Genomic DNA, 115,343 nt, shown 5'->3' on the forward strand with positions numbered 1-115,343 from the left:
TGCCTAAAAAACTTGTTTCTTCTGTAGTTGAAAATTTAACTTTATGTGTTGTACCTGATACCATATTGTTTTTAATCCGTCTTAGAAATGCTTGTCCCATTCTATCATTAGCTGGAATAGATGTTAAATCTAATATATCTGGAGTTGCATTAACTAAGTTGACATCTACTAAAGCGGGACCAAGTACTGCATTAAAATAAGTATTTAATAATGCATTGTTAACTTTTTGCACTATAACTCTTTCGTCAATTCTTCTGATACCATCTTTAGCCTCTACAATCACTGTTCTAACATCTATAGTTTTAGGTACTGGATGCCATACATCAATTGCACCAGAAACCACACCATCTGCTAAAATTTCTATGACAGTAGGGGAATTAAGGGATGCCGATCCATGCGTACTACAAGTGATCTCTACTTTACGTGCATCTACAACATCAACAGTATTACCTCTCCTGTCAATTGGGTTAATAGTAAATCCGGGAGGAGCATTAAATGCAATAGTACCATATTCATCCTCTCTATTTAGATCTTTATCTAGTTTAAGCGTTATAGTACGATTAATCCTCAAACTCATCTTTGGCACTCGATAATCTTGACCTTCTACTGTTATACTTCTATACGAGTCCTTATAGGTAACTGTTCTTCCTGCAACTAAATCAGATTCACAATCTTGTTCTAGGGAGCTTTTGAATTTATCAAAACCAAAAAGTCCATTTTTTAGGTCGTTACTATCTGCTTTAAATTCTATCCTACATTTCTTTGGTCGTTCTTCCTCCTCCGCTTCAGATTCAGGATTAATAAAACTGGGTGTGGGTTCATTGCTATTTGTCGTTTGACTATTATTTTGAAATACATCATTTTCAAAAACCACAAATTCAAAATCTTCTAACTGTGTTTCAATAGGAGGAGCGGGTTCTGGAGTTCCAAAAAAGACTCCTTCTTTTCCTGTTTCATTAACATTGATCGCTGCATAGGTATTTATGTTTCTACCAAAGTAATTGATATCGCCTTCTGCAATATCAGTCATCGTGCCTTTGGCTATTTTTATGATCTGTCCTTTTTTACCCATATCTTAAAAAACATTACCCTGTTCACCACTATTGTTATTTACTTTTTGATCGGCTTGTTTATTTACATTGCCTCCTGTACTAGAAACGTTCATATCTGCTACAGATTGTCGGGTGATCTTTTCTCCTTGGCTCTTCATGTCTTTGGATGCTGCTTCATAAATATTTGAAGCCGTTAACTTATAATCCCCTGTAATCTGTTCTACTTTATTTTTGCCTGTGGCTATTTTTAGATTTTCTGTAGCACGAATCTCCATATTTTTGGATTGTAAAATCAGGTTTTCAGGCGCAGAAATCATAATAGAACTGGTAACAGTATCAAATTGAATCAGATTACTGTTCTTATCACTGATCACAATCATTTCTCCTCCTTGAGTGTCATTAAGAGTTACCGTATGTCCTGATCTTGAGCGTATTGCTTTGATATCATTGCTATTACTTTGCCATTGGCTTGCCTGTGCAGCACCATGGTATAGTGTACCTGCTACAAAAGGTCGTTCTGCATTGCCACCTTCAAAATTTACAACGACTTCCTCCCCAAGCTCAGGGATAAAATGAAATCCCTTGTCTGCTCCTGCATGCGGGGTCATCATACGTAACCAAGGGGTCGTTTGACCGCTCATTCTCTGCCAAGGGAACTGTACTTTAATTCTACTTAACCCATCAGGATCATTATTCTCTACTACCGTAGCAATTTGTATCTCACTCTTTGGAAATTTATTGATATCCATGTTTGGATATACCGTAAAGTCTGCTGCTACAGCTTCAAAGGTGTTTTTATAAATTCCTCCTTCTGTATTGGTATGACTAACTTTGGTTACTCGATATCTACCATACCCTTGTATAGTAATTACTTCACCAAGATTCACTCCTGGATTGTCGCTCTCTCCTTTAGCAACGACCTGTTTTAAGGCTTTGGCTTTGGTATACGCTTCTGCTTGTTGATCTAATCTAGCTTGTACATTTTCATCAGTATACAGATTATGATATACTTGTGTTTGTTTGGTAAATACCTCTTGAGATTTTTGATTGGTAAATCCATGATACCCTTCAGATGGAATGGTGACTTCATTACTACTTTTTTGATGTAGCTCATCAGTAAGGTAATCGTTGGTAAAATATTTGAACGTATTAGGCACAGAACTAAGCTCTACAGAAAAGTTTTGTAAATCAGTTCCATAACTCAATTCAGTTTCCTCTTCACTAGGTGCTCCAAAAACTAGTTTGCTCCCATCATAGTAAAACCATTGGTTATAATACGCTGCTAATCGACTGGCAAAATCAAAAGCACTTTGGTTATGCTGTACTGCATAATGTATGGTATCTGAGGATGTGGGTGAGAATCGAGTTTCCAGCTTTCCTCTATCATACTCACTAAAGGTATCTTCTAAGATCTCTGCAAGTCCAACATCAGTAAATGAAGCATAGTGTGCCCCATCATCAGCAAGGATAGAAGTACTTTTAGCATGAAAAATAACCATATCGCTTTTGCCATACTCTGATCCTTTTGCTCCTTCAACTTTAATGATAATACCTTTAAACTCCAATTCTCGATAACTTCCTACCTCTAGTGTCGGGGCAATACGAATAGTAATGGTTTCTCCTAAGTGGTCTTTGCTGTCTCCAATCAATTGATCAGATAGCCCTTCAACAACATCTGCACGACAGACCAATGTAAGGTCATGGTGCGAAGAAATTTCCTGATTCAGCTTGATACTCTTATAAGAACTAATGGGTGTACCTGAGATAAATATTTGTGTAGTAGTTTCTAATGCCATAGAGAGCGGGTTTTTGAGGTTACTTTTTTGTTTTCTAACATGTTATGCTAAAAGGGTTTCAAATGTACTATTATATATTGATACATAAAATGGGTACTAGGGGGGTAAAATCCCCTGTAAAACGTTAAATATAAGTTAACGCTTTTAAATATAACGATTAATTCATGGTGTCCAGATGTTGACCGGATCAAACTGTTCTAAATATTCCAATAGCAACAGCCTCTTTGTATTAGTGTTTCTTCTTGTCACTTTGTTACCCTGAATAAAGGAATTTATTTCTTTTTCAAGGGTAGTAGCTGTAAAAGCTTTAATGATATTGTCATTGGTTAGCTCGTAAGCCTCTATATCATTTGCCATTGTAAAACATAAGGTTTCAAAGTTTACAATAGGGGTAAAAGTGACCAATCTGTATATGCTTATAAAGTGGCAATGATCTTCTAGTTGGTAATATCCTTTATTAGAGATAGGAAAAACGCTTCGTTTGATTGTATCAGCGGTTAAGCGTTTTTTAAAATTTGCTGCCTGAAATGGAGAGTTTCCACCTACCAAAAGTGTCTCTATCTTTTGTAGTATGTCAAGGATTTCGATATTGTGCAAGCCTTCAAAGTGTTTGACGACTTTTTGTATGATTTTATCTTGATAGGTTAGCATATTATTTTGTACTTTTATTATGATTATTAGTTTGGAAGACCACCAGATACTTTCTAAAGGTTGGGGATTATATCTTGAAACAACAGGAAAAATGCAACTCTATTAGAGGACAGTTTGGCGAGCCGAAATAGAGAGTTCAAGAGTACAATGCTTTAGTATAAGTACCTGGTATCTTCACAGGGGGTCAACCCTTCAATTAACCACACAAACTCAAAACCTAAACAATGTGGTTGTTCAACAGATAGGTATTAGGGGTAATTAGGTTATGCAATACCATATTGTTATTTGTATTCTTTTTTCTTTCATATTTAGGTTTTAAATTCTTTGTAATGGTTGGTTTCTGATCATTTCCAAGTTTTCTACAGATCTTAAAAATGATTTTGATAACATCACTGCAAGAATGAAGATTAGGTTTGATTAAACTTTCAATTCTCGAATGTATGTATTCTTTATTTCTATGATTTAGGTTATTATACAAAGAAGTCTTCTGTAATCGATCAAAAATTCTTTTACGAATCTTTGAAATTTCTGCTTCAGGAGTTTTCACTTCTGCATTATGAAATAACACTTGTAATCGTTTTTGATGCACAATAGTAACAGCTTCTTCTACGTTGACTTTTTCTTCATAGAGATTAGTGATCCATTGATAAATCATAAGTTCGTAAGATTCTCCTTTATTCAGATTATCCTGGAAATCTAAGATGTTCATTTGTATTGAATCAATTATCAATTCAAGGTACTTGCTTTCTTCTTTGTTGTCAATATTTCTTTTCATCGTTTTTATTTTGGGGTTACGAATGTTATTTACAATTAGTCGATTTCGTATGAATCAATAAGTTTTTTAATCCATTTATCCAATAATTCTACTTCTTCCTTTTTCAATATTCTTTTATTTTCTTCTTTATAGAACTTTGCTAAAATACCTCTTGAAAACCCTAGCTGTCTCTCAATTGAAGCTATTCGAAGGCTGTCTTTATGTAAAATCAGCCATCTCTCTACTCTTTCTCTCTTAACTTTTGACATAAGTTAGAATCGTATATTAAATGTCTCTGAATATGATATTCAGTGTTAATGAAAAGGAAAATTGAGGTAGTTTTTCCTTTAACAAAATCTGTTATATATTGACGATTGTTAAGTTTTATATATGTAGTTCTAATATGTTAATGTCAACTAATAGTTTACATTTAGTTCTATTTTATTTTTGAAATAACAATTTATATTCAAAAAAAAGTTAATGTCTACCTTATGTTTACTATTTTAACATCTCGTATCATATTAATTACGTATTTTTGTAAATAATTTGTTGCTAAATTAGCAATTAATAGTTTACAAAGCAAATTATAGTTTACATAATTTAATAAATTAACATTTAGAATGTTCAAACAAATTGGGGAGAATATCAAAATCCTTAGAGGTAAGAGAAATATATCTCAAACTGACCTTGGGGAAAAGTTAAATGTAAGCAGACAACAAGTTGCAAACTATGAAAAAGGAGATACTACAATTCCATTAAATAGTGTAATGCAAATTGCCGATATTTTTGGTCTGTCTATTGATACCTTAGTTAAGTCTAGGTTAGCTGAACTTAGCGATTCCAAACTAACCGATTTATTAAATAATAATCTTGAACACCAAAATCACTTAGGGCATTTAGGTATAAATAAAGAAAATTCATCAATTGGGAAGCTACATGATTATCTAGATAGTATCGTAAAAGAAAAACTAGAACCGGTTGAAGATTTACTTCGTAAAGTTTTATTGAAAATAGAACTAACAGATCTCAAATATGATTTGAGTGAAGAGATCAAAAAAGCAAATACATTTATTGAGGAAAAACAAAGAGATAGTTAATTAGGTTAGTCTTTTATGGTTTTGTCTCTTTCTGTTCTATCTATAAAAGAGTTTAACATTTCCCTTATGTCTTCATTATTGTATTTTGTATCCATCATTTTTACTTCATTTAATAAATCATTACAAAGAGTTCGGTATTGAAACATATCTATCTTTCCACTTTCAAGTAAAACCTTAGCTTCATCAAACGCTGCTCTTATTGCTCTATGCTCATTATTAAAATTATAGTTGCCAGACACGTTTATTTTCTATTTTTCTTCTTCTTTTTCCTTATTGTTATCTTCTCTATCACTAAAAATGTGATTATCAGCTTTTATGATTTCTTCCATCAACTCAATCTCAAGCTTTTTCATTTTTCCAACCCTTGCTAAACTCCATCGAACAACAGAAAAGACAATCATTATACCTAAAGAAGTACCGGTGACATATAACCAAGTACTCCCTTTATCAACAGTTTTAGAAGAATCAATTACGAAAAAAAATTGAAGTACATAACAAAATAAAGGAACTATCAGAGCAAAAGAATAAGCGCGAAGATACATCCCATACATAATTAATATTGGAGAAATAGTTTGACATAAATGCCAAACATAGTTTTCGGTATCTTTCCAGCCATGAGTATTTTCTAACGTAATATCAAATAACAAAAAAATCTTATCTAAATACAAAATGCATCCAGATAAGATAATCATTATAGTTCCAGTAATCCTTGTTATTCCATTAGTTTCCTCCTTGGTTTCCTGGTCTATCAGAAGTTTCTTTATCGATAAGATAGGTTTTAAGATCATTGGTATTTTCCAATTGTTCATTATCAATTTTTTCCATGGAAATTTCTTCGTCTATTTCAGTTGAAGAACAACTCCATAAAATTAAAGTGACTAAAAATAAATAAAGTAAGTTCAAAATTGAAAAATTGGCTTTCATAAGTAGAAAATTTTAGTTTTTAAAAAAATTAAAAAAGTACTCACACACGTCTGTAAGTCTTTGATTTACAAATCAAAACTATGTATTTCTTTTAGAAAAATTAATAGGAAAAATCTTGTTTTTTCGGAGTAAATTTGCACTCCAAAAAACGAAAAATAAGGCGTTTTCAGAGGTCTATGAGAGAAGTTTAGCACCAAAATTAGATCAAAAACGTTAGCTAACGATAATCATGAAGAAAAAAAGCAAAGCAAATCATTTAAACAACTCTAAATCAAATACTTATTAACCGTAATCAAATTACGTATAAACCATATTTTAATTAATTTTTCAAGAATATCATATGGTTCAAAATTTAGTAGGTCTTCTGATTTTTGGCAAAATCTTAATGACTTAAATATATGTGTGTTTTTATGAATCAATAATATTTCTCAAGTTCAAAATATTCATTTTCATAAGATTTTTTGTTCGAAAGATTTTTGTTATTCAATTCACAAATATTCTTCTTTTTATGTTGCAAACAACCAAGGTTTGCTTTACCAGTAAAAAGCAAACAGTTTGAAAACTATAGCGTTATCAATATTAGTACTTTATGTGGGTATTTTGTTTTAGAATTTGTTTAAATGTATTAGTTGAATTGTTTTTTAGTAAGGTATCCAAGGATAAGATTAAGTATAGATTTTAGAGAATATATTTAATCTATGTTTAACCTTAAAAATTTGTAATATTTTTAAGTATTTAATAATCAGTTTATTATGATTAAAAATAAATGATTTGGATTAGCCTGTCGAAGACTTTTTTTATACAAAACCTATAAACAACGGATAATACAGGCCATCACCCTGAACTTGATTCAGGGTCTCAAATTGGTAAGGGAGTCACTTGTGAGATGCTGAGTCAAGCTCAGCATGACGAAGCACACTCACATACTCAACACTCAAAGCGAAGTGCACTCACAAACTCACAAACTACGACTGATCTAGATTTTTAACAAAATACGAAGGATAGATGCCTGTTCGTTTATAGAACTTTTTGGCAAACGCCTCCGGAGTATTAAACCCTATTTCTTTAGCAATGGCCTTGATCGTGTATTTTCTAAAGGTAGCATCGGTTTGTAGGGTTGTGATTGCATAATCGATCCGCAAATCATTGATATATTGACTCATACTCTTTTGCTTGTAGGTATTGACCACTTTGGACAAATAACTACTATTTGACCCAAAACTTTTGGCTAGGTCTTTTACATTGATATTGGGTTGTAAATAGAGGTGTTGCTCCTCAAATTGCTGTAGCTGTACCAGTAATTGCTGCAACGTCTCGGGATTGATCCCGCTTATCCCGACTTGATGTGTTTTGGTTGTTTTTTGTGTAGTTGTTGTGCTGTCACGAGTGCTGACCAATTGTAGAAATCGTCTTTTGTATACACGCTGGGTATAGTAATAATACCCAATGCCCAGGTTTGGGTTTTCGCTTTGGCAGTTTGCAATACCGTATTTTGTTGGATAAGCTTGTCATTTTCATACTGGGTTACGGCATAAATCTCCCGATTGCTATGGTTGATCTCTTGTAGCTCTAGATATATTCGATGAAACACTTGTGCTTCTTGTTGTACATCTTTTTTTAACTGAAATACAAAGCCTAGTGCCTCTAATATAGCTTTTTGACTGTTCCTTTTTTTGGCATTATGATATGCCGCTTCTGCATGCTGTAAGGCTTTGGTTGTATCCTTATCCAAATAATATTTGGTTAAATAGATATTATTGGCAATTAGACCACGAAAATCTTCTATACCTTGTCTTATCTTTAAGGCTTTAAAAAGTGATTTTTCAGCATCCATATTATTTTTATTTTGTAACCATTGCGCATAGCCTAAGTTTCCTAACACTCGAGCATATTCCATCTCATTCTGCAGTAATGTAGGGTTAGCCAATAAACTTTTAAATAATAAAATAGACTGATCATAATACCCATGACCTGCTAAAATAAGTCCTCTCGTATTTTTAAAAATCAAAATATTTATTGCTTCTATTTGCTGTATCGACACGCTATCTGTTCCTAAGTTTATAGCTTTTTCATTATACGTAAGGGCTTCTTTATATTTTTTTTGTTCAAGATTTGAAACAGATATGATATAAACCGGCAATACATCTTAGATCAGAAGTTTTTTCCACAAACTGTAACCCTTCTGTTGCCGTTACTTTGCACCCAGAATAATCCCCTAGTGAATTTTGAATATTTGCCATATAGAGTAAGTTATTACCAGCCCATATACTATCATTGTTCAGTCTAGCAATTTTAAAACTTTCATTATAATATTGAAATGCTTCTTTTAATTGATTCTTTCTTTTATAATAAAGACCTAATTTTTTTAATGCTTTTTTAAGGTATAGCGTATCTCGATTTGCTTTAGCAAGATCATATAGCTGTTGGGTATACGCAATCGCACTATCGTATTGTTTTTGTTTCCCAAATAAAAATGTTTTTTGCATTAAACTATTGTACCATATAGAATCGTGCTTCCACTTTTTGGCTAATGCTAGTGATTGTGTTACATAAGACAATCTTTTAGGCAAGGTAAGGGAATCTGCTTTACTAAGATCATAATAATGATATAGACTATCAAGTTGTTCTGGTGTAGGTGATGTCGTCTTTTGGCTATATAGTGTTGTAAAAGGGTTGAGCAGTACCATCCCTAAAAAAAGCCAGATCCGTATGTATGTACCCCCGCTATTCATGCCCTCTAAAGTACTAAAATAAACGAGATCTGTGTTGCTTGTACTGGTATCCTTTTGGTATATGTAGAATCTATCGCTATGGGCGATAGCACTGGGCGTTGACTAAAATATTATGGGAAACCATAAATATATAAAAGCTTCTTATTATATTGTACCCTTGGAATATGATACTATCTTGTCTATGTATATATAATTACTTTCATCTTTATTAGAAGTAAAGCGTTCTGGTTGTGTTTGTTTACCGTATCCCTTACTTCGTACAATACCATGGTTATAATGGTTGATTTAATAGTAGATCAATCGTTATTCAGACCCTGCTTTTGTTGGCTCGCCAAAGTTTTGCAATTGCAGGGTTGTTTGTATAGCGATCTCACTATATGTACTGATCCGATCGACCTACTATTTTTCTAATACCCCAAAGATATTGGTTATCGGCATTGCTTTTTTATGGGTTTCCGTAAGGGTGGGATTTTTTAACCCTCCGGCTTTGCTTTTGCAAAGCCACCTCCCTTTGTATAAGGGAGGAGCTCTTTATAGATATATTTCTTATATGTTGTATGTAGCAGTGTTATTATACACCTGTTTTAAAATGATCTTGTATCGTGGCGAGAACTAACGGGAGTTGATCAAAAACCATTTTATTTTCAAAACGGATTACGGTAAAACCTAATACTTGTAACCTTTCGGTTCTAATGGCATCTTTTTTCATCCCCTGTGGAGTATAGTGTCCCTGACCATCCAATTCTATAATCAACTTTTCTGAAGCACAGTAAAAGTCGACTATATAGCGTTCGATACTGTGTTGTCTTTGAAAACGCCTTCCTTGTAATTGTTTAGATTTAAGATGTTTCCACAAAGTTGCTTCTGCAGGTGTCAATCGGTTACGTAGTTCCTTGCGTAGTGCTTGAAGTTCTTTTCTAGAGTGGATTTTTCTTTTTTTCATTAGGACCTGAGCCTATATTATGTTTTTCTTCTGTGTTTTCTAGGGATTTAACCCTCAGTCTTTACAAATGTAAAGCCACCTCACTTTCTATAAGGGAGGAATCTCTTGTATGTAGTTCTTATATTTTGTATGTACTGCTTGTATCTTCTTCTCAAGAAGCTCTCCCTTTTAGTAAAAAGGGGAGAATGAATTACAGATTGCGATAAGCAACCTGTAAGAAAGAGGGGTTTATTAACCCAATACTACAACAACCCCAAATCTTTGGTCATGGCGACAAGGTGAATCGCATTTTTGGCTTTAAAATTATATTTTAACTTATTCAGGCGTTTTTCTATGGAGCTAATGCTACAGGGCGAAATTTGATGTTGCTTAAAATAATCTCGGATTTGTTCTTGTGTAAGCCCTTTGGATAGATGTGTCAACAGCATGATATCATAATCCTTGAGCTCAAATACATTATTTTTATCCATAGCATCCTGCATGCGTGGCGATACGTAGGTAAAGTCGTTATAAACCTCTGTGATCGATTGCATCAATTCGCTAAGCCCATATCTCCCTTTGCACACATAACCACTCACCCCATATTCTTCTAACAAGGTTTTGACTTTGCCGGGGCGGTCCTCCATCGAATATACGATGACTTTGATATCGGGTTGTATCTCTTGTATGGCTTTTATTAACTCCATGCCCGAGGTGAGTTTACGCTCCCTATGGCTCTCTTTGAACGAAAGATCGGTGATCAACAGATCAAAAGGTTCATGATCCTTAATCGCACGTCTAAATCTTAAAAACGCTTCGTCACAATAGTGCGCCTGCTGTATCTCGTCTATCCCTGTTCTCTCATATAGCATCTGTGCAATGCCATGGCTTATGCTACCCAGGTCTTCTGTAACTAAAACTTTTTTGAACATAGAGGTTGTCTTTTATTAATTTGGAAACTGTATTTTGGCTTTAAAGCCTTTGTCTTTGTCAGAGTCAAAGATAAATGTTCCTTTAATAGATTTTATACGGTTTTCCGCATTCCTAAGTCCGCTGTTGTGTATTTTCCTGTTTTTTGCGATGCCCACGCCGTTATCGGCATAGGTAATTTTTATATTTTTTTTGTTTTTGGCAAAGGTAATCACCACAATATTGGCATGGCTGTGTTTTTTCATATTGATCATAAGCTCTTGCAAAATACGATGTACCACCACCTTTTTTTCGGGGGCTATCGCTGCCCAATTGACCTGATCTATATCTTTGCTCATGATACGGGTCTGGGCAGAGCCATAGCTGTTCAACATATTTTCCAGCTCTTGCTGATAGGCATTCCCAGTAGTAAAACCACTATTTTCTCTAGAGATATCACGGGTTCTGCTATAGATGTCCTCTAGTTTGTCTAGCACATCTTCGTCTACATCCTGTACGTCGTGCTGAATCCGGGTCATCACGTGATACACATCGTTTGCTAGTTCATCGTGTATTTTCTTTGAAATCCGGGTCTCGGCATTATAGACCTCTCGTATTTTTTCGCGTTTGTATTGTTGTCGAAAACGATAGATCACAAATCCCCCTGCGATAAACAACAGTACTGCCCCAAAAATATACAACACCTGTTGGCGCTCTTTGCGTGCGGTTTCGGCTTTTAGGATCAGGTTCTCGTTGGTGAGTTTATCATTTTCGTAGCGGGTTACCGCATAAATCTCTCGGTTGCTTTGGTTAAGCTCTTGTAATTCTTGATGTACTTGGTTAAATACTTTTGCTTCGGCATTAGTATTTTCTTTTACCTCAAAAATAAAACCTAGTGCTTCTAATATAGACGTTAGACTCTTGATTTTTTGTGCATTTTGATAGGCAGCTTCGGCATAGGTTAGAGCTTTTTCTTTATCGATATCCAAATAATATTTGGTAAGATAGATATTACTGGCGATTAAACCTTCAACATCTTTAATTTTCTTTCGAACTCGTAATGCTTTTAAAAGTAATGCTTCTGTGTTTTGATTGTCTTCATTTGCTAACCATTCTACATATCCAAGATTCCCTATAATTCTGGCATACTCTCTTTGATCTTGCTGTACAATAGAATCAGAAGAAAGTTTTCTCAAAATAGACACAGCTTCTTTATAGTTCTGTTGCTTCGCTAAAATTATAGCTTTGGTATTTTTAAAAATTAAAATATTCTTTACTCCTATAGTATTGATTGCGGTACTGTCTTTTCCTAAGGCTATCGCTAGGGTATTATATTTAAGTGCTTCCTTATAATTTTTTTGCTCACGATTAGCAACAGAAATAATATGATAGAGCCCGGATAGGCAACGTAAATCTAAAGTATTGGTCATATATTTGACGCCATCTATAGCCGTTGTTTTACTTCCTGAATAATCTCCCAAAGCTGTTTGAATATTAGCCATATATAAAAGATTTTTCCCTGCCTCCACACTATCTTTATGAAGCCTTGCCATTTTAAATACTTTGTTATAATATGAGAAAGCTGTAGCAAGTTGATCATTTCTACTATTGTAAAATGCCAGTTTTTTAATAGCCTTTATCATAAACAAAGTATCACCATTCCTTTTAGCAAAATCATACAATTGATTACTATAGAATATTGCACTGTCATATTCCTGTATTTTCCCGAACAGCCAGGTTTTATTCATTAACCCTTTATAGATCAAAGAATCTTGTTGCAATATTTCTGCTTTGTTTATTGAGATAGAAACATATTGTAACCGTTTAGGAATCGATAACGAATCCTCTCTACTTAACTGATAATGATACAAAACACTATCTAATTGTTGTTGATAAGATATTTCCTGTGCTTTTCCTTGAGGAAAAGCCATGAGTAGAGACCATAAAAATGAGACCCTCAATAGATCAAAAAAAGAGGGATTGCCACGCCAAAGTTTCATCCCTCTAAAATACTAATTTATATTTGGTGTCTATAAAACTACTTATATTATTGTATTCAATTACTATTAACAATAACTATCCATTCGAATCTTCATCACTTACACTTCCATCCATTCCTGTTGTAGCCACTTCTTCAATCGAGATGTCTTCTTCATCAGTAATGCTATCTGTGGTACATGCGGTAAGTGATAAGGTTATAATGATTACGGGTAGTATTAGCTTTTGGATTTTCATAATTTTTTGCTGTTTTAAGATTATACATTAGGGGATTGCCACCCGAATCTGCATACGGGTATTTTTTTTGGCCATTGGCAATCCCAAATACTAGTGGGAGTACTCCACATTTTTTTTTGGAAAGTGAAAATCTGTAACCGCAGGCGCCACTACTTTCCGCTTGGTTTTGCCTACCGGTTTACGGATTTCCGTAAAAACTGGGTGTATACATTTACTATGTTAGCAATGTGTAACCGGAACTAATTGTTAATGTGAATTTATAAAGAGTCTAGACCTTTATAAGTAAGGGAGTCTAAGGATTCCAGAAATTCCTGAAAAGTCCTGAAGATTCCTGAAAAATCTGAGAAAACTATGAGCAGAAAAACAAGTATGACGTACAAGAATGAAATTCTTGAACAGTATCAAAGGGAAAGAGGTGGAGAGATGAGTAACTATCTTTTTGAACCTACTCGTAGACAAATTAAAGAGGCTTGCCTCTGGCTGTTGCCACGAAGAAAAGAAAAGTATGACGAGGGTATTTTGAATCGATTCTTTAAATTTAAAGAGGGCGAAAACAAATCGTATGCTATCGAACGTATGAAAGGGGACAAATTTAAACCTATCATTAATTTCCTAAAAGGGGAAACCAAATCTACAACCCCTGCTAATCTAGAGCTGATCAGCTGGCTTATCGATTTTAAACCCAGGCCGCTATCTGTGTACCTAAACACAGAAAAATATACCAAAACAGAAACCACACGTCAAAAATCCATGCCCATGAAACAAACATACCAGATCCCAACAGAAACCGAGATGGTAGAGATTCCTGATACCAAAGTGATCCAAAAAGATGATCGGAGCATTACGATTATATCACAGATCAATCCTTCGCTTAAGATTACAACGATTGTGTCATTGTAGATTTTAGGGCGCTGCGCTTTGAGTTTTTGAGTGAATGAGTAGGTGAGTTGTGAGTGTGGAGTATTGAGTAAGAAGTACGAAGTCTAAGTGCTGCTAATTCGTCTCCCTGAACTCGATTCAGGGTCTCATTTGATTCTATCGCTACCCGTGAGATGCTGAATCAAGTTCAACACGACGTATCGATAAACGTGCTGTCAGTCTGAGCTTGTCGAAGACTTTATGAGTATGTGAGTTTTTGAGTAGATGAGTATTGAGTATTGAGTATTGAGTAAAAAGTACGAAGTTTGGGGTAAAACCGCTACGTCACCCTGAACTCGATTCAGGGTCTTATTTGATTCTATCGTTACCAGTGAGATGCTGAATCAAGTCCAACACGACGTATCGATAAACGTGTTGTCAGTCTGAGCTTGTCGAAGACTTTATGAGTATGTGAGTTTTTGAGTAGATGAGTACTGAGTATGGAGTAAAAAGTACGAAAGTAGAAGTACGAAGTATGGAGCAGGAATTTAAGTATAAAACGCAATGTCAGTCAGAGCCTGTCGAAGACGTATTGGTAAACGTGCTGTCAGTCTGAGCTTGTCGAAGACGTTTTGAATAGAGTGGAACTAAAAACTTCGACAAGCTCAGTTTGACAAAAAATAGTTACTTTGTTTAATATGTCGTGTGTTGTCTTTTTATGTTGAAGTTTCAACTTCAAACTCCGTACACTATACATCATGCTGAATCAAGTTCAGCATGATGTTACTTGGGTCGTCTGTTTTTTAGTAGTATCTTTATTTGATGTTTTAAAAACTACCTATTGGCATATCTGTCGGTAGAAAATTATAACACCATACTACTTAAATACGCTAAAAAAATGATCCATGTAGAAAAGGCTTTACAGCTTGTTGACAATCATCTTACCAAAACTGAAACCTATACTACCATTCCGCTCGCGCAAGCATTGGGCTGTGCACTGGCAGAGGATGTAATATCACCTATACATATGCCACCCTTTAGGCAATCGGCTATGGATGGGTACGCACTGGGGTCTGTTGCAGAAACAAATTTTACGCTCATTGGCGAGGTAAAAGCGGGTGATAATGCCAATCCCGAACTACATGCCGGTGAGGCGATACGTATTTTTACCGGTGCTCCCGTGCCTACAGGTGCCAAAGCAGTAATGATGCAAGAAAAAACCGAAAAAAAGGAGAACATGCTGCTTTTGCATGAGCAAGCAAAACCAGATGCCAATATACGCCCCATGGGGGAGCAGATCAAAAAAGGTGAGGTCGCTCTGCCAAAAGGTACTGTGATCACTGCCGCCGCAGTGGGATATCTTGCTACCCTGGGAGTTATAGAGGTAACCGTGTATCAGAAACCTTCTATCGCTATTATCGCAACCGGTAATGAGCTGATTGCTCCCGGACAGCCCTTGCAACACGGGCAAATCTACGAGAGCAATTCTATTATGCTTTCTACAGCACTTGCCAAGACAGGGTTTACGCATGTTGATTTTTTTAAAATCGAAGATGAATATGAGACTACCCTCTCCGTTCTGGATCAAGCCATTACTCATTATGATGTGGTAGTCATCTCTGGTGGAATATCAGTAGGGGATTATGATTTTGTAGGCAAGGCCTTGCGAAATCTAGAGGTGGAAGAGGTTTTTTATAAAGTAAAACAAAAACCCGGCAAACCTTTGTATTTTGCTAAAAAACAAAACACGACCATATTTGCATTACCGGGTAATCCTGCGTCTTCTTTAAGTTGTTTTTATGTATATGTATTACCTGCTTTACATAAAATCTCTGGATATAGTCAACCTCAACTACAAAGAAGTACGGTTGCTACCAATAGCGCTTATACCAAAAAAGGAGAACGGGCTGAGTTTTTAAAAGCATTGGTCACAGGGGATACGGTTACCTTATTAGATGGGCAGGCTTCTTCTATGCTTAGTTCTTTTGCATTGGCAAATGCATTGATATATCTACCAAATGATGTAAAAGAGATACATATTGGCGATCCCGTACAGGTTATCTATTTACCGTAAGTGTGAGTATTAAGTACAAAGTACGAAGTAGGAAGTAAGAAGTAAGAAGTGTAAAGTAAAACCACCTCGTCTCCCTGAACTTGATTCAGGGTCTCACAAGTGAAGCTTTCAATGTTATGAACTTCAATGTAACATTTCTAACTCACTACTCACGACTATCTAACCAAACCCATATAAATGCCAATCTGGTGAGGTGCTGAGTCAAGCTCAGCATGACGTATCTGTAAACGCAATGTCAGTCTGAGCCTGTCGAAGACCTTTTAAGCATGTGAGAATGTTAGTATGGAAATTAAGTACGAATTTCTATGTAAAACCATTTCGTCACCCTGAACTTGATTCAGGGTCTTAAATTTTTAGTATTAGTATTAACAATGAGATGCTAAATCAAATTTAGCATGATGCCTAGTATGAATACGCTTTACCTATTTTATAAAAATGATATATCCAGCGCAAAACACTGGATACATCATTTTGTAAAGATGAAAAATAAAGGGTGATTTTATTTTCTAAACAGGGTAAAGTGACCTGTAAACTCTCTTTGATCCCTATCATTTAACACAATCATATACCAATAGTCTCCGGAGGGTAGGCTTCTCCCCTGATGGAACCCTTTCCAGCCATTATTACGCTGATCTCCTTTGTAATTTGCTAATAGTCTACCGTAACGATCGAAGATTTGTACTTCAATTTTTTCTAGTAAGGATGGTGTGCCCTCATTATAACCTGTTTGATCAGGATACCAACCTCTTCCGCCATTAGAGTCTAATGTAAAATAGTTTGGAATGATCAAATTAATATATGAGAGTCTATGTGTCTTCTCTACACTACATCCCGTAGCATCTACTACCCGTATGCTGTACTCGCCACTATTACGGATAAAGAAAATATTTGATTCTAGCTCCTGTTCTACTCCATCACCACTAATAAAGGTTACAAAATAGGTATATTCTCCTGTACCGCCTTCTGTTAAAATCTCATACTCATTTACGTCACTTGTATTATTAGTTGTTTGTACCGCAGGTTTTGATAATGGGATGTATTCTTCAACAGTAATTGTATCTACAGCTCTCTCGCAACCACTGGCATTCATCATATATCCTTGATACTCTCCGTGAGTAACGGTAAAAATGCCATTCATATTCTGATTATTGGCCGGATCCGGAGTACCATTAATTCCCTTTAATGTATAGATAATTTCTTCTCTGCTTGTTTCTTCACTTACTTCAAAACGCACTGTATAGGTTGCCGGTGCTATAACGTCTCCCGTTTCTTGATCTCTTTCAGGACATTCTACACTAGAGGTTAACTCTCCTTCTAGCGCTATTCCCGGTTGGATATTGATCACAAAACGTTTTGGACAGTTATCAGTGTTAGTGGCATCTTTGATCAATAACTCTGTCTCACCGCCCGGCAAATCAGAAATCACAAGGTTAGTAGGATCTGCAACAGGAATAAATGTAGAACCTTCTCCATTAATACTCCACAAATAAGAAGTTGCAACACTACCTGATGGGTTCCTACTTGTAATAGATACGGTAGCCGATCCATTGCTATCACCAGCACAAAATTCTGGTTTGGTAGAAATCAACTGTACATCTATAATTGCAGGATCTTCTATTTTGATATCATTAAAGAATATAGAACATCCTTTGGCATCTGTAACTTCTATTCTATAGGTATCCGAAGCAAGATTCTTGAACTCATGTTGACCTACAACTCCGTCTATATTGTCATTGATAAAAGTGAATAAGGCTTCGTCTGCACTATTAACTAATGAGTAAATATACCCTCCTGCTGTACCTCCTGATACATTTACAGTAATACTACCATCTTCTTCGAAGAAACAAGTAGGATTCTTGGGAGTAACATTTCCTTTGAACTCTGTGGGTTGCTTGATGTCAAATACGATATCTTTTGCCGTACAATCTTTGCTCGTTACTTTGTATGTATATGTACCTGCTGCCAGGTTACCAAAGAAACTTCTATTCTGTGGTCCTCTAGAAATATTGTTTCCTAGATAGTCTGTTCCTTGTAACATATACATATAATCTCCTAACCCACCTGTTACTGTAGCATTAATAGAACCTTCTGTATCAGCAAAACAAAGTAGTTCTGTATTACCATAATCCGGTGTTACCACAAGATCTGCTACACGACGAACCGGTACTGTATTAGATACTTTTGACACACAACCATTATCATCTCTAACATAAAATGCATAATCGCCTTCTGTTAAACCAGTAAATGTATAAGGATTTGATCCGGTTACATAAGTAATACCATCTGTACTAAATTGATATGGTGGTGTACCACCTGCTCCGGTTACTTGTATCTTTGCTGTAGGGTTTGTACAAGAAGGTGTTGCTATTGTTCTTACTGTATTGGTTACCTCTGGTAATGTTGTTATCGTTACCGTTTTTGAGTCTTCGCAATTAAGGTTATCAAATACGGTTACAATATATTCTCCTTTAGGTAGCCCTGTAAAAGAATAGCTATCGGTTGCACTGGTTACATCAGTACTTTTTGATCCATCAGGATAAGTAAGGGTAAAAGAATAGTTCCCGGCTCCCTGACCACCAGAAGCTCTTACTGTAATCACACCATCGGTACTATCTACGCAAGATAAAGTACTATCGGGAGCAGACAGAATCGTAATCTCTGTGGGAGGTACTATCGTAATTTGCTCTGTAGCTTCACAACCGTTTTTGTCTTTAACACGTACTTGATAAGTTGTTCCTGCGGTTGCCGGATTAAGGCTCTCAAAAAGTGGATCGTCTGTATATGTCGCATATGGTGCTATTGGCGTACCTGAACTATCTTCTAATCGATATTCAAAATCTCCTGCTCCACCAGTTACTACTGTTTCTATAATAGCGTCGTTGTCTGAGCTACAATACCCGGCAGTAATTAATTTGATCGACACATCCATAGCGGCAGGTGCGCTTATCGTATAGATATTGGTATCATCATCGCAACCTGTCGTTGGATCCTCTACGGTAACCTGAAGATTACCGGCTTCTAGTCCTGTTATCAATAGCGGATTATTAACTGTAGTATCGCCTGTACCGTTTGTCATAGTACCTGTTGTAAGGTTTCTTACTTTATAATTATAATTACCTGTATGCCCACTTACCATAAGCGCTATAGAACCATCCGGTGGTAAAACATTAGCACAACTAACATTGTTTCCGTTTACAATAACACCTTCGATTGTATCATAAGCTACTACTGCATATGTATCTGTAATTATCGAACATCCTGTACCCTGATCGTATATCTCAAACACGTAGTTCCCTACTTTTGGTAAAGAGAATGGACCGCTTGTCGTCATTGTACCGCCTGATGCAATATTATTTTGCGCTGTTACAGCGCTACTCATTTCTACAAAATTAAAAGGTCCTTTCCCTCCTGTTACTGATACAGTTACGGTTTCTGTATTGGTATTGCAATTTGCAGGGGTAACCGTAGTTACATTAGTTGCTGTCATATCAGGGTGATCTGGTATTATGATCACAGCATGCGTGAATGTACAGTTGTTTTTATCTTTTACAGTTATTGTATAATTACCTGGTGTACTTGCATCTATGGTATACTGGCTTCCTGTTACTCCAAGACCTGTACCCGATGCAGCTCCTGTATACGATAATTGATATGGTGCTGTTCCTCCTGTGATGTCTACCACAATATCAGGTAAAACTTCGGCATTACTCGCATTACAGTTATAATCTGTTGGGGTTGCTACTGCGTTAAGAATTGCAGGTGCTTTAATTTCTATAGGCCCCAGAGTATTTTTACATCCAAAAACAGAAGTTACTGTTACATTATACTCTCCTGCTGCAATATTCTTAAATAACGGATTATCTGTTTGATCGCTACCCACCTGAGTACTCGTAATGGCATCAAAAAGCTGATATGTAAATGGATGGTCTGTATCGGTCCCACTTTGCAACGCTACCAAGATAGAACCATCGTTTGCAGCAGCACAAGATATATCTTCTGTATCTGATAGTACAAGTACAGGGTTTGTATAGACTCTTGTTGTTTTTGTTTTAGCTGAACAGCCTGAAGCGTTAACTCCTGTATCGGTTACCTCTAACTCGTAATCTCCTGCGAGAACTCCTGTAAAAATATGATTTCCTGTTTGAGTACGATTAACGGTGCTTCCACTAATATCTGTACCAGATAATGTAAATGTAAAGTTAGTAGGGTTGGTTGTATAATCCGATCCTCCGGCTACAGTTGCTACAATATCATCACCTGTAGTACATGTAGGTTCGTTATCAAAATCTGCATTTACAATGAGGTCTTCATAAATCACCATGGTTTCTGTAGTGATACAACCATTAACATCTCTCACAGATATTGTATAATTACCTGGTGCATTCACTGTAAAATCATGACTTGCACCATCATCTACAAAGCTAACTCCATCTATACTATATGCCAATTGACCCGCTCCTGTTGCATGTGCCGTAAAAGTATAACTACTACCAAAAATACATTGATCATACGAAGCAATTGGGTTTATCACCGGATCTGCAATAGTATTTAATGTTACAGAAACTGTACTCGTTGTACACATTTTTTGATCTTCTACTCTAATTGTATATGTGCCTTGTGGTAATGTATTGAAGATGCCATTGGTATTAGAAGCTATATCCATAAGACCATCGTTTGCAGTATAAGTAAAGTTGCCGTTACCTCCTGTAGCAATTACAATAACTTCTGGGTTTTTGGTACAGAAACCATCTTTCTGACTTACTTTTTGAAGTTTTACTGGTTCTGGCTCTGTGATTGTAAATTGCATAGCGGTATTACAAGGTGCTGCCAGGCCTGCATCGGTTTCAAATACTCTTAATTGATATGTCCCCGGAGCAAAACTGGTAATCTCTCCGGTAGCAGCAGCTCCTGTTGGTCCGGATTGTATTGTTCCATTAGAAAAAGTATATCCCGAGGTGATTTCTGTATTCAAATCTACAATACTGTATAGTCTATAGGTAAGCTCGTTACCACTATACCCGGTAATTTCATAAGAAACCTTACCATTATCTGCAGCATTACAACTAGATGCTGTCTCTATAATCGCGATACTGATCGAAGATGGGCTTGGTTGTGGTTTTATAGTTCTGATATCTGTACAATTTGTAGTCGTATCCAAAATCTCATAGGTAAACGGAGTATTAAAATCTAAACCACTAATCTGATGAGTTCTAATATTCGTATCTCCAGATGAGGGGAGTGTGGTTCCATTTAAGTTTCCAAAAGTTCCGCTAGGGTATTCTCTGATTTGAAAAGGTCCTGTACCATCTGTTACTGTAATATCTATAGTTACTCCTCCGACACAAGAAATTGTAGGGGCAGATTCTGTAACCGTAAATATTGCTTTGGTAGCGATATTGAAGTTTGCTTCAGTTTTACATCCATTACTATCTACAATTCTTAAGATATAATCTCCAAAAGCAAGGTTATCAAAAGTTATTGTACTTGCTGTAGTTGCCAAAGTAGGGTTACCTGCTACTGGCACAACCTTGTCGTCTAGCGTAACTAGCGTATAATCATAAGTTCCTGTACCACCAGAAACTCCTGTGAGAGTAACCTCTCCTTCTTTGGTTACCCCTGTTACTTCATTACAGCTAATATCTTTCTTATCTAATTTTCCTATAGTGATAGGTGCAGGATCCGGAACTGTTACAGAAAGCACAGTCGTTTTACATTCTTTTGCATCTTGAATAACATAAGTGTATGGTCCGGCAGCTAGCCCTGCATATGAAGTCTGATTACTAAAACCTGCTCCATTAAAATTAATCTTATAAGGAGGCGTTCCCAGTGATGGGTCTATCGTGAATTCTATGCTTCCATCTGCATTGCCTACACATGTAGGAGTATTGATCTTGGTTGCAGATAATGCAGGTATTTCTGTCGGTTCGACTACTACTCTGTTGGTTATCGCTTCGCAATCATTGTTGTCTTTAACTTTAAAAATATACGTTCCCGCGGTATTTGTTGAAAAAGGTGATCCTCCTGAAACCGAAGTATATGTTGCTCCATTATCAGTACTTACTTCTATCATAAAAGGACCTGTACCGCCTGTATTTGTAATATCTATAGTTGCGTTAGGGGTGCCTGTACAATCTAAATTTTTTGTCAACTTTGCATTGGCTAAAAGTGTGTTTGCTATTGTTTTATTGAGCGTAACATCACATCCATTAGCATCTGTAATGACGATAGCATAGGTGTCTGGCAAGAGATTAGCAATACTAAATGTAGTTCCTGCTATCAATTGTTGAGCGCCCTTATTTACCGAATAATGAAAAGGTGCTTTTCCTCCTGAAACACTAATATCCAATCGTGATTGATCTGTAGTATCATAACATAAGTCTGATGTATTTTCTATGGTTGCCGATAGTACCGGAGGGGTAGTAATAATAACAGTATCATCAATACTACAGCTCTGATTGTCTTTGGCGATAATGGTATATGTATCTGCTTTATCAATAGTAAATTTGTTACTTTTTTGTGGTCCGGCAACAGTAGTATTACTACCATCCTTAAGCTCGAATTCTATACCGCCATTACCTCCCGATGCTGTAACTGTTACTATCGCATCATTGATACATGTAAGAGGTTTAACATCTATCTTATCTATAGCAATAGCGCCTGGCTCTGTAATTGTAATATTGCCTGTTGCAGTGCATTTTGTTGTAGTATCGGTTACCGTAATTGTATACATCCCGGCTCCTAGCCCATTCACAGGAGTTGTTCTGGCTGTAACTGCGTTACCTGTTATTGTTCCTGAAATTGTACCTCCGGAAACCTCATAATCATAGGATGTTGTAGCAAAATCAATATCTGTTACTGTAAAAGATATTATTCCATCTGTATCTGTATTACAGGTTGGTCGCTTAGTAACGGTAGGTTTTACAGCAATAATGTCTATATTTTGTAAGGCAACATTTTCTGTATAGATACATCCATCTGTTGTTGTTCTTGCTTCAAAAGTATAAGTGGTTCCTGCCGGTAGGTTCTTGAACATATTGGATGTTTGCCATGGCTTTACTTGTAACGCCGGTGCTGTGATCCTATACTCAAAAGCTGTAGCTGCATTGGTAGCCGTAGGTGTAATCGTAACATCAGAGGTCAATGCAGGACATTCTACCTGAGAAAAGTTGAAATCCAGATCAATCACTTGCTGTAAAGGATTCACCGTTAAAGAACCAAGATTTACCGGACAAATATGAGTATCTGTATCTCTTATATATACGGCATATACGCCATCCTTAAGCCCTGTGAAAACTCCACTTGTATTAGAGAAATCCACCCCATCAATACTATACTCATAAGAGCCATTACCATTTTTGGGGTTTGTAACACTAATCGTTGCAGTTTGCTCAGGTTTACCGGTCGCATCACAACGGTATTCTTGTGTAATCGCTATATCTGCTTCAATGGCTTTGGGAGCTTCAAGAGTAGTACTGGCTGCATTTGATTGACATCCAAAACGATCAATCACCAAAACATTGTGGCTTCCTGGTTTTACATTATTAAAGGTATGTGTTGTTTCATTTAATGCTGCTGTAAATGTAGAACTATCCAGAATATAGATAAATGGCCCCTTACCAGAAGTTACGTTTACTACAAGTGATCCATCATTGCCCGGGCATTTGGCTGTAACTGGTGTCATGCTTACGCTTACGGGATCATAAGTACTTACGGTTACTGATCCTGCCGGAATAATACATTTTGTTGTAAGGTCTTCTACAAAAATGGTATATACTCCTGCACTAGTAAAGCGAAACTCATCTGTTGTTGAAACCTCCGGAGACAGTACTGGTGTCATCGTATTACTTGTACTGAAACGATAAGAACCGCTTCCTCCTGTTATGTTTACTTTTACTAAGGCTGTAAATTGATCTGGATCAAAAGCCGGAGAAGTCACAAGAGGGTCCGGCTGATAATTTACATTACAGCTTAAATCTTTTTTCAGACTTGCAACTGCAGAAAAAGCAGGTGACTCTTTTACTATTACATTTTGAGTATCTACACAACTTCCATCATAAGATAATACCTCTACAGTATAAGTATCAGGATTTAATCCTGTAAACGTATGGTTGGTTTCTGTTGTTGGCCCTTCGGTTGCTGTAAAGGTATTGGTTGTACTACTAACCGTGTAAGTATAATTAAGCACACCATTTTCTACGTTGATTAGTACCTCTCCCGTATCACTTGGACATTCTGGAGCTGTTGCTGTAATGACAGCAGTTGGATCCGGAGTGTTTACCAAACGGGTTGCAGTAAATACACAAGCCGTTGGTAATCCATTCTTTTGCCTAACATTTACTTTATAATTCCCTTTTTCTGTTAACCCGGAAAACTCTGACAAGTCTTGATATCCATTACTATCGGGATCATTTACATCTCCTGTAACAGGAAGTATTTTTCCTGAAGGAGTTTCTAACTGATATTCGTATTGATTTGATGAATTTTGAACACTAAGGATCCCTTTTTCTGTACAGACTACATCCTGAATAAGAACAAGATTAGGTTCAAAGCTATTTTTATATACATTAAAATAAAATGGAATCGTACATCCCCCATCAAAAGAGGCATTTATTCTATATTCTCCTGATTCTTTTATGGTAAAATCAGATCCATTTGCTACTTGTACCCATTCAGAATCACATGCAGAAGCAACTGTAGGACAATCTTCATCTCTTGGTACAGATGGACATGCTGTTGCATCCAAACGCTCCCATGTTATACTATTTGCTCCTACAAACGGGGGGTTAAGATAGATCTCATCATCTTTACCACACAAAAATAATTCTGGAAATTTTTCTGCAGTAACCGGACAAGTTCTTACATTGCCATTTACTCCCGCCGACTCTGCGATAGCAATCACCGGGTTTTGTATTGTATTAAATGCTTTTACCGTCCAGATTTCTGATAAATTAGTACATCCTGTTGTGCTAACTTTATCTACTTTATATCGACCTCCATTGCTAATCGTAATATTTTGTCTACGTCCAATTACGGCTCCGGTATCAAGATTCGTCCAAGTATAAGAATTAAAGCCTGATCCAGCGGCAATATCTACAGGTCCAGTACAAATAAATGCTTCGTAATTATTGTCACAACGAGACACATCTATTGTAAATACAGAGGCTCCTTCTACATCAAAAAGACATGCATCCTGACTTAAAATACTTTCTTGATCTCGTATTATAGTCATAGAATCTTTCCCTGTATAGGTAACAAAAGCAGTATTTTTGATTTCATTAGAGCACGCATCTCTAAGATCAATACAACTAGAAGGGATATCTATTTTGAAACGTACTTGTATAGGACTGTCATCTTTTTCTATAACAGTATTATCGATTATAATTTCAACTTCTCTCTTGGTAGCATTGTATGACGGGGTAATCCCACTATCGGCCTCAAAGCTTCCTGATCTAAACGATACATTGTCTGGGATCTCATCCTTTATCACTGCATCTATGATATCTTCTCCTCCTTGATTTTCTATTGTAAGTTCATAATAAACCTGTTCTCCCAAATCAACAACCCCTCCTGTAATATCATTTCCACTACTATTCAGGATTCTCTTTTTTACTTTTAGTACCGGATAATCTATAACTACGGGATCTGTGTAAGGAGCTGTAGTTACTAATCCATCAGAAGAAACTGTAGCAGGATCAACTCCATAAACTCCGGTATCATTACCATCGGCATCGGGATCATTATAAGCTTCGTCTGCGTCGCTACACCCATCTGAATCGCTATCCAGATTAAGAAAATCCGGAGTGCCATCATTGCCTATATCTATAGGTGTAATCCCATCTCTTGCAGAGCTAGGTATACCATAAGTCGTGCTATTATCGGTATTATTGTCGGTATCATCTGCTTTACCATCATCATTATCATCTCTACCTCCTGCTTCTACCACGTCATATACCCCATCATTATCACTATCAAGATCTTTATCATTTGGAATCCCATCTGAATCAAAATCAGGGCATTTTTTTACTAAAAATACCTGAACATTGTCGACAAGGTTACCAATACTTCTATGGTTTCTGTCTGTAGATACCGATTCTAGTATAAAAAGCGTATTGGTTTGACCTGCAGGAACTGTATATGAACCTACATAATGTTTCCAGTTACTTCTTCCTGTAGTCATGATCTGTTGTACAGGAGCTGTTGCAAGACTGGTTCCTATTCGTACAGAAGCTTTGTCAACACCTCGTCTACCTTTGTGATAGACCGACCAGATAATACGATCTCCAGGCTGGATATTTAATCTTTGATAAACTGCTGATGGGTTGGTTGAATTTAATTCTATTATAATATCTTGATCAGGAGCAACAATTCTTTGAAAATCTTTTCCCCAAAATTCGATTAACCTACTAGATAGAGAACTTTGCCATCCTACTACTTTAGAATCCCTGACAAGACCCCAACGTCTGGGAGCAACTAATTTATCTACCTCAAAACTTCCGTTTAATATTGTTTTCTCAAACCCACATTCTACATCATCAAGAATACCATCATTATCATCATCCAGATCATACAGGTCACAGATCATGTCATTATCATGATCTCCTTTTCCTATATTATCAACAGTAAGGCAATCTTGTGCATATAAATTAAATGAGGTGATCAGTAATATTAATATTACTGTCCCTAGAGACGGTTTTTTACAATGTGTTACTTTCATTTGTCAGTTAGTGTTTACTTGGGGTCAGAAAAGATGAATATTAGTCATATCGATCTCTCTGGATGATCTATAATCACTGGATCTACAGCAATTATAATTTTTGAACTATACAGCACTACTGCAGAATATTACTTTGATAACAATAGTATTCTACTAGGGGAAATAGATCGCCGATAGTCATTAATCTGATTAGTTTTTGTACACTTTATATAGACATTTACGCTTTTACAAAACAGATGTAAACAATGCTTTTAGCTTTTAAAAAAGCATCTCAAAAGTGTTAAAGGGCTAAATAGATAAATTGGATATCTACATTTTGACGTATTCTAACTAGTAATTAGCTATAAGTCTCTTTGATAGAGAGATAACTTAATTTGAGTAGTATTTTGTGGGGTAAAGTAGTTTTTCTTCATATGCTTTATTTTGGGGCTTTTAAACATTTAAATTTCGGTAAATTTACAAAAAAAAATGAATTTTTTGATTTTTTAACTCTTTATAATTGCTTTTTATCGTTATAAAATAAATAATTTTATATTTTTTGTAGTATAAAACTTACTTTAAAATTTTACATTTTAACCATAACATAAAGCCTTCAAATCCTTAAATCCTCTCTACATCTATACAAGATTGGTTTTTTGATACACATTGGTCTTTTTAATGATGATTCTAATCTTGAAAAAAACAGTGATTTTGTTTTGGATGTATTAAAGTTCTGATAAAGAAAAACATTATTACAATAATCGTTGTATCTTTAAATGCTAAACGGTTATTAATTTAGATATCGATGAATTACGCTATTAAAAGTAGAATTTGGATAGAATCAGAACAGGGCATGTTTTTAGGAGAAGGAAGAGTAAAGCTACTCAAAGCTATTGCTCAGACCGGTTCTTTACGTAAGGCTGCCAGCGCCTTACAAATGTCTTATAAAAAAGCATGGAATCTCCTAGATAGTATGAATAAAACCACCAAAGAACCACTTGTTATCACAACGACAGGAGGAAAAGGTGGTGGTGGAGCTCATCTTACTCCATATGGAGAAAAAGTCATCATATCATTTGATCGTATTAATCAAAAATGTTGGGAGTTTCTCGACAAAGAACTACAAAATCTTTCGCTATAATAGATTTGCCGCGATATTATGAATGATAAAAAGAACATAACCGGTATTATTCTAGCAGGAGGTAAAAGCTCACGAATGGGTACAGACAAAGGTTTGGTTCTATTTAATAAAAAGCCTTTTGTACATCATATAATCAAAGCCATGACCCCTTTGGTAGATTCAATACTTATTGTGAGCAATAATATGGCTTATGACACTTTTGGACATACGCGAATAGAAGATCTGGTCAAAAACTCCGGTCCTGTAGCAGGTTTGTATACCGGCCTTTCATATTCTAAAACAAGTGATAATCTGGTATTAAGTTGTGATGTCCCTTTTATTACAACACATCTTCTAAGACAACTACTATCGCACAAAGAAGAAGGATACGACATCATTCAATTTAGCGCAAGCAGAAAAACCATTCCCCTTGTTGCTATATATCAAAAACATTGTGCTACGATGTGCGAAAAACTATTACAGCAAAGAGAACTACGTTTACGTAAACTTGTTTCCTCTGTAAAAACAAAAACTATTGCTTTACAAGAAGAAGAGTACAATATAGTTGCCAATATAAATACTATGAAAGATTTTAAAACTATTATTTATGCAACACACGATTAAATACTTTGGAATGCTAGTAGAAGCGACTAGTAAAAATGAGGAGCAGTTACAAACTGAAATTTGTTCTGTTGCGCAATTAATACAACAACTTGAACATCGCTATCCAAAGCTCAACGAGAAAAATTTTAAAGTTGCTATTGACCAACAATTAGTAGATAACGATTTTATAATAAAAGATAGAGCAGAAATCGCACTGCTCCCTCCTTTTGCAGGAGGATAAACCAAATTTGTATCATATGAACACTTTTAATTCTAGATACCATAGACAGATCATCCTTGAAGAAATAGGAATTACCGGTCAAAATAAAATTAATAATGCAAAAGTACTTGTCATAGGTGCAGGAGGACTAGGCTGTCCGATATTACAATATCTTACTGCAGCAGGTGTAGGCACTTTGGGAATTATAGATTTTGATACTGTAGATATTTCGAATTTACATAGACAAATCTTATATGGTACCAGTACTTTGGGGAAAAATAAAGCAGTAGCAGCCAAAGAACGACTAGAAGATCTCAATCCTGATATTACGATTATTGCATACCCCGAACAACTTACGACCAAAAATGCAATTTCAATCTTTGAAAATTACGATATTATTGTTGATGGAAGTGATAATTTCTCTACAAGATATCTAGTTAATGATGCAAGCATTATTACAGGTAAACCTCTGGTATATGGGGCAATTTTTAAATTTGAAGGACAAGTCTCTGTATTCAATTATCAAAACGGTCCATCGTACAGATGTCTTTTCCCCGAACCCCCAAAAGCAGGCAGCGTACCAAACTGTTCAGAAATTGGTGTACTTGGTGTTTTACCCGGTATTATCGGAAGCATGCAGGCAAACGAAACACTAAAAATTATTCTAGGTTTAGGTAATGTACTTAGCAACCAATTATTTATGTATGATTGCTTAGCAGGTACTTCTTCATCATTCACCACAACTCGAGTAGAGAAAGAAATTGAAAACGTAAAAGCCTCTGCTGCATATTTTGAAACTATAGATTATGACTTCTTCTGTGGGGTTTCTCATGTATCAGAAATTACTGCAGAAATGGCTTTTCAAAAAGAAAATGTTCAATTTATCGATGTCCGCGAAGCTCATGAGCAACCTAAAATTGATATTTTGAACCCTATATATATTCCATTAGGTACATTACAGGAACAACTTACATCTATTGAGACTAACAGCGCAATAATTGTCTTTTGCCAATCGGGCATCAGGAGCAAAAAGGCAGTAGAAATTTTACAATCAAACGGATTTAAAAATGTATCTCATGTAATAGGAGGGGCTAATGCTTTGGCAATAAGCATGACAAACCTTAAGACCAATGAGATATAACATAATATTTATGGAAACAAAAAAACCAAAAAATGTTTTTAAACAAGGTGCAATTACATCAGAATTTATTGGTAATTCTATAGCAAAGCACCAAAGCAAAACCAATATTGGGGCGCATAATATATTCCTCGGGCAAGTACGAGCAGATAATATCGATGATAAAATAGTGACCGCTATAGAGTATACTGCTTATGAAGAAATGGCAAATCAAAAATTTCATGAAATACGAGAAGCTACTTTTTCTAAATTTGACCTAACATGCATGCATATATATCATAGTCTGGGAAAAGTAAATGCCGGAGAAATATGTCTATTCGTTTTTGTCTCTTCTCCTAGAAGAAAAGTAGTTTTTGAAGCGCTGGAATATGTTGTTGAGGCTATAAAAGCTGATGTTCCTGTATTTGGAAAAGAGATTTTTGAAGATCAAACACATCAATGGAAACAAAACACATAGTCCCAAAATTGACAATATGGTAGACATAACACACAAAACCAACACATTAAGAACAGCTACAGCGCAGGCAATTGTAAGAGTAAGTTCGCAGAAAACCATAGAAGCAATACAAAAAGGTACAGTACCCAAAGGAGATGTGTTTGCCATGAGTAAAGCTGCCGGATTACTAGGCGTAAAAAAAACTGCTGACCTTTTACCGGATTGCCATCCATTGCCCATAGAATATACCGGTATTGATTATGACATTAATGATTTGGAAATTAAAATTACTATTACGGTAAAAACGATTTACAAAACCGGTGTTGAGGTAGAAGCTATGCATGGAGCCAGTATCGTAGCACTCAATATGTATGATATGCTAAAACCTATTGATAAAGGTATAGAAATTCATCAAATCAAGTTATTGCATAAAAAGGGAGGAAAATCTGATTATAGAGATAAATTTAGGGATGATCTTAAAGCTGCTGTGATCGTATGTTCCGATACCATATCTGCAGGTCAAAAAGAAGATAAAGCCGGTAAAGCTATTATAGAAAAGCTTGAAACATGTTCTGTAGAGGTATTAGATTACATCATTATACCGGACGAAGCAGAAATCATACAAAACAAAGCAAAACATTATCAGGAACAAGGTGCTGATCTTATTATTTATACTGGAGGCACAGGCTTATCTAAACGAGATGTTACCCCAGAAGCACTGCGACCAATCATAGATAGGTCTATCCCCGGTATAGAAGAAGCAATACGTAAATATGGACAAGATAGAATGCCCTACGCCATGCTATCCAGAAGTATCGCAGGAACATTGAAAAATACCTTGGTATTAGCATTACCAGGATCTACCAATGGAGCAAAAGAATCTATGGATGCCATCTTTCCTGAAGTATTACATGTTTTTAGAATTCTAAAAGGAGCAAGACATGACTAAAAAAAGTACAAACACAGATGAAACAAAGCAAACGCATATCGATGGTAATCAAAATGTTATTACAGATACCTTTGGAAGAAAACATAATTACCTCAGAATCTCGTTGACCGAAAGGTGTAATCTAAGGTGTACCTATTGCATGCCAGAAGATGGTGTACAATTATCGCCAAAGTCTCATATCATGACCTATGAAGAAATCTATACGATTGCTAAAGCTTTTGTTGAGCTAGGTGTTGACAAAATACGATTGACAGGAGGAGAACCCTTAGTACGTAAAGATGTAGGCCTGATTATGGAAAAATTAGCCTCTCTACCCATAACATTAACAATGACTACAAATGGTGTAATCGTAGACAGGTTTATCGATCAATTCAAAAAATGCGGTATTACAAGCCTCAATGTAAGTCTTGACTCTTTGGATGCTACAAAAAACAAAGGTATAACCCGAAGATCTTATTTTGAAAAAGTATATCAAAACATTCTTTTATTAGTAAAAGAAGGCTTTCATGTAAAAGTAAACTGCGTTTTGATGAAGGGGTTTAATGACGATGAAATTATTGATTTTATTAAACTTAGTAAAGACAATCCTATTCATGTACGATTTATAGAATTTATGCCTTTTGATGGAAATCGCTGGAATATAGATCAAATGGTTTCCTTACAGGAAATTCTAGCCGAGGTACACTCTAATTATAGCAACGAAGAAATCATTAAATGTGCAGATGCGCCAAACGACACTACCAAAACATATCAAATTAAAGGGTATCAAGGTACTTTTGCAATCATAAGCTCTGTGACCAATCCGTTTTGTGATGGTTGTAACAGAATACGGTTGACTGCTAACGGACATATAAAAAACTGTCTTTTTTCAACTAAAGAATCCGATCTATTAAACCCACTTCGAAAAGGTGAATCCATTATCCCGGTTGTTCAAAATGCTATAAAGACGAAATTGAAAATACGAAATGGTATGGACACTCTAGAAAAATTTAATCAAACAGATAAACATACAAATAATAGAAGCATGATCACCATAGGGGGATAATCGAATCATTTAATCATGCATACAGAGTTGATATTACCCTGAAAGTCATATTCTTTGACAGGGTTATCAGGATCAACGATCCAATTGCCATCTACAATAAATTTATAATGGTGCTTACCTCCTGAAAGCGTAGTTGTATAACGCCATCCTGTTTTAGTTTTGGTCATTCTATACTGGTCTTCTGACCAATGATTAAATGATCCTGAAAGAATTACTTTTCTAGCCTCTAAATAGCCGTTTAATATAAATTCTTTGGATGCCCTTATATCAATTACAGAATTGTGCCCAAAAAATTCATTGTCTACCTTCCTGGGATTGTCAGGATCTATAATCCATTTTCCATCTACAATAAATTTATATTCGTACTCCCCGGGTTTGATACGTAACTTCAATTCCCAGCAATCATTTGTTTTATTCATTTTAAATGAATGCTCGTCCCATTTATTAAAGCTTCCGCTAAGTATTACTTTTTTTGCATTTTTATATCCATTGAGTGTGAAGGTCACATTACCATTACCATCGGGATAAGCCGTATACATTTTTAAGTTATATGTTTCTAACCTAAAACCATTTTTTTTAGCTCTTGTAATATTTTCATCATTCCATGAAGGTTCTGCCCAATAGGAATTGTTAATTACAAACTTAAACTCCCAGGAAAACGCATCGGTAAAATCACTTAATTTTTTTCTCAACTCGAATCGATTTTCATCAATTCTTCTCATTTTCCACTTTTTCTTAGACCAATTATTAAATTCTCCTGCAACTACCACATTTTCTATATCAAGGTCTTCAAAATCAAAGGTTCTACCCCTTCCATCAGAGGTAGCTTTCTGATATTCTCTTTTATCAAAAACAAATACTAAATCTTCTCCTTCTATTTTATATCCTTTAAAAGGAATGGTTTGGGCATAAGAGGAAAACCCGGCAATAGCCAGAATAAAATAAATATGGTATACTATAATTTGCTTCACTATCGTATTATAGGAGAACTTACAAAGTAAAGCTTTTCTTTTTGATAATTGATAATTGTTCTTTTTTGTTGAAAAAATTCATATCCCAAAACACCATCAAGATCAGTCCCAAAAGCTTCATTCATTTTGTTCAAATTAGTAAGTACTGTATTCATTGGTCCAAAATAAACCGTTTTACTTAACTTAACTTTAAACAATTTTCCTGCCATAACTTCAATCTTGTTGTCACTGGCTCCTGATAATAGTAATCTTCTTTTAGGATAAAAATGTTTTAATGCTTTTTTTCCTATTCTTTTATTGATTTGATTAAACTCTGCCGCACTATCTAAACCAAATCTCACTTTTTGATCTCCGACAAAACCATCAAGAACGATAGTATGGTTTTTTAGATTAAAATGTATACTATCTGTAATGGTTTCTGCATATACATTAGGATTCAGTTTATCTCCTTTTCGGTTGACTTTGCTAAGTGTTATTTGATTAAGGTGCATATCAACAAAAACCTCATAATCCTTCAATATATTATATCCAATAATACCTAGTAAATGTATTTTTTTTGCTTTTTCGATATGTGATAGATTAACGACATCAGAAGTTTTATTCTTCAAATTAAAATTCTGTAATACAAAATCTTGTATTTTTTGCTCAAAAGTGTCATCAATGACTTCTAGAACGCCTGAAGATTTCTTTTTTCTGGAGATAAAAGGATTTTTTACGGGAAAATGCATTTCGTTCAGTAATAGCGTCTCAGAACCTGTGTCTATAATAAAATTTCCTTTTTTATTAAGTAGTTCTGCCTCTACTACAATAAGCCTATCAACAAGCTTAAAAGGGATTCTTGCTGTATATTCATTTAATATTTCTGCCTTAGAAAATACAAGTTCTCCTCTTGGAGAAAAAAACTTAGGCACGTTTTCATCCGCTATAGCATATTGACTACAGATCAAATAAAAAACCATGCCTAATAGAATCTTGCGCATACCCATAAGACAAAAACACTATTGATTTGTTACACTTTTTTAAAACTTTATTTTATCAATAAAATCACCAAGCAAAACTCGTAACCTATTTCTAGTCAAAACAATACTGATATAGTAATCATGACAAATATCATAGTTTTACTATCATAACTCCTCTACTTTTATTTGATATAAAACGCGATCAAAAAATGAAAAATATTCTACTTCCAACAGATTTTTCTGATAATGCTCAAAACGCAATTGACTATGCGATGCAATTTTATAAAAATGAGAGCTGTACCTTTTATATTCTAAATGTACAAAAAGTATCTAATTATACTACCGATGATTTGATGGTTGCTCCTGCAAATCAATCTATTCACGAGGCTGTAATTAGCGATGTAAAGAAAAAACTTGACCATATTGCCCAAAAACTAAAGGATACTTATAAAGATGAAGAATATTATTTTCAAACCATCACTGATTATGATGTGTTTACAGATGCAATCAAACAAGCAATAAAAACGTACCATATCGATCTGATCATCATGGGGACCAACGGTGCTACAAATGCTATCGAAGTTGTTTTTGGGAGTAATACCCTTAATGTAATCAGAAAAATTGATTGTCCCCTAATCGCTATTCCACAAGGGTATAAATATACTTCCCCAAAAAGTATTCTATATGTAATTGATTACGGAGATCATTTTAATGACCATAATATCGAACCTCTTGTAGACACAATAACAAAGCATAAATCTTCTCTACGTATTCTCAAAATAAGAGAAGATGACACTGTTACGGTAGCAGATTTTGATGATAAAAAAGAAATGAAGAATTTTTTTAAAGACATCAATCATACATTTCACTCTATTGTTAATGTTCCTACTGCTCTTGCCATCAATAGTTTTGTGCAAATTATGGATATAGATATGACGGCTCTATTTATACAAAGAGAAACATTCTTGGAGCGTTTTTTTAAAGGGTCTGAGACTTCCAAAATAAGCTATGGCACAAAGGTGCCTCTTTTAATTATGCATAATTAATTGAACTAAATATAAAGTAATAGATGGTGTATTCTATTGTTCTTACGCTATATATTGCATTAGGAATTTTTATCATTATCAGGTTGCTTCTTAATGGAATGCGGCCTACCAAAACCCTTGCATGGTTGCTTGCCATTTTTACAATTCCTGTTGGTGGTATTTTTTTGTATTTAATGCTTGGTAGAAATAGAAGAAAAAACAAACTTTTTAAACTTCATTACACTCCAAAGGTTACGGCTTATATAAAAAAAGCAATCGAGAACTATACTCCCATTTCAAAAGAAAAATATCATACACACTATAAGCTCATTTCTCTTATTGCAAATACATCTTATTTTTCTCCACATCCAGGAAATGATGTACAACTGCTCAAAAATGGAAAAGCAACTTTTAATGCCATTTTCGATGCCTTAAAAAATGCTAAAGAATTTATTTATCTCGAATATTATATTTTTGAAGAAGGGGAACTTACTAATGGATTGTTTGATTTATTTAAACAAAAAATTAAAAACGGAGTTAGAATTAAGATCATTTATGATGGTATCGGCAGTCTACACCTCAGCAAGAAATATATTAGAAAACTTGAGCAAATAGGGGTAGAAATTCATAAGTTTTTACCAATACGTTTTGGTAAATTTTTGTCTTCTATTAACTACCGAAATCACCGTAAAATTATTATCATTGATAATAAAATTGCTTTTACCGGAGGGATCAATGTATCGGATAAGTACCTAAAAGGCGATCCAAATCTGGGAATATGGCACGATATGCATCTACAACTACAAGGCCCGATTGTGCATGATCTTTTTGCTGTTTTTGCTTTGGATTGGTATTTAATATCTAAAAAAGATGATTTATTAAATACATCTTACTTTATAAAAAACCCTTCTGTTGGCAATGCTACTGTACAAATTGTACATAGTGGACCTGACTCTGATTTCTCATCAATCCAACAAAGTTATTTTTCTATCATTAATGAAGCTAAAAAATATGTATATATTGCAAATCCCTATATCATTCCTGGTGAATCAATTTTGGATGCATTAAAAGTTGCTGCACTAAGTGGTATAGATGTACGATTGTTGCTTTCTAATAATTCTGATAGTAGAGTAGTAAAATGGTGTGTCCGCTCCTATTTTGAAAGACTATTACAGGCAGGGGTAAAAATTTATTTACTATCAGATGGTTTTTTGCATAGCAAAACTGTAGTTGCAGACGATATGGTTTCATCTGTAGGAACAGCAAATCTTGATATTCGTAGTTTTGAACAAAATTATGAGGTCAATGCTATAATTTATGACAATAACTTTGCAATTGATCTCAAGAATGATTTTTTAAAAGACTGCAACAAAAGTATTTTATTAAACTATAGTACCTTTGTAAAAAGACCTTGGCAAAATAAACTTCTAGAAGGGGTCGCAAAGATTTTTAGTCCGATTTTATAAATTATGTTTGTATGTTAACAACAGCTAAAAATGTAGGGTTAGTCTTATCAGGCGGTGGATTCAAAGGTGTTGCCCATATCGGTGCGATACAAGCTATAAATGAAGCAAAAATACCTGTTAATTTTGTTTCAGGTACAAGTGCAGGCGCTATTGTTGGATCTCTATATGCAAAAGGATATACTCCAGAGGAAATCAAAGACTTTTTCAAAAAAACTTCTTTGTTCAATTTTAATCGATTTACTCGAAAAAAAGCAGGTTTCTTAGACTCAGAAAAATTTTATGATGATCTAAAAAAAATGTTCCCAAATAATTCTTTTGAAGCATTACAGAGACAATTATTTATCACTGCTACAAATCTTGTAGAAGGAATAAAAACTGTTTTCAATAAAGGAGAACTTATCAAACCACTACTAGCTTCTGCTGCTTTTCCGGGAGTTTTTACACCGGTTTTGATCAATGAAAACCTTTATGCTGACGGTGGTATTCTTGATAATTTTCCTATTACTCCATTACAAGAACATTGCGATTTTATAATTGGTGTAGACGTATCTCCTATTACCAAACCTAAGATTTCAGACTTCAAACACTCATACAATGTGATGCAAAGAGCATATTATCTTAGGGCAATGCCTAATTCTCAAGCTAAATTCACATTGTGTAATATTGTGATACAACCGCAAGAGCTTGTAAACTTTGGTATTTTTAGCAATAGTAATCTTGATAAGATCTATGAGCTAGGATATAATGAAGCAAAAAAACAAATAGAACTATTTCAAAAAAAATAAAATCAATACAATAATTAAAGTCTGTAAAATAGCTTTGTAACAATTGTTACTGTATCCAATTGATTATTACCCTATTTTTGAAATATCAAAAAGTATAATGGCTTTTTCTTTTTTTAGAGTGAGAAAAAGTATAAAATAATAAGAATGAAAATTGAACAAATATATACAGGATGCCTTGCACAAGGTGCTTATTATATCGAAAGTAACGGTGAGGTTGCAATAATTGACCCATTACGCGAAGTAAAACCTTATATTGATAAAGCAAACGAAGATCAGGCAAAAATCAAATATATTTTTGAAACTCATTTTCATGCAGATTTCGTTAGTGGTCATCTCACACTAGCAAAAGAAACAGGGGCACAAATCATCTATGGACCAAATGCAAATCCATCTTTTGATGCTACTATTGCCAAAGACCAACAAGAATTCAAACTCGGGCATATTACTATTATAGCATTACATACGCCGGGACATACTATGGAAAGTACCACATTTTTACTTCGGGATAAAGATGGAAAAGATCATGCTATCTTTAGTGGAGATACCTTATTTTTAGGAGATGTTGGTCGCCCGGATCTTGCTCAAAAAGCAGCACATATGACTCAAGAGGAGTTAGCATCAACACTATATGATAGTTTACGAACCAAAATTATGCCTCTAGCAGATGATGTCACTGTTTATCCAGCACATGGTGCAGGATCTGCTTGTGGTAAAAATATGATGAAAGAGACTGTCGATACTCTCGGAAACCAAAAAAGAGTAAATTATGCCCTGCGTGCAGATATGAGCAAAGAAGAGTTTGTCAAAGAAGTTACAGAGGGATTATTGCCTCCTCCTTCTTATTTCCCTCTCAATGTAAAAATGAATAAAGAAGGGTATGATGATATTGATGATATTATTGATCGTGGTGCCAAACCATTATCTCCAGAAGAATTTGAGGCAACTGCAAATGAATTTGGAGCTATCGTTTTAGATGTTAGACATCAAAGTGATTATGTAAAAGGGCATATCCCAAGATCTATTTTTATTGGTATTGATGGTGGGTTTGCTCCTTGGGTAGGTGCCTTGATTCAAGATGTAAAACAACCCATTTTATTAATTACACCAGAAGGAAGAGTAGAAGAAACCATTACTCGACTATCTAGAGTTGGTTTTGATAACACTCTTGGGTATCTTGAAGGGGGATTTGATGCTTGGAAAAAAGCTAGTAAAGAATATGATACTATAACTTCTATCCCTGCCAAAGAAACCAAAGAAAGTATCGAAACAAATGAAATCCCTGTATTTGATGTTCGTAAAGAAAGTGAATTTACAGCAGAACATGTAGCAGATGCTTATAATACACCTCTGGATTTCATTAATGATTATCTTATTCAATTTCCGGGAGACAAAACCTTTTACATTCATTGTGCAGGAGGGTATCGTTCTGTAATTGCTGCTTCTATTCTCAAAAGTCGTGGTATTCATAATTTTATTGATATCGCCGGAGGGTTTGGTGCAATCAAAGAAGCTGATATTATAACTACAGATTTTATATGTCCCAGTACTATAAAATAAAACGTAATGTGTAACTAAGGTTACTGTATAGCATAACGTTTTTTCATTTCTTTATCCCAAAATACAACACTCATGAATTGGATATATAATCCATGGCCTTGGTATATATCAGGGCCTCTAATTGCTATAATTCTATTTTTATTGCTAAAGAGTGGAAAAACATTTGGTATGTCATCAAACCTAAGAACGATGTGTACGATATGTGGTGCCGGCAAAGCTTCTGATTTTTTTAAATTCGATTGGAAATCACAGCGATGGAATTTGATTGTCGTATTAGGTGCTATATTAGGGGGTATCATCGCTTCTACTGTTTTGTCTAATGATTCTAGTGTTGCAATTGCTCCGGAAACAATTAGTGATCTAAAGGCTAAAGGATTTGTAAACCCTGGTAAAAACTACATGCCAGATCTTTTATTTGCTAATGAAGCGCTATCTCAACCAAAAAGTTTACTGTTATTAATAATAGGAGGGTTACTGGTAGGGTTTGGTGCCCGATATGCAGGAGGATGCACTTCAGGCCATGCTATTTCTGGGTTAAGCAACTTACAGTTACCATCACTTGTAGCTGTTATCGGCTTTTTTATAGGTGGTTTAACTATGGTACATATTATTTTTCCTCTAATATTTTAACCAAATGCGTTCAATTATATTTCTTGGTATTGGTATTCTTTTCGGAATTACGTTATTCAAATCTGAAGCTGCTTCATGGTTTAGAATCTATGAAATGTTTCAATTTCATTCTTTTCATATGTATGGGATTATTGGATCTGCAGTTACACTAGGCCTCATTAGTACACAACTCATTAAAAAATATAAGATCAAATCTTTTTATGGAGATCCTATTCATATAAGTCCCAAAGACAAAAATCTACGCCGTTATATTTTTGGTGGTATTATATTTGGATTGGGTTGGGCACTTGCAGGGGCTTGTCCCGGTCCAATGTTTGTACTGTTGGGAGCAGGATATTTACCAATCATTGTAGTGATCGCCAGTGCAATAATAGGAACCTTTTTATATGGAATCTTAAAGCATAAATTACCTCACTAGTTCTGCGGTAAGATCATGCTTACATAACTTATCTTCTTGCCAGCAATTGATATTATAAAAAGTTGTTTCTGCAATACTTGTTAGCGCTTCTTTTGTCGCAAATGCCTGATGGGGAGTAAGTAGCACATTGGGATGATCAATTAATCTTTTTAAAACTATATCATTAGGCTTATTATCAGAGAGGTCATAGAAGAAAACTCCGCTTTCGTGCTCATACACATCCGAAGCATAGCCAGCAATGTGACCAAAATCTAATGCACTTAATATATCTTCTGTATTTACAACACCTCCTCTGGCTATATTGATCAATATTATGTTATTCTTCATCATTTTTATCACCTCTTTGTCTATAAAATGATGTGTTTTTGTTGTAAGAGGAACATTTAAAAATATAATATCAGATTGAGCGCACAACTCTTCTATATTTAGATAAGTAACATTATACTCTTGTTGTAACGTACTGTCTTCAACCAAATCATTTGCTACAATAGTGCAACCAAATCCATGCATGATTTGTACAATGGCTTTACCTATATTACCGGTTCCAAGTACTCCTATTGTTTTATTATGGATATCAAAACCTACAAGGTTACTAAGTGAAAAATTATATTTGCTAACCTGTCGATCAGCCAGAACAAGTTTACGATTCATTGCCAACAAAAGAGCTACTGCATGCTCCGCTATTGATTTTGGAGAATATCCTGGTGCGTATGCAACTTTTATCCCCAATTTTTTAGCCATAGACAGGTTTACATTATCGTAGCCTGTTGAGCGTAAAGCAATATGTCGAATCCCAAAGCTTTTTAATCTTTCTAATACTTTTGATGATCCATCATCTGCAGAAAATATGGATACAACATCAAATCCAAGAGCAAGATGTGCTGTCTCTGCCGTAAGACGTTCAGAAATATACTTAAGTTGATGCGAATCATTATTGGCCTTTTCCAAAAAAGGGATTTCAAAATCTTTTGCACTATATATCAATACCTTCATCAGTAAGTTCTTCAATAATTAGTAATTGTTGTCCTTTTAATGCCCATACCAATACCTTTACATAATCTCCAACAGCTTTTCTAATATTTTCTGGTTCGGTAATGTCTATTGAACCTTTCCAGATTAACTCTCTTTCTTTTTCGGGACATATACAATATAACGAGGATTCTGCATGAAAAATCTGATATTCTTCGTAATAATCCTTATCTCTAAAAATATCCTGATTTTTGTAGTAATCGTCTTTAAAACTACTAAAGGTTTTATCTAGATTTCTATAGGCCTTAACAACTGTAACACGATCTTGTACCCCTACTACTTTAGACAACAAAATAGCTTCAAATCCTTTTTCTAATAATTGAGATTCAAGGGCAAGTACTTCTTCTTCTGTTTTTGGGGTTTTTGTAAATGATTTCTCAAAATAATCAATACTTCTTACTGCTTCTACTCCATTTTTTTTAAGTTCTGAAGCTAGTTTTCTTTCAAATATTTTTCTATTATCCATATTAGGAGAAATTCCGATAACCAATACTTTTTGAGCTTCGAATGTATCGATATCCGGATTTTTCCAGTTTTCTACCAGTTCACTTGATGAACAATTACAAAATAATAGTAATATGATGACAAGATAGGCGTATAGTGATTTCATATTTGTTGATTTATTTGATTAATTTATCTAACCGTTCTACTATGATATTAGTGTATTCTGATGTTTTTTCGATAATAGATTCTCCTGATATCACATCTATATCTTTTAATGCCATATTACTACTACCAACTGTTGATAGAATAATAAGTTTATCTAATTGATCCGGGTGATTTTGTATAAATTTTTTGAGGTTGGATGGTGGATTTCTATACTCCCATGAATTGATTATAACAAGTGCATCCCACTTATCTATATTCACTGTAAACATTGTGTATGCATCTATGATTTTAAAGTATATCGAATCATTTTGATAATGCCTCATAATACCTTGTACCAAAGAGTCTTTTAAACTACTTCCTTGAGAGGCAATCAACACTTTAGTTTTTAACTCGGCTTTATTCACTTCAAAAGGAATCACAGTATCCATAGCATAGGTATACTCATGCCAAACCCAAAATCCTGCAAAAAGTATAAGAACAGTACTAAATATAATCTTTAGAATACGCTTCATTATATTCAAATATCGGTTAGGTTGTTAGGGGTTCTCGTATATCTAGAATGTAAAATTTGGTATTCTAAAGATTATTATATTTTGATGAATACAAAAAAAGGCAGAGACATTAATACACCAAACTGTTCTCTGCCTTCAAACAGAGATTATGTAATCTCAATGATTTTTTTGGGTTGTTCTTTTGCTTCATCTTTTTTTGATAACGAAAGCAGTAACACTCCACTTTTGTACGTAGCTTTTACGCCTTCTTTTTGATCTACACTTACGGGTAACTGTAGTTTTCTTTCGAATTTGTTATAGCTAAATTCTTTGCGCGTATAGTTCTCATTTTCTTCAACATCTTCATTACTACTTTGTGCAGAAATATGTAAGATATCATCCTCTATACTGATCTCGATGTTATCTTTTGAAAAACCGGGAACTGCAAGTTCAATTTCAAAATTATCTTTATTCTCTTTGACATTCATTGCAGATAGATTTCTATCTTTTATAAAAAAATCATCTGCAAAAAAATCATTTGCTTCTAACCAGTTTGAAACCTGGTCGTTAATCCAAGGAAATCTGTTTCTGTTATATTTAATCAATGACATAACGTGAAGGTTTAGTTAGACTTATCTTTAATAATACTATGCTAAAGTTAGCGTAGTTGCTACGATAAAAAAATGACAATTATCAATTTAAAAATTCAAATCATTATCTTTTTTGTTTCTTTTGAGGATATCACTTGCATATAGAAATACTCTCGATTTAAGATCTCTAAAATCTTTATGAAAGCTATTGAATCGTTGTTCTAATTTTTCGTGTTCCTGATAATAAACATGATCACTTGAAATCAGATCATCACACTCTAGCATGCCTCCCATATTATTTTCATGTTTTTGTATACTTTCTTTCAACATGTCAATCTTTTTTCTGACATCTGCAAACTCGTCTTTAAATACCTGTAGTCTTTCAAAAAGGTTTGGAGTATCAGGCTCGAATACATAAGAATTGAGTAATTGCTTAGAAAATTGAATCTCGTCTTCTATAAAATGTTGTATAGATTTCCAATTCAATGTTTCTATATGAAGGTCTTTGAGTGTTTTACTTAGTTTTAAGTTTTCTTGCTTCATTTTTCTCTCTTTTAAGGTTAAACTATAATTTACTTATAATCAAAGATTTAAAAAATGATATTTATCAGGGTTTACAAACATTACTAAATTTTGCTTGTAGTTTTGGTAAAATAATCTCTTATCAAGGCTTTGGTTTGATTATCAGTCATACTATCGGCTTTGATAACATCTTTTACTTTTTCACTGATTCCTTTATAATTTTCTTGCAATTCTTTATTGAATTTTTCTCCTGCTTCTGCGGGGCCAAAAATCACAAGTCTATCTGCTGTTTCCACATAAGAAACCAACTTCTTAAAATAAGCTTTGAATTGTTGTTTCTCTCTATGCAAGTATTTACTATCCTGCACTACATCTTGCGGTCCTCCTTTAAAACGAGTACCAGAACCTCCTTTGATATTAAATGTTTCTACATCAGACATTATTGTTGTCATATCTTCTTGGTCTTCTTTGATGGTTATGATATGAGCTTTTTCTTTATCCATCCAAATTCCTATATTCTTCATCTTTTTGGGATTTAATTTTAAATTATTCTATTGTTAAGTACCCTCTACTTTTATTACCATACGGTAAAAGCAAATCATTTTGTAAACTTTATAAATTGAGGATACTTTTTAAATTGGGAATTCTAAACTAATTTTAATTATGTTCGATTCTAACTTCTTAGATCGTGTAATGCCAGCACAGGCACTTTTGCGTATCTACCTAAACTTTTTACCATTGGTCTGGAAAAAATACTACCAAAAAAACTATGTTTTCTGTTGAAAAAAGCAATCATATCACTATCTCTACTTTCTACAAAACAACGTACTGCAGATTGCGGTTCGATATTGTACAAAGCATGATAAGTATGTGTCAATCCTCCAAAATATTCATCCAGCAGATTTTTATTACTTTGTTGCTCTTCGTCTAGAGGGTCACCATCGGATGCATAAAGCACCCTTACCTCTGCTTTGGTAATTTTTGCTACATCAAGCAGTGTTTGTAATTCTCTACGTTTAAAATTCATTTTATAATCTGTGGGAAATACGATCTCGTTTAATGTCTTGTACGTGGCATCTTCGGGGATTGCCAATACCGGACAATTTCTGGATTTTTCCATAACCATTACCGTATTGCTTCCAAAGATCACATCTCTTGCATCTGTAGTACCTTTTGTACCCATAATGATCATTTCTATATCTTGTTTGTCTACAATATCTTTGATTGCGTCTAGCAAACCATTAAACTGGGATATCATAAAAAACTGATGATTAGGGCTTTCATCTCTAAAAGTGAGTCTCTCCATAATTTTACCCAGTCCATTTTCTGATTTTTCTCTAGCTTCTTCGTATAATTTCTCTCCAGGTTCGGGTACCATCATACTTTCTAGGGCATATCCTGTAGCGTTAAAAGCATTAAGTACATAAAAATCACAAGCTTCGTTTTTATATAATTCTACAGCATAGGATATGGCATTCCATGCGTTTCTTGAAAAATCTGTAGGCAATAAAATCTTCTTTTTCATGTCTATAAAATTTTAAGATTAAGCAATAAATCGGCTAGTGCAAATTGAAATTACCTCAATTCACAATTACTTATTTTCATCACTATACTTTAGAGATTAATTCTCTTAATGTGTGTTTTTAATTAAGATAATGTGTTTGTATTATTTGATATAAATGTATATCATCAATACAATTGAAACTATGACAATTATCAATTCATCTCAGGAATTACCATAAAAGGGATAGAGGCTTTGAAACCTATTTTTTTTACAACCGGTTCTCTTGTAATATTTTCTATAAAGCCATGCTTATGATACAACATTGTCAAAATATTGATATCCATTTTTTCTATAAATTCTTTGATCACCTGAGCTTTTTGATCAAATTTTGAAACCCAGTGCGTTGTGTATTCAACTGCTGCAAGATGCTCTTTTAATCGCTTAAAATTTTCTTCTTGTTCTTTACTCAAGGTTTCTGCATCATGAATATGCATTACTCTTATTTTTGCATTAAATAATGCTGCTATATTCAAAATGGGTTGGATTTCTTTTTTGCTGTAAGAGTGTTTGAAATCTGTTGCAAAAGCAACCTCTTTGGGAGGAATAAAATCAAACTCATCGGGCACAGTGATGATAGGGCATCCCTTTATCTTTTGGATCATCTTTACCGTATTACTACCCATAAAAACTTCTTTGACTCCACTAGCTCCTTTTGTACCCATGACAACAAGATCAATATTTTTACTTTTTATCGTCTTATTGATGGTTTCTGTGAGTTTTTTAGAAATCGAAATGGTTTCAAAAGTATGATCAAAGTTTTCTGCATCTTCTTTGATTGAATTAAGCGTATTTGCTAACCCTTCTTTAGAGGCTTTACTGCGTTGTTGATATAACAGATCACCTTTGCTCGTATCTAGCCTACTGGTTAAAATAGGGGTATCTACATCAAAAGTATTCAGAATATAAAATTCACATGCTTTCTCTTTAAACAGATGTGTAGCATAATAAAGTGCTCTATAAGCATTATCTGAAAAATCTGAAGGAACAAGTATCCTTTTCATACATTTGGTCTTTTTAATTTATACTAAATGGTTTAAAAACAGAGCGCATACTTATCGTTGTAAACGATCATAATGGGTATATTCTTTTTTTCTTCATCAACATCAATAGCCTATAGCAGTTGATGTTACTAAAAATTACTTTGATATTCGATTTGATTATTTAGAGTACGGAACATCTTCTGGGTCTTCAAAATAAAACTCGTCTGGTACGGCTAAAACAGGACAACATTTTATTTTTTGAATAATATTAGATGTATTGCTGCCCATCAAAAACCCTTTGGCTCCTGTAGCACCTTTGGTCCCCATAACAATGAGTTCTATTTTCTTTTCTTTTACTGTTTGTTCTATGGTATCGATGAGCCTTTCTGAAGAAGAAATACACTCAAAACGATGTTCAAAATCCTCTGTATCCCTGATTATAGTATGATAAGTTTCTTCTAGTTTTTCTTCAGATTCTTTGCGTAGTTCTTGATCGCCTTGCTTCATTTCTATAATTCCTGCCAGAACCGCTACTTCAACATCATACGTATTCAAAATATAAAACTGGCACTTTTCATTCTTAAACAAACGTGTCGCATAGTACAGTGCATTATATGCATTGTTTGAAAAATCAGTCGGAACAAGTATTTTTTTCATGATCTTGATTTTTAATGATTATGATATAAAAATATCCTGTTCTGACTAGAAATAGAATGATAATTGTCAGTTATCAGAAGGAATAACTAAAAACGGAATTTCGGTATGAAAGGTCATCTTCTTGATTACGGCCTCTCTAGTAAGTCTTTCTATAAAACTATGTTCGTAATTGATCATAATCAACAGATCAGCAGCTACTTTTTCTACCAGTTTTTGAATTTCATTTTTTATACTGGTACTGTCATTTGCTGTATGAATATCGTAATCCAAATTTTTAAAAAACTCTTCGAGTACATTTGCATTATAATGCTGAACTTCATTAAAAACCGAATCTTCTTTGACATGGATCATTTTGACAGATGCATCAAAATGTTTAGCAAAATATATAATAGGTTCGATTTCTGAAGTATAGTATACTCTTTCAAAATCTGTGGCAAAAGCCAAAGTTGTTATTTTCTGAAACCTGGCCTCTTCCGGTATGATCAAAACAGGACAGTTTTTGATCGTGCTAATTACTTTTTGCGTAGTGCTTCCTATAAAAACTTCTTTGGCACCATTTGCTCCTTTGGTACCAATAATGATCATATCAAAAAAAACACTTTTCATCAATTGGTCAATATTAGACAATAATGATCCTGATTTGGTAACTGTTTTAAAAGTATGATGCACTTGTGGCATTGTAGCTTTGATGTCATCAAGAGTACGCTTTAATCCCTTTTCAGAATCTATTCTAATAGTATCATAAAAATGCCCTACTCGTTGTGAACTCACCGTGTTTAAAAGTTGAATCGGCTTGAGTTCATAGGTGTTTAATAAATAAAACTCACAAGGGATATTCTTATACAATTGCATTGCATACATAATCGTATTCCATGCATTATCAGAAAAATCTGTAGGGATTAAAACTCGTTTCATCTTGCAAAATAGTTACATCATTACATGTTACATTCTTTCTTCAGAAGGGATTACCAGAAAGGGAATATTGGTATGATATGCAATCTGATTGATCACAGGTTTAAACAATAAATTTTCAAAAAAAGAATGTTTGTTATGGATCATGATCAATAAGTTGATCTTATATTTTTTCTGAAAACCCTCTACGGCTTCTATTACATCTACATTTTCTGCAAGATGAAAGACGTGTGCATTTTCTTCAAAATATACATCAAGAAAATCTTTCACTTTTTTCTGGTTTTTATCTAATGGCACGCCATAATATGCATTGAGTATGTTGAGTCTGGATATGTGTTTATCACATATTTCTTTGATCAAACTTAGATATCTATTATTCACATCAAGTTTATAATCTGTTGGGAGTAAGATATCTTTGGGAGTTTCGAACTCAAAATCAGAAGGTACAACAATAACCGGGCATTTTACCTTTTTGATAGTATACATAGTATGAGTTCCTATAAAAATTTCTTTAGCTCCGGTAGCGCCTTTGGTTCCCATCACAATAAGATCAATTTCATACTCTTTTACCACTTCTTGGATCTCGCTGATCAGGGTATTGAATGCAGATAATCGCTCAAAACTATGATTAGTATTATTAAATTCTTTTTTAAGTCTATTTTCTACTTTCTCTATCTCATTTTTAGAATGCATTAGACTTACATCTTCTAATCCATATATTGTAGGGTTTTCTACAAGGTATCCTGCATGATAAGAAACAGGGGTAAAGGTATTGAGTAAGTAAAAGGTAACTTTTTCTTCTGCAAAAAAATGCATAGCATATTTCATTGCATTATAAGCATTTTCAGAAAAATCTGTGGGTAGCAATATACGTTTCATAAGAGATTATAATTTGTTTAGTTTCTATCTAGGTTTTGCATTGCCAAAAAAGGAATTTTGATATGTAACCCAATTTTGTCTATAGTAGATTGATACAGTATGCTTTCGAGATAAGAATTTCTAGAATTCACCATTACCAAAAAATCAATTTCATTTTTTTCTATAAATTGATTTATAGCTTCAGTAAGGTCATCTGCCTGAGTAGTACAAAATTTTAATTCTGCTTCTGGCAAAGAGGTAGATATAAATTTCTTGTGGTCTTCTTGCCTTGTCGAAAGTTTTTCGTAATCAGAAACATATAAAAAGTTTACAATAGATCTAAAACTCTTTGTCAAAGTACTTAGAAGTTTCAGTTCCCTTCTTCTGAAAGGCATCAAATAATCGGTAGGAAATAAAATATTTTTTGGTTGTGTATACTTACATCCATTGGGGATAGCCAAGACAGGGCATTTTACATATCTTACGACTTGTAAAGTGTTGCTGCCAAAAGTCATTTTGCGATCATCTGTTTTTCCTCGTGTTCCCATGATCAGAATATCAATATTCTCTTGATCAACCAAATCATTGGTATTGTCTACCAGATTCCCCAAAATAGCCATCGTTTTATATTGATGCCTGGGGTTGGGTGATATCTTGCGTATATCTGACAAAACTTTTACCAATTCTTCATCAATACAAGCTGTATCTATTGCCTTATCACTATTGCTATCATCATATGCATGAATGATAAAAAACTCACAGTATTCATATTTATTAAGCTCAACAGCATACCGTAAAGCATTCATTGCATTTTCTGAAAAATCTGTTGGAATCAATATCTTTCTCATAGGTTTACCTTTTTGATATGTTGTATTCAAAACTAGATAAATGCAGAGGCAGAAACTATGATTTTTGTCAGCAAAACTGTTCGTTTTTTGAGGAAACCTTAAGAGGTTTATTGACTAAAAACCGTTATCTTGTAGAAAAAAGAAAAAGATGAAGTTCTCTGCAATGTTTACGGTAACCCTTACTACTATAATCCTAATTATGGTTACGATTATGGCTACAATGAATTTTACTTTTGGTTGGGTGTTTTACTTAACCTGTATCGGTCAACTCATGGTAATTATTATGGTCTATAAAGTACTTAGAGACAAGTACTCAACAAACAAAACTTTTGAAGATTTTTACGAAGACCGTCCTATATCCAATGAAAATTATAGATGATTCACAACATCTATAATATCTGTTTTCTGTAAAATCTCTCTCTTTTTAATCGGTATCCCTTTTACAAAAATACCTTATAACCGCTTGTCTACAAGTAGAAGGTGTTATAATCAAAACAAATCGCTTGACAAAGGTTGTTTACAAGCATATAGTATAATACTACATCAGTAGTATATCATAGTAGATGTAATCTGGTAAGCTCTGGTGATCAATTGTATTTTGTTGGGTATTTCAAAATCTGATAATTTTTAAATATCAAGCAAAATATAGGGCTCAAAAAAAGCGCCTCTATTTTAGCTACATGACAAAAGTCATAGAATGTATAGTTATCGTTTTTAAACTTTGTAAGAAATGAATAAAAGTTATGACGGAATCTACATGCTTCCATTGTGGAAACGATTGCGGTACAACGACTATCAATTTTGATAACAAAACATTCTGTTGCAATGGGTGCAAAACTGTATATGAGATTTTTTCGACTAATGATCTATCCTGTTATTATGATCTTCAATCATCTCCTGGAGCCGTTCCTGAAGAAATTAAAGGAAAGTACGATTATCTCGATACTCCTTCTATTGCTGAAAAACTGATTGAGTTTGATGATGGGAATACACAAATAACCACCTTGTATATTCCTCATATTCATTGTAGTTCTTGCATTTGGGTTTTAGAAAACCTCAACAAGCTCCAATCTGCGATCACGGTATCACAAGTTAATTTTCCTAAAAAGAATGTACGTATTACATATCACTCTGATCGAATCTCTCTTAAAGAAATAGTGCTTTTACTGGGAACAATTGGATACGAACCTTATATCAGCTTAAATGACTATTCTTCTAGTCAGAAACAAATAAACAGAAGCTTGATTTACAAATTAGGCATTGCAGGATTCGCATTCGGAAATGTCATGTTTTTATCATTCCCCGAGTATTTTGAAGTTTCAGAGTATTGGTTAGAAAAATATAAGCATGTCTTTAGATGGTTAATGTTTGCTTTTTCTCTCCCTGTAGTATTTTATGCTGCACAAGATTACTTTATTTCTGCTTACAAAGGGTTACGTTCTAAAATCTTAAACATAGATGTACCTATAGCTTTAGGAATTTTAGTATTATTTTTACGAAGCACTGCAGAAATCATTTTTGACTGGGGTACCGGCTTTTTTGATAGTCTTACAGGTCTGGTCTTTTTTCTACTTTTAGGAAAATTCTTTCAACAAAAAACATATTCTTTCCTATCCTTTGAGCGAGATTACAAATCTTATTTTCCTATTGCAGTAACAAGGATTAACAATGCCGATGAATCAAATGAACAAAAAGAAGAAACCGTACAAATCTATGACATAAAAAAGGGAGATCGTATTCTGATCAGAAACAAAGAGCTTATTCCTGTAGATTGCATTTTGATCAATGGTAATGCAGAGATCGATTATAGTTTTGTTACGGGAGAGAGTGAATCTGTTACCAAACAATCTGGAGATAAACTTTTTGCCGGAGGAAGACAATTGCACAATGCAATAGAGGTAGAAGTCATAAAATCCGTAGAGCAAAGTTATCTCACACAATTATGGAGTAATGATGTGTTCAAAAGAGATAAATCCGCTTCATTTACTAATCTCACAGATACAATCAGTAAATACTTTACGATAGCCATTCTATGCGTTGCAGTAATCGCTACTACATATTGGTTATTTGCAGATATCTCGAAAGCCATGCAAGTATTTACCGCAGTACTCATTATAGCCTGCCCATGTGCACTCGCATTGGCAAGACCCTTTGCATTAGGTAATATGCTACGCATTTTTGGGAAAAATAAATTTTATATCAAAAATGCCGATGTGATAGAGAGGCTTGCTTCTATAGATACTATGATTTTTGACAAAACCGGTACCATCACTACTAATACTGGAAGCGAAATAAAGTATGAAGGAATGGTCCTCACAACAGAAGAAGAATCTTTATTAAAAAATACTTTGAGAGCCTCTAGTCATCCCCTTAGCCGAGCATTATATGATGTATTGGCAGAACATGATATTCTAACACTAGATGAGTACCAAGAGTCTATTGGTAAAGGGATCGAAGCAAAATCAATGGATAATAGTATAAAAATAGGATCTTCTATTTTTGTCGGAAATACAGATCCATTACAAACACAAAATACCGCTGTACATATCAGCACCAATAATCAATATAAAGGGCATTACATTTTCTGTAATAAATATAGAAATGGAATACAAAAAGTATTTGATCAACTATCAAGAAACTACCAACTTGCTATACTATCAGGTGATAATGAAGGAGAGAAGAAAAATCTTGAATCCTTATTACCAAAAGGAACAGCTTTATCATTTCATCAAAAACCTGATGATAAGCTAAAATATATTCAATCCATACAAGAGCAACAAAAAAAGGTGATCATGCTGGGTGATGGCCTTAATGATGCCGGAGCATTAGCGCAGAGTGACGTAGGGATTGCTATTTCAGAAAACGTAAATGTTTTTTCTCCTGCTTGTGATGCAATTCTAGACGCTTCGCAGTTTGAAATGATTCCTGACTTTTTAAAAATTTCTAAAAGGACTATCAAAATTATAAAATCTAGTTTTATCCTTTCCTTTTTATATAACATTATAGGACTATACTTTGCCGTAACCGGTCAGCTTTCTCCAATCGTAGCTGCCATATTAATGCCGTTAAGTTCTATTTCTATCGTTGCATTTGTGACCATTTTGACGAACTGGCATGGTAATAAAATTAGAGAGAAATAAATAATGAGTCTTGCAGAAGAACATAATCCGATACAGCATTTTCAAAAATGGTTTTTCGAAGTAGAAAAGTCTTATCCCGAAGATGAAGTAAACATCATGTTATTATCTACAATAGGTACAGATGGATTTCCCAAAAGTCGAATTGTTTTGTTAAAGCGTTTTACCTGGGAGGGCTTCACGTTTTTTACTAATTACAATAGTGAAAAAGGAATAGCAATCACGAATAACAATAAAGTATCACTCTCTTTTAACTGGTCAAAAGCCAAAAAAAGAGTACACATAAGTGGTTATGCAGAAAAAATATCTAAAAACCTGTCTGAAGGATATTTTGATTCTCGCCCCAGAGGAAGTAAATTGAGTGCTTGGGCATCTAACCAAAGTAAAGTTGTTACTTCGAGGAAAAAGCTTGAAGAACAATTGTTGTTTTACCAAGAAAAATTCAGTAATAAAATTATAATTCCTAAACCTCAGTATTGGGGAGGATATATTGTAAAGCCTATTGAAATAGAGTTTATCGAGGCTCAAAACCACAATCGTAATCAATCTATAACATACAAGTTATTATCTAATTACGAATGGTCGAAAGACATCAGACATTTTGCCGTCTAATTTTTGAGTTTACAAGTACTTAGTCCCAAAATTTGATATAATGGACACCAACCTACAAACCCAGTGATAATCAAAATACCTGATACAGTTAGCAAAGCTACTCCCAAAGTATCAGAGATGTAGTGGTTATAAAATAAATATGCTAATATAAATCCTATACATATCCTGATTACGACATCAATTCTTCCTAAGTTTTTTCTCATCACAAAATGATTTTAAGGATTTCACAATTAATTTTACTCAATCATCGAGATGTAAACGCCTCATGAACATTATCTATCTGAGGTATTTCACTTTATAAAAGTCATAATGAATTACAAGATTTCATATGATATATATCATATTTGATCAGCTTAGGATATAAATTCAATATAAAAATTAAGGCCAAACTTTGTACAAAATTTGGCCTCTTAGGTTATTATTAAAATTGCTCTAATATGCGTAGCGTTTGATTCTTGCAAACAAAATATCTTCATAATTGTAAAGACTTGGTGCGCAATTCAAAAACATGTTTTGTTTTTGTGCCGCAGTTTTTAATCGTTTTCTTGTATTTCTTAGCGTTTTCATGGTGATTAGTATTTTTAGGTTATAAATTAAAGTTATCTAAAACGTCTTTTTCCGTTCCATATATGACTTTTGGTTCCTTGTGCTCTGTTTGTAATTTGATTGTTGTCTAATGTTCTCATGATTTTTTGTTTTTTAAAATGAATGATATAATTTTAATACTTAATTTTTTACTATCTGTAACGTCTTTTAGCGTTCCATGTATACCCTTTTGTTCCAGTTAATTTTTGAGTAATTTGATTGTTGTCTAACGTTCTCATACTATTTGTTTTTTAATTGATAAATGATTATAATTTTTTTGTGATTCTTATCTATATCTTCTTTTAGAATTCCATAGATGTGTTTTGGTATTTGTTAATTTGTTCGCTATTTGATTGTGAATTGATGTGTTCATGATTGTTACTTTTTGATTAATGAATATTTGATTATTGAATTGTTATCTGTATCTTCTTTTAGAATTCCAAACGTATCCTTTTGTAGCTTCTAATTTGTTTGTGATTTGATTGCTGTCTAATGTTCTCATAATACTTATTTTTAATTTGATTTATACCTACTAGACATCAGAAATCAAATTTTGTTACAGTACTATGCATAAAAAGGTACTACTTTAACATTTAATTCACATTTTAAGCCCTAAAATGCTCTCAAAACAGTATTGTTTTAGAAATTACCCAACTATATCAGTAAAGAATCGACAAAACATGACAAAAGTCATTTTCTAAGATAACATTCACACATAATTTTGGGGCATAAACGTAAGGAAAGTATGGGTGCTATCTATGTATTATTAACTATAAGCATTATTGTCGCTATTGTCTTTTTTGTGGCCTTTATTATTTCTGTCAAAAATGGTCAGTATGACGATGTGTACACTCCTTCTGTTCGAATGCTTTTTGATGATGAACTTATAACAGAGAGCGAAGAACAATCACCATTATCAAATAAAACTAAAGAATCTTAATATGGAAATGGAACAATTTTATTATGACAACAAAATTGTAAAAAAATTCTTGTACGCTACTATATTTTGGGGCGTTATAGGGATGTCAGTAGGTTTGCTACTGGCATTTATGTTTTTGTTCCCTAATCTTACAGATGGTATCTCCTGGTTAAGTTTTGGTCGATTAAGACCATTGCATACCAATGCTGTTATTTTTGCCTTTGTGGGTAATGCCATTTTTGCAGGGGTTTACTATTCTACACAACGTCTGCTCAAAACCCGTATGTTTAGTGATGCGCTAAGTAACATCAACTTTTGGGGTTGGCAATTAATCATTTTGGGAGCAGCAATCACATTACCTTTAGGATATACAACATCAAAAGAATATGCAGAATTAGAATGGCCTATTGATATTGCAATTGCGGTAATCTGGGTAACTTTTGGGTGGAACTTAATAGGTACTATGCTTAGAAGAAGGCAACGTCACCTATATGTTGCCATTTGGTTCTACATTGCCACAGTAGTTACAGTAGCTGTTTTACATATTTTTAATAGTTTAGAATTACCTGTTAGTGCTTTAAAAAGTTATTCTGTATATGCAGGAGTTCAAGATGCACTAGTACAATGGTGGTATGGTCATAATGCCGTTGCATTCTTTTTGACAACTCCGTTTCTAGGATTAATGTATTATTTTATTCCGAAAGCAGCAAATAGGCCTGTGTACTCATATAGATTGTCTATTGTGCATTTCTGGTCTTTGATATTTATATATATATGGGCAGGACCTCACCATTTATTATATTCAGCTTTACCAGACTGGGCACAGAATCTTGGTGTAGCTTTTTCTGTAATGCTAATTGCTCCATCATGGGGTGGTATGATCAACGGTTTGTTAACATTGCGAGGGGCTTGGGATAAAGTACGTACTGACCCTGTATTAAAATTCATGGTAGTAGCCATTACAGGATATGGTATGGCAACTTTTGAAGGCCCTATGTTATCTCTTAAAAATGTAAATGCAATTGCACACTTTAGTGATTGGGTTATTGCCCATGTTCATGTAGGAGCATTAGCATGGAATGGATTCTTGACCTTTGGGATGGCATACTGGTTAATTCCTAAACTCGCCAAAACAAAATTATGGTCTACAGCATTGGCAAATGTTCACTTTTGGGTAGGTACACTGGGTATCGTTATGTATGCATTACCAATGTATGTTGCCGGTTTTGTACAAGCTTCTATGTGGAAGCAATTTAATCCTGATGGAAGCCTGGTTTATGGTAACTTCTTAGAAACCGTAAACGAGATCATACCCATGTATTGGATGAGAGCTATTGGAGGAAGTTTATATATCCTCGGTATTTTTATTATGGTTTACAATGTCGTAAAAACTGTAAGACAAGGAAGTACAATTACAGACGAATTAGCAGAAGCGGCTCCATTGACAAAGGTAACCAGATTCAGAACTGCAAAAGAGACTTATCATACTTGGTTAGAAAGAAGACCTGTTAGATTAACCATATTTTCTACCATTGCAATTCTCATTGGAGGAGCGGTACAAATTATACCTACTATAATGGTAGAATCAAATATCCCTACCATCTCTAGTGTAAAACCTTATACTCCCCTAGAGCTTGAAGGTAGAGACATCTATATCCGAGAAAGCTGTGTATCATGTCACTCACAGATGATTCGACCATTTAGAAGTGAGGTAGAACGTTATGGCGAGTATTCTAAAGCAGGAGAATATGTTTATGACCATCCATTCTTATGGGGTAGTAAACGTACTGGACCTGATCTGTTTCGTGTTGGTGGTAAATACTCTGACAACTGGCACTTAAACCATTTCTATGATCCACAAACCACATCTTCGGGCTCTATAATGCCAAGTTATAAATGGCTAATTAAAAATGAGCTTGACAGATCAGATACTGAAAAGAAAATGGAAGCGATGGTATCTCTAGGAGTACCCTATACAACAGAAGAAATCGCAAAAGCCCAGCAGTGGATGGATGAACAAGCAACACAAATAGAAAAAAACTTGTATAGCGATCCTGATTTTGCAAAAACCTATGAAGCTGACAAAAAATATGCAAAAGAAAATGGGTTGGAGTTTGTAGAAATGAGAAATCGAGAAGTTGTAGCACTCATCGCGTACATACAACGATTAGGAACCGACATAAAAGTGACTAATAAAGATGGTGAAGTTGTTCAAACCGAAAGCAAATAACATTTCATCAAACTAGTAAGAAATCATATTACATGATTTAAAAACATAATAAAAACAGTTTCACTAACTATATAAATAATTATCATCATGCTAAAATTCATCAAAGGCCATATGGAAAGTATCGAAGGCATAGAAATTTATCCTATGATATCATTGCTCATATTTTTCGTCTTTTTTGCGCTATTATTTTGGTGGGTAATCACATCAAAAAAAGAGCATATACAAGAAGTTAGTCGAATTCCATTAGAAACCGAAAACGAAAAAGAATATAACCTATGAGAAGCATCGCATCCTACATAAGAATTATTGCCTTTTTAGCACTAGCTTATATTTTAATAGAAGTAACCGTAGAAACCGGTGACGAATCTGCCTTTATCGCTGAGCCACTATCATGGTTAGGTCTAGGAATTGTATTCTTATTTGCTGTTGCAATCGAAATCAGTCTGGCAGCATTAAAAAATATTTTATTCCACTCTCTTAATGAAGAAGGGCAGGAACGTTTTCTTGTAGCAGAAAAGGCAAGAAAAGAAAAACAATTTAGATGGATCAAAACACTATATCTAAAACTACTTGATAGTAAGCCGGTAGAAGAAGAGCACGATATTATACTTGATCACAATTATGATGGTATCAAAGAGCTTGACAATAATCTTCCGCCTTGGTGGGTATATGGTTTTTATGTAACTATTATATTCGGTGTTGTATATCTTATCCGTTTTCATGTCTATAACGACTACAATCAGATCGAAGAATATGAAACAGAAGTGGCAGAAGCTAGAATAGCTATAGAAGAATATAAGAAAAATGCCAAAGATCTTGTAGATGTTAATACCGTTACATTGCTTACTGATGCAGCCGACCTCAAAGCGGGTGAAGCTATATTTACAGCGAATTGTGTAGCTTGTCACAAAGCAGATGGAGGTGGCGGTATCGGACCAAACCTTACTGATAAATACTGGATTTTGGGAGGTGGTATCAAAAATGTTTTTAATACAATTTCTGAAGGTGGTCGAGATGGAAAAGGAATGGTCGCCTGGAAACAAACATTAAAGCCGGCAGAAATGGCTCAGGTAGCCAGTTATGTACTCTCATTCGAGGGTACTACCCCAGCAGATCCAAAAGAACCACAAGGTGATATCTGGGTTGATCCTGATGCTCCAAAAGGAGAAGAAAAGACACAACCTGAAACAGAAACAAAAGAGACCGTATCAGACTCTACGTCTGTCGCTGTTAATGAATAAAAGTTAAATATGAAATTCCCCCTTTTTTAATGTCCCTAATAGCATAGTCGAAACGTATCGCAATGGCAAGCGTTTCGACTATGCTTACATTGGCATTTTAACATCAAAAAACAAATCACATTGGAAACACCAGCCGACGAAAAATTTAGAGATTCGATCAGTACGATAAATGAAGAAGGAAAACGCGCTTGGGTACATCCAAAAAAACCAAGTGGTAAATTTTATAACTACCGTATCTGGGTTAGTTATGGATTATTACTATTCTTTTTTGCTGCTCCTTTTATAAAAATAAATGGCAACCAGTTCTTAATGTTTAATGTTCTGGAACGCCGCTTTAATATTTTTGGAGCGCCGTTTTGGCCACAAGACTTTCATCTATTCGTTATCTCGATGATCATTGGGGTTATATTTGTTACATTATTTACAGTAGCTTTTGGTAGATTATTTTGTGGATGGGTTTGCCCGCAAACTATATTTATGGAAATGGTGTTTCGTAGAATTGAATATTGGATAGAAGGAGATCGAGGAAAACAAAAACGACTTGACAAACAACCCTGGAATAGTGAAAAAATAAGAAAACGAGGACTCAAATGGTCTATCTTTTTTATCATCTCATTTTTGATCGCAAATACTTTTCTATCGTATCTTATAGGAAGCGATCAAGTAATACAATATGTTACCGATGGTCCTCTAAAACATTTTAGTGTTCTTATTCCACTATTAATATTTACTACTGTATTCTATTTTGTATTTGCATGGTTTAGAGAACAGGTTTGTATCATTGCTTGCCCTTATGGCAGACTACAAGGTGTATTATTAGATTCAAAATCTATTGTTGTTGCATACGATTATAAAAGAGGTGAAAGAGAATCCGGTAGATCAAAATTTAGAAAAAATGAAGATCGTACTGCATTGGGCAAAGGAGATTGTATAGATTGTTTTCAATGCGTACATGTATGCCCAACGGGAATCGATATTCGTAATGGTACGCAGCTTGAATGTGTAAATTGTACTGCTTGTATTGATGAGTGTGATAAAATCATGGAAAGTATTAATCTACCAAAAGGATTAATTCGCTACGCAAGTGAGGATAATATTGCAAAAAAAGCAAAATTTAAATTCACTCCAAGACTTATAGGATATAGTGCTGTTTTATTTATTCTTATGAGTGTTTTCATGGGGATGGCTTTATTAAGAAACGATATAGAAGCCAATGTATTGAGGCTTCCCGGGCAGCTTTATGAACGTAAAGAAAATAATATGATTAGCAATGTATATACCTATAAACTGGTCAATAAAACATCTGATCCTATAGAAGATATACATTTTGAACTATTATCTCACAAAGGTAAAATAGAGGTAGTCACACATAAAAACTTTACTGTTCCCAGACAGGGACTTGCAGAAGGAACTTTATTTATAGAAATCAACGCTTCTGCCTTAAGTGGCGATAAGGATAAAGTAAAAATAGGGGTTTTTAGTAATGACAAATTAATAGAAACAACCAAAGCTGCCTTTTTAGGCCCTAGAAGTTATAAATAAATTAGTGTTGAATCTGATGAGCAAATGACAACTGTTTACCGCTTATCTCCATTAAAAAGTAAAAAGATGAAAATTAAAATAAATTGGGGCGCAGCAATTGTATTAGCTTTTATTGGTTTTATATCCTTTATATTATTTTTTGTGATTAAAATGAATACTAACAAAAAATATAAACACGATCTTGTTACAGAAGAATATTATAAACAAGAACTTCATTTTCAAAAAGAGATCGATGCCGAAAAGAATGCCATAGCCTTAACAAAAAATATAACTATACAAAAAACAGACTCAGGATTATTACTTTCTTTTCCACAAGATAAAAACTACAATGATATTTCTGGAACAGTTTCTTTATATAGGCCATCAAATAAAAACCTGGATTTCGAAATCCCGATAGCATTATCTAATCCTGAACTTTTAATCAATGATGAAAATATGATAGAAGGAAGGTGGAATATTAAAGTGAACTGGAAATATGATAATAAAGACTATTTATTTAAAACCTCTTTGGTATATTAAATCAATATACACATGCTTATCTCTGCATTCATACTTGGTATTTTAGGTAGTTTCCACTGTGTAGGCATGTGTGGACCTATTGCTTTTATGCTTCCGGTAAGCAGAACTCATAATGTTTCAAAATTCTTTCAGATAGGGTTGTATCATATCGGTAGATTGTTGACGTATGCCATCATAGGAATACTCTTTGGTATTATTGGCAAAAGCCTTAATCTTTTTGGGTTTCAGCAAAAATTATCAATCTTCATAGGGTTAGCTATGATCCTTGTCATTCTATTACCTCATCGTATTTTTGCCAAATACAATTTTTCTAAACCTGTTTATAAGGTTATTTCTAAAGTAAAAAATGCACTTGGCAAAGAATTAAAAAAGAAAACACCTGATACTTTTTTAACTATTGGTTTTTTAAATGGTTTTTTACCTTGCGGACTGGTATATATTGCCGTTTTTGGCGCTATTGCATCTGGTAATATATTAGAAGGAGGCCTATATATGATCTTTTTTGGATTAGGAACCATCCCTTTAATGACAGCGGTCGTTTATACTGGTAGTTTTTTGTCTGTTAATATTAGAAACCGTATTCAGAAAGCAATCCCTGTATTTGTGGTGATTATTGGTCTGATTTTTATTATTCGTGGACTTGGACTTGGTATTCCTTATCTTTCTCCAAAACCTGCTACCGAAATGGTATCTTCTGGTTTTGAATGTCATTAAGCAGCTCTAAAATATTCCTTTTCTCAAAAAAAGATTTAATTCTTCATAAAAACCCCTGAAAAAAGGGATTATATCGACCACAATAAAAACTAATTTTACAGCAAGCTAATCTATAAATTACATTACAATGAAAAATTGCATCGTATTAGTATTAATGATCATCAGTTTTACAACCCAAGCACAATTTGGGAAACTCCTAAATAAAAAAAACATTGGTGCCGGAGAGAAACTGCTTAAGGCAGCTACTTTATCAAACGAACAGATGAAAACGTTATCATTACAATCTGTACAATGGATGGATGAAAATAATCCGGTAGCAGAACAAGGAGATCCTTATGCTGATAGATTGGCAAAACTAGTATCCGGTCTTGAGAGTGAAGATGGTTTGGATTTAAATTTTAAAGTTTACAAGGTTGTAGATATCAATGCTTTTGCTACTCCGGATGGTAGTGTTCGTGTAATGGCAGGATTAATGGATCTTATGACTGATGATGAGCTTTTGAGTGTTATTGGTCATGAGATAGGGCATGTAAAGCTAGGACACTCAAAAAAAAGATATAAATCTGCCTATGCTGTTTCTGCTGCAAAAGACCTTGCTGTAAACAATACAGGAGCCGGTCAAATCCTTGCAGATCAAGAAATTGGTGGTTTTGTTGAAAATGTTTTGAACGCACAATTTTCTCAATCTAATGAATCTGCTTCTGATGAATATGGATTTAAATTTCTGGTAAAACATAATCATAATTATCACGCTATGTCATCAGCTTTTCAAAAATTAGCAGATCTAAGTGGAGATGGAGGTAAGGGTTCATTAACCTCATCCCATCCCGGAGCACAAAAACGTGCAAAAAAAGCTAAAGAAAGAGCCAAAAAACAAGATACTAAGAAGAAATAAGGTTAAACATGATATTGATTTTATAAAAACTGCATAATAGGTCATGGTTATTGCAATAGCAGTTTTTATTTGAAACCCTCATAAGCGTGCATTATTATGAGGGTTTTGTTTTGTGTGAAAAAATGTATCAAAATTAATTTTAGCATCAATATATTTTTATTAAAACAGTGTCATGGCAAAATAAAAAACACTAATCTCTTCATATTTATTTCTTTACAATTAATTTCACTTCAAAATGTAACCCTATATAATAATAATCTTAAAAGGTTTACATTTAGTATACAAATAGTAAAATCGTCCTTTTAGAGGGAATTCTTACATAATTTTTTGTAATCGGTACCGTTTACCATCGACAAATTCAACATAGTAAAATTATTAACCACTTAATCACACACAAATGTCTTTAGTAACAAAGCCTACCGTAATTTTTCCTGAACATGAAGTTAGTCAAGATCAAATGGTCAATGTCTTAAAAGAGTTATTTCCTTATCATCCAAAATGGGATACTGTTGAGCGTATGATACGAAATACTCAGGTGGACCATAGAAACCTACTTTCACCTATTGATCAAGTAATTACGCACCCCGGATTTGAATACAGAAATAAATTGTATAAAGATCATGGATTAAAAATGGCATCAAGAGTAGCCAAACAAGTATTAGATGATAACAAAATGACACCAAATGATATAGATATGCTTATGGTGGTATCTTGTACTGGTTTTTTAATGCCTTCACTTACTTCTTATATAATAAGTGATTTAGGATTTAGACCTAATACAAAACAGCTTCCGGTGGCGCAATTAGGATGTGCAGCAGGCGCATGGGCGCTTAATAGAGCGTATGAATATATCAAAGCTTATCCTGATCATAATGTTTTATTATTATCAGTAGAGTTTTCTTCATTATTATTTCAACCAGAAGACAGCAAGATTTCCTCTTTGATTTCAAATTGCTTATTTGGAGATGCCGTATCCGGGTGTATTATTAAAGGAGCGTATGAAGATGGTGATGAAGGATACCTAATAGAAGGTATCGATTCTTTTGTGAAGAAAGATTCTGATCATTATATAAAATATGATGTAAAATCAACTGGATTTCACTTTGGATTAGATAAAGAAGTAATGCACAGTATTAAAGACGTAGCTCCAATTATGAAAGGTCTTATTAAAGATGAATGCGAAAAAGAAATTAATGATTTGGATTTTCACTTATTTCATACAGGAGGCAGAAAAATTTTAGATGAACTAGTTTCTAACCTTGATTTGGTAGAAGAAAATGTTTCTAAGAGCAGACAAAGTCTTAAAAATCATGGAAATATTGCTAGCGGTGTCGTTTTGGATGTATTAAATAAAGAATTTGAATCCAAGACAAGAAAAAATGGTGACACTGGTATGATGGCAGCTTTTGGTCCTGGTTTTACCGCAGAGATAAATCATGGAACCTGGATCAAAAATTAAAATTTATGGTTTTTCACATAGTAATTTTTAAGCTCATCCAAAATAATGATGATGCTATCGACTTTATAAAAAGAGAATTGTTATCATTAAAAAAACTCCCTGAAGTTTTAGGACTTGATATCGTAGAAAAAGATGCAGTTATAAAAAATGATATTGAAGGAGATATTGTTCTGTTTTCTCAATTCAAAAATCGAAAAGATTTACAATCTTATATGGAAGCTCCTATACATCTAGAGGTAATCAAGAATACTTCGGGTAATATAGAGAAAAAACATATTTTAGATTTTAATTCTACCGTTTTTGATAATTTTATAAATCAGAAATTGATAAAAGACACAACATTATGAGATAGGATTTTCTATCCATACAATGAATATAAAACCCTCAAAACAAAAATTTTGAGGGTTTTATACTTATAATGAAGCACCTCAGAGGAAGCCCATTAGGGATTCTTTGATTTCGAGGCAAGTCTCAGAATATTTAAATTTTGATTATCGAGTAAAAAGAAAATCAAAATTAGATTAAACAGTCATAGAAAATAATTGCGTTTCTGGTTTTTTGCGTTGCAATCTCATATCAAATGCCATACAAATATTACGTACAAAAGGTCTGCCTTTTTGGGTAACCATAATTTTATGGTCTGTAATCTCTATCAAACCATCATCTTCTATGGGTCTCAGTCGTAGTAATACCTCTTCCAGGTCATTAAAATACATTGTTTCACTTTTCCAGTTGGTCTCAAAATGACACATGAGGTTAAGAATATGTTTTCTTATCACCCGATCTTCTTCTTGCAAAATATGCCCTCTATACACAGGAATAATACCTTCTTGAACAAGGTGTTGATATTCATCAATTCCTTTGACATTCTGTGCAAATCCATACCAGCTATCACTAATAGAAGATACTCCCAAGCCAATCATCATTTGTGTTTTTGAAGCAGTATACCCCATAAAGTTTCTATGTAGTTTTTTATTTTTCATAGATTGATATAAAGCATCACTTTTTAAGGCAAAATGATCCATTCCTATCTCTTCATAACCTACTTCAGAAAGCATTTTTTTACCCATTTCATATTGTTTTCTTTTTAGGCTAGCAGAAGGAAGATCGTCGTCATTAAAACCTCTTTGCCCATTTCCTTTCTGCCAGGGCACATGAGCATAACTGTAAAAAGCCAATCGATCAGGTAATAATTCTTTTGTTTTTAAAATGGTATCCTTAACTGCTTCTTCCGTTTGAAAAGGCAATCCAAATAATATATCGTGACCAACGGATGTATATCCTATTTCTCTTGCAACTTTGGTTACAGTTGCAACGTTTTCAAAAGGTTGAATTCGATGTATTGCTTTTTGTACTTTTTCATCATAATCTTGCACTCCAAAACTTACCCTTCTAAAACCAACATCGTATAGTGCTTGCAAATGTTCTTTGGTTGTATTATTTGGGTGTCCTTCAAAACTCAGCTCACAATTCTCTGCTTTTTCTGCATGTAGAAAAATTCCATTGATGAGATAGGTAAGATGCTTAGGAGAAAAAAAAGTTGGGGTTCCGCCTCCGAGATGAAGTTCTTGGATTTTAGGCTTTGATCCAAGTGCATTCAAATACAAATACCATTCTTTTAGAACTGATTTGATATAGGGTAACTCTACAGCATGTTGTTTGGTAATACGCTTGTTACACCCACAAAAAGTACACATACTCTCGCAAAATGGTAAATGAATGTAAAGGCTAATCCCTTCTACTGCATTACTTTCTGAAAATGATTTCTTTAAAGAACCGATCCAATTTTTTAAAGAAAACGTATTGATGTCCCAATAGGGAACGGTAGGATAGCTAGTATAGCGCGGCCCCGGGATATTGTATTTATCGACTAAACTGCACATTATTTATATATTTTTGTTTTTGTTGATTCATCTTCATTATGTAGTATTTTACATATCATTCACGTAAGGGCTTTATCTTATATTTTTAATGTGTCTAATCAGTTAATTGCCATAATTATAGTATTGAATAATTTGAGGCAAAATATTTTATTCATGTAATACCAAAAATGGTATTTCGGTATGATAACTAATCTTTTCTACCAAGGGATTAAACAAAATTCTTTGAAAAAAATTAAGGTTTTTTGCTATCATTGTAATGATATCAATCTCTTTGTGTTCTACAAAGCATTGTACCGCCTCTTCCATATTTTTATTACATGATGAGTGAAAGCTATGATCAATATTTTCACCTAAATAATCATCTAAAAAGTCCTTGTTTTTCTCTTGTAAAGAAGTAAGTTGCTGATCTTGCTTTGTGATATGCAATACTTTCAAAGAGGCACTGTTTACAGAGAGAATCTCTGTAATGGTATCTAATATTTTACTTTTGTAATAGATATTATAATCTGTAGGAAAAGCAATGGTTTCAGGTTTTTTATATCTCGCTTTTTCCGGGATGACCAAAACGGGGCATTTTACTTTTGTAATGACATCTCCGGTATTTGTCCCGACTGCTCTTTGTCTTATTCCTGAAGCACCTTTGGTCCCCATTACAATAAAATCAATACTTTTTTCGGCAACTTGTTTTCGCATCGCATCAATAAAGAATAGATGTTCATGTATTGTAAAAAAGCGATGATTACTGCCTATTACAGGAAGGTTTTTCACTTTCTTGAGTAAATCATTTAATTGTTGTTTTGGATCATCAGTAGCCACTTCTCTATTAAAGAGGGCATCTATAGATCCTTGTGACAACCCATGAGTGACATTTTGTGAAGGAGAAACATGAAGAAGATAAAAATTACAACTCACTTTTTTGAAAAAAGAAACCCCATATTCAATGGCGTTCCATGAATTTTCAGAAAAATCAGTCGGGATCAAGATATTCTTCATGTTTATACTTTCTTAATACAGCAAATGTATTAGGATGTATTCATGAAAAGTATGACAAATATCAGTTTTTAAATCATTTGCATTTAAGAATTTGTCAGCACTTTTTATTCAACAAGCTGAAGACGAGACAAATCAACGATTTTAATGTTACGGCCTTCGATTTCAATAAGGCCATCTTTTTTAAAACTTGATAGTGTTCTTATTAGACTTTCTGTTGCAATGCCAGCCACACTTGCCAAATCGTTTCTTGATATTTTTATACTTTCTTCTGGTTTTTTATTTAGCACTTGAGCAAATTGCAAAATGGTTTGCGCTGTTTTTTTGCGTACAGAACTATATGCCATTTGCAATAACTGTTCTTTTATTTCTGAAAGATTATCGCTTAATAGCTCCATTAATTCTAACGAAATATTTTTGCTTTTCTCTAATATATTTTTGAGATCACTTTTTGACACTCCTGCTAGTTCTGTTTCTTCTACAGCAGTAGCGGATTCTTGATAAGGTGTATTGTCTACAAAAGAAGTAAATCCAAGAAAATCATCTTCTTTATATAAGGCTGTGATCAATTCTTTACCGTTTTCATCCATTTTATGGGATTTTACAATCCCTTTAAGAATCAAATATATTTTATTAGAATGATCACCTTCTTTATAAATAAGTTCTCCTTTTTTGTGTTTTGATATCTCACCATGATCATCAAAAAAGTTCTTAAGCTCATGTAAATTTCTTAATTCATCTTCATCATGATCATTTTTATCTTTTGATTCTTCAACAATAATATTGGCTAAGAGTTGTGCTTTTGCCAAACGGCTTTCGATGGCACTGATCAGTTCTTCTTCATCAAAAGGTTTAGTCAGATAATCATCTGCTCCCATATCCATTCCTTTTCTTATCTCTTTGTGTTCGGTTTTGGCGGATAAGAATATAAAAGGTATATGATTTGTTGACTTGTCATAAGATAGTGCTTCTAGCACTCCATAACCGTCAATTTCGGGCATCATAATATCGCAAACGATAATATCCGGTTTCTCTTCTTTTGCTTTGGCTATACCTATTTTTCCATTAGGTGCTGTGGTAACATTATAGTCAGATAACTCTAACAATTCTGCTGTGTTTTCACGCAAAGCCGTGTCATCTTCAATTAATAAAATTGTCTTCATTATTGGTCGTGGTTGTTTACAACTGGTATTTTAACAATAAAGGTGGTTCCTACATTTTCTTCGCTTAAAAAGCTAATCGCTCCACCAAGATTTTCTAAATGACTCTTTACAATATTAAGCCCTATTCCTGTTCCTTGATCTAATAGTGCATTTTCTGCTCTAAAATATCTGTTGAATATAAACTGTTGTTCTTTTTGTGGTATCCCTATTCCCTGATCTACAATTTTAAAGGTAAGTACATTATCTTCAAGACTTACTTGCAAATCTATTGTAGTATGTTCTCTAGAGTATTTTACGGCATTATTTATCAAATTCGACAAAATAAGCTCCAGTATTTTTTCGTCAAAATCCAAAACGTAATCATCAATATCCATCGGATAATTAATCCTTTGACCGTCTTTTAATAACATATTTGCATCATAAACGACCTCATTGATCACTTTGCTCAGCGGAAAAGTAGAGAATTTATAATTTACTTTTCCTGTCTCTAGCCGTTCTACTGACAAGAAATCATTAAGGATATTGTCGAGATATTTTACTTTACTTCTTATAGTAGTTAAGTGTTTATCTCTTTTCTCTTGATGTTCGGTTTTTGTATATTTTTGTATTAAAGTTGCTGAGGTAGAAATCCCACTCAATGGCGTTTTAAACTCATGTGACACTAGAGAAAGAAATTTTGTTTTCAGATCATTTAAATCTCTCTCTTTTTTGAGAGATTCTTTCATCCTTGCCTCTGCTTCTTTGCGCAGTCTTACTTCTTCTTCTAACTCTTTTATTGTTTTACGAAGCTCATGAGTGCGTTCTTCTATTTTTTCTTCGAGTTGAACATTAAGATCAATAATTTTTTGTTCTTGTAGTTTTCGTACTGTTATGTCCATTATTAAGGCCATAACATATGTTCTGCCCTCGATCAAAAATGGGTTTAATCCGGCTTCTACCGGAAAACGCGAGTTGTCTTTTCTAATTCCAAAAAGATCTCGTCCTTTTCCCATTGCTCTTTTCCCACCTTCTTCTACAAAAGAATCAAAATGTTTTACGTGGTCTCTATGATATTCTTTGGGGATCATTACGTTTAAAGGTTGCCCTTTAAGTTCTCCTTCTTCATACCCAAACATTTCTTCAACATAAGTATTGGTCGCCACGATATACCCTTCTTGATTAACCACGATCATACCCTCAGAAACACCTTCGGCCAACATTTTGAAAACACCTTCATGCCTTTCAAAAACTCCCATACAGCACTATTTTATTCATTATTTACTATTAAAATGATCCTGGTTACTTAAAAAAGAATATTGCTATCTCTCAATTTTGTATTTCTCAAAAATAAGACAAACAATTATAAAAATTCGTATCTAAGATTTCTTATCATAGTTTGTTTGATATACTTTAACTAAAAATTAAGAGTTAGGAATACTCTTACAAATCTAATCTTAAACATTACATAAAAAATTGACCCCATCACGTTTCATTTTCCATTCTTTTATGAAATGAATATAGTTTCTCTCCAAAATTTTAAATTTTACTAATCTGATTAATATCATAAAAAACCTCAGTATGACTCTCTAATTTTATCATATGAATTTGTAAAAGTTATATGTTATGAATACTACATCAAATATAGGATTGACATTTTATCAGAATTTAGGAAAATTGTTTTATGCTGTTGCAGCTTCTGATAAGGTAGTAAGAGGCTCTGAATATGATTCATTAAAAAAAATTATAAAGACAGAATGGGTACATGTTGATGATCTACAAGACGAATTTGGAGCTGATGCAGCTTTTCAAATCGAAATTATTTTTGATTGGCTTAATGATAAAGAACTAAGTGCAGAAGAAGCATTCAATGATTTCAAAAATTATTACAACGAAAACAAACATCGTTTCAGTAATACCATCAAAATCATGATCTGGAATACAGTCAATACCATTGCTGGTGCTTTTTCTGGCAAAAACAAATCAGAATTGACAATGTTGGCTAATCTCAAACTAATGTTTGATCGATAAGTAAACTACTTTGAGATAAGCTTTGGAACACTTACATCTCGAGTGTCGAAAAAAGTGATAAATACGATCCATAAAGAACAGACTGACAGTTTTTTAATGCTGTATCTAATTTCAAACAGAACCTGTATATCAATTAGTGAATAAAAATAATATTCATCACACTGTATTGCATTCTCAATACTTATCTGACAAAATTAAAAAATATCCAAACTTTAAAATCATTGCTATGACAAAAGAAAATCTTATCCCAGCAATAGAATTTTGCAGTCTTCATGAGATAGAATTATCCTTTATCAACTCTTTGCACGAGTTTGGGTTAATTGATATTGTTACCAAAAGACATACTGCATTTTTACGAACAGAAGAGCTCCCCAAATTAGAGCAATTTTTACTTTTTAAGAAAGAGTTAAACGTAAATCTCGAAGGTATAGATATCATTATCAAACTATTAAAACGTGTGCAAGAAGTGCAAAAAGACATGAGCATTATCAAAAATCGTTTTCAATTGCACGAGAAACCTTGACTTCAAAAATAACAATTCCTTCTATTGCTAAGTTAATAAACTGATAAACAACCTGTTTCAAAAAGACAGGAAGCTGATCAAAATCATATTTTTTAAAGAGTGATAGCAGTAATTTTATGTAACTTCTTAAAGATAAATTTATGAAACCATTAATCTATTGTCTTTCTCTTTTGTTTGTGTTTGCATGCAATGAAAAGTCTAAAGAGCCTTCTGAAACTCAAAATAGACCGACAGAGCAACCCATTACAACGATACAGCAAGACACTTTACCTGTTTTTTCTGAAATAGAACTGATAAAAGAACAAGAAAAAACAAAAGCAATAAAAAAACAAAAACTTCTTGCGGCAGAAGATGATAAAACTCAATTACAAGAGCTTTTGATATCTAAAAGTTTTTTTAAAGATGAAGATCAATATACTCTTGAGTATCGGTATCCTTTTTTAAATGAAAATATCGATCCCAACTATGCTACTTTTAATAAATATATTAAAGAAAATTATCTCGATATAGAGAAAACCGAAAACGAAATATTAGAAGACAAAGAACTGATTTGTGATACATTAAAAATCAACAGATTAAAAGATAAAAGAAGTATTGATTACAAGGTATATGATATAAAAAACAATCTGATCAGTGTTGTACTTTACAAAGAAAATTATTATTCTGGTATGCGATATTCTACATACTTATTTGATTGTATAAACTTTAGTCTGGACAAGCATGATTTTGTTTATTTTAATGACTTTTTTGAGGACGGATCTGAAAAAGAAATGTTCAATATTATAAACAAAATTATCAAAGAGAATATCCAGTCTGGTGAGATGTATTATGATTGTTGGGAGCTATCTGAAGGAGATTTCAAAGCCTATAAAAACAACTTTGTTGTCAATCACGAAAATGTTGAATTCTATTTTGATGACTGTGTTATTTGTCCTTCATATACGGGAACATACTCTATAATAATACCTGTAAAAGAAATTCTGCATCTTGTCAAAAAGTTTAATAATACTCCAATCATAAGTTAGGTAGATACAAGGAACAAATCTATATACAATCTGGTAAAACCCTTGAACAATTAAAAATTGAAACTGTGAAAAAGGTATTTTATATTCTTTTTAGGTACGTATACATATTGATGATCATTGTTTCGATAATATTACCTTTTTTTACAACAGAAGGATATTCGATATTCAAAAATACTTTGAGTGAGTTAGGAGCTCAAAACACTTCTTATAACTGGGTCATAAACATAGTTTTTATAGCACTTAGTTGCATAACTATTATTGTAGGCATAACACATTTGAAAGGGTATTACATTTCGCTTATACTTTTGTTCTTGTTTATCATCTCTTTTTTTATGACCGCAATTTTTTTACATGCTCCTATTGATACTTCTTTAGATTTTAATCATTTTGAAGATGAGTTGCATTCTGTTTTTTCTACGGCAACAGGAATTTTTTTCTGCATCTATAGTTTATCTGTTAGTTTTATAACCAAAAAATTTGATCATAAGATATTATCCATTCTTGTAAGTCTTGTCGCGCTAATTTTATCATATTCTATGTTTGTACATTCAGACTTTAGAGGAATATACCAAAGAGGGATATTTATTATGGCATTTGGATGGTTATTGTATGCTTTTAAAAACTATACATATCTTGATCCCAAAAATCGTATTTTAAAGCTCAAAAAATAATTTTATGAAAGATCGTTTTACCAATATAATCAATACTAATACACCCGTACTAATTGACTTTTATGCAGACTGGTGTGGACCTTGTAAGATGCTCTCTCCTATATTGAAAGAAGTAAAAGACGAAATGGGAGAGCGTATCAAAGTCATAAAAATTGATGTCGACAAAAACCAGTCTTTGGCAGCACAATATCAAGTTAAAGGAGTTCCTACTATGTTATTATTCAAAAATGGACAGCAATTATGGAGACAATCAGGTGTGCTTCAAAAAAATGATATTATCAATACCATCAATTCATATATTTCTAAATGAAAATTAACACATATATAGATCATACCATATTAAAAGCAACAGCCACTGTTGATGATATCAAACAACTTTGCAAAGAAGCTAAAGAACATCATTTTTATGCTGTATGCGTAAATGGTTACTATGTTGCTCTTGCTGAAAGTGAACTTATGCAGACTGATATCAAAATTGCGGCAGTGGTAGGGTTTCCCCTTGGGGCAACGTCTTCCTATATTAAGGTAGAAGAGGCAAAACATTGTATTGATCAAGGTGCTCACGAGATTGATATGGTGCTCAATGTTGGTTTATTAAAATCAGGAGGATATCAAAAAATTATAGAAGAAGATATTAGAGCAGTAAAAAAAGCTATAGGAAACAATGTGCTAAAAGTAATTTTTGAAAACTGTTACTTGACTACCGAAGAAAAAAAGATCGCTTGCAAACTATCTTTGAATGCCGGTGCAGACTTTATAAAAACCTCTACAGGTTTTGGTACAGGCGGTGCAACACTAGAAGACGTGCAGCTTATGATTAACGAAGTACACGGTAGTGTAAAAATAAAAGCTTCGGGAGGTATTCGAGACCTTAATACTGCAAAACAATATATAGATTTGGGGGTTTCCAGAATTGGTACTTCGTCAGGAATACAAATCGTAAATCCAACATAACAAATGAGTATTCACATATCAGCAAAACCTGGAGAAATTGCAGAGACCGTATTATTGCCCGGTGACCCATTGCGTGCACAGTGGATTGCGGAGACTTTTTTAGACAATCCTGTTTGTTATAATAACATCAGAGGGATGTTAGGATATACAGGGTTTTACAAAAAAAAACGCATTTCTGTACAAGGAACAGGCATGGGTATTCCTTCTACGCTGATTTATTGTCATGAACTTATTACAACGCATAAAGCAAAACAATTGATAAGAGTAGGATCTGCAGGAGCATATCAAAAAGAAATACATCTTAGAGATATTATTATTGCAATGTCTGCATCTACCACCTCTGCAATTAATGCCAATAGATTTCCTAACTCGTTTTATGCTCCTACTGCAGATTTTGATTTGTTCTCAAAGTCAATTGCATATGCCCAAAAAAACAATATCACAATTAAAGCGGGTAATGTATTATCCGCAGATCAATTTTATGATGATGATCCTAATTTTTATAAAAAATGGGCTGAATTTGGGGTGTTATGTGTAGAGATGGAAGCTGCAGGAATTTACTCTATTGCTGCAAAACACAAAGTAAAAGCATTAACTATTCTCACTATATCTGACTCTTTGGTGACCAAAGAACAAATACCTGCATCAGAACGAGAAAACTCTTTTACTAAAATGGTTGAAATTGCACTAAATATTTCCTGATTTTAAGCTACTTTGTAATCCCTATACGCTTTTAATTACAAATTAGTAATACTGAACTTTAATCCCATTACTTTCTGCATAGGGAACAGCTACTTCCATGAGTTTTTCCATTTTAGCATCATATTCAACAAGTTTTTGCTCTAAGTCTTGAATTGCTGTTTCTATTTTTTCATCTGTGGCATTAGTGTCCATTAACTTACAGATTTCTATATATTCATTTTCGTAAATAGATTTTACGTAAGTAAACACCTCTAATGAAGCATTGATCATCGCCTCGGTATCATCTGTAACTTTTAATTCTTTTATTTTTTCTATATCTTCTTCTATACCTTTGATTTTTGAATACCGAACATATTCTTCATAATTATCTGTATCCACAAAAGCATCATCTTTATAAATTTTGAGCATGTTTGCTTTTTTAGAAGCTCTCATTTCATTAAAATCTCTCTTTCCTAACTGTCTAAATTTATTAGTGTTTAATGTAGTTCTACCAAAATAATTTTCTGGAGTGTGAAAATTACATGACTGAAGAAATATAGTTATAAAGGATAAAACTAATAGTACTCTATTTTTCATTTTTATATTTATTTTATGTCAAATATCGATAAGTGTGTCGAAGAAATAGTACCAAATTATAATTTGATACACATAAAAAAGCCAAAAAGACATACAATATCTTTTTGGCTTTTTTTATTTTAAAGCTCCCGAGTAGTAGTTATATAAAGATTAGATCTTAAATGTCACTACTGGTTTAGTTGCATGATTTACTACATCTTCGCCAATACTACCGCTGAAAAAATGCGAAAGCCCACGACGGCCATGTGTTGGTATCGCAATGAGGTCTGCTTGTATTCTATTACTATAGTTAAAAACACCATCTTCTACACTATAATCATCATAATGAACAACTTTGTCATACATCTCAAGGTTACCGGCATCTGCTTTGAAGAGAAACTCTTTTACGTTCTCCTCTATTTGATCGGTACTCTTAAAACGTTCTCCCGGCAAATTAACATATAAGAGATGTACCTCATCAACACCTAATGTTTCAAATAAACGCATTGCATTATGATAAGGTCTGATATTTTCTATTTTAAAATCACATGCAAATACAGCTTTATTTAATGTAAAATTTTCTGGTTTATTTTTAATTACCAAAACAGGAATATTAGAAGTTCTCACCACTTTTTCTGTATTAGAACCAATAAAAACTTCTTCGCGCAAACCGCTTACTCCATGAGATCCCATAACAATCATATCCACATCATTATCCTTTGCCACTTCATTAATCTCACTAAAAATTTTGTAGTTCTGTACCATTTCTGTTACTTCTATACCTTCAAGATAATCTTTATCTAAAAATGTACTAAATCTCTTTTCGGCAAGCTTCATATAATAAATAGCTTCACTTACTTCTTCTGCTTCATTTTTAGTAAAAATAGACTCAGATAATCCCAGCATATGTAATGCTATAATGCTTGCATTTTGTTTCTTTGCTAAAATTGCTGCAACTTCTAATGCATATTCTGAATATTCTGAAAAATCAATAGGGACAAGAATTTTTTTCATGGTTTATTGTTTTTATGATACTCAAAATTAGGAGTTGTATATGCCAAATCATATGATAATTATCATACTAATCATTTGAATTTAAAAACCTTCAAGAACATGCTTCTGATAGTATTAAAAGACGAAAGCTTGTTTAACATTAAATATAAAAGCAATGACAAAACACTATAATATTACTGTAAAAGGAATCGTACAGGGCGTTTGGTATCGCAAAAACACTTTAGAAAAAGCAAAGCAATTAAACATAAATGGATTTGTAATGAATATGCCTAATGGAGATGTGTATGTAGAAGCAGAAGGCACTTCAAAACAATTAAATGACCTATTAGAGTGGTGCGCTACAGGTCCAGAGTTTGCACAAGTAGATACTGTTTCTTTTGAAGAAAGTCATATGAAATCATTTACTGATTTTGAGATCAGACATTAAAAAAACCTGCCAATACATAGCAGGTTTTACAACGTCTAACACTGTTTTCTATTTTACATATAGGGCTTCATCTCTTGTTTTCTTTTCTTAAGCTGCGTGATTAGATCTTTAAAGGTTTCTTTAAATGCGGACTCGAATGTTTTCTCATTAGAAGTAGCATGTATTTTTGGTCCGGGAAGACTTAATTCTACATCACATATTTTACCTTTCCCTTTAGGATCATTTTCTTTTTTAAAAAAGACATCTGACTTAATTACCCAATCGTAGTTAGCGTATAATTTATCTAACTTTTCATGAACATAACTCTCCATAGCTTCACTCGTAGGCATTTGCACAAATTGAATATTAGTTTTCATCTTTCTATTATTTTTTTGGTTCTACAATAAAAAGGCTGTTTGTATACAACCTTTTTGCATCGTTTTGATCTAAAATTCTTTTTCAAATATAGACGCTTCTGTACGCTTTAAATATGATAAATGTCATTTCGGAAAGTAACAGTTTCAGAAATACTTTAAAAACTATAACATTCAAAAAAAGGATAGTAACTATCAATATGAATAATTCCAATCTGTGATACTAATTTTACCCACAAATAAAGCATGTTATCAAAATAAAAGAGGTAAAATTTTATGGTTAATTTACAGATAACATAGTATATGAGAGAATTACAAAACCATAACTATTTATTGATATTTATCATAGTTGTAAACTAGGTTGTTTCATAGATTTGCCATGTAAAAAAAGAATCATGAAAACAATTGTAGCAATTAATAATAATACCTGTACTGTTTCTTTTAAATATGACAGTAGTAATGATATAATTTCTATTCAAGAAAAAGTATCTAAGAGTGCATTAGGGTGTAAGGTTGGTAATATTACCAAAAAAACAGCTTAACTACCATAAGCTTCTTATTAGCAAATCACAGTTCTATGTCTGTGTATAGGTCTACGCATACAAAATCATAAATATTCGATAGTCTTTTATTACAAAAAAATAAATCTTCTTATATTGAGTTTCTTGAAAAATTTAGATACTTATATCATAAAATGAGTATCGTATATTTATCAAAAACTTAAAAAACATGTCTTCTCAATCTCGTTTGGATCGAGCGTACCAAAACGCCAAAGTAATTTCTTTTGATGATGACTCAAAGTTTATATTATTCAGTGATTGCCATAGAGGAGACAATAGTTTTGCTGATGATTTTGCGAATAATAGAAATATCTATTTTCATGCATTGAGGCATTACTATGATAATGGTTTTACCTATTGTGAACTAGGCGATGGCGATGAACTTTGGGAAAATCTAAATTTTGAAACCATTTTCAGAACTCACAAAAATATTTACAAATTACTTCAACAGTTTCACAAAGATCATAGATTACAAATGATATGGGGCAACCATGATATGGTATATCGCAATCCCAGATATGTAAAAAAACATCTTAGTTTTTATCTTGATCAGAAAACAAATAAAAAAGTACCTCTTTTTGAAAATATCAAATATCATGAAGCTATCATACTCAAACATAAAAACACTCAACAAGAGCTATTTTTATTACATGGCCATCAGGCAGATTTTATGAATTATATAGGATGGCGAATCAATAGGTTTTTGGTTCGTATTCTCTGGAAACCATTACAAGTAGTTGGCATTGCCGATCCTACAAGTCCTGCAAAAAACTATAAAGAAACAATTAAAGTAGAACGAAGAATTAAAAAATGGATTGCCAATAATCATAATATATGTACTATAATTGGTCATACACACCGGCCCAGGTTTCCTCAAACAGGAGAGTTACCCTTATTCAATGATGGTAGCTGTGTACACCCAAGATCTATAACGGGTATAGAAATAGAAAAAGGGAAAATCATGTTGATCAAATGGCAAATTTCTACAACTGCAGATGGAGTGCTTAAAATCATTAGGATACCGCTTGAAGGACCTCAAAAATTAACTGATTTTGTACTCTCTTAACTTCGTTATTATACTATGGAAAATACACAAGATATCATAGACTTAATACCAATAAGGCATAATCTTGTTTCATACTTTATATTCTTAGGTATCTTTTTAGGCCTATTACTAAGTTGTATAATCCTTTTTAGAACTTCAAGCAAAATAACTGCTTTTAAACTATACGGATGGTCTTTGCTAATACAATCCATTATTGCCTTTGATGTTTTACTATGCTATACAGGTTTAATGAAATATGTTCCTTATCTTAATGATAGTACCGAACCTCTAGTGTTGTTAATAGCTCCTTTGACATACCTATTTGTGTATTCATTATTAGCACGCGAAACAATAAGTATAAAAAAGTTCTGGTTTCATGGAATCCCTTCAATATTATATTTTTTAACTCAAATACAATACTATTTACAACCGAACGCTATTAAAATAAATGCATATTTAGGTGCTTACTTTCCAGATATGAGACGGATCGATACCCCAAAAGATATAGATTACAGCTATTTAATTATAAAAGACGAATTCAGATGGCTTATTCTATTTAGTTTTATGGTATATATTATTCTATCGGCAAGAATTATTTTAAAAAACATTTATCATAAAAATAAAAGCAGTGCCATTGATACGTCTGTTAATAAATATCAGTTTTCGAGAAATGTCACTTTTTCCCTATTCATATTCTTTGTGCTTATCTTTATGGTTTATTTGAATTTTGAGGACGATGGAGGTGATCATTATATATTCATATTTTATACAATCATTGTTAGTTTAACGACATTTTTATTACTGGTAGAATCTCGAGTTTTTACAACCTCCTGGATAGCTGACAAATATGAAACAACTACGGTGAAAAATGATTTAATTTCAATCGAAAAAATAGAAACCTTTGTAAAAAGTGAAGCCTATTATCTTTCACAATCAGCTTCTCTAAAAGATTTGTCTAAAGCTTTGAACGCAAATCCAAATTATGTTTCTCAAATTATCAATGCAGGTGCGCAACTAAATTTTAATGACTTCATTAACCAATATCGAATTAATGAAGCCAAAAAAAGACTGATCGACAAAACATACAATCAACTTACGATAGAAGCGATAGGCGAATCTGTTGGGTTCAAATCTAAAGCCACATTTTATAATGCTTTCAAAAAACATGTAGCTATGTCTCCAAAAGCATACATTAGATCTCAGGTTGATATTACTGAATCGAAAAATGTCTAGAATTACAATTTTGAACATAATGCAGCCTTTTTGAATCTTTTTTCAGCAGAAAAAATCCTGACTTTTGACTTCATAAATTTTAAAAAATTATGGAGAAAAAAATTCGTCGATATGATCTCGATTGGTTGAGAGTTATTATTTTTGGATTACTTATTTTTTACCACGTAGGGATGTTTTTTGTTCCATGGGGGTGGCATATTAAAAATAACGAAATCATATCCTGGATACGATGGCCTATGCTATTTCTTAATCAATGGAGGTTGCCTATTCTTTTTGTAATCTCGGGAATGGGAACATATTATGCGCTTTCCTACAGAAATATCTGGCAATTTAATTGGGAGCGAATCAAGAGATTGTTTATCCCTCTTCTTTTTGGTATGCTATTTATAGTACCCCCACAAATTTACTTTGAACGGCTTGATAAAAATGAATTTGTTGATTCTTATTTTGAATATTTTACCACAAGAGCTTTTATTGGCATATACCCCGAAGGTAATATAAGCTGGCACCACCTTTGGTTTTTACCTTATCTTCTTATATTTTCTGTACTACTATCACCTTTGTTTGTTCATTTAAAAAGAAAACCTTCAATAGTAGTGGATTGGATAAAAGAGACCATCCAAAGACCATATGGCTTGTATATATTTATAATTCCATTATACCTAATTGAAGTTTTAGTAGAACCTTTTTTTCCGGTAACTCATGCACTTATTGACGACTGGTTCAACTTTATTAACTCTCTAATCCTTTTTTTCTTTGGCTTTATCCTTTTAGCTTCTGGAAAAGGATTTTGGGACAGTGTAGAGAGTATCAAAAGCAAAGCCTTAGTACTAGGAATTATTTCTTTTAGTATTCAGTTAGTAATATGGATAGTAGGAAAGGATAACATTTACATTCATATTACAGAAGCTTTAATAAAAGTAACCAATTTATGGTCCTGGATTTTGGCAATCTTTGGATATGCAGCAAAATATTTAAACAAAAAAAGTAATCTCCTTGCTTATTGCAATCGAGCCGTATATCCATTCTATATTTTACACCAAACCATTACAATTATCATTGCATACTACATTATGGATCTTAATTGGAGTTTTGTAAGTAAATTTTTATGGCTTTCTGCCGGTACATTTATAGGAAGTTGGCTCCTATATCATTTTATAATATTGAAGATTACTTTACTACATCCACTTTTTGGACTTAAAAATGAAAAAGTCAAAACACAATCTCATAACTACATCAATATAAAACCTTGACATATCAGATTGAAAAATAATTTTAATTGTTAAGCAGAGGCCTTGAAGGGCCTGAATTGCTCACTAATTTTATCGTTCAAAAATCAATTTAAATATATATAACAAAAGAGCCTTATGAATAGAAAAAATCTAATTCATAAGGCTCTTGAATATTTTCAATTGTATTAATTGATTATTCTATATTTAATACTTCTTCTATTTGAGGAGCGTATTTTTTTATAGTCATTTCTACACCGGATTTAAGTGTCATTTGATTAACACTACACCCTACACATGCACCCTCTAATTGCACTTTTACTGTTTTATCATCCTCAATTGCTATCAAAGAAATATTTCCTCCGTCGCTTTCTAAAAAAGGCCTTATCTCATCAAGGGCTTTCTCTACATTTTCTCTTAATTCTTCAGAAGTCATTTTTTATTTTTTACGGCAGCACAACCTGCCATTGTTGTTATTTTTATCGCTTCAGTTGGTGGTAAATGTTCGTTTCTATGCACCACTTCCTGAACAACATTTTTAGTAATTTCTTCAAAAGCTTGCTCTACAAGAGTTGCTGTTTGCAAAGCTGCAGGTCTACCAACATCACCAGCTTCTCGAATACTTTGTACCAAAGGAATTTCTCCTAAGAAAGGAACATTAATATCTTCTGATAGGTATTTTGCTCCTTCTTTCCCAAAGATATAATATTTATTATTAGGAAGTTCTTCTGGTGTAAAATATGCCATATTTTCTACAATTCCTAAGACGGGTACATTGATACTGTCTTGTTGAAACATCGCTACACCTTTTCTTGCATCTGCCAATGCTACATTTTGTGGCGTACTCACTACAACGGCTCCTGTAATTGGCAGAGATTGCATAATAGACAAGTGAATATCACCGGTACCGGGAGGCAAATCAATCAACATAAAGTCTAGTTCTCCCCAAGCGGCATCAAATATCATTTGATTGAGTGCTTTTGCTGCCATTGGCCCTCGCCATACTACCGCCTGATTAGGTTGTGTAAAAAATCCTATTGATAAAATTTTAACCCCATAATTCTCTATAGGTTTCATTTTGGATTTCCCACCTTCTTTGACAGATAAGGGTCGTTCTTTTTCGACATCAAACATGATTGGCGCAGAAGGCCCATAGATATCAGCATCCAAAAGTCCAACTTTGAAACCCATTTTGGCCAATGTAACGGCAAGATTAGAAGTAACCGTCGATTTTCCTACACCACCTTTACCCGATGCTACAGCAATAATATTTGTAATCCCAGGAATCGGTTTTCCTTTGATTACATTTTTTTGAGGCTGTGTTTTCTGTGTTTCCGGTGCTTCAACCTTAACATTAACCGTTATTTTTGCCTTTTCATATACTTTTTCATGGATCGCTTTCATTACATCTACCTCTGCTCTCTTACGAATATGTAACGCCGGGGTCGACAAAACCAAGTCTACGATAACTTCGTCTCCAAAAGTGATCACATTTTTTACAGCTCCGCTTTCTACCATGTTTTTTCCTTCGCCCGCAACTGTAATTGTCTCTAGTGCTTTAAGTATTTCTGACTTATCTAGCTTCATTATATAATTTTTCTTTTTCTAGTTTTTACTATTCATAAAATAGTATCGACAAAGATAATCTTAAAAGTTAAGATTATAAAACCCTCAAATTGAAATGATTTATGGTTATATCACAATTTATAATACATTTAAGAATATTCTTGTGTTTTTTGATTCCACGATATCATCGTTTTATTCATCTCAATATCTTTCACTGAATTCGGGGTATTTTACACCTCATTTTTTATTGAAATTTAATTCTTCAAAATAAATCTAGTTGTGAGAATCTACATCGTATTATATATCATATTGTTTTTAAACGGTATTACCTTTGGTCAGGGGAAATTAGAGCTCGTTGAAAAAAATATGAAAAGTAAAGATGATTCTTCTAACAATACAGAACAATTCATTGACCTATTTAACCTTCTATCTTCTTTTGCTGATACTAATTCTGATTTGGATTATGGTCTCAAAAGAATTACCAAACACCCTTATTATAAAGATACCAACACCGGTAATTACATTTACTTCGCTAATGATTCTATTACACAAACAGAACGGTTAGAAATTTCTAATAGATTTATTTTTGAAAACACTTCTCTTTATGGAAATCATCTAAACGTAGGGATAAGATCAATTGGTGGGTTGTCTTTAGAAGTTGATTACTTACAATTATGGGAAAACAGAACAAATGCTGATTATAATACTTTAGCTATAGCAACGGGATTGTTTAAATATCACTTTATAAGAGAAGAGCGTATTGATCTATGGGCAGGTCTGGGAAAAAATTATATTGCAGGCGAAATAGATGATTGGGGATATGTAATTGCTACAGGAGGTGAATTATTTTTTATGAATCCGCTGAGTTTAGAAATAAATCTACAGCTCGCCGCGACAGACAATGATAATTTATATACTGTAACAACCTTATTAAATTGTCATCGTAAAAATTGGGTGTTCTCTGCAGGACTTGAATACTTCTGGATAGGAGATATACCGTTTCGAACTTTTTCTGTGAGTTTGGGTACCTTTCTATAATTTAATTTTTGCAGTCAAAATAGGTTATAACTCCTTCATAGGATCCCAAAATATATTTTCAAAATCTACAATTTGATTATCTTCTACTGTTACACCTTCACTTTCTAAAAGCTGTTGCATTAGATTGGTTCCCTGAAAATGGTGTTTCCCGGTTAATACTCCTTTTCTATTTACTACTCTATGAGCAGGCACATCATCTCTACCTCCACAAGCATTCATAGCCCAACCCACCATACGAGCACTACGTGCAGCTCCCAAGCATTTTGCTATAGCACCATAAGAAGTTGCCCGACCATATGGAATCAGTTTTGCGACCTCATAAACTCTTTCAAAAAAATTATCCTCAGACTGTGATGTTGTATTCTTCTTTTCTACTCCCATGTATATATGATTCTTGCTAAAGTGATAATAACCAAAATTAACATTAAAACCCCCATAAAATAATTAGAGTACTTTGTTATAGATGCCGTTTTGTTTTCTATTTTCAGAAAAGAAAGCACATAAAAATAGAGGGTTGCAAAAGTCCCTAATCCTGCAGCTACCATAAAGACAAAAATACGCACAGCATCATATTCTATTTTTCCACTTACACTCATGCCTGCAGCTATGGTACAAAAATATGGTATTGGCAATACATTAAGAGCAGACATCATGATCCCTTTAAAAAAACTTCGTGTATCAGAGTTACGATATACCTTTATTTTGGTACTATTTTGTTTTGCTTTGACAAAAAAATATATTGCCAACAAGAAAAAAATCACAGCTCCCGTACGTAAAAGTATGTTTCTTACAAAAGGGTTAAAAAAGATATATTTTGCCAGAAGAATAGCGATCAAAGCTTGAAATAATACAATCACAGAGGCTCCAACGGCAACAAGAATACCATTTTTTTTACCTCTTTCTACGCAAGTTTTGGCAACAGTCATGTTGATCAATCCAGGAGGAATTACTCCTACTAGAGACGCAAAAAAAGTAATCAAAAAAAGCTTGGCAGTTTCCAAAATTATAGCTCCTGTTAATTGAGTTTAAAGCGGATGTAAGTTATAGGTTTATTTTCTTCTAAATATTGTTTTTCGTAAAAAGTTTGAATTTTTGTTACGATCTCGGGCGCTCCCTCGTTATGATAAACATTATGGTTGGCATACAACACCTCGTGCCCCTCTCCATGTAATAATCCCAACGTATATCCATGCATAAATTCACTATCGGTTTTAAGATGTAAAATCCCTTCGGGCTTTATAATGTTCTTATATCGTTGCAAGAATTCATGGTTCGTTAGCCTATGTTTTGTACGTTTATATTTGATCTGAGGATCAGGAAATGTGATCCATATTTCGTCGATTTCTTCTTTTTCAAAGATATGATCGATTAACTCAATCTGTGTTCTGATAAATCCAACATTACCCATACCTTCTTCTAGTGCTGTTTTTGCTCCACGCCAAAATCGAGCCCCTTTGATATCTATCCCAATAAAATTTTTATCAGGGTATTGCTTTGCCAAACCAACAGTATACTCTCCTTTTCCACAACCCAACTCTAAGACTATTGGATTGTTATTCTTAAAGAATTTTTCGTTCCATTTCCCTTTAAACCCCAGAGTATTGTTAAGCACCTCATCTCGAGTAGGCTCTACAACATTTTCAAATGTTTTGTTTTCGTTAAATCGTTTCAGTTTATTCTTACTTCCCACTTTGATCTTTTATAATATTGGTCTTTACAAAAAACTACCTGTAACACTACAGCCACATCTACTTTCAAAATGTAAAACTCTCATTCTTAGCAAAATCGTAACATTTTATATGCCTTAAGGTAATACAAATGTGCTAAAGATAATTTTTTGGTAAAATTAAGGAAATACGAGCATAATAAAAGACTATTACTTTTATTAATCAAAATCAAATAGTCAAAATTACTCTAAACTAAAAACAAAGACGTTTGAAGAAAAAAATACTTATAGCTCCTTTGAATTGGGGATTAGGCCACGCAACAAGATGTATACCCATAATAAATGCTTTATTACACGAGGGGTTAGAACCTGTTATAGCATCAGATGGAGTTGCTCTTGCACTTTTGAGAAAAGAGTTTCCTGAACTAGAAACTAAGTCTTTACCATCTTATAATATAGAATACTCCAAAAAAGCAAGTAATTTTAAATTAAAAATGCTTTTAAACAGTCCTAAAATTGCCCATGCAATTACGGCTGAGCGCAAAGCTGTAAAAAAGCTTATGGAAGAGGATGAGTATTGTGGTATTATATCAGATAATCGAATGGGCGTAAGGCACAAAAAGATTCCTTCTGTATTTATTACCCACCAACTCACGGTATTGAGTGGGAAAACCACCTCTATAAGTACCAAGTTACATAATAAGTACATCAAAAAGTTTGATGTTTGTTGGGTGCCTGATATGGCAGATGACCCAAACTTAAGTGGTGAGCTTGGCCATCCCAAAAAAAGTACGATTCCTGTAACATATCTGGGGCCATTAAGTAGGTTTGAGTACCAGATCGTTCCAAAGAAGTATGATATTATGGTGCTTCTCTCCGGACCAGAGCCGCAACGTACCTTGCTGGAACAAAAACTTTTTCAAGAATTTGAACAAAGTGATAAAAGAATTGTATTTGTTCGTGGGCTTATCGAAGATAACCATAAGACTTATGTAAAAAATAATATCACTGTACACAACTATTTAACGGGCAAAGCACTTGAAGAAACCATCAATAGTAGTAACCTTATCATCTCCAGATCAGGATATACAACGGTAATGGATCTGGCTAAATTAAAGAAGAAAGCATTTTTTATCCCTACACCAGGACAGTTTGAGCAAGAATATTTAGCAGAACGTTTGACGATTAATAAACTTGTGCCAAGCTGTGATCAAAATGAGTTTACATTAACAAAATTAAGAGACCTAAATTCGTATAAAGGATTAAGTAGTTTTAGTACTGACATCGACTACAGGGAACTTTTTAACTTTTTCAAGAGTAAATGAGAACTCGCTCCCTACGCGATAATCACTCTCTACATAAATACGTTCGTGGTGTGCTTCTATAATATGTTTTACAATAGCTAGCCCTAGTCCTGAACCTCCTTCTTTTCTCGATCCACTTTTATCTACTCTATAAAAACGCTCAAACAACCTCGGAATGTGTGCCTGAGCGATCCCTTCTCCATTGTCTGTAATCCTTACAATAGTTTTATTACGAATCAAGTCTTCTATACTAATCTCTGTTGTACCATTCTCTCTTCCATATTTTATAGAGTTTACAATAAGATTAGAGAGTACTTGTTGGATACGTTCTTTGTCGGCATGCACCATAATAGGATTAGAGTACGCCATATCAAAGGTTAGTGTAATATTTTTTGCGGCAGCTTTCATCTCATAGAGATCAAATACACTTTGTACTAACTCAACAACATCAAAATTGGTATAATTAAGATTGAGATCCCCTGCTTCAAGTTTGGTGATCATATCCAAATCATTGACAATATAGATCAATCGTTCTACCCCTTTATTTGCTCGGTTAAGATACTTATCAAGTATTTTTGGGTTTTCCATAGCGCCGTCGAGCAATGTAAGAATATACCCCTGAACGGTAAACAATGGTGTTTTTAATTCATGCGAGATATTACCCATAAACTCTTTTCGATATGCTTCTCTGATTTTTAAGGTTTCGATTTCTGTTTTCCTTTTTTGAGCAAATTTTTCGACCTCTTTGATCAGTGTTTTCATATCAGTAGTTACAGGGCCATCATCAATAGTATCGACTTCTAGCATCTCGATATCATCATATATTCTACGAACTCTTCTGTAAATAAATTTTTCTAACCGATATTGAATGACCAAAAAACAAATTGCGTAGCATACTAATACAAAACCTATAATCAAATATGGGTTGAATATAGAATATACTAATAAAAAAACGCTCATTGCGAGCGTTGATAATATCGTGATATATAGAGACGACAAGTATGCAAACTTGTACGACTTTTTAAAATTTTCTGCCATTTATACTACAAACTTATATCCGACGCCTTTGATCGTTTTGAAGCTATTATCTCCTATTTTTTCTCTTAGTTTTCTAATGTGTACATCGATAGTACGACCTCCTACAATAACTTCATTGCCCCATACCTTATCAAGAATATCTTCTCGCTTAAATACCTTTCCGGGCTTAGAGGCAAGTAAAGATAACAATTCAAATTCTTTTCTGGGCAATACGATTTCTTTTTTGTCTTTTACGATTTTGTACTCATCTCTATTAATAACAAGACTGCCTATTTTTACAACATTATCAGAAGATTCTTCTTCTTTTAATCTACGTAACAGGGCTTTTACTTTGCTTACTAATACTTTTGGGCGTATGGGTTTTGTGATATAATCGTCTGCACCTGCATCAAATCCAGCAACCTGAGAATAGTCTTCTCCTCGCGCAGTAAGAAAAGTGATGATTGTACTTTGTAGATCCGGTAGTTTACGTAGTTGTTCGCAAGCTTCTATTCCATCCATCTCCGGCATCATCACATCTAGAATAATTAAATGAGGTTTTTTCTTCTTTGCAACTTTTATAGCTTCTACTCCATTTTCTGCAGTAACTACATTATAACCTTCTGCGGTAAGATTATACCCAACTATTTCTAAGATATCCGGCTCATCATCTACCAGTAGAATTGTAATGTCTTTTGTGTTCATTTTTTTTATTTGAATTATATGCCTTGCAGTAAATATACTATGTTAATATGAAGTTTTCATAACTATCCTGCTAGTAAACAATAAACTAACATAAAAATCTCATAAAAGTAACATTTAGTTAACGTCCCACATCATTAATCCTGATGATCCCTATAAGTAGTAAGCAGGTTCATTGTTGCTGTAATCAAATCTTTGGTCTCTGTTAATAAGCTAAAGTACAAAGTAGTATTCTTAGGACTACTTTCTTCTGTTCTTGTTCGTTCTACCTGTTTTGTAATCTTGTCTGTTACCAGAGTAAACAATTCTTGTTTCTCTTCGATAATACCATTTAGATTATTAAATTCTCTTTGATCAAATACCGTTTTAATATTCACAAAAAGATCTTTCATTTGATCTTCTATTTCTTTAAGATCTTTAATTTGATTAAACCGTAATCTTTTGTGATTATTGTTTACATGCTTATGACTTACTTTGGCAATGTATTCTAAAGACTGTGTTATATCTTCTAAGTATCCTAAAACAGAAATATAAAAATTACTGGCTCCTACACTAGATTCTTCGAGGTTTTTAATAAAATAAAAAATACTATTTCTTAATTCTTCTACCTCTGTTTCTAATTTTGCAATTCCCTTTCTGCTTCTTTTTAGAGAAGAAAGATCATATTTGGCAAGACTATCGATAGTGGTTGCATAAATCTTATTTCCTCTAGAAATAAATGATTTTATATTATCTGCACTTTCTTCTATCACACCTTGTATAGAACTGCTTTCTGATTTTTTAAGGCGATCTTCTGCACGATCTGCTTTGGCTTTTTTGCGATATCTCAACGTACTTCTTACCAATAATAAAATAGCTACCAGCAACAGCACACCAGTCATGATAGGCTGATCAAAGTGAATGAGGAACGCAATTAATGCTGCAGCGAGAAACGCACTTATTGCAGTAAAAAACCATCCTCCTATTACATTTATTACTCCGGCCACACGATATACAGCACTCTCACTACCCCATGCGCGATCCGCCAAAGATGTACCCATTGCTACCATAAAGGTTACATATGTCGTAGACAAAGGCAACTTCATTGAAGTAGCGATAGAAATCAAAATTCCGGCTACCATAAGATTTACAGCAGCTCTTACCATATCAAAAGCTGGGATATCTTCTTTTTTCATATAGGCATGCTTAGCTACAACTTCTTCTTCGCTAAATTGTTTTTCTGATATTTTTTTGAATGAATTTGGAGTTATTGAAGATATGGATTCAGAAACCAATATGGTTAGCCTTACAATTTCGCGAGACAAAAAGTTAGAACGAAATTTTTCATCCCCTTCACCCTGTCTTGATAGGTCTATAGAAGTTTTTACTACATTTCTTGCTTTGGCAGAGAACCAAAGTGTTAATACCATAATCAACCCTGCTATCAATAGCAGATAGGTAGGGGTCGCCACTTTTGATGCCAATACACCCATCGCAAAAGCATCTGCCGACACTCCCGAAGCAGACCACGCTTCATAAGATTGCCATGCAGCAATAGGTACGCCGATAAAGTTTACAAGGTCATTCCCTGCAAAGGCAAGGGCAAGGGCAAAAGTACCCACAATAATAATGATCCTGTATATATTGGTTTTAAACACTGTAATGATCAAAAATGATATTAATGACAACAATGCAAAACCAGCAACAACAATAAGAAATACATTGGTTTCTAAAAACCCACGTAGTGTTAAAGCTACAACACCTTTTTCTACATCAATTTTAAGAATATCTTTTTTTGCATTTGCTAATTCTTTTATACTCTCGTATGCGGTTCCAAAATATGTATTCGCCCAGTTTAGTAATCCCTCCGGACCACCTTCATATAAAATATCAACTATCGATTTTGCATAATTGGTTCCCTTGATCCCTTTTATAAAAATAAAGTATAGAATTGCTGTAAGTGCTACCCCTCCAAACAAAGCGCCTACCCATTTTGCTTTCTTATCAAAATTAAAAGAAAGTAATAGTCTAGAAATATATTGTACTAGAGCACCTATAGAAAAAGCTACCACTACCGAGAGTAAAATCCCGGCGATGATCTCACCGGCTTTTTTGGTATTAATAAAATGACCCAGATCGCTAATTGATAAATCTGTATCTGCAAATATCTTTAGCAGAGCGACACAAACTGCGGCACCTAATAATTCGAATACAATAGAAACGGTAGTAGAAGTTGGCATCCCTAGTGTATTGAAGAAATCTAATAGCAGGATGTCTGTAATCATGACTGCCATAAAAATAATCATGATCTCATCAAAATAAAATTCTCCGGGAACAAAAATACCTTTTCTCGCAACTTCCATCAAACCACTAGAAAAAATTGCTCCGGCCGCAATACCAATACTTGCCACTATCATAATAGTTCTAAATGAAATAGCCTTAGAACCTATGGCAGAATTCAAAAAATTAACAGCATCATTACTTACCCCAACGATAAGATCTGCAATAGCAAGAAGGGCTAATGCTATGATCATAAATACGTAAATATCACTCATGTACTTTAAATGGTCTTAATCGACCACAAAAATGTTATTAATATTCAAGTCATATGTTATTGAAATGTTATCTTTTTTATGCTTTATCCCACTTATTAAAGGGCAACAGGACATTATAGAAGATATTTTACAATCACTCATTTACAATTATGACTTGTATTATAGCCATCTTAAAATAAGAGATACAAATTAAGGTATCCTATAGAGAAAGCATCACTACTACTATTTGTAACATATGATATCCAATTTCAAAAATCAGACAAGGAGAGTACACTACGCATTTTATATACGGAAATCATAATCTTTAACGAAGGTATTACCGTAAAATTTTAATTCAAATACAAAAATTAATACCCTAAAAAACAATTAGTTACAAGCTTAATGTAAATTAAATGTTATGTAAATGTTGCTTAAAAGTAAAATTAATGTTATGTTTGTAATGTATTTGTGAAATACCCCAAAAATTTAAGCATATGAAAAATATAATAATCGCAGCAACAGTATTGTTTTCTACTACATTATTTGCTCAAGAGACAAAGCCTACTTTCGAAAAAAGTGGAGATGCTATAAAAGGTACATTCTACTATGAAAATGGAAATATAAGACAGCAAGGATTCTATAACAAACAAGGAAAGCTTAATGGAGAATGGAAGTCTTATGATAATGAAGGAAAAAAAATTGCCATGGGGCAATATGAAAATGGTATCAAAGTAGGAAAATGGTTTTTCTGGAGCGAAGACAAATTATCAGAAGTTAATTACACGGATAATAAAGTTGCAGATGTAACTACTTGGTCTGGAAAAGACAATGTAGTTGTAAACTATAAGAACTAAATTGCACATAAATTACAAAAAACGCTTCGATTTCTCGAAGCGTTTTTTTTTATTTAATTCTCTCGAAAAATTTAGCACTTTGGTCCCTATTTAGAATTTCTACATTCACACACCCTTAATGCTATTTTTACATTATACCACCTATTAATGTTTTATTAACCCCAAAATTAAACTCTAAAATAACGGTGGAGCAATACTTATTTTGCTAATATTCAGCTCTTCAAAACGTCGTTAACACGCTCTTAATGTTAAGTAAACAAACATTAAACAGTAGTACATAACAATATCCTAACATTATAATCACTTATAATTAATTTTTGAATAACACACATTTAACACTACATCTCTTTATTTGCACGGAATTTGAGAACAAGTTAAATGAGAAAAATTGTTACCCTCTTTGCGTTATTTTTTGTAGGAATAATCTTAGCGCAAGAAACCGGATCTGTCACTGGTGTATTATTAGATAAAGAATCCAATAATCAACCTCTTCCTTTTGCCAATGTATTAATAAAAGGAACAACCAAAGGAACTACTACAGATTTTGATGGTTTATATCGTATTGATAACCTTGAGCCTGGCACGTATACTTTAGAATTTAGTTTTGTAGGATATGAAACTTTAGAAAAAGAAGTATTAATCAAAGCTAGCGAAACCATTACTGTTAACGTCTCTATAGGAGCAAGTGCAGCAGCACTAGATGAGGTGATCGTAAAAGGAACAAGTACGAAAAAAGAAAGTGTTCAAGCATTGCTTCTAGAGCAGCAAAATGCAGTAGTTCAAAAACAAAGTATTGGAGCTCAAGAACTTTCAAACAAGGCAGTAAGTAATGCAGCAGCAGCAGTTACAAAAATATCCGGAATCTCAAAACAAGAAGGTGGCGGTAATGTTTATGTAAGAGGTCTTGGGGATAGATATTTGAACACCACTTTTAATGGTCTATCACTTCCTGCCAATAATGTAGACAAGAAAAACATGGATCTTAGCCTTTTCTCTTCAGATGTGATTCAAAATATTGGGGTAAGCAAAACCTATGCTGCTAATTTTTATGGAGATTTTGCTGCAGGTAATGTAGATATCAAGGCAAAAGAACATAGCGGAGACGCATTTATTGATGCAGATCTGGGAAGCAATATCAACACAGCTTCTGTTGGGAAAAACTTTTTAAGGAGTGAAGGAACCGGACTCTTTGGTTTTTATAACAGATATAGCAATAATCCATTTGCTGTTATCTTATCCCATGGTGTAGATCCTATTTCATCAGAAGGTCCCTTAGGTCTTTCCGGATCTATTACAGGAGGAAAATCCTGGGAAATAGGAGAAGAATCAAAATTAAGTGTGTTTGCAACCGCCTCTTTTGGAAGTAACTACGAATACAGGAGAGGACAAGCAGCAAATGTTACAGGTGCAGAGAATCAAATATTTAGAGATTCTGAAATCTTTGAATATAGCCGTACCACCACAGCAATGACAAATATTGCATATCGTATTAACTCAGACCATAAAGTAAAATTTACTTCCTTATTTATTAATGACGCTACCGACGAAGTGGGGCGTTTTGGAATAGATGGAAACGGTTTTAACAGAAATACAATTGCTGATTTAGATGACTTTGGCTTTTTTACTCAAAATGTACAATTTGAGCAAGATATGATCTTTGTTAACCAAATATCCGGTACTAGCAAGATTAATGACAAATTAAAGTTGGATTATGGAGTTGGATTTAACAGTGTTCTTGCACGTCAACCAGATAGAAAGCGTATTGCAATAGAGCAGTTTGACCTTGCTTTGGATAATGACCCCAACACAAATCCAGTTCTTTTTCGTAACGTAGATTTTGACAACCAACGTTATTTTCAAAATATTGAAGATGAAGAATGGAATGGAAGAATAAATCTAACGTATGAGAATTCAGAAAATCTCACCTTTAATTTTGGGTATAACGGACGTATAAAAAAGCGTGAATTTGACAACCAACGTTTTGGACTAAGTATCATAGAACCTAGAACAGAAGTTACCGATGTAAATAATTTAAACGACATTTTTAATATTGATAACCTTGGTGTTGTATACAATACAGTTGTCATAAGAGGGCTTGACCCTTTAAACGGATTAGGTGATACAAATCTTCCTGGACGTCCAGAAAACACCTATACCGGAGAGCTTGATATCCATGCAGCATATGCCAATGCTATTTATAAACTTGGAGAAAAGTGGACGTTTGTTCCCGGATTACGTGTAGAATCTTTTAATCAAAGTATTGATTATGATGTAATCAACCTTGCTTTTAATAATCCCGGGCGCAATGAAGCAACAGAAACTTTTTTCTTACCTAGTTTAAATATAAAGTATGCATTAAACGAAGATCAAAATATTCGTTTTTCTGCTAGTAGAACGGTTTCGAATCCAGAGTTTAAAGAAGTTGCTCCTTTTGTCTATGAGAATGTAACCGATCGTATAGGAGGTAATCCAGACTTGTTAAATGACCCTGCATTTTCTTCTATTATTAATTTGGACTTAAAATACGAATGGTTCTTTGAAAGAGGTCAAGTATTTTCTATTGCTGCTTTTGCTAAACAAATTAATGACCCTGTAAACTTGGTATCTGCAAATGATGCTACAGGAACACAACGTTTCTTTAGAACAGGTGACAAAGCAGAAGTGTTTGGTATTGAATTAGAAGCTCGTAAAGCACTTCTTCCAAAATCTGAAGATGAAACTCTTCTCTCTGCAGGACTAAATGTTACCTATACCCATACAGAACAAGATTTAAAAACGGTTTCGGGAACCTTCAATACAAACTTCAATAGAGATTCTGATGAGTTACAAGGTGCATCACCATTTTTAATAAATGCAGATGTAAGCTATACTCCTACTTTTGGAGAATATAAACCTGTAGCAAATCTTGTGTTCTCTTATTTTTCAGACAGAATCGATGCTTTAGGTGCCGGACAATTAGGAAATATTGTAGAAAAAGGGGTACCAACATTAGATTTTGTATGGAAAAATAAAGTACGAGAGAATTTTGAAATCAATTTTAGCATCAAAAACTTATTAAACCCAACTATAGAAAGAGTACGAGAAAATGCTCGTATTTCAGAAGACGTACTTACTACTTATAATATTCCATTTACAAGAAATCAAAATAATGAAATTAATCCATTAGATGAGTTTGCACTCTCTAGTTATAGAAGAGGTGTAAATATTGGATTGCAATTCAAATACACATTTTAACTCAAATAAAAACGAACAAGATTCATAAAAAAACTAAAACACATGAAAGCAAACATATTCATTTTAAAAATAGTTGCCATTGCCATGCTTTTTGTAGGATGTGCAAGTGATGACACAGCAGATGTTAACATTAATCTTAATGGAGATGGTGGGTCAAACGTAAACCCAGAAGATCTAGTGATAGGAGGTACTTTGACAGAAGACCTAACTCTTGTAACGGGAACCGAATATTTGCTTAATAGTGCCTTGATTGTTCCCGAAGGTTTCACACTTACTGTAGAGCCAGGTGTAGTGGTGAGAGCAGCCACCGGATCTGATGTATATATTGCAATTTTACAGGGTGCAACTATCAATGCTGAAGGAACTTCGTCTAATCCTATCGTATTTACATCTGCAACTGCAACTCCTAATCCCGGAGATTGGGGAGGTTTGATCATATTAGGTAAAGCCCCTATAAACTCTGTTGTAGGTGGTGATGCGACTTCTACTTCTGAAATTGGAGGATTACCATATGGGGGTAGTATTGCAGATGACAACTCGGGTATCCTTAGATATGTTCGTATTGAGTTTTCTGGAGGAGCAGCAGACGCAGCTTCAGAAAATAATGGATTCTCTTTTTATGCCGTAGGAAACGGAACTACTATAGAGTACATACAAGCTTTTGAAGGAGCAGATGATGGAGTAGAGTTCTTTGGCGGAACTGTTGATGCTTCTTTCATATCTGTAATTGGAGCACAAGATGACTCTGTAGACTGGACCGAAGGATATACAGGAACATTAACAAATGTATATATCGAGCACAGACAATCTCATGACAAAGGAATAGAAGGTGATGGTTTTAACACCGATATAGGAAACAACTCTAACCCGGTATTTTGGTCTGCTCCTACGGTAACAAACCTTACAATTAATGGAAGAGGGTCTTCTAATGAGAATGAAGCCATCAGATTACGTGCCGGAACAAGAGCTGTATTTAACAATGTTTTTCTAAAAGGTTTTGCAGAAGGTTTTGATCTTGATGATACAGAAACTGGAAACGGTGTTGTGGCTGCAGAAACTTCTGTTACAGATATTACTTTTGATGATATCACACTCAATCTCAAAAATGATACCGGTGCTACTTTTACAGAAGCTGATGTAATCACTGGTGTAGGTAATGGTACTGGTGCAGATTACGGCTCATGGAACTCTGGATGGACTCGTAACTAAAACAACATATTCTTAAAATACAGAAGCCTGGCGATATCGTCAGGCTTTTTTTATGCATTTCTTTTAGGAAAGAAAACCTAAACAAATGACAATCAGTCGATAAAACCAAACAAGATAAAAAAAAATTAAAATCAGAATTCATATTCTGTTTCTCAACTTTATTACAATGTTAAGGGCAATATCTTAAAAATACATGTATTAACACTCAGATAACAATTTTTTCATATTTCTTAAAAATTTAGCTTTTATTTTATTGCATTCTCAAAGATCAACAACAATCCGATAAAATTATATTTAAATCTTCATCAATATATTGAAAAACAAATACATACACTTATTTTTTAATATGTATTACAGGAACGTTTTTTTCTAAAAACTTCACTTCTCAAAAAGGTATTAGTGAGTTCTTTCAAATCACAATCCCTTAAACTAACCATAATAGTGACATAAAATCATTTACTGTAAAACCGTATTTATTTGTACCAGATTTAGAAACCATATAATGAAGCGAATTTTTATTGCACTAACACTATTAGTAATAGGGATTACTAATGCACAAGATACCGGAACTATTGCCGGTAAATTATTAGATAAAGAATCTAACAACCAACCACTACCTTTTGCAAATGTTATTGTAAAAGGAACCTCTAAAGGAGCCTCGACTGATTTTGATGGATTATACGAGATTGCAGGAGTACCTGTAGGTACATATACTTTAGAATTTAGTTTTACAGGATATCAAACTGTAGAAATCCCAAATGTAGTTGTAGAAGCAGACAAGGTAGCTGTAGTAGATGCTACGATGGGTGCTACCGCAGCAGCGCTGGATGAAGTTGTGATCAAAGTAGTAACCAACAGAGAACGCGAAGAAGCCTTATTGTTAGATCAAAAAGAAGCTGTACAAATTAAAGAAAGTATCGGAGCAGAACAACTAGCTAGACTTGGAGTTTCAAATGCATCTGCTGCAACCACAAAAATATCTGGAGTTTCTAAGGCAGAAGGTTCTGGTCAAATATATGTACGTGGTTTAGGTGATCGCTACTTAAGTACCACTCTAAATGGACTACCAATACCATCTGATAATATCGATAAAAAAAATATTGATTTAGAACTATTCCCATCAAGATTTATAGGAAATGTTTCGATAAGTAAAACTTTTTCTCCAATGAATTCGGCTGATTTAGCTTCTGGAAACATTGATATAGTCTCAAAAAAGGTATCAAAAAGTAAAGATATCGCTTTTAGTATTAGTAGTGGTGTAAACTCTAATGTAAGTGATAGTGACATTTTTGACAATTTTAAAAGCACTGCAAATAACGAGGATATTACATTAGGAATATACAGTCGTGCTTACGAAGCAGGGAATCTTGTCAACGCTTTGACAGAGCAATCATGGAACCCCGAAGAAATTTCAACTCCTGTAAATTATGGTTTTGGTTTTAATATTGGAGGTATACTAGGAGAAGAAAGAAAACTCAAACTTTATTTCAGTGGGGGACAATCTGTTGACAATGAATATAGAGAAGGAGTTTTTAGAGAATATGATCAAGGAAACCTAAGAGATTTTGTTCCAGAAGACGATCTAAGACGTTGGTTAAGAACTATCAACACTACAGGAATGCTACATAGTCAATATAAATTCAATGACAATAACAACTTATCATTCAACACCTTTGTTATTAATAAAGTTTTTGAAGAAACTCTAGAGGCAGGACGAGATGGTACTACAGAAATATTTGAAGAATTAGACAACATTGATGAAGGTTCTCAATTTATAAGAGATCAAAATATAAAAAACACTCTATTATCAGCTACTCAAATTCTTGGTGAACACAACATTTCTGAGAAAAACAAATTAGAATGGGCAGCTGGTTTTAATTATTTAGTAGCAAATGAGCCTAATAGAATTAGAAATGAAGTAAACATTCTTAATGATAATCCACGCACACCTAATATAAATGAAGAAGGAGTAATCGAACTTGGTTTTACAGGTGGATTTCAGCAAAGGAAATCAGTACAAGAAATTACAGATGAAGAATTCAATGCTCGTATATCTGACGAATTAATTCTAAAACAAGACGAAGAAGACGATATTTTTGTTTTAAACTTAGGGGGTAGTTTTAGAAATAAGACAAGAGATTTTTCATCTCAATTCTTTGGGATAGAAAAAGGAAATAATGCAACTATTAATCCGGAGTCAATTGATGCTATAGGAGATATTTTTATTCAAGAAAACTTTGATAATGGGGCATTACAACGTAATATTCAACCGTTGGACATATATGATGCTGAACTTCTTTCTTATTCAGGGTATGCAAATTTTACAGGAAAGTTTAATAAACTTACTGCTCAAATTGGTCTTCGTTATCAAAAAGATGAAATTGATGTAAATTTTGATGTTGGGAATTTTGTTAATCGTGAAACTGGTCAGGCGAGAATAGGTAATTCAGATAAGAACTATGATAACTTTTATCCATATGTTAATCTAAAATATGAAGTAAATGATAAGCTAGCATTGCGTCTTTCAGGAAGCTTAGGTCAAACATTACCTGAATTCAAAGAAATTGCCCCTTTTCAATATGTTTCTCCAGTCGGACAAGTATTTCAAGGAAACCCAGATATTGAAAGATCTGAAAACTACAATATAGATTTTAAGGTAGAATTTTTTCCACAAAGTGATGAATTATTATCTCTTAGTGCTTTTTACAAAAGAATTAACGACCCTATTAACAGAGGGTTACAAAGAGGAGGAGAAGGTATCTTTTCATATTTTAATACGGGAGATCGAGCGCGTATTATAGGTTTAGAGCTTGAAGGACGAGTATATATTATAAAGAAAAGAGAGTCATATCCAAACTTACGTTTAAGTGGTAATGTTTCTTATTTAGACCACAAACAAGACCTTAAAGATGTTTTTAGAGCAGATGGAACTCTTGAACAAACCTTTAGATATGGTGATAGAACTGAAATTGGATTGGAAGGAGCATCTGACTGGATCACTAATATGTCGTTAACTTTTAATTCTGGTGATGAATTTCCTTATGAATTTACACTTACCGGCAACTATGCATCTGATAAGATTTTTGCATTAGGAGCTCCTCGAAACCAACAACAACCAGATGTTTTCTTTAATGGTGAAATTACAGAAAAAGGGTTTGTTACATTAGATTTTATTGCCAATAAAGAAATTGACAAGCATTGGAGTTTAGGATTGACTGCCAGAAACTTGTTGAATCCTACAATAAAAAGAGAACAATTTGTACAAGAAGTAGTAACTGGAAATTCATTTGATAGCACCGTACTATCTTACTCTACAGGAGTAGAAGCTTCTTTGAACATTAGCTATAAATTTTAAAATTTTAATTAAATTAACAACAAAGATGAAAACGTTAAGTAAATTATTAAGCCTTTTATTAATTACAGGATTGTCTATCACATCTTGTAGTGATGATGATGATAACTCGCAAGGTCCAGACGGTTCAGATTCTAGTGAGCTTTCTGGTATCATTGACCAAGACCTTACATTGGATGCTAATACTGAATATAAAATTACTGGAGCTGTAACTGTTGCATCTGGAGTAACGCTTACTATACCTGCCGGTACAGAGATTGTATCAGAAGAAGGAGTTGATAATTATCTAGCTATATTAAAAGGAGCTGATATCGATATTCAAGGTACTGCTGCAAATCCGGTAATTATGCGTTCTAATGGAACTGCTGGTTCTTGGGGTGGGTTACTTATCTGTGGTGACGCTCCAACTACAGAAGGAGTAGATGCAACAGCAGAAGTTGGTGGTCTTATCTATGGTGGAACTAATGCTACTGATAGTTCTGGTAATATTGATTATTTAATCATCAGAGATTCTGGTGCTCAAATCACTACAAACTCTCAATTTAACGGGTTAACTTTATATGCTGTTGGATCAGGTACTACTATTGATAACGTTGCTATAATCAATGGTGAAGATGATGGTGTTGAGTTTTTTGGTGGAACTGTTTCTGTATCAAACTTATATCTTGAAAACAATCAAGATGATGACATAGATTGGACTGAAGGTTGGAACGGAACTGTTTCAACTGCTTATATTACTACTACATTAACTGAATTCTCTACAATAATAGAAGCAGACGGAGTAAACAATAACCCTACTATTGAGAACCTTACTGCAATATCATCTACAGGTGGTACAGCTATTCAAATTAAAAATGATTCTGGTGCTACTATCAATGGTTTGACTTTGACTGGGTTTGATACTTCTTTTGATTTTAGAGATAACGCTCCTGTATCTAATCTACAAATTGATAGTGCTGATGCAGATGAAAGTGAAGTTTACCAAACTTCTCCAACAAATGCAAGTCTTTTTGCTTGGGTAACTAATGCTTTAGAAAGCTCAGGTAATGCACTTCCAGCAAATATAACTAGCGATCTAACTCTAGATGCTTCTGTAGAATATACGGTTAATGGTCCTGTCTTAGTTAGTAATGAAGCAACATTAACAATCCCAGCAGGAACAAAAATTGTATCTGAATCTGGAACTGCAAATTATATAGCTGTATTAAAAGGAGCTGATATTGTTATTGAAGGAACTATGGATAATCCAGTAGTAATGGAATCAAATGACGGTGATGCATGGGGAGGTTTACTTGTTTGTGGTAATGCTACAACTACTGAAGGAGTAAATGCTATCGCAGAAGTTGGTGGCCTTGTATATGGAGGAACTGATGATGCTGACAATTCTGGTACTATCAGATATCTTATTCTAAAGAATACTGGAGCTCAAATCAATCCAAATTCACAATTTAATGGTCTTACATTATATGGTGTTGGATCTGGAACTACTATTGAAAATGTAGCAGTTATTGGAGGTTCTGATGATGGTGTTGAATTCTTTGGAGGTACTGTAAACTTAACAAATTTCTATGCTGAGAATTTACAGGACGATTCTGTGGACTGGACAGAAGGATGGAATGGAACCCTTTCTAATGTATATGTTAACTTAACTATAGATGATTTTTCTACTGCGATTGAAGCTGATGGAGTAAATAACAATCCAACAATAAATAACTTTACAGCAGTATCAACTATGGGAGGAACTGGAATTCAAATTAAAAATGACTCTGGTTGTACTATCAATGGACTTACTTTAACTGGGTTCGACACTCAATTTGACTTTAGAGATGGTGCTCCTGTTGCTAATGTACAAGCAGATAACGCTGATGCAAACGAAGCTACAACTTATAACACTTCAACAACCGAAGCTACTGATTTTGCTTGGGCAACTACAGCTGCTCAATAAAAACATCTAAGAGATTAGAATTTTATAAACCAAAAAAACCGTCTCAATAATATTGAGACGGTTTTTTTATTTTAATGCTATGCATCAACTATTGTTCTTGATTGTTGATATTCATTATAAAAGGTTACTTCTGTAAATCGATACCGCATCATCAATTTATCTACTATTTCAGTAAGTAAATATTTTCCTTGCTTGATATGATCATCAATATCGCTTTTGTCGTTTACTACTATCAATTAAGGAACTACACCTTAACCTCTTTCCATTTTCCTTTTTTAAACCAGATGATACCGATAACGGCGATCAATATTTCTGCAGCCGTAATGGCCAAAAAAACACCCATTGCCCCCCAATCTAAAACCAAGGCAGCAAAGTAGGCAAAAGGCAATTGAAAAATCCAGAAGCAGAAAAAATTAATAATCGTAGGTGTTCTGGTATCTCCTGCACCATTAAACGATTGAATAATCACCATACCATAGGCATAAAATACATATCCTGCTGCAATAACCCGTAAACTTAAAGCACCATACTCTATAATCTTAGGTTCTTCACTAAAGATTTGTATGATCAATTCTGCAAAAATCAAATAAAATAAGGAGACCGCTACCATAAAATAAGCATTGTATTTTCCTGTTTTCCATACCGATTTTTCGGCTCGGTCCGGTTTAGATGCTCCCAGGTTTTGACCAACAAGAGTAGCCGCTGCATTACTCATTCCCCAGCTTGGCATTAAGGTAAACATCAATACTCGAATCGCTATGGTATATCCTGCCAGGACTTCACTACCAAATTCTGCCATGATCCGCATTAAAAAAACCCAACTTGATGTTCCTATAATAAATTGACCTATACCACCAAGAGAGACTTTAATAAGATTCATCATGATCTCAATCCTAAAAACAAAATCCCTGAGTGTAACTTTGATTTTGCTCCATCCATAAAAAAGAATTAGTAATTGAAAAATCACTGCACTCCCTCTACCGATAGTCGTTGCAATAGCAGCTCCTTCTACTCCAAAGGCAGGAACTGGACCTATCCCAAAAATAAATATTGGATCTAAAATGATATTAAGTACATTGGAAAATATAAGTACACGCATCGCTACAGAAGCATCTCCTGCTCCCCTAAAAACGGCATTGATCAAAAATAGTAACATAATCGTTACATTACCCCCCAGCAATACTTGAGTATAACGATAACCACTCTCTATAAGGTCTGCCTCTGCGCCCATCATACTCAAAATTTCTTTAGGAAATAATATCCCAATAGCACTAATACCCAGTGCCAGGACAATACCTAATAATATTGATTGTATTGCAGCCTGCGAAGCTCCTGTTATATCTTGCTCTCCTACTCTACGAGCAACAATTGCAGTCACGCCCATACTTAAACCAATTGCTACGGCATATACGAGAGTTAATACAGATTCTGTAAGCCCAACGGTAGCAATAGCATTGGCTCCTAGACTAGAAACGAAGTAGGCATCTACGAGAAAAAAAACAGATTCCATCATCATTTCTAATACCATGGGTACAGACAGCATAAATATAGCTTTGCGAATGCTTCCTGAAGTGAATTCTTGCTCTTGTCCTGTTATAGCGGTTTTAAAATAAGTGAATATACGGTGTAAAGCGCTTTTATATTGGTTCATTACTGTAAAAATTATGAAGTTGAAAAAATAACTATGCAGACAAAAAAGAGAGTGTTTGTCTTAAATTAGGTCGAGAAGAAACACTTATCAAAAGTGCTTATAATGCTTTACAGTTCCATAATGGCGCAAATATGGAATAATATTTTTGATTTTCAAAGTTAAAATTAAGTAAAAACCATAACTTAATTGCAGAACTATTATAATTTTGTAGATTCTCGGAAAAGAGTGCCTACTTTAGTAAAAAAAATAATAATAAAATTGTATCTTTCGAATCCCAAAATAAAAGATATAGAATATGAAGAAAATCTACCTGCTTATTATATGTATCGGTTTAGTATGTTTATCCTTCTCCCCAGGGATCCAAGCACAACCGAACGATCCTGAAGAAAAACAAGAAGCTAAAAGCGTCAAAATAGAAGGCTTACGCCTTTTTCCTAATCCTGCACCTGCCGGGAGTGTCCTATATGTTACTTCTGATCTAGAACTTACAAAAACTGTTACGATATACACTGTATTGGGCGAAAAAGTTTTGTTTAAAGTACTAATTGGCAAAGAATTAGACATCAGCCATCTCAATCCTGGTGTTTATGTAATCAATGTAACCGAAGGCGATACCAAAGCTACTCTAAAACTTATTATAGACTAATTAACCAACTTTACTTCGTATTGCTCTTAAATAATTCTTGATAAAAACTTTTAAAACCGAAATAAAGAATACCTTTTTTATACCTTTGTTCTTCAAAAGCTGTTGAACAACACTATGCTATCTGACGCTATTTTTTCTATTCAAAACAAAGAGGATTTTGAACGAATCGCATTGCGTATTTTCAATCACCAATACAATAATAATAGCATCTATCAACGATTTTGTAACCTTCTTGGAGTTACAAGAAATACAATTTGCAGCATAGAAGACATTCCTTTTTTGCCTATTCAATTTTTTAAGCAAGAAAAGATTGTAAGCTCACAATCTCTGATTCAAAAAATCTTTACTAGTAGCGGCACTACAGGTAGTATCACAAGTAAACATTTCGTAAATGATATCTCTATCTATGAAAAAAGCTTCAAAAAAGGGTTTGACTTTTTTTATGGAGATATCAAAGAGTATGTAGTGTTAGCCTTACTCCCTTCTTATCTAGAACGAGATGGGTCTTCTTTGGTATATATGACAGAACACTTAATTAAAGATAGCAATCATCCCGAAAGTGGTTTTTATTTATACGACACCAAAAAACTAGTCGAAACGATACAAAAATTAGAAACAGAAAATAAAAAGGTTCTCCTTCTTGGTGTTTCTTTTGCGCTTTTAGACCTTGTAGAGCAGTACAATCTAAAATTACCAAAAAATGTAATTGTAATGGAAACAGGTGGGATGAAGGGTCGTAAAAAAGAAATTATAAGAGATGAATTGCACAAAATACTGCAAAAAGGGTTTGGATTATCACATATCCATAGTGAATATGGCATGACAGAGCTATTATCTCAGGCATACTCAAAAGGTGATGGAATTTTCACTTGCCCTCCCTGGATGAAGGTCATGATCAGAAATCCTGAAGATGCCTTAACGCTTTTGGAGCATAACAAAACGGGAGGAGTTAATATTATTGATTTGGCAAATATAAATTCATGCTCATTTATCGCAACACAAGATTTAGGAAAAGTATATGCTAATGGCACTTTTGAAATCTTAGGTAGATTTGATCACAGTGATATTAGAGGATGTAATCTAATGGCATTATAATTATGGGGGAATCAAAATCAAATTACCTTTCTTATCCTTCAATACTATTTATATCCATAATAGCCGGTAGCTTTCTACAGGCGTTTGTACCTATTTCTTTATTTTACTTATTTACATTATTATTACTTTCGCTTTCCTGGTATATAGGGCGATTCAAAAAAACAGCTTCTTTTTTTTCTAAATGGCGGTTCGTTATCTATAGTCTATTACTGATAACTTTTCTAACAGGAATACGATATGTTTTTACAACAATTCAAACATTTCCAACAACAACCGATGATGTATCAGAGCATATTTACAAAGAAAAGTTTTATGAAAATGGGGATTCAATCGTAATCTTAAAGCAAGACCGAAAATGGAAAGACAACTATGGTAATCCATATAAGGGTAGTTTTTCTATACGAGAAAAAGATTATGTATTCTCCAAAAAAGAATATGCGAATTATATCCCTAAACCCAAAAATCAAGCCTGGGATTGGGGAAACCTATATAAGTACCTTGCAGCATCAGACACACCCAGAATGGATCTGATTCTGAATGAATTTGAATCTATAAAAAGCACCCAAAAACTGAATCAGTTAGAATTTGCAGAAATGGTGGTTACTTTTATCCAGGATATTCCTTATTCTTTTGTATTTATGGATGAATGTAAAACCCCTGCAAATTACGAAGAATCTATAAGGTCAATTCTTGAAAAATGCCCTGACTGTTGTATAGGAAATATCCCTTATGGAGTACAAAATCCGGTTGGTTTTATGGGTAATCTTAAAGGAGATTGTGATACCAGAACCGTTATTATTTATGCCATTTTAAGTCATTTTGGTTATGATGTTGCGATTTTAAACAGCGATTATTACGCACATTCTATTTTGGGATTAAACATCCCGGCAAAAGGTGCTTTTAAAACATTAAATGGTAAACGATACTACGTTTGGGAGACCACTAACAAACATTTTACTTTGGGCGCATTGCCAAATAGTTTTGGTAATATCAACCATTGGTTCATCGTACTAACTAATACTTAAAACATGCAAACAAAATTATTAACCCTCGCTTTTATAGAAATTGCTCTTGCAATCATTATTTCTGTTATCATACTTTTTATCTCTTTCAAAATTCTGCAACGTGTCTTCTTCAAAGACATATCGCTTAGAGAAGATAATATGGCCTTTTCTATTTTTGCCGCAGGAATAATATTATCTATAGGTATCATATTAAGTGAAATCATACCTTCAATTACGAACATTGTGAGATTATCGATGACACAAGAACATAAAATTCTCTGGGTAGAGATCATTCAATACTCTACGTTATATTTATTTATTGGCTTTCTGTTTTCATTAGTAATCAACACTTCTGTGTTTTTATTATTTTCTGCACTCACAAAAGGCGTAAATGAATTCAAAGATATACAACAAAACAATATCGCATCTGCTATTATTGTCACAGCAACATTGGTATCAATCACTTTAATCGCAAAAGATAGTATAAGCCTACTGATTAGTGCTTTAATCCCATATCCTGAAACAGCTAATTTTATGTTGTAAATTATTATTCATTTAATTTTTTGTTAAAAATGTAATGAATATATTTTTTCCCGACTTAATTATTGAAAGCATCAGAAATTAAATCATGAAAAAGTATTTGGTTGTATTAAGTCTTGTATTTTTAAAAACTGCTTCCGCACAGGAAACAAATTTTAATACTAGTAGAGGGTATGCAGTAAAGGGATATGATGTAGTCGAATACTTTAATAATAAAGCTGTAAAAGGAAGCAATACATTTAAAACCACTTATAAAAATGTAAATTATAAGTTCTCTAGTCAGAAAAATTTAGATGTATTTTTGAGTGCTCCCGAAAAATTTATTCCGCAATATGGAGGTTTTTGTGCCTATGCTATTGCAATTAACGGAGAAAAAGTAGATATTAACCCAAATACTTTTGAAATTAGAGATGATAAGTTATATCTATTTTATAATTCTTGGGGAGTAAATACTCTAAATAAATGGATAAAGGAAGATGCAGAAAAATTAAAAAAGGAAGCTGATACAAATTGGCAAAATATAACATCAAAAAAATAGTGTAGCATCAAGCTACACAGAACGCTAAGTTTTTTCAATAATTGATTGGTTAGTTGACAAAGCCTGCTAAGATAATGATCTGGTAGGCTTTGTTTTTTTATTGTTTATATCGAATCAATTCAAAATTTAACATTTTTAAATCTTCTATTTCGGCATTACTATAAACTCCTGTTTCTAAACCATCTATAAATTCAACATATTGTAAAGCCGTAACAAACTTGCGTTAAGTCTCTGTAAAACAGAGACTACATATTTTCAACTTGTAAAAAAACACAATATCCTCAAATAAATTACCGTTACTTTTCTATATATTTCACAATCAACTTAAATTTTTACACAATGAAATCTATTAAATTTTTAAGCCTTTCGGCTGTGGCACTTTCTGTGCTTATGTTTACCAGTTGCGAAAATGATTCTTCTTCTGATACAGAACAAGAAGCTATCCAAGAACAAGAAACAAAATCTAATACGGCAGCTGAAGCATACCCACTAAACCTTACCGAGAATATCATTTCTAAAAATTTCTTTGGCACAGAAACAGAGTTTAGAGAAGTAGATGGTAAATTGGTAATTGGCGACATGATTTTACTACCTGAACAGGTAGATGAAACAAACAATTATCAAAAAGGTACCATCTCTAATCGCTCTAGTAGAAGATGGAATAGGTCAGGTAACACCTATGTCGTTCCTTATACTGTAGATAGCAGATTACCAAACAAGAATAGGGTGTTTGATGCGATTCGTCATTGGGAACAAAGAACTAAAATTAGATTTGTGCAAAGAACAAATCAAAGAGATTACGTTTATTTTACAGATGATGGTGGTTGCTATTCCTATATCGGAAAAATAGGTGGAAGACAAATCATCTCTGTAGGAGGCGGCTGCTCTACCGGTAATACGATACATGAAATAGGACACGCCGTTGGAATGTACCATGAGCAATCTCACCCTAGTAGAGATAATTTTGTTACGATCAACTTTCAAAACATAACTCCCGGAAGAGAAGGTAACTTTAACAAGCAATCTTCATCTAGTGTTAGAACAACTTCTTTTGACCTTGGTTCTATAATGATGTATGGCTCTTTCTTTTTCTCAAGAAATGGTCAGCCTACTATTGTAAGAAAAGATGGAAGCACCTTTAATGTACAACGAAATGGTCTTAGCTCAAGAGACATAGGTGCTGTAAATCTTATTTATCAATAAGAGAAAATAGCATAGATTCTGAATAGATGATAATAAGGCTGCCTGAAACTCATTTTGACAATTTTCTTGTTCTAATGTTTTTTTAGGTAGCTTTATATTTTTTGAATATATATCTAAATTTTTATTTGCCTATCTATCTGTTGATCAAGAGATATGAATGTTTCCGTTCTAGAAACCCCATCGATAGCTTGAATATTTTTATTCAGCACATTCATTAAATGTTCATTATCTGTACACAAAACTTTAATAAAAACTGACCAGTTACCGGTTGTATAATGACACTCTATAACTTCAGGAATTTTTTTGAGTTGACTCACTGCCTTTGGATTGCTAACAGCTTTATCCAGATAAACCCCTACAAATGCCATTGTTTTATACCCCAAAACTTTAGGATCTATAATAAATTTGGATCCCGCTATAAGACCAGAAGCTTCAAGTTTACGAAGTCGTTGATGAATTGCAGCTCCAGATATACCAATTTTTCTTGCAATTTCTAAAATAGGCTTTCTGGCATCTTCCATAAGGTTACGCAAAATCTCTTTGTCAATACCATCTATTTTTAATTCACTATTCTGAATTTTCATTATTTATAACTTACAATTATTGACTAATATATTCAATAATGTAAAAATACGACACAAAAAAAGATTAAAAACATATCATTTTTAACTTTTCTATTGTATTTTATTAAAAATCGAAACTTTAATCAACCATAAAAAATATTACCCTTTTACGCCATCCGGATTATACCCTAGGTACTCACATTCTTTTTCATGAAACTCAACACCATATTCTTCTAATTCTTTAAGTATAGGTGTATAAATCTCCTCGTGAATAGGGATTTGAACTCCCGTTGTTGTTATTTGTTTATTTAAGATTTTTAAAGTTGCCATCGCCACTGGTAATCCAACAGTTTTTGCCATTGCCGTATACGTTTGGTCTTCACCAATGCTTACCATTGTCGAATCAATTTGCTTACGCTTACCTTCAAATTCATATCCAAATTTATGATACATTACAAGCATATCCTTGTCTTTGTCCTCAAGTGTCCATTTATCTGTCAAAATCTTTTGAAGAATTTGAGCGGGAGTCGCATTAGGTATCCCTACTTTTTTATCAGGGTTAAATAAATCTAATTCAATTAATTTATCCCACATAATATCATCCTGATCAATCTTGAGATAGTGACGTAGTTTTAATTCTACAGAATCTGTTGGTGAATATGCCAAAAAAGAGTTTATAAAATCCCGGTAACTCATATGTTCTGAATTGGTAATCACATAATCGTCAGCAGTCATTCCTAATTGTACAAAGGTGTTCCACGCTCTAGAGAATCCTACTCTTCGTATTGTACCTCGATATAACGTTAAAATATCATTTAGCCCATAAATCTTTTGATATTTTAAAGAATTACGATTTGCATATGCTTCAAAGCGACCATATCCTTCAACTTCGAGAAACTCTGTTCTTCTAAATAATTTATGATAAGGGATATATTTATAAGTTCCCTCTTGTAGAAATTCTGCAGCTCCTCCTTGTCCTGCAACCACAACATTTCTGGGATTCCACGTAAATTTATAGTTCCATAAATTATCATCACTCTCTGGAGCGACTAAACCTCCTGTAAAAGACTCAAATAAAATAACTTTTCCGCCCTGATTTCGAATTCGATCAATCACCTGCATAGCACTCATATGATCTATCCCAGGGTCGACTCCGATTTCATTCATAAAAATGAGTCCTTTATTTTTTACATCCTCATGAAGCGCCTGCATTTCGGGACTAACATAAGAAGCCGTAACCAAACTTTTATTGAATTTAAGGCAATCTTTTGCCACTTCTATATGAAACCTTGCCGGAAGCATGGATACAACAATATCTGCTCTTTGAATCGCATCTTCTCTATTCTTTTGGTTGAAAACATCCAAAGTAATCGCAGAAGTGTTAGGATGTCCTCCCGCCAATTTTGTCGCATGAGCTATATTTACATCAGCAATAGTTATATGCAATTGCTCTGCAATTGATTTATTTTGAAAATAATTAACTAAAACAGAAGTAGATTTACCCGCTCCGATAATTAAGATTTTTCGCATATCAATTAGGTAGTTTATAAATAATTTAATTAATCACACATGTATCAATCCTGTCTTTTGTAAAATGAAATCCATACCTAATTAGATACAGAAAAATTAAGTTAAATCATTTAAGGATTATGTAACTAATTTTCTAGGTTTAATATTATAACTTTGGCACTAAAGTAATAAATACCTTAGAAGTAAATACTTCAATTTTTATGGATTAGTCTATTTTTGTTAAAAAAGTGTCCAGATGTCAATTTCCATAGATAATTTTAATCAATTATGACAAAAACTTCTACAAACAAGACAATTTTGATTACGGGTGCTTTTTGTGGTTTAATTGCAGTACTTCTTGGTGCTTTTGGCGCTCACGGTCTGCAAAAATTTGTAGACGCAAAAAGCATTGATTCGTTTACTACAGGAGTACGATATCAAATGTATCATGCTATCGTATGTATCATTTTAGGTAGCCTAGCTGTTCTAGATCAAAAAGCCAAAAAGCGCATTTTTTATTTTTTTATTTCTGGTATTGTCCTATTTTCAGGTTCAATATACCTTCTTGTGGTTGATGAGATTTTAGGAATTTCATTATCAAGTATAGCATTTATTACGCCTTTAGGAGGTTTTTTGTTAATTTTTGGCTGGATACTTTTTATTTTATCTCTTATTAAGATTAAATGATTTTTTTAAAGGTTAGTGTAATTATTATTTATAGTTTTGTACGTACATAACAAACACAACATATTTTTATGGAATCACTGTATCCAACTACGAAAACGTTTTCGTTAAAGCATTACGGTATTGAGGATGCTACAATGCGTTATCAATTGTCTTCTGATGAACTTCAGGAAGAGACTTTAAAAAAAGAACAGGGCAAATTAACCGCATCTGGAGTATTAGCTGTAAATACGGGCGAATTTACAGGGCGCTCACCAATGGATCGTTTTATTGTAAAAGATAAAATAACCGAAGACAAAATATGGTGGGGGGATATCAACATTCCTTTCGAAGCAGATGCATTCGACGCTTTATATGATAAAGTTACGAGTTACCTATCCGGAAAAGAGATTTTTGTTAGAGATAGTTATGCATGTGCCGATGAAGAATACAGACTCAACCTAAGAGTTATCAATGAATATCCCTGGTCTAATATGTTTGCTTACAATATGTTCTTAAGACCAACACAAGAGGAATTAAAAGATTTTGAACCAGAATGGACTGTTATCAATGCTCCGGGGTTCAAAGCTGAAGCAGAAGTAGACGGTACACGTCAACATAACTTTGCTATCCTTAATTTCACTAGAAAGATAGCTCTGATAGGAGGTACAGGGTATACCGGTGAAATCAAAAAAGGAATCTTTTCTGCTCTAAACTTTATTTTGCCTGTTGAGCGTAATTGTTTACCAATGCATTGTTCTGCCAACGTAGGAAAAGATGGAGACACTGCTATATTTTTTGGTTTATCAGGCACAGGAAAAACAACATTATCGACAGATCCAAACCGAAAATTAATAGGTGATGATGAACATGGTTGGACCAAAGAAGATACCATATTTAATTTTGAAGGCGGTTGCTATGCAAAAGTAATTGATCTATCAAAAGAAAAAGAGCCTGAGATTTATGGAGCCATTAAAAAAGGAGCTATCTTAGAAAATGTGATTCTTAGTAATGATGGTACTGTAGATTTTGCAGATACTTCAATTACTCAAAATACAAGAGTTAGCTATCCTATCGACTTTATTGAAAATATACAAAGGCCATCCATAGGAACAAACCCAAAAAATATCTTCTTTTTGACAGCGGATGCTTTTGGAGTTATACCACCTATCTCTAAATTAACACCTAGTCAGGCAGCATATCATTTTATATCGGGATATACAGCAAAAGTAGCAGGTACAGAAGCAGGAGTTGTAGAACCACAACCTTCGTTTTCTGCATGTTTTGGAGCTCCATTTATGCCATTGCATCCTGCTAAATATGCAGAAATGTTAATTAAGAAAATGAATGATGCTAATGTAAATGTATGGTTAGTCAACACAGGATGGACTGGTGGTGCTTATGGCGTAGGTACCAGAATGAAACTAGAATATACTCGTGCAATGATACAAGCGGTACTAAATGGAGATTTAGGATTATATTCTTATGACAAATACCACATCCACTCTGTATTTGGAGTAGCACAGCCAAGAGAATGTCCTGGCGTACCTAGTAGTGTATTGAGTCCAAGAACTACATGGAATGATGATGAAGCATATTATAAAACAGCATTTAAATTAACTAATGCATTTAGAGAAAACTTCAAAAAGTTTGAGTCTTACGCAAATGAGGAAATTCGTCGTGGAGGTCCACAACGTTATTCTTTTTAACATAATGACCTTATTACAAAAAAATCCTGATATCAATTGATATCAGGATTTTTTGTATACGAATAAAAGGAAAGTGAATATTAAAAAGATGATACTCTAAAAACGCTTTCTATTTTTTATTAACTTCTTTAATATATTTCTGCAATGCCATCGTCATAGAAGGTGTCTCCGGAGTTGGCGCTTGAATATTAACTACGAGTCCATGCTCTTCTGCTGCTCTTACCGTAGAATTACCAAAAACAGCGATACGGGTATTATTTTGTTTGAAATCCGGAAAATTCTCAAATAAAGATTGTATTCCCGAAGGACTAAAGAAAACCAACACATCATAAAAAACATCTCTTAGATCAGATAGATCGCTTACTACAGTTTTGTAAAAAGTACCTTGTTTCCAATCTACTTTAAGACTATCTAAGGTAGAAGGAATTTCTGGTTTTAGTTTATCAGAAGAAGGCAGTAAGAATTTTTCGTTTTTATACTTCTTAATCATTGGAGACAATTCTTGAAAAGTACGTTTCCCTACATAAATCTTTCTTTTTCTATACACTACATATTTTTGTAAATAATAAGCTACAGCTTCACTTTGACAAAAATACTTAAGCGTATCAGGCACTTTAAAGCGCATTTCTTCTGCAATTCTAAAGAAGTGATCAACAGAGTTACGACTAGTAAGAATGATCGCAGTAAACTGAGATAAATCTATTTTTTGTAATCGAACTTCTTTAGCATCAACACCCTCTACATGAATGAAGGGAACAAAGTCAATTTTCACTTTCTCCTTTTCTTCTAAATCAAAATAAGGTGAATTTTCCACTTTAGGCTCTGGTTGCGAGACCAAAATTGTTTTCACTTTCATATATTTCTTTCTTTTTTGTAAAGGCCTATTTATCACTAGCTAATAAGCTTGTATAATATAAAATAGGGTGCGATTTCAAGTGCGCAAAGATACAAAATAAAATAAAACAAGTAGTTTAAAATTATATTTTCATTCTTCTTATAAAAAGAAATTAGCACAATACTGTTCAAAACTACCAGTACAATTAACAAAATTAAGAATACTGTTTGAAAAGGTAGTAATGCATATATGAAGATGATATTTATAGGTAACAACACTACTCCTATGAAGTTTCGATACGACACTTTGTAAAATAAATACTCATCTATGATCGTATCAATAGAAAAAATAGCACCTACAATCTTTTCGATCAAAATCTTACAGACGACAATCACAGTGTATATGATCGTGATTTTAAAATACAAAATCATTCCATGAGACTCGACTTCTATATCAAAAACTCCCAGACACAGATACAAAAACAAAGAAACAGACAATACCTGAAATACAATTAAAACAATATTAAAAAAAGAAGATAGTCTGTTTGTTTTTTGTGATGAGATAATATACTTATTACTAGTAAGCAGCATTAAAAAATCTGAAAACCAGACAGCGTTTATTTTTTTGGCAATTGCCAAAAGCAATAAAGTGCCAATAATCAGGATAGTAATCCAATTCGTAGATGTTATTTCTCTGGTAATAAATTCCATGTGCTCTAATTGAGCAAAATTACAATCTATTAACTTATAAAAACAAAAAAATAACTAGTAATTATTTAATTATATTTGCCTGAAAAATAAGCCTAGATGGTTGATGCGGTAGTAATAATCCCCACTTACAACGAAGTAGAAAATATAGAACGTATCATAAAGAATGTATTTTCGCTACAGCGCGATTTTCATATTCTTGTTGTAGACGACAACTCTCCTGACCAAACTGCAAAAAAAGTTAAAGCACTACAAGAACACTATCCTAATATGTTATTTTTGATAGAGCGCGAGGGTAAATTAGGTTTAGGAACGGCTTATATTACAGGTTTTAAATGGGCTTTGGAGAGATCTTACGAATATATTTTTGAAATGGATGCTGATTTCTCTCATAACCCAAACGATCTGATACGACTATACAATGCTTGTGCTAAAGGATCTGCCCAAATAGCAATTGGCTCCAGATATGTAACAGGTGTTAATGTAGTAAATTGGCCTATGAGTAGAGTGTTATTATCTTGGGGAGCCTCAAAATATGTAAGATTTATTACAGGAATGGATATTCATGACACAACAGCCGGATTTATCTGTTATAAAAGAGAGGTATTAGAAAAAATCAATTTGAATAAAATACGATTTATGGGATATGCCTTTCAGATTGAAATGAAATTTAAAGCATACTTATTAAAATTTAAAATAACTGAAGTACCGGTTATATTTACCGATAGAACAAAAGGCGCTTCAAAGATGAGTAAAGGAATCATTTCTGAAGCTGTTTTTGGTGTTATAAAAATGAAATTTAAAAGCTTATTTAATCGATACGAAATATAATTGAACTATAATTATGGAAAATGTACTGATCAAGAATGCCAATATTGTTAACGAAGGAAACATTTTTAATGGTGATGTTTATATTGAAAATAGTATTTTTAAAGAAATTGCGCCACAAATATCTGCAAAATCAGGCAATGTAAGGATTATTGATGCCGAAGGAAAATATCTATTACCCGGTGTAATTGATGATCAAGTACATTTTAGAGAACCGGGATTGACACATAAAGCTAATATCCAAACTGAATCAAAAGCTGCTATAGCAGGAGGGATCACTTCATTTGTAGAAATGCCTAATACAGTGCCACAAACGACTACTATAGAGAAATTAGATGAAAAATTTAAAATTGCATCAGAAACAAGCTATGCTAATTACTCTTTTATGTTTGGGGGCACAAATGACAATCTTGAAGAAATTTTAAAAGTAGACACTAGGTCTGTAGCAGGCCTTAAACTATTTTTAGGATCTTCTACCGGAAACATGCTTGTTGATAACCCAGATACTCTTGAAAAAATATTTTCCTCTACAGATATGGTCATTTCTGTGCATTGCGAAGATGAAGAAACCGTAAGAGCAAACACTGCCAAATATAAAGAACAGTATGGTGATGATATCCCTATAGAACTACATCCTATCATTAGAAGCGAAGAAGCTTGTTATTTATCTTCTTCTCAAGCTGTAGCTTTAGCAAAGAAAACAGGAGCAAGATTACATGTTTTTCATCTTTCTACAGCAAAAGAATTAGCACTTTTTACCAACAAAATCCCTCTCAAAGAAAAAAAGATAACCGCAGAAGTTTGTATCCATCATCTTTGGTTTTCTGATGAAGATTACAAAGAAAAAGGTACTTTTATCAAATGGAATCCTGCTGTAAAAACCAAAAAAGACCGAGATGCTTTGTTTGAGGCTTTATTAGATGACAGATTAGATGTAATTGCAACAGACCATGCTCCACATACCAAAGAAGAGAAAAGCAATGTATATACCAAAGCACCATCCGGAGGGCCTTTAGTACAACATGCGCTCCCTGCTATGTTAGAATTTTATCACAAGCATAAGATCTCTCTAGAAAAAATTGTAGAGAAAATGTGCCATAATCCCGCTATACTGTTTCAAGTAGAGAAAAGAGGGTTTATCAAAGAAGGATATTTTGCAGACGCTGTTTTGGTGGATCTTAATGCTCCATGGACTGTGACCAAAGAAAATATCGCATACAAATGTGGTTGGTCTCCTTTTGAGGGAACTACTTTTACTTCTAGAATTACGCATACACTGATCAATGGAAATGTTGCTTATGAAAATTTTAAGTGTGCTGAAAAACGCTATGCGCAACGACTAACTTTTGACAGATGAAAAACAAAACATTTATATACCTGATAGCTTTTATTGCATTTCTATCTTGTCAGACAGTTACAAGAGCTCCCGAGCCAAAAATAATCTTGAGAGAAGAAGAAATGATCGATATCTTAACAGATATAGCCTTTGTAAAAGCTGCCAAAACCATAGACAGAAAAGTTTTTGAAGAAAAAAACATTAACTCTGAAGCTATGATTCTAAAAAAACATGGCGTTGACAGCATTGTTTTTGCTGAAAATAATATTTGGTATGCTGATCAGTTAGAAAAATATGAGAAAATTTTTAATAAAGTAAAAAGTAACTTAGACGAGCAAAAAGATAAATACGAAAAACTAAAGAAAAGGGAAGACTCTATCAAAAAAATTAAAGATACCTTAAAAGAAAAAGACACTTTACAAACCAAAGATTCACTAAAGACAGATACTATTAAGGAATGAACCCTAAAAAAACCAGGTGAAAATTAACGGTTTTCCAGAAAGAACTTTGCTGTTTTTTTTATAGTGTTCTCAATGGGTATGAAATTATAATCAAGTGCTTGTATAATCTTATCATTTTTGTAAATAGATTTAGAGAAAGCACTTTTTATAGAAGGCTTAAAAATAACCTGTTTTGTATTAAATAACACACGTCCAAATCGCTGCATATAATATGCTCCTTTCATTAAAAAAGGCGTAATTTCCTTTTTAGGAATGGGTTTTTGAAGATGTTTTGCTATCATTTCGAATGCTTTTTGAAAGCTTAAATTTTCACTAACTACAATATACCGTTCTCTAGTAAATTCACTATTGGTAAGTAAAAACATAAGATTTACGACATCTTCTATCCC

112 protein-coding genes (2 of these 112 running past the window's edge) are annotated in these 115,343 nt (G+C 33.6%); 59 read left to right on the forward strand and 53 right to left on the reverse strand.

What is annotated here, in order from left to right; genetic code table 11:
- The 5 genes from FHK87_RS26125 to FHK87_RS07590 form a co-directional block, all read right to left on the reverse strand.
- Window positions 1-1,072: the 5' portion of a hypothetical protein gene (locus FHK87_RS26125; RefSeq protein ID WP_226294139.1), read on the reverse strand. Its footprint begins 380 nt before the window's first position; only the first 1,072 of its 1,452 coding nucleotides appear in the window; the start codon lies at window positions 1,070-1,072; its stop codon lies off the left edge, out of view.
- 3 nt (window positions 1,073-1,075) lie between these two features.
- On the reverse strand, window positions 1,076-2,848 hold the full coding sequence (locus FHK87_RS07575; protein WP_140592074.1) for a type VI secretion system Vgr family protein: 1,773 nt from the start codon (window positions 2,846-2,848) through the stop codon (window positions 1,076-1,078).
- A gap of 162 nt (window positions 2,849-3,010) precedes the next feature.
- Window positions 3,011-3,499, reverse strand: a complete 489-nt coding sequence (locus FHK87_RS07580; protein WP_140592075.1) for a hypothetical protein — start codon at window positions 3,497-3,499, stop codon at window positions 3,011-3,013.
- Between the two features lie 217 nt (window positions 3,500-3,716).
- Window positions 3,717-4,274, reverse strand: a complete 558-nt coding sequence (locus FHK87_RS07585) for a hypothetical protein (RefSeq protein WP_140592076.1) — start codon at window positions 4,272-4,274, stop codon at window positions 3,717-3,719.
- Window positions 4,275-4,309: 35 nt separating this feature from the next.
- The gene (locus tag FHK87_RS07590) at window positions 4,310-4,522 is read right to left on the reverse strand and encodes a hypothetical protein (RefSeq protein ID WP_140592077.1); all 213 of its coding nucleotides are present in this window, start codon (window positions 4,520-4,522) and stop codon (window positions 4,310-4,312) included.
- Window positions 4,523-4,873: 351 nt separating this feature from the next.
- Here FHK87_RS07590 and FHK87_RS07595 point away from each other — a divergent pair, with 351 nt between their 5' ends.
- Window positions 4,874-5,350 (forward strand): helix-turn-helix domain-containing protein, encoded by a 477-nt coding sequence (locus FHK87_RS07595; RefSeq protein ID WP_140592078.1) that lies wholly within the window; start codon window positions 4,874-4,876, stop codon window positions 5,348-5,350.
- A gap of 5 nt (window positions 5,351-5,355) precedes the next feature.
- On the opposite strand, the gene FHK87_RS07600 is transcribed toward FHK87_RS07595, so the two are convergent.
- The 9 genes from FHK87_RS07600 to FHK87_RS26135 all read right to left on the reverse strand — a co-directional run bounded on the left by FHK87_RS07600 (window position 5,356) and on the right by FHK87_RS26135 (window position 13,072).
- Window positions 5,356-5,589, reverse strand: coding sequence for a hypothetical protein (locus FHK87_RS07600; RefSeq protein ID WP_140592079.1), 234 nt, complete (start codon window positions 5,587-5,589; stop codon window positions 5,356-5,358).
- Window positions 5,590-5,598: 9 nt separating this feature from the next.
- Window positions 5,599-6,159: a hypothetical protein gene (locus FHK87_RS07605; protein ID WP_140592080.1), complete on the reverse strand. Its 561-nt coding sequence runs from the start codon at window positions 6,157-6,159 to the stop codon at window positions 5,599-5,601.
- A gap of 1,080 nt (window positions 6,160-7,239) precedes the next feature.
- Window positions 7,240-7,671 carry a helix-turn-helix domain-containing protein gene (locus FHK87_RS07610; protein ID WP_226294140.1) on the reverse strand — a complete coding sequence of 144 codons (432 nt, stop codon included), beginning with the start codon at window positions 7,669-7,671 and terminating at the stop codon, window positions 7,240-7,242.
- Window positions 7,605-8,414, reverse strand: coding sequence for a hypothetical protein (locus FHK87_RS26130; protein WP_226294141.1), 810 nt, complete (start codon window positions 8,412-8,414; stop codon window positions 7,605-7,607). Before FHK87_RS26130 ends, FHK87_RS07610 begins: the two co-directional genes overlap by 67 nt.
- Window positions 8,380-9,006: a tetratricopeptide repeat protein gene (locus FHK87_RS07615; RefSeq protein WP_140592082.1), complete on the reverse strand. Its 627-nt coding sequence runs from the start codon at window positions 9,004-9,006 to the stop codon at window positions 8,380-8,382. Before FHK87_RS07615 ends, FHK87_RS26130 begins: the two co-directional genes overlap by 35 nt.
- A gap of 571 nt (window positions 9,007-9,577) precedes the next feature.
- A complete protein-coding gene (locus tag FHK87_RS07620) occupies window positions 9,578-9,949 on the reverse strand; it encodes an endonuclease domain-containing protein (protein WP_140592083.1) in 372 nt (123 codons plus the stop codon).
- Between the two features lie 242 nt (window positions 9,950-10,191).
- Window positions 10,192-10,860, reverse strand: a complete 669-nt coding sequence (locus tag FHK87_RS07625) for a response regulator (protein ID WP_140592084.1) — start codon at window positions 10,858-10,860, stop codon at window positions 10,192-10,194.
- Between the two features lie 15 nt (window positions 10,861-10,875).
- Entirely contained in the window at window positions 10,876-12,768 is a 1,893-nt protein-coding gene (locus FHK87_RS07630; RefSeq protein ID WP_226294142.1) for a tetratricopeptide repeat-containing sensor histidine kinase, read from the reverse strand.
- 145 nt (window positions 12,769-12,913) lie between these two features.
- The gene (locus FHK87_RS26135) at window positions 12,914-13,072 is read right to left on the reverse strand and encodes a hypothetical protein (protein ID WP_226294143.1); all 159 of its coding nucleotides are present in this window, start codon (window positions 13,070-13,072) and stop codon (window positions 12,914-12,916) included.
- A gap of 351 nt (window positions 13,073-13,423) precedes the next feature.
- Between FHK87_RS26135 and FHK87_RS07635 the strand changes: the two genes are divergently transcribed.
- Window positions 13,424-13,972 carry a hypothetical protein gene (locus tag FHK87_RS07635; protein WP_140592086.1) on the forward strand — a complete coding sequence of 183 codons (549 nt, stop codon included), beginning with the start codon at window positions 13,424-13,426 and terminating at the stop codon, window positions 13,970-13,972.
- Window positions 13,973-14,828: 856 nt separating this feature from the next.
- Window positions 14,829-16,004 carry a molybdopterin molybdotransferase MoeA gene (locus FHK87_RS07640; protein WP_140592087.1) on the forward strand — a complete coding sequence of 392 codons (1,176 nt, stop codon included), beginning with the start codon at window positions 14,829-14,831 and terminating at the stop codon, window positions 16,002-16,004.
- Window positions 16,005-16,503: 499 nt separating this feature from the next.
- Here FHK87_RS07640 and FHK87_RS07645 read toward each other — a convergent pair whose 3' ends face one another.
- Entirely contained in the window at window positions 16,504-26,718 is a 10,215-nt protein-coding gene (locus FHK87_RS07645) for a T9SS type B sorting domain-containing protein (RefSeq protein WP_140592088.1), read from the reverse strand.
- 784 nt (window positions 26,719-27,502) lie between these two features.
- Between FHK87_RS07645 and FHK87_RS07650 the strand changes: the two genes are divergently transcribed.
- From FHK87_RS07650 to moaA, 7 genes are read left to right on the forward strand one after another with little or no spacing between them, the layout of a single operon-like run.
- Window positions 27,503-27,838 carry a winged helix-turn-helix domain-containing protein gene (locus FHK87_RS07650; protein ID WP_140592089.1) on the forward strand — a complete coding sequence of 112 codons (336 nt, stop codon included), beginning with the start codon at window positions 27,503-27,505 and terminating at the stop codon, window positions 27,836-27,838.
- Between the two features lie 18 nt (window positions 27,839-27,856).
- Window positions 27,857-28,441, forward strand: coding sequence for a molybdenum cofactor guanylyltransferase (mobA, locus tag FHK87_RS07655; protein WP_140592090.1), 585 nt, complete (start codon window positions 27,857-27,859; stop codon window positions 28,439-28,441).
- Window positions 28,425-28,661, forward strand: a complete 237-nt coding sequence (locus tag FHK87_RS07660; RefSeq protein ID WP_140592091.1) for a MoaD/ThiS family protein — start codon at window positions 28,425-28,427, stop codon at window positions 28,659-28,661. The genes mobA and FHK87_RS07660 overlap by 17 nt, the downstream gene beginning before the upstream one ends.
- Before the next feature lie 16 nt (window positions 28,662-28,677).
- On the forward strand, window positions 28,678-29,781 hold the full coding sequence (gene moeB, locus FHK87_RS07665) for a HesA/MoeB/ThiF family protein (RefSeq protein WP_140592092.1): 1,104 nt from the start codon (window positions 28,678-28,680) through the stop codon (window positions 29,779-29,781).
- Window positions 29,782-29,791: 10 nt separating this feature from the next.
- Window positions 29,792-30,235 carry a molybdenum cofactor biosynthesis protein MoaE gene (locus FHK87_RS07670; RefSeq protein WP_140592093.1) on the forward strand — a complete coding sequence of 148 codons (444 nt, stop codon included), beginning with the start codon at window positions 29,792-29,794 and terminating at the stop codon, window positions 30,233-30,235.
- A 16-nt stretch (window positions 30,236-30,251) separates the two neighbouring features.
- A complete protein-coding gene (moaCB, locus tag FHK87_RS07675; protein WP_140592094.1) occupies window positions 30,252-31,163 on the forward strand; it encodes a bifunctional molybdenum cofactor biosynthesis protein MoaC/MoaB in 912 nt (303 codons plus the stop codon).
- 37 nt (window positions 31,164-31,200) lie between these two features.
- The gene (gene moaA, locus FHK87_RS07680) at window positions 31,201-32,208 is read left to right on the forward strand and encodes a GTP 3',8-cyclase MoaA (RefSeq protein WP_394344920.1); all 1,008 of its coding nucleotides are present in this window, start codon (window positions 31,201-31,203) and stop codon (window positions 32,206-32,208) included.
- 5 nt (window positions 32,209-32,213) lie between these two features.
- On the opposite strand, the gene FHK87_RS07685 is transcribed toward moaA, so the two are convergent.
- Window positions 32,214-33,179: a hypothetical protein gene (locus tag FHK87_RS07685; protein ID WP_140592096.1), complete on the reverse strand. Its 966-nt coding sequence runs from the start codon at window positions 33,177-33,179 to the stop codon at window positions 32,214-32,216.
- The gene (locus FHK87_RS07690; RefSeq protein ID WP_140592097.1) at window positions 33,179-34,159 is read right to left on the reverse strand and encodes a hypothetical protein; all 981 of its coding nucleotides are present in this window, start codon (window positions 34,157-34,159) and stop codon (window positions 33,179-33,181) included. Before FHK87_RS07690 ends, FHK87_RS07685 begins: the two co-directional genes overlap by 1 nt.
- Window positions 34,160-34,347: 188 nt before the next feature.
- On the opposite strand from FHK87_RS07690, the gene FHK87_RS07695 reads away from it, so the two are divergent.
- The 6 genes from FHK87_RS07695 (at window position 34,348) to FHK87_RS07720 (ending at window position 40,019) form a co-directional block, all read left to right on the forward strand.
- The gene (locus tag FHK87_RS07695; protein ID WP_140592098.1) at window positions 34,348-35,184 is read left to right on the forward strand and encodes a universal stress protein; all 837 of its coding nucleotides are present in this window, start codon (window positions 34,348-34,350) and stop codon (window positions 35,182-35,184) included.
- Between the two features lie 23 nt (window positions 35,185-35,207).
- Window positions 35,208-36,629 (forward strand): cardiolipin synthase, encoded by a 1,422-nt coding sequence (gene cls / locus FHK87_RS07700; protein ID WP_140592099.1) that lies wholly within the window; start codon window positions 35,208-35,210, stop codon window positions 36,627-36,629.
- 11 nt (window positions 36,630-36,640) lie between these two features.
- The gene (locus FHK87_RS07705) at window positions 36,641-37,414 is read left to right on the forward strand and encodes a patatin-like phospholipase family protein (RefSeq protein ID WP_140592100.1); all 774 of its coding nucleotides are present in this window, start codon (window positions 36,641-36,643) and stop codon (window positions 37,412-37,414) included.
- Between the two features lie 144 nt (window positions 37,415-37,558).
- Window positions 37,559-38,971, forward strand: a complete 1,413-nt coding sequence (locus tag FHK87_RS07710; RefSeq protein ID WP_140592101.1) for an MBL fold metallo-hydrolase — start codon at window positions 37,559-37,561, stop codon at window positions 38,969-38,971.
- Window positions 38,972-39,043: 72 nt separating this feature from the next.
- Complete coding sequence (locus FHK87_RS07715; RefSeq protein WP_140592102.1) at window positions 39,044-39,601, forward strand: YeeE/YedE family protein; 558 nt, start codon at window positions 39,044-39,046, stop codon at window positions 39,599-39,601.
- Between the two features lie 4 nt (window positions 39,602-39,605).
- Window positions 39,606-40,019: a DUF6691 family protein gene (locus FHK87_RS07720; RefSeq protein ID WP_140592103.1), complete on the forward strand. Its 414-nt coding sequence runs from the start codon at window positions 39,606-39,608 to the stop codon at window positions 40,017-40,019.
- On the opposite strand, the gene FHK87_RS07725 is transcribed toward FHK87_RS07720, so the two are convergent.
- From FHK87_RS07725 to FHK87_RS07780, 12 genes are all read right to left on the reverse strand, one after another.
- Window positions 40,008-41,012 (reverse strand): 2-hydroxyacid dehydrogenase, encoded by a 1,005-nt coding sequence (locus FHK87_RS07725; protein ID WP_140592104.1) that lies wholly within the window; start codon window positions 41,010-41,012, stop codon window positions 40,008-40,010. The genes FHK87_RS07720 and FHK87_RS07725 overlap by 12 nt on opposite strands.
- Window positions 40,993-41,658, reverse strand: coding sequence for a hypothetical protein (locus FHK87_RS07730; protein WP_140592105.1), 666 nt, complete (start codon window positions 41,656-41,658; stop codon window positions 40,993-40,995). The genes FHK87_RS07725 and FHK87_RS07730 overlap by 20 nt, the downstream gene beginning before the upstream one ends.
- Window positions 41,659-41,668: 10 nt before the next feature.
- Complete coding sequence (locus FHK87_RS07735; protein ID WP_140592106.1) at window positions 41,669-42,169, reverse strand: hypothetical protein; 501 nt, start codon at window positions 42,167-42,169, stop codon at window positions 41,669-41,671.
- 146 nt (window positions 42,170-42,315) lie between these two features.
- Entirely contained in the window at window positions 42,316-42,759 is a 444-nt protein-coding gene (locus tag FHK87_RS07740; protein WP_140592107.1) for an Hsp20/alpha crystallin family protein, read from the reverse strand.
- Window positions 42,760-42,846: 87 nt separating this feature from the next.
- On the reverse strand, window positions 42,847-43,281 hold the full coding sequence (locus FHK87_RS07745) for a hypothetical protein (RefSeq protein WP_140592108.1): 435 nt from the start codon (window positions 43,279-43,281) through the stop codon (window positions 42,847-42,849).
- A gap of 83 nt (window positions 43,282-43,364) precedes the next feature.
- Window positions 43,365-43,784, reverse strand: coding sequence for a hypothetical protein (locus FHK87_RS07750; protein ID WP_140592109.1), 420 nt, complete (start codon window positions 43,782-43,784; stop codon window positions 43,365-43,367).
- Window positions 43,785-43,933: 149 nt separating this feature from the next.
- On the reverse strand, window positions 43,934-44,785 hold the full coding sequence (locus FHK87_RS07755; protein ID WP_140592110.1) for a universal stress protein: 852 nt from the start codon (window positions 44,783-44,785) through the stop codon (window positions 43,934-43,936).
- 191 nt (window positions 44,786-44,976) lie between these two features.
- Complete coding sequence (locus FHK87_RS07760) at window positions 44,977-45,825, reverse strand: universal stress protein (protein ID WP_140592111.1); 849 nt, start codon at window positions 45,823-45,825, stop codon at window positions 44,977-44,979.
- Between the two features lie 156 nt (window positions 45,826-45,981).
- Entirely contained in the window at window positions 45,982-46,461 is a 480-nt protein-coding gene (locus tag FHK87_RS07765) for a universal stress protein (protein ID WP_140592112.1), read from the reverse strand.
- Between the two features lie 66 nt (window positions 46,462-46,527).
- Window positions 46,528-47,376: a universal stress protein gene (locus FHK87_RS07770; RefSeq protein WP_140592113.1), complete on the reverse strand. Its 849-nt coding sequence runs from the start codon at window positions 47,374-47,376 to the stop codon at window positions 46,528-46,530.
- A 27-nt stretch (window positions 47,377-47,403) separates the two neighbouring features.
- Window positions 47,404-48,252 (reverse strand): universal stress protein, encoded by an 849-nt coding sequence (locus tag FHK87_RS07775; protein WP_140592114.1) that lies wholly within the window; start codon window positions 48,250-48,252, stop codon window positions 47,404-47,406.
- A gap of 17 nt (window positions 48,253-48,269) precedes the next feature.
- Window positions 48,270-49,079 (reverse strand): universal stress protein, encoded by an 810-nt coding sequence (locus FHK87_RS07780; RefSeq protein ID WP_140592115.1) that lies wholly within the window; start codon window positions 49,077-49,079, stop codon window positions 48,270-48,272.
- Window positions 49,080-49,227: 148 nt separating this feature from the next.
- Here FHK87_RS07780 and FHK87_RS07785 point away from each other — a divergent pair, with 148 nt between their 5' ends.
- The 3 genes from FHK87_RS07785 (at window position 49,228) to pdxH (ending at window position 52,828) form a co-directional block, all read left to right on the forward strand.
- A complete protein-coding gene (locus FHK87_RS07785; RefSeq protein WP_140592116.1) occupies window positions 49,228-49,458 on the forward strand; it encodes a hypothetical protein in 231 nt (76 codons plus the stop codon).
- A 364-nt stretch (window positions 49,459-49,822) separates the two neighbouring features.
- Window positions 49,823-52,219 (forward strand): heavy metal translocating P-type ATPase, encoded by a 2,397-nt coding sequence (locus FHK87_RS07790; RefSeq protein WP_140592117.1) that lies wholly within the window; start codon window positions 49,823-49,825, stop codon window positions 52,217-52,219.
- A gap of 3 nt (window positions 52,220-52,222) precedes the next feature.
- Window positions 52,223-52,828, forward strand: a complete 606-nt coding sequence (pdxH, locus tag FHK87_RS07795) for a pyridoxamine 5'-phosphate oxidase (RefSeq protein WP_140592118.1) — start codon at window positions 52,223-52,225, stop codon at window positions 52,826-52,828.
- Here pdxH and FHK87_RS07800 read toward each other — a convergent pair.
- Entirely contained in the window at window positions 52,825-53,031 is a 207-nt protein-coding gene (locus FHK87_RS07800) for a YgaP family membrane protein (protein WP_140592119.1), read from the reverse strand. The two genes, pdxH and FHK87_RS07800, sit on opposite strands and share 4 nt — an antisense overlap.
- Window positions 53,032-53,260: 229 nt before the next feature.
- Window positions 53,261-53,395 carry a hypothetical protein gene (locus tag FHK87_RS26525; protein WP_262711249.1) on the reverse strand — a complete coding sequence of 45 codons (135 nt, stop codon included), beginning with the start codon at window positions 53,393-53,395 and terminating at the stop codon, window positions 53,261-53,263.
- Between the two features lie 763 nt (window positions 53,396-54,158).
- Here FHK87_RS26525 and ccoS point away from each other — a divergent pair.
- The 10 genes from ccoS (at window position 54,159) to FHK87_RS07850 (ending at window position 63,279) form a co-directional block, all read left to right on the forward strand.
- Window positions 54,159-54,353, forward strand: a complete 195-nt coding sequence (gene ccoS, locus FHK87_RS07805) for a cbb3-type cytochrome oxidase assembly protein CcoS (RefSeq protein WP_140592120.1) — start codon at window positions 54,159-54,161, stop codon at window positions 54,351-54,353.
- A gap of 1 nt (window position 54,354) precedes the next feature.
- Window positions 54,355-56,562 (forward strand): cytochrome-c oxidase, cbb3-type subunit I, encoded by a 2,208-nt coding sequence (gene ccoN, locus FHK87_RS07810; protein ID WP_140592121.1) that lies wholly within the window; start codon window positions 54,355-54,357, stop codon window positions 56,560-56,562.
- An 87-nt stretch (window positions 56,563-56,649) separates the two neighbouring features.
- The gene (locus FHK87_RS07815) at window positions 56,650-56,841 is read left to right on the forward strand and encodes a CcoQ/FixQ family Cbb3-type cytochrome c oxidase assembly chaperone (RefSeq protein WP_140592122.1); all 192 of its coding nucleotides are present in this window, start codon (window positions 56,650-56,652) and stop codon (window positions 56,839-56,841) included.
- Window positions 56,838-57,803 carry a cbb3-type cytochrome c oxidase N-terminal domain-containing protein gene (locus FHK87_RS07820; RefSeq protein ID WP_140592123.1) on the forward strand — a complete coding sequence of 322 codons (966 nt, stop codon included), beginning with the start codon at window positions 56,838-56,840 and terminating at the stop codon, window positions 57,801-57,803. Before FHK87_RS07815 ends, FHK87_RS07820 begins: the two co-directional genes overlap by 4 nt.
- A gap of 120 nt (window positions 57,804-57,923) precedes the next feature.
- Window positions 57,924-59,345: a cytochrome c oxidase accessory protein CcoG gene (ccoG, locus tag FHK87_RS07825; RefSeq protein ID WP_140592124.1), complete on the forward strand. Its 1,422-nt coding sequence runs from the start codon at window positions 57,924-57,926 to the stop codon at window positions 59,343-59,345.
- 66 nt (window positions 59,346-59,411) lie between these two features.
- A complete protein-coding gene (locus FHK87_RS07830) occupies window positions 59,412-59,864 on the forward strand; it encodes a FixH family protein (RefSeq protein ID WP_317133540.1) in 453 nt (150 codons plus the stop codon).
- Between the two features lie 12 nt (window positions 59,865-59,876).
- Window positions 59,877-60,578, forward strand: a complete 702-nt coding sequence (locus FHK87_RS07835; RefSeq protein ID WP_140592125.1) for a sulfite exporter TauE/SafE family protein — start codon at window positions 59,877-59,879, stop codon at window positions 60,576-60,578.
- A 127-nt stretch (window positions 60,579-60,705) separates the two neighbouring features.
- Complete coding sequence (locus FHK87_RS07840; RefSeq protein ID WP_140592126.1) at window positions 60,706-61,473, forward strand: M48 family metallopeptidase; 768 nt, start codon at window positions 60,706-60,708, stop codon at window positions 61,471-61,473.
- A gap of 397 nt (window positions 61,474-61,870) precedes the next feature.
- The gene (locus FHK87_RS07845; protein ID WP_140592127.1) at window positions 61,871-62,932 is read left to right on the forward strand and encodes a type III polyketide synthase; all 1,062 of its coding nucleotides are present in this window, start codon (window positions 61,871-61,873) and stop codon (window positions 62,930-62,932) included.
- Between the two features lie 5 nt (window positions 62,933-62,937).
- Entirely contained in the window at window positions 62,938-63,279 is a 342-nt protein-coding gene (locus FHK87_RS07850; RefSeq protein WP_140592128.1) for a Dabb family protein, read from the forward strand.
- Between the two features lie 174 nt (window positions 63,280-63,453).
- Here the strand turns inward: FHK87_RS07850 and hemN are convergent, their stop codons facing one another.
- The 4 genes from hemN to FHK87_RS07870 all read right to left on the reverse strand — a co-directional run bounded on the left by hemN (window position 63,454) and on the right by FHK87_RS07870 (window position 68,203).
- Window positions 63,454-64,815, reverse strand: coding sequence for an oxygen-independent coproporphyrinogen III oxidase (gene hemN / locus FHK87_RS07855; protein ID WP_140592129.1), 1,362 nt, complete (start codon window positions 64,813-64,815; stop codon window positions 63,454-63,456).
- A gap of 147 nt (window positions 64,816-64,962) precedes the next feature.
- Window positions 64,963-65,808, reverse strand: a complete 846-nt coding sequence (locus FHK87_RS07860; RefSeq protein ID WP_140592130.1) for a universal stress protein — start codon at window positions 65,806-65,808, stop codon at window positions 64,963-64,965.
- A gap of 104 nt (window positions 65,809-65,912) precedes the next feature.
- Entirely contained in the window at window positions 65,913-66,968 is a 1,056-nt protein-coding gene (locus FHK87_RS07865; RefSeq protein ID WP_140592131.1) for a response regulator, read from the reverse strand.
- A complete protein-coding gene (locus FHK87_RS07870; protein WP_140592132.1) occupies window positions 66,968-68,203 on the reverse strand; it encodes a PAS domain-containing sensor histidine kinase in 1,236 nt (411 codons plus the stop codon). Before FHK87_RS07870 ends, FHK87_RS07865 begins: the two co-directional genes overlap by 1 nt.
- A 367-nt stretch (window positions 68,204-68,570) precedes the next feature.
- On the opposite strand from FHK87_RS07870, the gene FHK87_RS07875 reads away from it, so the two are divergent.
- The 7 genes from FHK87_RS07875 to deoD all read left to right on the forward strand — a co-directional run bounded on the left by FHK87_RS07875 (window position 68,571) and on the right by deoD (window position 72,850).
- Window positions 68,571-68,975 carry a hypothetical protein gene (locus FHK87_RS07875; protein WP_140592133.1) on the forward strand — a complete coding sequence of 135 codons (405 nt, stop codon included), beginning with the start codon at window positions 68,571-68,573 and terminating at the stop codon, window positions 68,973-68,975.
- Between the two features lie 226 nt (window positions 68,976-69,201).
- The gene (locus FHK87_RS07880) at window positions 69,202-69,498 is read left to right on the forward strand and encodes a chaperone modulator CbpM (protein WP_140592134.1); all 297 of its coding nucleotides are present in this window, start codon (window positions 69,202-69,204) and stop codon (window positions 69,496-69,498) included.
- Between the two features lie 140 nt (window positions 69,499-69,638).
- Window positions 69,639-70,523 carry a DUF3298 domain-containing protein gene (locus tag FHK87_RS07885; RefSeq protein WP_140592135.1) on the forward strand — a complete coding sequence of 295 codons (885 nt, stop codon included), beginning with the start codon at window positions 69,639-69,641 and terminating at the stop codon, window positions 70,521-70,523.
- A 65-nt stretch (window positions 70,524-70,588) separates the two neighbouring features.
- On the forward strand, window positions 70,589-71,194 hold the full coding sequence (locus FHK87_RS07890) for a DUF998 domain-containing protein (protein WP_140592136.1): 606 nt from the start codon (window positions 70,589-70,591) through the stop codon (window positions 71,192-71,194).
- Between the two features lie 4 nt (window positions 71,195-71,198).
- Entirely contained in the window at window positions 71,199-71,504 is a 306-nt protein-coding gene (gene trxA, locus FHK87_RS07895; protein ID WP_140592137.1) for a thioredoxin, read from the forward strand.
- Complete coding sequence (gene deoC, locus FHK87_RS07900; protein WP_140592138.1) at window positions 71,501-72,148, forward strand: deoxyribose-phosphate aldolase; 648 nt, start codon at window positions 71,501-71,503, stop codon at window positions 72,146-72,148. The genes trxA and deoC overlap by 4 nt, the downstream gene beginning before the upstream one ends.
- A 3-nt stretch (window positions 72,149-72,151) precedes the next feature.
- Window positions 72,152-72,850 (forward strand): purine-nucleoside phosphorylase, encoded by a 699-nt coding sequence (gene deoD / locus FHK87_RS07905; RefSeq protein ID WP_140592139.1) that lies wholly within the window; start codon window positions 72,152-72,154, stop codon window positions 72,848-72,850.
- A 42-nt stretch (window positions 72,851-72,892) separates the two neighbouring features.
- On the opposite strand, the gene FHK87_RS07910 is transcribed toward deoD, so the two are convergent.
- Together FHK87_RS07910 and FHK87_RS07915 are read right to left on the reverse strand one after the other, a co-directional pair.
- Window positions 72,893-73,426, reverse strand: a complete 534-nt coding sequence (locus FHK87_RS07910) for a hypothetical protein (protein WP_140592140.1) — start codon at window positions 73,424-73,426, stop codon at window positions 72,893-72,895.
- Window positions 73,427-73,576: 150 nt separating this feature from the next.
- On the reverse strand, window positions 73,577-74,419 hold the full coding sequence (locus FHK87_RS07915; protein ID WP_140592141.1) for a universal stress protein: 843 nt from the start codon (window positions 74,417-74,419) through the stop codon (window positions 73,577-73,579).
- Window positions 74,420-74,573: 154 nt separating this feature from the next.
- On the opposite strand from FHK87_RS07915, the gene FHK87_RS07920 reads away from it, so the two are divergent.
- Window positions 74,574-74,846, forward strand: coding sequence for an acylphosphatase (locus FHK87_RS07920; protein ID WP_140592142.1), 273 nt, complete (start codon window positions 74,574-74,576; stop codon window positions 74,844-74,846).
- Between the two features lie 53 nt (window positions 74,847-74,899).
- Here the strand turns inward: FHK87_RS07920 and hpf are convergent, their stop codons facing one another.
- Window positions 74,900-75,202, reverse strand: coding sequence for a ribosome hibernation-promoting factor, HPF/YfiA family (hpf, locus tag FHK87_RS07925; protein ID WP_140592143.1), 303 nt, complete (start codon window positions 75,200-75,202; stop codon window positions 74,900-74,902).
- 392 nt (window positions 75,203-75,594) lie between these two features.
- Between hpf and FHK87_RS26140 the strand changes: the two genes are divergently transcribed.
- The 4 genes from FHK87_RS26140 to FHK87_RS07940 all read left to right on the forward strand — a co-directional run bounded on the left by FHK87_RS26140 (window position 75,595) and on the right by FHK87_RS07940 (window position 79,290).
- Complete coding sequence (locus tag FHK87_RS26140; RefSeq protein WP_226294144.1) at window positions 75,595-75,741, forward strand: hypothetical protein; 147 nt, start codon at window positions 75,595-75,597, stop codon at window positions 75,739-75,741.
- A 187-nt stretch (window positions 75,742-75,928) separates the two neighbouring features.
- Window positions 75,929-76,825, forward strand: coding sequence for a metallophosphoesterase family protein (locus tag FHK87_RS07930; RefSeq protein ID WP_140592144.1), 897 nt, complete (start codon window positions 75,929-75,931; stop codon window positions 76,823-76,825).
- A gap of 15 nt (window positions 76,826-76,840) precedes the next feature.
- Window positions 76,841-78,037: a helix-turn-helix domain-containing protein gene (locus tag FHK87_RS07935; protein ID WP_140592145.1), complete on the forward strand. Its 1,197-nt coding sequence runs from the start codon at window positions 76,841-76,843 to the stop codon at window positions 78,035-78,037.
- Window positions 78,038-78,126: 89 nt separating this feature from the next.
- Window positions 78,127-79,290, forward strand: a complete 1,164-nt coding sequence (locus FHK87_RS07940) for an acyltransferase family protein (RefSeq protein ID WP_226294145.1) — start codon at window positions 78,127-78,129, stop codon at window positions 79,288-79,290.
- A 172-nt stretch (window positions 79,291-79,462) separates the two neighbouring features.
- Here FHK87_RS07940 and FHK87_RS07945 read toward each other — a convergent pair whose 3' ends face one another.
- Entirely contained in the window at window positions 79,463-79,702 is a 240-nt protein-coding gene (locus FHK87_RS07945) for a NifU family protein (protein ID WP_140592146.1), read from the reverse strand.
- Window positions 79,699-80,853, reverse strand: a complete 1,155-nt coding sequence (locus tag FHK87_RS07950; RefSeq protein WP_140592147.1) for an Mrp/NBP35 family ATP-binding protein — start codon at window positions 80,851-80,853, stop codon at window positions 79,699-79,701. Before FHK87_RS07950 ends, FHK87_RS07945 begins: the two co-directional genes overlap by 4 nt.
- Before the next feature lie 345 nt (window positions 80,854-81,198).
- On the opposite strand from FHK87_RS07950, the gene FHK87_RS07955 reads away from it, so the two are divergent.
- Window positions 81,199-81,870, forward strand: coding sequence for a hypothetical protein (locus FHK87_RS07955; protein WP_226294146.1), 672 nt, complete (start codon window positions 81,199-81,201; stop codon window positions 81,868-81,870).
- Window positions 81,871-81,894: 24 nt separating this feature from the next.
- On the opposite strand, the gene FHK87_RS07960 is transcribed toward FHK87_RS07955, so the two are convergent.
- Genes FHK87_RS07960 through trmB form a run of 3 tightly spaced genes read right to left on the reverse strand, consistent with a single transcriptional unit; the run spans window position 81,895 to window position 83,560 of the window.
- The gene (locus FHK87_RS07960) at window positions 81,895-82,251 is read right to left on the reverse strand and encodes an MGMT family protein (RefSeq protein WP_140592149.1); all 357 of its coding nucleotides are present in this window, start codon (window positions 82,249-82,251) and stop codon (window positions 81,895-81,897) included.
- Complete coding sequence (locus tag FHK87_RS07965) at window positions 82,242-82,871, reverse strand: LysE family translocator (RefSeq protein WP_140592150.1); 630 nt, start codon at window positions 82,869-82,871, stop codon at window positions 82,242-82,244. Before FHK87_RS07965 ends, FHK87_RS07960 begins: the two co-directional genes overlap by 10 nt.
- 14 nt (window positions 82,872-82,885) lie before the next feature.
- Complete coding sequence (gene trmB, locus FHK87_RS07970) at window positions 82,886-83,560, reverse strand: tRNA (guanosine(46)-N7)-methyltransferase TrmB (protein WP_140592151.1); 675 nt, start codon at window positions 83,558-83,560, stop codon at window positions 82,886-82,888.
- Window positions 83,561-83,805: 245 nt separating this feature from the next.
- Between trmB and FHK87_RS07975 the strand changes: the two genes are divergently transcribed.
- Complete coding sequence (locus tag FHK87_RS07975; protein WP_140592152.1) at window positions 83,806-84,861, forward strand: glycosyltransferase; 1,056 nt, start codon at window positions 83,806-83,808, stop codon at window positions 84,859-84,861.
- Here the strand turns inward: FHK87_RS07975 and FHK87_RS07980 are convergent.
- From FHK87_RS07980 to FHK87_RS07990, 3 genes are all read right to left on the reverse strand, one after another.
- Window positions 84,799-85,878 (reverse strand): sensor histidine kinase, encoded by a 1,080-nt coding sequence (locus tag FHK87_RS07980; RefSeq protein WP_140592153.1) that lies wholly within the window; start codon window positions 85,876-85,878, stop codon window positions 84,799-84,801. The two genes, FHK87_RS07975 and FHK87_RS07980, sit on opposite strands and share 63 nt — an antisense overlap.
- The gene (locus tag FHK87_RS07985; protein ID WP_140592154.1) at window positions 85,879-86,562 is read right to left on the reverse strand and encodes a response regulator transcription factor; all 684 of its coding nucleotides are present in this window, start codon (window positions 86,560-86,562) and stop codon (window positions 85,879-85,881) included.
- A 134-nt stretch (window positions 86,563-86,696) separates the two neighbouring features.
- Window positions 86,697-89,093, reverse strand: coding sequence for an inorganic phosphate transporter (locus FHK87_RS07990; protein WP_140592155.1), 2,397 nt, complete (start codon window positions 89,091-89,093; stop codon window positions 86,697-86,699).
- Window positions 89,094-89,566: 473 nt separating this feature from the next.
- On the opposite strand from FHK87_RS07990, the gene FHK87_RS07995 reads away from it, so the two are divergent.
- From FHK87_RS07995 to FHK87_RS08015, 5 genes are all read left to right on the forward strand, one after another.
- Window positions 89,567-89,926, forward strand: a complete 360-nt coding sequence (locus tag FHK87_RS07995; protein WP_140592156.1) for a toxin-antitoxin system YwqK family antitoxin — start codon at window positions 89,567-89,569, stop codon at window positions 89,924-89,926.
- Window positions 89,927-90,304: 378 nt separating this feature from the next.
- Complete coding sequence (locus FHK87_RS08000) at window positions 90,305-93,160, forward strand: TonB-dependent receptor (RefSeq protein WP_140592157.1); 2,856 nt, start codon at window positions 90,305-90,307, stop codon at window positions 93,158-93,160.
- 42 nt (window positions 93,161-93,202) lie between these two features.
- A complete protein-coding gene (locus FHK87_RS08005; protein ID WP_140592158.1) occupies window positions 93,203-94,369 on the forward strand; it encodes a multidrug transporter in 1,167 nt (388 codons plus the stop codon).
- A gap of 502 nt (window positions 94,370-94,871) precedes the next feature.
- On the forward strand, window positions 94,872-97,724 hold the full coding sequence (locus tag FHK87_RS08010; protein ID WP_140592159.1) for a TonB-dependent receptor: 2,853 nt from the start codon (window positions 94,872-94,874) through the stop codon (window positions 97,722-97,724).
- 25 nt (window positions 97,725-97,749) lie between these two features.
- Window positions 97,750-99,666: a hypothetical protein gene (locus FHK87_RS08015; RefSeq protein WP_140592160.1), complete on the forward strand. Its 1,917-nt coding sequence runs from the start codon at window positions 97,750-97,752 to the stop codon at window positions 99,664-99,666.
- Window positions 99,667-99,743: 77 nt separating this feature from the next.
- Here FHK87_RS08015 and FHK87_RS26145 read toward each other — a convergent pair whose 3' ends face one another.
- Both FHK87_RS26145 and FHK87_RS08020 read right to left on the reverse strand, forming a co-directional pair.
- Complete coding sequence (locus tag FHK87_RS26145) at window positions 99,744-99,902, reverse strand: hypothetical protein (RefSeq protein ID WP_226294147.1); 159 nt, start codon at window positions 99,900-99,902, stop codon at window positions 99,744-99,746.
- An 8-nt stretch (window positions 99,903-99,910) separates the two neighbouring features.
- The gene (locus FHK87_RS08020) at window positions 99,911-101,317 is read right to left on the reverse strand and encodes an MATE family efflux transporter (RefSeq protein ID WP_140592161.1); all 1,407 of its coding nucleotides are present in this window, start codon (window positions 101,315-101,317) and stop codon (window positions 99,911-99,913) included.
- 295 nt (window positions 101,318-101,612) lie between these two features.
- Here FHK87_RS08020 and FHK87_RS08025 point away from each other — a divergent pair, with 295 nt between their 5' ends.
- The 6 genes from FHK87_RS08025 (at window position 101,613) to FHK87_RS08050 (ending at window position 106,343) form a co-directional block, all read left to right on the forward strand.
- Complete coding sequence (locus tag FHK87_RS08025) at window positions 101,613-101,963, forward strand: T9SS type A sorting domain-containing protein (RefSeq protein ID WP_140592162.1); 351 nt, start codon at window positions 101,613-101,615, stop codon at window positions 101,961-101,963.
- A 114-nt stretch (window positions 101,964-102,077) separates the two neighbouring features.
- Window positions 102,078-103,058: a LuxE/PaaK family acyltransferase gene (locus FHK87_RS08030; protein WP_140592163.1), complete on the forward strand. Its 981-nt coding sequence runs from the start codon at window positions 102,078-102,080 to the stop codon at window positions 103,056-103,058.
- A 2-nt stretch (window positions 103,059-103,060) separates the two neighbouring features.
- Window positions 103,061-104,083: a hypothetical protein gene (locus tag FHK87_RS08035; protein WP_140592164.1), complete on the forward strand. Its 1,023-nt coding sequence runs from the start codon at window positions 103,061-103,063 to the stop codon at window positions 104,081-104,083.
- A 3-nt stretch (window positions 104,084-104,086) separates the two neighbouring features.
- On the forward strand, window positions 104,087-104,605 hold the full coding sequence (locus FHK87_RS08040; protein WP_140592165.1) for a DUF350 domain-containing protein: 519 nt from the start codon (window positions 104,087-104,089) through the stop codon (window positions 104,603-104,605).
- Window positions 104,606-104,690: 85 nt separating this feature from the next.
- Window positions 104,691-105,140, forward strand: a complete 450-nt coding sequence (locus FHK87_RS08045) for a YHS domain-containing (seleno)protein (protein ID WP_140592166.1) — start codon at window positions 104,691-104,693, stop codon at window positions 105,138-105,140.
- A 339-nt stretch (window positions 105,141-105,479) separates the two neighbouring features.
- Complete coding sequence (locus FHK87_RS08050; protein ID WP_140592167.1) at window positions 105,480-106,343, forward strand: M12 family metallopeptidase; 864 nt, start codon at window positions 105,480-105,482, stop codon at window positions 106,341-106,343.
- Between the two features lie 113 nt (window positions 106,344-106,456).
- Here FHK87_RS08050 and FHK87_RS08055 read toward each other — a convergent pair whose 3' ends face one another.
- Window positions 106,457-106,927, reverse strand: coding sequence for an Lrp/AsnC ligand binding domain-containing protein (locus tag FHK87_RS08055; RefSeq protein ID WP_140592168.1), 471 nt, complete (start codon window positions 106,925-106,927; stop codon window positions 106,457-106,459).
- Window positions 106,928-107,065: 138 nt separating this feature from the next.
- The gene (locus FHK87_RS08060) at window positions 107,066-108,436 is read right to left on the reverse strand and encodes a saccharopine dehydrogenase family protein (RefSeq protein ID WP_140592169.1); all 1,371 of its coding nucleotides are present in this window, start codon (window positions 108,434-108,436) and stop codon (window positions 107,066-107,068) included.
- Between the two features lie 267 nt (window positions 108,437-108,703).
- Here FHK87_RS08060 and FHK87_RS08065 point away from each other — a divergent pair, with 267 nt between their 5' ends.
- Together FHK87_RS08065 and pckA are read left to right on the forward strand one after the other, a co-directional pair.
- Window positions 108,704-109,102 (forward strand): DUF423 domain-containing protein, encoded by a 399-nt coding sequence (locus FHK87_RS08065; protein WP_140592170.1) that lies wholly within the window; start codon window positions 108,704-108,706, stop codon window positions 109,100-109,102.
- A 68-nt stretch (window positions 109,103-109,170) separates the two neighbouring features.
- Window positions 109,171-110,787, forward strand: coding sequence for a phosphoenolpyruvate carboxykinase (ATP) (pckA, locus tag FHK87_RS08070; RefSeq protein ID WP_140592171.1), 1,617 nt, complete (start codon window positions 109,171-109,173; stop codon window positions 110,785-110,787).
- A 109-nt stretch (window positions 110,788-110,896) separates the two neighbouring features.
- Here pckA and FHK87_RS08075 read toward each other — a convergent pair whose 3' ends face one another.
- Together FHK87_RS08075 and FHK87_RS08080 are read right to left on the reverse strand one after the other, a co-directional pair.
- Window positions 110,897-111,643: a uroporphyrinogen-III synthase gene (locus FHK87_RS08075; RefSeq protein WP_140592172.1), complete on the reverse strand. Its 747-nt coding sequence runs from the start codon at window positions 111,641-111,643 to the stop codon at window positions 110,897-110,899.
- Between the two features lie 35 nt (window positions 111,644-111,678).
- The gene (locus tag FHK87_RS08080) at window positions 111,679-112,332 is read right to left on the reverse strand and encodes a DUF4271 domain-containing protein (RefSeq protein WP_140592173.1); all 654 of its coding nucleotides are present in this window, start codon (window positions 112,330-112,332) and stop codon (window positions 111,679-111,681) included.
- A gap of 96 nt (window positions 112,333-112,428) precedes the next feature.
- Between FHK87_RS08080 and FHK87_RS08085 the strand changes: the two genes are divergently transcribed.
- From FHK87_RS08085 to FHK87_RS08095, 3 genes are read left to right on the forward strand one after another with little or no spacing between them, the layout of a single operon-like run.
- Window positions 112,429-113,160 carry a polyprenol monophosphomannose synthase gene (locus FHK87_RS08085; protein ID WP_140592174.1) on the forward strand — a complete coding sequence of 244 codons (732 nt, stop codon included), beginning with the start codon at window positions 112,429-112,431 and terminating at the stop codon, window positions 113,158-113,160.
- A 13-nt stretch (window positions 113,161-113,173) separates the two neighbouring features.
- Window positions 113,174-114,514, forward strand: coding sequence for a dihydroorotase (locus tag FHK87_RS08090; protein WP_140592175.1), 1,341 nt, complete (start codon window positions 113,174-113,176; stop codon window positions 114,512-114,514).
- A complete protein-coding gene (locus FHK87_RS08095) occupies window positions 114,511-114,954 on the forward strand; it encodes a DUF4296 domain-containing protein (RefSeq protein WP_140592176.1) in 444 nt (147 codons plus the stop codon). The genes FHK87_RS08090 and FHK87_RS08095 overlap by 4 nt, the downstream gene beginning before the upstream one ends.
- A gap of 23 nt (window positions 114,955-114,977) precedes the next feature.
- Here FHK87_RS08095 and FHK87_RS08100 read toward each other — a convergent pair whose 3' ends face one another.
- Window positions 114,978-115,343, reverse strand: partial view of an NAD-dependent epimerase/dehydratase family protein gene (locus FHK87_RS08100; protein ID WP_140592177.1) — the end only. The gene runs 645 nt beyond the window's last position; 366 of the gene's 1,011 nt are visible here — the last part of the coding sequence; its start codon lies off the right edge, out of view — the gene reads right to left on this strand; its stop codon occupies window positions 114,978-114,980.

Source organism: Aquimarina algicola (assembly GCF_006443095.1).
In the GTDB taxonomy this organism is placed as follows: Bacteria; Bacteroidota; Bacteroidia; order Flavobacteriales; family Flavobacteriaceae; genus Aquimarina; species Aquimarina algicola.

What these genes read in the sequence shown, in the direction of transcription:
- FHK87_RS07715 (WP_140592102.1), top strand. Translation starts at nt 39,044, where the DNA reads ATGAATTGGATATATAATCCATGGCCTTGGTATATATCAGGGCCTCTA.
- FHK87_RS07625 (WP_140592084.1), bottom strand. Translation starts at nt 10,860, where the DNA reads ATGTTCAAAAAAGTTTTAGTTACAGAAGACCTGGGTAGCATAAGCCAT.
- FHK87_RS07865 (WP_140592131.1), bottom strand. Translation starts at nt 66,968, where the DNA reads ATGAAGACAATTTTATTAATTGAAGATGACACGGCTTTGCGTGAAAAC.
- FHK87_RS07910 (WP_140592140.1), bottom strand. Translation starts at nt 73,426, where the DNA reads ATGAAAAATAGAGTACTATTAGTTTTATCCTTTATAACTATATTTCTT.
- FHK87_RS08010 (WP_140592159.1), top strand. Translation starts at nt 94,872, where the DNA reads ATGAAGCGAATTTTTATTGCACTAACACTATTAGTAATAGGGATTACT.
- FHK87_RS08045 (WP_140592166.1), top strand. Translation starts at nt 104,691, where the DNA reads ATGAAAAAGTATTTGGTTGTATTAAGTCTTGTATTTTTAAAAACTGCT.
- FHK87_RS07780 (WP_140592115.1), bottom strand. Translation starts at nt 49,079, where the DNA reads ATGAGAAAGATATTGATTCCAACAGATTTTTCAGAAAATGCAATGAAT.
- FHK87_RS07980 (WP_140592153.1), bottom strand. Translation starts at nt 85,878, where the DNA reads ATGGCAGAAAATTTTAAAAAGTCGTACAAGTTTGCATACTTGTCGTCT.
- FHK87_RS07630 (WP_226294142.1), bottom strand. Translation starts at nt 12,768, where the DNA reads ATGGCTTTTCCTCAAGGAAAAGCACAGGAAATATCTTATCAACAACAA.
- FHK87_RS07860 (WP_140592130.1), bottom strand. Translation starts at nt 65,808, where the DNA reads ATGAAGAATATCTTGATCCCGACTGATTTTTCTGAAAATTCATGGAAC.
- FHK87_RS07945 (WP_140592146.1), bottom strand. Translation starts at nt 79,702, where the DNA reads ATGACTTCTGAAGAATTAAGAGAAAATGTAGAGAAAGCCCTTGATGAG.
- FHK87_RS07920 (WP_140592142.1), top strand. Translation starts at nt 74,574, where the DNA reads ATGACAAAACACTATAATATTACTGTAAAAGGAATCGTACAGGGCGTT.
- FHK87_RS26525 (WP_262711249.1), bottom strand. Translation starts at nt 53,395, where the DNA reads ATGAAAACGCTAAGAAATACAAGAAAACGATTAAAAACTGCGGCACAA.
- ccoN (WP_140592121.1), top strand. Translation starts at nt 54,355, where the DNA reads ATGGAAATGGAACAATTTTATTATGACAACAAAATTGTAAAAAAATTC.
- pdxH (WP_140592118.1), top strand. Translation starts at nt 52,223, where the DNA reads ATGAGTCTTGCAGAAGAACATAATCCGATACAGCATTTTCAAAAATGG.
- pckA (WP_140592171.1), top strand. Translation starts at nt 109,171, where the DNA reads ATGGAATCACTGTATCCAACTACGAAAACGTTTTCGTTAAAGCATTAC.
- FHK87_RS07620 (WP_140592083.1), bottom strand. Translation starts at nt 9,949, where the DNA reads ATGAAAAAAAGAAAAATCCACTCTAGAAAAGAACTTCAAGCACTACGC.
- FHK87_RS07650 (WP_140592089.1), top strand. Translation starts at nt 27,503, where the DNA reads ATGAATTACGCTATTAAAAGTAGAATTTGGATAGAATCAGAACAGGGC.
- FHK87_RS07985 (WP_140592154.1), bottom strand. Translation starts at nt 86,562, where the DNA reads ATGAACACAAAAGACATTACAATTCTACTGGTAGATGATGAGCCGGAT.
- FHK87_RS08005 (WP_140592158.1), top strand. Translation starts at nt 93,203, where the DNA reads ATGAAAGCAAACATATTCATTTTAAAAATAGTTGCCATTGCCATGCTT.
- hpf (WP_140592143.1), bottom strand. Translation starts at nt 75,202, where the DNA reads ATGAAAACTAATATTCAATTTGTGCAAATGCCTACGAGTGAAGCTATG.
- mobA (WP_140592090.1), top strand. Translation starts at nt 27,857, where the DNA reads ATGAATGATAAAAAGAACATAACCGGTATTATTCTAGCAGGAGGTAAA.
- FHK87_RS07870 (WP_140592132.1), bottom strand. Translation starts at nt 68,203, where the DNA reads ATGGGAGTTTTTGAAAGGCATGAAGGTGTTTTCAAAATGTTGGCCGAA.
- FHK87_RS07760 (WP_140592111.1), bottom strand. Translation starts at nt 45,825, where the DNA reads ATGAAAAGGATACTTGTTCCTTCAGATTTTTCAGATAATGCTTATAGA.
- FHK87_RS07840 (WP_140592126.1), top strand. Translation starts at nt 60,706, where the DNA reads ATGAAAAATTGCATCGTATTAGTATTAATGATCATCAGTTTTACAACC.
- FHK87_RS08075 (WP_140592172.1), bottom strand. Translation starts at nt 111,643, where the DNA reads ATGAAAGTGAAAACAATTTTGGTCTCGCAACCAGAGCCTAAAGTGGAA.
- FHK87_RS07690 (WP_140592097.1), bottom strand. Translation starts at nt 34,159, where the DNA reads ATGCGCAAGATTCTATTAGGCATGGTTTTTTATTTGATCTGTAGTCAA.
- FHK87_RS07755 (WP_140592110.1), bottom strand. Translation starts at nt 44,785, where the DNA reads ATGAAAAAGAAGATTTTATTGCCTACAGATTTTTCAAGAAACGCATGG.
- FHK87_RS07940 (WP_226294145.1), top strand. Translation starts at nt 78,127, where the DNA reads ATGGAGAAAAAAATTCGTCGATATGATCTCGATTGGTTGAGAGTTATT.
- FHK87_RS08090 (WP_140592175.1), top strand. Translation starts at nt 113,174, where the DNA reads ATGGAAAATGTACTGATCAAGAATGCCAATATTGTTAACGAAGGAAAC.
- hemN (WP_140592129.1), bottom strand. Translation starts at nt 64,815, where the DNA reads ATGTGCAGTTTAGTCGATAAATACAATATCCCGGGGCCGCGCTATACT.
- FHK87_RS07835 (WP_140592125.1), top strand. Translation starts at nt 59,877, where the DNA reads ATGCTTATCTCTGCATTCATACTTGGTATTTTAGGTAGTTTCCACTGT.
- FHK87_RS07820 (WP_140592123.1), top strand. Translation starts at nt 56,838, where the DNA reads ATGAGAAGCATCGCATCCTACATAAGAATTATTGCCTTTTTAGCACTA.
- FHK87_RS07785 (WP_140592116.1), top strand. Translation starts at nt 49,228, where the DNA reads ATGAAGTTCTCTGCAATGTTTACGGTAACCCTTACTACTATAATCCTA.
- FHK87_RS07770 (WP_140592113.1), bottom strand. Translation starts at nt 47,376, where the DNA reads ATGAAACGAGTTTTAATCCCTACAGATTTTTCTGATAATGCATGGAAT.
- FHK87_RS07590 (WP_140592077.1), bottom strand. Translation starts at nt 4,522, where the DNA reads ATGTCAAAAGTTAAGAGAGAAAGAGTAGAGAGATGGCTGATTTTACAT.
- FHK87_RS07635 (WP_140592086.1), top strand. Translation starts at nt 13,424, where the DNA reads ATGAGCAGAAAAACAAGTATGACGTACAAGAATGAAATTCTTGAACAG.
- FHK87_RS07640 (WP_140592087.1), top strand. Translation starts at nt 14,829, where the DNA reads ATGATCCATGTAGAAAAGGCTTTACAGCTTGTTGACAATCATCTTACC.
- FHK87_RS07730 (WP_140592105.1), bottom strand. Translation starts at nt 41,658, where the DNA reads ATGAAATCACTATACGCCTATCTTGTCATCATATTACTATTATTTTGT.
- FHK87_RS07585 (WP_140592076.1), bottom strand. Translation starts at nt 4,274, where the DNA reads ATGAAAAGAAATATTGACAACAAAGAAGAAAGCAAGTACCTTGAATTG.
- FHK87_RS07950 (WP_140592147.1), bottom strand. Translation starts at nt 80,853, where the DNA reads ATGAAGCTAGATAAGTCAGAAATACTTAAAGCACTAGAGACAATTACA.
- FHK87_RS07720 (WP_140592103.1), top strand. Translation starts at nt 39,606, where the DNA reads ATGCGTTCAATTATATTTCTTGGTATTGGTATTCTTTTCGGAATTACG.
- FHK87_RS08030 (WP_140592163.1), top strand. Translation starts at nt 102,078, where the DNA reads ATGCTATCTGACGCTATTTTTTCTATTCAAAACAAAGAGGATTTTGAA.
- FHK87_RS07790 (WP_140592117.1), top strand. Translation starts at nt 49,823, where the DNA reads ATGACGGAATCTACATGCTTCCATTGTGGAAACGATTGCGGTACAACG.
- FHK87_RS08050 (WP_140592167.1), top strand. Translation starts at nt 105,480, where the DNA reads ATGAAATCTATTAAATTTTTAAGCCTTTCGGCTGTGGCACTTTCTGTG.
- FHK87_RS08085 (WP_140592174.1), top strand. Translation starts at nt 112,429, where the DNA reads ATGGTTGATGCGGTAGTAATAATCCCCACTTACAACGAAGTAGAAAAT.
- deoD (WP_140592139.1), top strand. Translation starts at nt 72,152, where the DNA reads ATGAGTATTCACATATCAGCAAAACCTGGAGAAATTGCAGAGACCGTA.
- FHK87_RS07880 (WP_140592134.1), top strand. Translation starts at nt 69,202, where the DNA reads ATGACAAAAGAAAATCTTATCCCAGCAATAGAATTTTGCAGTCTTCAT.
- FHK87_RS07575 (WP_140592074.1), bottom strand. Translation starts at nt 2,848, where the DNA reads ATGGCATTAGAAACTACTACACAAATATTTATCTCAGGTACACCCATT.
- FHK87_RS07800 (WP_140592119.1), bottom strand. Translation starts at nt 53,031, where the DNA reads ATGAGAAAAAACTTAGGAAGAATTGATGTCGTAATCAGGATATGTATA.
- FHK87_RS07935 (WP_140592145.1), top strand. Translation starts at nt 76,841, where the DNA reads ATGGAAAATACACAAGATATCATAGACTTAATACCAATAAGGCATAAT.
- FHK87_RS07915 (WP_140592141.1), bottom strand. Translation starts at nt 74,419, where the DNA reads ATGAAAAAAATTCTTGTCCCTATTGATTTTTCAGAATATTCAGAATAT.
- FHK87_RS07595 (WP_140592078.1), top strand. Translation starts at nt 4,874, where the DNA reads ATGTTCAAACAAATTGGGGAGAATATCAAAATCCTTAGAGGTAAGAGA.
- FHK87_RS07725 (WP_140592104.1), bottom strand. Translation starts at nt 41,012, where the DNA reads ATGAAGGTATTGATATATAGTGCAAAAGATTTTGAAATCCCTTTTTTG.
- ccoS (WP_140592120.1), top strand. Translation starts at nt 54,159, where the DNA reads ATGGGTGCTATCTATGTATTATTAACTATAAGCATTATTGTCGCTATT.
- FHK87_RS07850 (WP_140592128.1), top strand. Translation starts at nt 62,938, where the DNA reads ATGGTTTTTCACATAGTAATTTTTAAGCTCATCCAAAATAATGATGAT.
- FHK87_RS07705 (WP_140592100.1), top strand. Translation starts at nt 36,641, where the DNA reads ATGTTAACAACAGCTAAAAATGTAGGGTTAGTCTTATCAGGCGGTGGA.
- FHK87_RS08035 (WP_140592164.1), top strand. Translation starts at nt 103,061, where the DNA reads ATGGGGGAATCAAAATCAAATTACCTTTCTTATCCTTCAATACTATTT.
- cls (WP_140592099.1), top strand. Translation starts at nt 35,208, where the DNA reads ATGGTGTATTCTATTGTTCTTACGCTATATATTGCATTAGGAATTTTT.
- FHK87_RS07775 (WP_140592114.1), bottom strand. Translation starts at nt 48,252, where the DNA reads ATGAAACGTATATTGCTACCCACAGATTTTTCTGAAAATGCTTATAAT.
- FHK87_RS08055 (WP_140592168.1), bottom strand. Translation starts at nt 106,927, where the DNA reads ATGAAAATTCAGAATAGTGAATTAAAAATAGATGGTATTGACAAAGAG.
- FHK87_RS07955 (WP_226294146.1), top strand. Translation starts at nt 81,199, where the DNA reads ATGAAAAGTAAAGATGATTCTTCTAACAATACAGAACAATTCATTGAC.
- FHK87_RS08080 (WP_140592173.1), bottom strand. Translation starts at nt 112,332, where the DNA reads ATGGAATTTATTACCAGAGAAATAACATCTACGAATTGGATTACTATC.
- FHK87_RS07990 (WP_140592155.1), bottom strand. Translation starts at nt 89,093, where the DNA reads ATGAGTGATATTTACGTATTTATGATCATAGCATTAGCCCTTCTTGCT.
- FHK87_RS07710 (WP_140592101.1), top strand. Translation starts at nt 37,559, where the DNA reads ATGAAAATTGAACAAATATATACAGGATGCCTTGCACAAGGTGCTTAT.
- FHK87_RS07995 (WP_140592156.1), top strand. Translation starts at nt 89,567, where the DNA reads ATGAAAAATATAATAATCGCAGCAACAGTATTGTTTTCTACTACATTA.
- FHK87_RS08065 (WP_140592170.1), top strand. Translation starts at nt 108,704, where the DNA reads ATGACAAAAACTTCTACAAACAAGACAATTTTGATTACGGGTGCTTTT.
- moeB (WP_140592092.1), top strand. Translation starts at nt 28,678, where the DNA reads ATGAACACTTTTAATTCTAGATACCATAGACAGATCATCCTTGAAGAA.
- FHK87_RS08095 (WP_140592176.1), top strand. Translation starts at nt 114,511, where the DNA reads ATGAAAAACAAAACATTTATATACCTGATAGCTTTTATTGCATTTCTA.
- FHK87_RS07885 (WP_140592135.1), top strand. Translation starts at nt 69,639, where the DNA reads ATGAAACCATTAATCTATTGTCTTTCTCTTTTGTTTGTGTTTGCATGC.
- FHK87_RS07695 (WP_140592098.1), top strand. Translation starts at nt 34,348, where the DNA reads ATGAAAAATATTCTACTTCCAACAGATTTTTCTGATAATGCTCAAAAC.
- FHK87_RS07660 (WP_140592091.1), top strand. Translation starts at nt 28,425, where the DNA reads ATGCAACACACGATTAAATACTTTGGAATGCTAGTAGAAGCGACTAGT.
- FHK87_RS26140 (WP_226294144.1), top strand. Translation starts at nt 75,595, where the DNA reads ATGAAAACAATTGTAGCAATTAATAATAATACCTGTACTGTTTCTTTT.
- FHK87_RS26135 (WP_226294143.1), bottom strand. Translation starts at nt 13,072, where the DNA reads ATGAAAATCCAAAAGCTAATACTACCCGTAATCATTATAACCTTATCA.
- FHK87_RS08020 (WP_140592161.1), bottom strand. Translation starts at nt 101,317, where the DNA reads ATGAACCAATATAAAAGCGCTTTACACCGTATATTCACTTATTTTAAA.
- FHK87_RS08025 (WP_140592162.1), top strand. Translation starts at nt 101,613, where the DNA reads ATGAAGAAAATCTACCTGCTTATTATATGTATCGGTTTAGTATGTTTA.
- deoC (WP_140592138.1), top strand. Translation starts at nt 71,501, where the DNA reads ATGAAAATTAACACATATATAGATCATACCATATTAAAAGCAACAGCC.
- FHK87_RS07815 (WP_140592122.1), top strand. Translation starts at nt 56,650, where the DNA reads ATGCTAAAATTCATCAAAGGCCATATGGAAAGTATCGAAGGCATAGAA.
- moaCB (WP_140592094.1), top strand. Translation starts at nt 30,252, where the DNA reads ATGGTAGACATAACACACAAAACCAACACATTAAGAACAGCTACAGCG.
- FHK87_RS07605 (WP_140592080.1), bottom strand. Translation starts at nt 6,159, where the DNA reads ATGAACAATTGGAAAATACCAATGATCTTAAAACCTATCTTATCGATA.
- trxA (WP_140592137.1), top strand. Translation starts at nt 71,199, where the DNA reads ATGAAAGATCGTTTTACCAATATAATCAATACTAATACACCCGTACTA.
- FHK87_RS07740 (WP_140592107.1), bottom strand. Translation starts at nt 42,759, where the DNA reads ATGTCATTGATTAAATATAACAGAAACAGATTTCCTTGGATTAACGAC.
- FHK87_RS07960 (WP_140592149.1), bottom strand. Translation starts at nt 82,251, where the DNA reads ATGGGAGTAGAAAAGAAGAATACAACATCACAGTCTGAGGATAATTTT.
- FHK87_RS07745 (WP_140592108.1), bottom strand. Translation starts at nt 43,281, where the DNA reads ATGAAGCAAGAAAACTTAAAACTAAGTAAAACACTCAAAGACCTTCAT.
- FHK87_RS07615 (WP_140592082.1), bottom strand. Translation starts at nt 9,006, where the DNA reads ATGAATAGCGGGGGTACATACATACGGATCTGGCTTTTTTTAGGGATG.
- FHK87_RS08015 (WP_140592160.1), top strand. Translation starts at nt 97,750, where the DNA reads ATGAAAACGTTAAGTAAATTATTAAGCCTTTTATTAATTACAGGATTG.
- FHK87_RS07875 (WP_140592133.1), top strand. Translation starts at nt 68,571, where the DNA reads ATGAATACTACATCAAATATAGGATTGACATTTTATCAGAATTTAGGA.
- FHK87_RS07750 (WP_140592109.1), bottom strand. Translation starts at nt 43,784, where the DNA reads ATGAAGAATATAGGAATTTGGATGGATAAAGAAAAAGCTCATATCATA.
- FHK87_RS07765 (WP_140592112.1), bottom strand. Translation starts at nt 46,461, where the DNA reads ATGAAAAAAATACTTGTTCCGACTGATTTTTCAAACAATGCATATAAT.
- FHK87_RS08000 (WP_140592157.1), top strand. Translation starts at nt 90,305, where the DNA reads ATGAGAAAAATTGTTACCCTCTTTGCGTTATTTTTTGTAGGAATAATC.
- FHK87_RS08060 (WP_140592169.1), bottom strand. Translation starts at nt 108,436, where the DNA reads ATGCGAAAAATCTTAATTATCGGAGCGGGTAAATCTACTTCTGTTTTA.
- FHK87_RS07735 (WP_140592106.1), bottom strand. Translation starts at nt 42,169, where the DNA reads ATGAAGCGTATTCTAAAGATTATATTTAGTACTGTTCTTATACTTTTT.
- FHK87_RS07830 (WP_317133540.1), top strand. Translation starts at nt 59,412, where the DNA reads ATGAAAATTAAAATAAATTGGGGCGCAGCAATTGTATTAGCTTTTATT.
- FHK87_RS07930 (WP_140592144.1), top strand. Translation starts at nt 75,929, where the DNA reads ATGTCTTCTCAATCTCGTTTGGATCGAGCGTACCAAAACGCCAAAGTA.
- FHK87_RS07645 (WP_140592088.1), bottom strand. Translation starts at nt 26,718, where the DNA reads ATGAAAGTAACACATTGTAAAAAACCGTCTCTAGGGACAGTAATATTA.
- FHK87_RS07580 (WP_140592075.1), bottom strand. Translation starts at nt 3,499, where the DNA reads ATGCTAACCTATCAAGATAAAATCATACAAAAAGTCGTCAAACACTTT.
- FHK87_RS07670 (WP_140592093.1), top strand. Translation starts at nt 29,792, where the DNA reads ATGGAAACAAAAAAACCAAAAAATGTTTTTAAACAAGGTGCAATTACA.
- FHK87_RS08040 (WP_140592165.1), top strand. Translation starts at nt 104,087, where the DNA reads ATGCAAACAAAATTATTAACCCTCGCTTTTATAGAAATTGCTCTTGCA.
- FHK87_RS07845 (WP_140592127.1), top strand. Translation starts at nt 61,871, where the DNA reads ATGTCTTTAGTAACAAAGCCTACCGTAATTTTTCCTGAACATGAAGTT.